90 protein-coding genes and 4 pseudogenes (1 of these 94 running past the window's edge) are annotated in these 114531 nt (G+C 52.9%); 41 read left to right on the top strand and 53 right to left on the bottom strand.

Annotation, left to right across the window (positions count from 1 at the left end):
* Positions 1-27 precede the first annotated feature (27 nt).
* Both GEAM_RS01585 and GEAM_RS01580 read right to left on the bottom strand, forming a co-directional pair.
* Positions 28-798 carry an ABC transporter permease gene (locus GEAM_RS01585; RefSeq protein ID WP_034787280.1) on the bottom strand — a complete coding sequence of 257 codons (771 nt, stop codon included), beginning with the start codon at positions 796-798 and terminating at the stop codon, positions 28-30.
* Positions 798-1721 carry an ABC transporter ATP-binding protein gene (locus tag GEAM_RS01580; protein ID WP_034787273.1) on the bottom strand — a complete coding sequence of 308 codons (924 nt, stop codon included), beginning with the start codon at positions 1719-1721 and terminating at the stop codon, positions 798-800. The genes GEAM_RS01585 and GEAM_RS01580 overlap by 1 nt, the downstream gene beginning before the upstream one ends.
* Before the next feature lie 148 nt (positions 1722-1869).
* Here GEAM_RS01580 and can point away from each other — a divergent pair, with 148 nt between their 5' ends.
* The 4 genes and pseudogenes from can (at position 1870) to GEAM_RS01560 (ending at position 8008) form a co-directional block, all read left to right on the top strand.
* Positions 1870-2526: a carbonate dehydratase gene (gene can, locus GEAM_RS01575; RefSeq protein ID WP_034787270.1), complete on the top strand. Its 657-nt coding sequence runs from the start codon at positions 1870-1872 to the stop codon at positions 2524-2526.
* Positions 2527-2726: 200 nt separating this feature from the next.
* Positions 2727-3476, top strand: a pseudogene (locus GEAM_RS01570) (replication endonuclease); the annotation flags it as partial.
* 237 nt (positions 3477-3713) lie between these two features.
* Entirely contained in the window at positions 3714-6536 is a 2823-nt protein-coding gene (locus GEAM_RS01565) for an ATP-binding protein (protein WP_034787266.1), read from the top strand.
* A 749-nt stretch (positions 6537-7285) separates the two neighbouring features.
* On the top strand, positions 7286-8008 hold the full coding sequence (locus GEAM_RS01560; RefSeq protein ID WP_128124590.1) for a hypothetical protein: 723 nt from the start codon (positions 7286-7288) through the stop codon (positions 8006-8008).
* A 136-nt stretch (positions 8009-8144) separates the two neighbouring features.
* Here the strand turns inward: GEAM_RS01560 and GEAM_RS01555 are convergent, their stop codons facing one another.
* Positions 8145-9176, bottom strand: coding sequence for a phage portal protein (locus GEAM_RS01555; protein ID WP_034787262.1), 1032 nt, complete (start codon positions 9174-9176; stop codon positions 8145-8147).
* 1 nt (position 9177) lies between these two features.
* Positions 9178-10944, bottom strand: a complete 1767-nt coding sequence (locus GEAM_RS01550; protein WP_034787261.1) for a terminase ATPase subunit family protein — start codon at positions 10942-10944, stop codon at positions 9178-9180.
* A 149-nt stretch (positions 10945-11093) separates the two neighbouring features.
* On the opposite strand from GEAM_RS01550, the pseudogene GEAM_RS23055 reads away from it, so the two are divergent.
* A pseudogene (locus GEAM_RS23055) lies at positions 11094-11332 on the top strand (GPO family capsid scaffolding protein); the annotation flags it as partial.
* Positions 11316-11783 (top strand): annotated as a pseudogene (locus GEAM_RS22960) (contractile injection system protein, VgrG/Pvc8 family); the annotation flags it as partial. The pseudogenes GEAM_RS23055 and GEAM_RS22960, both read left to right, overlap by 17 nt.
* Before the next feature lie 33 nt (positions 11784-11816).
* On the opposite strand, the gene GEAM_RS01535 reads toward GEAM_RS22960, so the two are convergent.
* Entirely contained in the window at positions 11817-12704 is an 888-nt protein-coding gene (locus GEAM_RS01535; protein ID WP_034787260.1) for an FRG domain-containing protein, read from the bottom strand.
* Between the two features lie 193 nt (positions 12705-12897).
* Here GEAM_RS01535 and GEAM_RS01530 point away from each other — a divergent pair, with 193 nt between their 5' ends.
* A complete protein-coding gene (locus GEAM_RS01530) occupies positions 12898-13119 on the top strand; it encodes a DNA-binding transcriptional regulator (protein ID WP_034787259.1) in 222 nt (73 codons plus the stop codon).
* Positions 13120-13309: 190 nt separating this feature from the next.
* Here the strand turns inward: GEAM_RS01530 and hpt are convergent, their stop codons facing one another.
* The 3 genes from hpt to cueO form a co-directional block, all read right to left on the bottom strand.
* Positions 13310-13846 carry a hypoxanthine phosphoribosyltransferase gene (hpt, locus tag GEAM_RS01525; protein ID WP_034787258.1) on the bottom strand — a complete coding sequence of 179 codons (537 nt, stop codon included), beginning with the start codon at positions 13844-13846 and terminating at the stop codon, positions 13310-13312.
* Positions 13847-13959: 113 nt separating this feature from the next.
* Positions 13960-14925 (bottom strand): arabinose-5-phosphate isomerase GutQ, encoded by a 966-nt coding sequence (gene gutQ, locus GEAM_RS01520; protein WP_034787255.1) that lies wholly within the window; start codon positions 14923-14925, stop codon positions 13960-13962.
* A gap of 109 nt (positions 14926-15034) precedes the next feature.
* Positions 15035-16651, bottom strand: coding sequence for a multicopper oxidase CueO (cueO, locus tag GEAM_RS01515; RefSeq protein WP_034787253.1), 1617 nt, complete (start codon positions 16649-16651; stop codon positions 15035-15037).
* A gap of 205 nt (positions 16652-16856) precedes the next feature.
* Between cueO and GEAM_RS01510 the strand changes: the two genes are divergently transcribed.
* The 5 genes from GEAM_RS01510 (at position 16857) to yddG (ending at position 21394) form a co-directional block, all read left to right on the top strand.
* On the top strand, positions 16857-17204 hold the full coding sequence (locus GEAM_RS01510; protein ID WP_034787248.1) for a YacC family pilotin-like protein: 348 nt from the start codon (positions 16857-16859) through the stop codon (positions 17202-17204).
* 225 nt (positions 17205-17429) lie between these two features.
* Entirely contained in the window at positions 17430-18293 is an 864-nt protein-coding gene (gene speE, locus GEAM_RS01505; protein WP_034787332.1) for a polyamine aminopropyltransferase, read from the top strand.
* 28 nt (positions 18294-18321) lie between these two features.
* The gene (gene speD, locus GEAM_RS01500) at positions 18322-19116 is read left to right on the top strand and encodes an adenosylmethionine decarboxylase (protein WP_034787246.1); all 795 of its coding nucleotides are present in this window, start codon (positions 18322-18324) and stop codon (positions 19114-19116) included.
* 486 nt (positions 19117-19602) lie between these two features.
* The gene (locus GEAM_RS01495; RefSeq protein ID WP_244956632.1) at positions 19603-20391 is read left to right on the top strand and encodes a hypothetical protein; all 789 of its coding nucleotides are present in this window, start codon (positions 19603-19605) and stop codon (positions 20389-20391) included.
* Positions 20392-20515: 124 nt separating this feature from the next.
* Complete coding sequence (gene yddG / locus GEAM_RS01490; RefSeq protein WP_034787240.1) at positions 20516-21394, top strand: aromatic amino acid DMT transporter YddG; 879 nt, start codon at positions 20516-20518, stop codon at positions 21392-21394.
* A 4-nt stretch (positions 21395-21398) separates the two neighbouring features.
* Here yddG and yacL read toward each other — a convergent pair whose 3' ends face one another.
* The 6 genes from yacL to pdhR form a co-directional block, all read right to left on the bottom strand.
* A complete protein-coding gene (gene yacL / locus GEAM_RS01485; RefSeq protein WP_034787239.1) occupies positions 21399-21764 on the bottom strand; it encodes a protein YacL in 366 nt (121 codons plus the stop codon).
* Positions 21765-21841: 77 nt separating this feature from the next.
* Positions 21842-24439 (bottom strand): bifunctional aconitate hydratase 2/2-methylisocitrate dehydratase, encoded by a 2598-nt coding sequence (gene acnB, locus GEAM_RS01480; RefSeq protein ID WP_034787237.1) that lies wholly within the window; start codon positions 24437-24439, stop codon positions 21842-21844.
* Positions 24440-25001: 562 nt separating this feature from the next.
* A complete protein-coding gene (lpdA, locus tag GEAM_RS01475; RefSeq protein ID WP_034787233.1) occupies positions 25002-26426 on the bottom strand; it encodes a dihydrolipoyl dehydrogenase in 1425 nt (474 codons plus the stop codon).
* Positions 26427-26641: 215 nt separating this feature from the next.
* The gene (aceF, locus tag GEAM_RS01470) at positions 26642-28537 is read right to left on the bottom strand and encodes a pyruvate dehydrogenase complex dihydrolipoyllysine-residue acetyltransferase (RefSeq protein WP_034787229.1); all 1896 of its coding nucleotides are present in this window, start codon (positions 28535-28537) and stop codon (positions 26642-26644) included.
* 13 nt (positions 28538-28550) lie between these two features.
* Entirely contained in the window at positions 28551-31214 is a 2664-nt protein-coding gene (gene aceE, locus GEAM_RS01465; RefSeq protein WP_034787226.1) for a pyruvate dehydrogenase (acetyl-transferring), homodimeric type, read from the bottom strand.
* Positions 31215-31382: 168 nt separating this feature from the next.
* Positions 31383-32153 (bottom strand): pyruvate dehydrogenase complex transcriptional repressor PdhR, encoded by a 771-nt coding sequence (pdhR, locus tag GEAM_RS01460; protein WP_034787223.1) that lies wholly within the window; start codon positions 32151-32153, stop codon positions 31383-31385.
* A gap of 437 nt (positions 32154-32590) precedes the next feature.
* Here pdhR and aroP point away from each other — a divergent pair, with 437 nt between their 5' ends.
* Positions 32591-33967, top strand: coding sequence for an aromatic amino acid transporter AroP (gene aroP, locus GEAM_RS01455; RefSeq protein ID WP_034787221.1), 1377 nt, complete (start codon positions 32591-32593; stop codon positions 33965-33967).
* Between the two features lie 109 nt (positions 33968-34076).
* On the opposite strand, the gene ampE is transcribed toward aroP, so the two are convergent.
* Together ampE and ampD are read right to left on the bottom strand one after the other, a co-directional pair.
* Positions 34077-34931, bottom strand: coding sequence for a beta-lactamase regulator AmpE (ampE, locus tag GEAM_RS01450; protein ID WP_034787218.1), 855 nt, complete (start codon positions 34929-34931; stop codon positions 34077-34079).
* 67 nt (positions 34932-34998) lie between these two features.
* Positions 34999-35568, bottom strand: a complete 570-nt coding sequence (gene ampD, locus GEAM_RS01445) for a 1,6-anhydro-N-acetylmuramyl-L-alanine amidase AmpD (RefSeq protein WP_034787215.1) — start codon at positions 35566-35568, stop codon at positions 34999-35001.
* A gap of 94 nt (positions 35569-35662) precedes the next feature.
* Between ampD and nadC the strand changes: the two genes are divergently transcribed.
* The 4 genes from nadC (at position 35663) to hofC (ending at position 39997) form a co-directional block, all read left to right on the top strand.
* Positions 35663-36556 (top strand): carboxylating nicotinate-nucleotide diphosphorylase, encoded by an 894-nt coding sequence (gene nadC / locus GEAM_RS01440; RefSeq protein WP_034787213.1) that lies wholly within the window; start codon positions 35663-35665, stop codon positions 36554-36556.
* Positions 36557-36840: 284 nt separating this feature from the next.
* Positions 36841-37308, top strand: a complete 468-nt coding sequence (gene ppdD, locus GEAM_RS01435; RefSeq protein WP_034787330.1) for a prepilin peptidase-dependent pilin — start codon at positions 36841-36843, stop codon at positions 37306-37308.
* Positions 37305-38780 carry a type II secretion system protein GspE gene (gene gspE, locus GEAM_RS01430; RefSeq protein ID WP_072009842.1) on the top strand — a complete coding sequence of 492 codons (1476 nt, stop codon included), beginning with the start codon at positions 37305-37307 and terminating at the stop codon, positions 38778-38780. The genes ppdD and gspE overlap by 4 nt, the downstream gene beginning before the upstream one ends.
* The gene (gene hofC / locus GEAM_RS01425; protein ID WP_051899366.1) at positions 38777-39997 is read left to right on the top strand and encodes a protein transport protein HofC; all 1221 of its coding nucleotides are present in this window, start codon (positions 38777-38779) and stop codon (positions 39995-39997) included. The genes gspE and hofC overlap by 4 nt, the downstream gene beginning before the upstream one ends.
* Positions 39998-40058: 61 nt before the next feature.
* Here the strand turns inward: hofC and GEAM_RS01420 are convergent, their stop codons facing one another.
* Positions 40059-41102 (bottom strand): GMP reductase, encoded by a 1044-nt coding sequence (locus GEAM_RS01420; RefSeq protein WP_034787211.1) that lies wholly within the window; start codon positions 41100-41102, stop codon positions 40059-40061.
* Between the two features lie 255 nt (positions 41103-41357).
* Between GEAM_RS01420 and coaE the strand changes: the two genes are divergently transcribed.
* The 3 genes from coaE to yacG are packed head-to-tail and all read left to right on the top strand — an operon-like array spanning position 41358 to position 42941.
* Positions 41358-41987 carry a dephospho-CoA kinase gene (gene coaE, locus GEAM_RS01415; RefSeq protein ID WP_034787208.1) on the top strand — a complete coding sequence of 210 codons (630 nt, stop codon included), beginning with the start codon at positions 41358-41360 and terminating at the stop codon, positions 41985-41987.
* The gene (gene zapD, locus GEAM_RS01410; RefSeq protein WP_034787203.1) at positions 41980-42732 is read left to right on the top strand and encodes a cell division protein ZapD; all 753 of its coding nucleotides are present in this window, start codon (positions 41980-41982) and stop codon (positions 42730-42732) included. The genes coaE and zapD overlap by 8 nt, the downstream gene beginning before the upstream one ends.
* 8 nt (positions 42733-42740) lie before the next feature.
* Positions 42741-42941, top strand: coding sequence for a DNA gyrase inhibitor YacG (yacG, locus tag GEAM_RS01405; RefSeq protein WP_034787200.1), 201 nt, complete (start codon positions 42741-42743; stop codon positions 42939-42941).
* 58 nt (positions 42942-42999) lie between these two features.
* Here the strand turns inward: yacG and mutT are convergent, their stop codons facing one another.
* The 3 genes from mutT to secM all read right to left on the bottom strand — a co-directional run bounded on the left by mutT (position 43000) and on the right by secM (position 46837).
* Positions 43000-43401 carry an 8-oxo-dGTP diphosphatase MutT gene (gene mutT / locus GEAM_RS01400; protein WP_084674010.1) on the bottom strand — a complete coding sequence of 134 codons (402 nt, stop codon included), beginning with the start codon at positions 43399-43401 and terminating at the stop codon, positions 43000-43002.
* Positions 43402-43492: 91 nt separating this feature from the next.
* Complete coding sequence (gene secA, locus GEAM_RS01395) at positions 43493-46216, bottom strand: preprotein translocase subunit SecA (protein ID WP_034787196.1); 2724 nt, start codon at positions 46214-46216, stop codon at positions 43493-43495.
* A gap of 96 nt (positions 46217-46312) precedes the next feature.
* Positions 46313-46837, bottom strand: a complete 525-nt coding sequence (gene secM / locus GEAM_RS01390) for a secA translation cis-regulator SecM (RefSeq protein WP_034787192.1) — start codon at positions 46835-46837, stop codon at positions 46313-46315.
* 26 nt (positions 46838-46863) lie between these two features.
* On the opposite strand from secM, the gene GEAM_RS01385 reads away from it, so the two are divergent.
* Positions 46864-47388 (top strand): DUF721 domain-containing protein, encoded by a 525-nt coding sequence (locus tag GEAM_RS01385; RefSeq protein WP_034787190.1) that lies wholly within the window; start codon positions 46864-46866, stop codon positions 47386-47388.
* A gap of 12 nt (positions 47389-47400) precedes the next feature.
* Here GEAM_RS01385 and lpxC read toward each other — a convergent pair whose 3' ends face one another.
* The 21 genes and pseudogenes from lpxC to leuO form a co-directional block, all read right to left on the bottom strand.
* The gene (lpxC, locus tag GEAM_RS01380) at positions 47401-48318 is read right to left on the bottom strand and encodes a UDP-3-O-acyl-N-acetylglucosamine deacetylase (protein WP_034787184.1); all 918 of its coding nucleotides are present in this window, start codon (positions 48316-48318) and stop codon (positions 47401-47403) included.
* A gap of 98 nt (positions 48319-48416) precedes the next feature.
* Positions 48417-49571 (bottom strand): cell division protein FtsZ, encoded by a 1155-nt coding sequence (gene ftsZ / locus GEAM_RS01375; protein ID WP_034787181.1) that lies wholly within the window; start codon positions 49569-49571, stop codon positions 48417-48419.
* 71 nt (positions 49572-49642) lie between these two features.
* On the bottom strand, positions 49643-50899 hold the full coding sequence (gene ftsA / locus GEAM_RS01370; protein ID WP_034787178.1) for a cell division protein FtsA: 1257 nt from the start codon (positions 50897-50899) through the stop codon (positions 49643-49645).
* Positions 50896-51735, bottom strand: a complete 840-nt coding sequence (gene ftsQ, locus GEAM_RS01365) for a cell division protein FtsQ (protein WP_034787176.1) — start codon at positions 51733-51735, stop codon at positions 50896-50898. Before ftsQ ends, ftsA begins: the two co-directional genes overlap by 4 nt.
* Before the next feature lies 1 nt (position 51736).
* Positions 51737-52657, bottom strand: a complete 921-nt coding sequence (locus GEAM_RS01360) for a D-alanine--D-alanine ligase (protein WP_034787172.1) — start codon at positions 52655-52657, stop codon at positions 51737-51739.
* Positions 52650-54125, bottom strand: a complete 1476-nt coding sequence (gene murC / locus GEAM_RS01355; protein WP_034787321.1) for a UDP-N-acetylmuramate--L-alanine ligase — start codon at positions 54123-54125, stop codon at positions 52650-52652. Before murC ends, GEAM_RS01360 begins: the two co-directional genes overlap by 8 nt.
* Positions 54126-54203: 78 nt before the next feature.
* Positions 54204-55271 carry an undecaprenyldiphospho-muramoylpentapeptide beta-N-acetylglucosaminyltransferase gene (gene murG / locus GEAM_RS01350; RefSeq protein WP_034787170.1) on the bottom strand — a complete coding sequence of 356 codons (1068 nt, stop codon included), beginning with the start codon at positions 55269-55271 and terminating at the stop codon, positions 54204-54206.
* Complete coding sequence (ftsW, locus tag GEAM_RS01345) at positions 55268-56470, bottom strand: cell division protein FtsW (protein ID WP_034787167.1); 1203 nt, start codon at positions 56468-56470, stop codon at positions 55268-55270. Before ftsW ends, murG begins: the two co-directional genes overlap by 4 nt.
* On the bottom strand, positions 56470-57786 hold the full coding sequence (gene murD / locus GEAM_RS01340) for a UDP-N-acetylmuramoyl-L-alanine--D-glutamate ligase (RefSeq protein ID WP_034787166.1): 1317 nt from the start codon (positions 57784-57786) through the stop codon (positions 56470-56472). Before murD ends, ftsW begins: the two co-directional genes overlap by 1 nt.
* Positions 57787-57788: 2 nt before the next feature.
* On the bottom strand, positions 57789-58871 hold the full coding sequence (gene mraY / locus GEAM_RS01335; protein WP_034787164.1) for a phospho-N-acetylmuramoyl-pentapeptide-transferase: 1083 nt from the start codon (positions 58869-58871) through the stop codon (positions 57789-57791).
* Complete coding sequence (gene murF / locus GEAM_RS01330; protein WP_034787162.1) at positions 58865-60226, bottom strand: UDP-N-acetylmuramoyl-tripeptide--D-alanyl-D-alanine ligase; 1362 nt, start codon at positions 60224-60226, stop codon at positions 58865-58867. The genes mraY and murF overlap by 7 nt, the downstream gene beginning before the upstream one ends.
* Positions 60223-61710, bottom strand: coding sequence for a UDP-N-acetylmuramoyl-L-alanyl-D-glutamate--2,6-diaminopimelate ligase (gene murE / locus GEAM_RS01325; RefSeq protein ID WP_034787160.1), 1488 nt, complete (start codon positions 61708-61710; stop codon positions 60223-60225). The genes murF and murE overlap by 4 nt, the downstream gene beginning before the upstream one ends.
* On the bottom strand, positions 61697-63460 hold the full coding sequence (locus GEAM_RS01320; protein WP_034787156.1) for a peptidoglycan glycosyltransferase FtsI: 1764 nt from the start codon (positions 63458-63460) through the stop codon (positions 61697-61699). Before GEAM_RS01320 ends, murE begins: the two co-directional genes overlap by 14 nt.
* A 27-nt stretch (positions 63461-63487) precedes the next feature.
* Complete coding sequence (gene ftsL, locus GEAM_RS01315; protein WP_034787154.1) at positions 63488-63808, bottom strand: cell division protein FtsL; 321 nt, start codon at positions 63806-63808, stop codon at positions 63488-63490.
* Positions 63805-64746: a 16S rRNA (cytosine(1402)-N(4))-methyltransferase RsmH gene (gene rsmH, locus GEAM_RS01310; RefSeq protein ID WP_034787152.1), complete on the bottom strand. Its 942-nt coding sequence runs from the start codon at positions 64744-64746 to the stop codon at positions 63805-63807. Before rsmH ends, ftsL begins: the two co-directional genes overlap by 4 nt.
* 2 nt (positions 64747-64748) lie before the next feature.
* Positions 64749-65207, bottom strand: a complete 459-nt coding sequence (gene mraZ / locus GEAM_RS01305; protein ID WP_034787151.1) for a division/cell wall cluster transcriptional repressor MraZ — start codon at positions 65205-65207, stop codon at positions 64749-64751.
* Between the two features lie 705 nt (positions 65208-65912).
* Positions 65913-66917 (bottom strand): catabolite repressor/activator, encoded by a 1005-nt coding sequence (cra, locus tag GEAM_RS01300; protein ID WP_034787149.1) that lies wholly within the window; start codon positions 66915-66917, stop codon positions 65913-65915.
* A gap of 333 nt (positions 66918-67250) precedes the next feature.
* Positions 67251-67742 (bottom strand): acetolactate synthase small subunit, encoded by a 492-nt coding sequence (gene ilvN / locus GEAM_RS01295; protein ID WP_034787147.1) that lies wholly within the window; start codon positions 67740-67742, stop codon positions 67251-67253.
* A gap of 2 nt (positions 67743-67744) precedes the next feature.
* Complete coding sequence (gene ilvI / locus GEAM_RS01290) at positions 67745-69463, bottom strand: acetolactate synthase 3 large subunit (protein ID WP_034787145.1); 1719 nt, start codon at positions 69461-69463, stop codon at positions 67745-67747.
* A gap of 452 nt (positions 69464-69915) precedes the next feature.
* Positions 69916-71713, bottom strand: a pseudogene (locus GEAM_RS01285) (AMP-dependent synthetase/ligase).
* A 356-nt stretch (positions 71714-72069) separates the two neighbouring features.
* Complete coding sequence (gene leuO, locus GEAM_RS01280; protein WP_051899365.1) at positions 72070-73011, bottom strand: transcriptional regulator LeuO; 942 nt, start codon at positions 73009-73011, stop codon at positions 72070-72072.
* 723 nt (positions 73012-73734) lie between these two features.
* Between leuO and leuA the strand changes: the two genes are divergently transcribed.
* Genes leuA through leuD form a run of 4 tightly spaced genes read left to right on the top strand, consistent with a single transcriptional unit; the run spans position 73735 to position 78415 of the window.
* Positions 73735-75306 carry a 2-isopropylmalate synthase gene (gene leuA, locus GEAM_RS01275; protein WP_034787141.1) on the top strand — a complete coding sequence of 524 codons (1572 nt, stop codon included), beginning with the start codon at positions 73735-73737 and terminating at the stop codon, positions 75304-75306.
* A gap of 2 nt (positions 75307-75308) precedes the next feature.
* Positions 75309-76400, top strand: a complete 1092-nt coding sequence (gene leuB / locus GEAM_RS01270; protein WP_034787139.1) for a 3-isopropylmalate dehydrogenase — start codon at positions 75309-75311, stop codon at positions 76398-76400.
* A 1-nt stretch (position 76401) separates the two neighbouring features.
* Positions 76402-77802: a 3-isopropylmalate dehydratase large subunit gene (gene leuC / locus GEAM_RS01265; protein ID WP_034787137.1), complete on the top strand. Its 1401-nt coding sequence runs from the start codon at positions 76402-76404 to the stop codon at positions 77800-77802.
* A 7-nt stretch (positions 77803-77809) separates the two neighbouring features.
* Positions 77810-78415 (top strand): 3-isopropylmalate dehydratase small subunit, encoded by a 606-nt coding sequence (leuD, locus tag GEAM_RS01260; RefSeq protein WP_100938082.1) that lies wholly within the window; start codon positions 77810-77812, stop codon positions 78413-78415.
* Positions 78416-78479: 64 nt separating this feature from the next.
* Here the strand turns inward: leuD and GEAM_RS01255 are convergent, their stop codons facing one another.
* Together GEAM_RS01255 and sgrT are read right to left on the bottom strand one after the other, a co-directional pair.
* Positions 78480-79643 (bottom strand): MFS transporter, encoded by a 1164-nt coding sequence (locus GEAM_RS01255; protein WP_034787130.1) that lies wholly within the window; start codon positions 79641-79643, stop codon positions 78480-78482.
* Positions 79644-79799: 156 nt separating this feature from the next.
* Positions 79800-79979: a glucose uptake inhibitor SgrT gene (gene sgrT, locus GEAM_RS01250; RefSeq protein ID WP_034787128.1), complete on the bottom strand. Its 180-nt coding sequence runs from the start codon at positions 79977-79979 to the stop codon at positions 79800-79802.
* Between the two features lie 103 nt (positions 79980-80082).
* On the opposite strand from sgrT, the gene sgrR reads away from it, so the two are divergent.
* From sgrR to thiQ, 4 genes are all read left to right on the top strand, one after another.
* A complete protein-coding gene (gene sgrR / locus GEAM_RS01245) occupies positions 80083-81744 on the top strand; it encodes an HTH-type transcriptional regulator SgrR (RefSeq protein WP_034787126.1) in 1662 nt (553 codons plus the stop codon).
* Positions 81745-82043: 299 nt separating this feature from the next.
* On the top strand, positions 82044-83027 hold the full coding sequence (gene thiB / locus GEAM_RS01240; protein WP_034787125.1) for a thiamine ABC transporter substrate binding subunit: 984 nt from the start codon (positions 82044-82046) through the stop codon (positions 83025-83027).
* Positions 83003-84613, top strand: a complete 1611-nt coding sequence (gene thiP, locus GEAM_RS01235) for a thiamine/thiamine pyrophosphate ABC transporter permease ThiP (RefSeq protein ID WP_034787124.1) — start codon at positions 83003-83005, stop codon at positions 84611-84613. Before thiB ends, thiP begins: the two co-directional genes overlap by 25 nt.
* The gene (gene thiQ, locus GEAM_RS01230; protein ID WP_034787122.1) at positions 84597-85298 is read left to right on the top strand and encodes a thiamine ABC transporter ATP-binding protein ThiQ; all 702 of its coding nucleotides are present in this window, start codon (positions 84597-84599) and stop codon (positions 85296-85298) included. The genes thiP and thiQ overlap by 17 nt, the downstream gene beginning before the upstream one ends.
* Positions 85299-85304: 6 nt before the next feature.
* On the opposite strand, the gene GEAM_RS01225 is transcribed toward thiQ, so the two are convergent.
* The gene (locus GEAM_RS01225; RefSeq protein WP_034787121.1) at positions 85305-86072 is read right to left on the bottom strand and encodes a DedA family protein; all 768 of its coding nucleotides are present in this window, start codon (positions 86070-86072) and stop codon (positions 85305-85307) included.
* 314 nt (positions 86073-86386) lie between these two features.
* Between GEAM_RS01225 and GEAM_RS01220 the strand changes: the two genes are divergently transcribed.
* The 3 genes from GEAM_RS01220 (at position 86387) to rluA (ending at position 92644) form a co-directional block, all read left to right on the top strand.
* On the top strand, positions 86387-88783 hold the full coding sequence (locus GEAM_RS01220) for a DNA polymerase II (RefSeq protein ID WP_034787119.1): 2397 nt from the start codon (positions 86387-86389) through the stop codon (positions 88781-88783).
* Positions 88784-88978: 195 nt separating this feature from the next.
* Positions 88979-91876: an RNA polymerase-associated protein RapA gene (rapA, locus tag GEAM_RS01215; protein WP_034787116.1), complete on the top strand. Its 2898-nt coding sequence runs from the start codon at positions 88979-88981 to the stop codon at positions 91874-91876.
* 66 nt (positions 91877-91942) lie between these two features.
* Complete coding sequence (rluA, locus tag GEAM_RS01210) at positions 91943-92644, top strand: bifunctional tRNA pseudouridine(32) synthase/23S rRNA pseudouridine(746) synthase RluA (protein WP_034787114.1); 702 nt, start codon at positions 91943-91945, stop codon at positions 92642-92644.
* 68 nt (positions 92645-92712) lie between these two features.
* On the opposite strand, the gene djlA is transcribed toward rluA, so the two are convergent.
* On the bottom strand, positions 92713-93531 hold the full coding sequence (djlA, locus tag GEAM_RS01205) for a co-chaperone DjlA (protein WP_034787113.1): 819 nt from the start codon (positions 93529-93531) through the stop codon (positions 92713-92715).
* A gap of 182 nt (positions 93532-93713) precedes the next feature.
* Between djlA and lptD the strand changes: the two genes are divergently transcribed.
* The 6 genes from lptD to apaH all read left to right on the top strand — a co-directional run bounded on the left by lptD (position 93714) and on the right by apaH (position 100621).
* Positions 93714-96089 (top strand): LPS assembly protein LptD, encoded by a 2376-nt coding sequence (lptD, locus tag GEAM_RS01200; RefSeq protein WP_034787110.1) that lies wholly within the window; start codon positions 93714-93716, stop codon positions 96087-96089.
* 66 nt (positions 96090-96155) lie between these two features.
* Complete coding sequence (gene surA / locus GEAM_RS01195; protein WP_034787108.1) at positions 96156-97451, top strand: peptidylprolyl isomerase SurA; 1296 nt, start codon at positions 96156-96158, stop codon at positions 97449-97451.
* Positions 97441-98448, top strand: coding sequence for a 4-hydroxythreonine-4-phosphate dehydrogenase PdxA (pdxA, locus tag GEAM_RS01190; RefSeq protein ID WP_034787106.1), 1008 nt, complete (start codon positions 97441-97443; stop codon positions 98446-98448). The genes surA and pdxA overlap by 11 nt, the downstream gene beginning before the upstream one ends.
* 20 nt (positions 98449-98468) lie before the next feature.
* The gene (gene rsmA, locus GEAM_RS01185) at positions 98469-99302 is read left to right on the top strand and encodes a 16S rRNA (adenine(1518)-N(6)/adenine(1519)-N(6))-dimethyltransferase RsmA (RefSeq protein WP_034787104.1); all 834 of its coding nucleotides are present in this window, start codon (positions 98469-98471) and stop codon (positions 99300-99302) included.
* A gap of 81 nt (positions 99303-99383) precedes the next feature.
* Entirely contained in the window at positions 99384-99761 is a 378-nt protein-coding gene (gene apaG, locus GEAM_RS01180) for a Co2+/Mg2+ efflux protein ApaG (protein ID WP_034787098.1), read from the top strand.
* Between the two features lie 5 nt (positions 99762-99766).
* Positions 99767-100621 carry a bis(5'-nucleosyl)-tetraphosphatase (symmetrical) ApaH gene (gene apaH, locus GEAM_RS01175; protein WP_034787096.1) on the top strand — a complete coding sequence of 285 codons (855 nt, stop codon included), beginning with the start codon at positions 99767-99769 and terminating at the stop codon, positions 100619-100621.
* A 65-nt stretch (positions 100622-100686) separates the two neighbouring features.
* Here the strand turns inward: apaH and folA are convergent, their stop codons facing one another.
* Positions 100687-101175 carry a type 3 dihydrofolate reductase gene (gene folA / locus GEAM_RS01170; RefSeq protein WP_034787093.1) on the bottom strand — a complete coding sequence of 163 codons (489 nt, stop codon included), beginning with the start codon at positions 101173-101175 and terminating at the stop codon, positions 100687-100689.
* 411 nt (positions 101176-101586) lie between these two features.
* On the opposite strand from folA, the gene GEAM_RS01165 reads away from it, so the two are divergent.
* Entirely contained in the window at positions 101587-102201 is a 615-nt protein-coding gene (locus GEAM_RS01165) for a LysE family translocator (RefSeq protein WP_034787090.1), read from the top strand.
* An 80-nt stretch (positions 102202-102281) separates the two neighbouring features.
* Here the strand turns inward: GEAM_RS01165 and kefC are convergent, their stop codons facing one another.
* The 5 genes from kefC to dapB all read right to left on the bottom strand — a co-directional run bounded on the left by kefC (position 102282) and on the right by dapB (position 110529).
* Positions 102282-104135, bottom strand: a complete 1854-nt coding sequence (kefC, locus tag GEAM_RS01160; protein WP_034787087.1) for a glutathione-regulated potassium-efflux system protein KefC — start codon at positions 104133-104135, stop codon at positions 102282-102284.
* Positions 104122-104682: a glutathione-regulated potassium-efflux system oxidoreductase KefF gene (gene kefF, locus GEAM_RS01155; protein ID WP_051899364.1), complete on the bottom strand. Its 561-nt coding sequence runs from the start codon at positions 104680-104682 to the stop codon at positions 104122-104124. The genes kefC and kefF overlap by 14 nt, the downstream gene beginning before the upstream one ends.
* A 146-nt stretch (positions 104683-104828) precedes the next feature.
* Entirely contained in the window at positions 104829-108053 is a 3225-nt protein-coding gene (gene carB, locus GEAM_RS01150) for a carbamoyl-phosphate synthase large subunit (protein ID WP_034787083.1), read from the bottom strand.
* Positions 108054-108070: 17 nt separating this feature from the next.
* Positions 108071-109231: a glutamine-hydrolyzing carbamoyl-phosphate synthase small subunit gene (carA, locus tag GEAM_RS01145; protein ID WP_034787080.1), complete on the bottom strand. Its 1161-nt coding sequence runs from the start codon at positions 109229-109231 to the stop codon at positions 108071-108073.
* A gap of 476 nt (positions 109232-109707) precedes the next feature.
* Positions 109708-110529, bottom strand: coding sequence for a 4-hydroxy-tetrahydrodipicolinate reductase (gene dapB / locus GEAM_RS01140; protein WP_034787075.1), 822 nt, complete (start codon positions 110527-110529; stop codon positions 109708-109710).
* 608 nt (positions 110530-111137) lie between these two features.
* On the opposite strand from dapB, the gene GEAM_RS01135 reads away from it, so the two are divergent.
* Both GEAM_RS01135 and GEAM_RS01130 read left to right on the top strand, forming a co-directional pair.
* Complete coding sequence (locus tag GEAM_RS01135; RefSeq protein ID WP_034787071.1) at positions 111138-112289, top strand: porin; 1152 nt, start codon at positions 111138-111140, stop codon at positions 112287-112289.
* Between the two features lie 140 nt (positions 112290-112429).
* Entirely contained in the window at positions 112430-113299 is an 870-nt protein-coding gene (locus tag GEAM_RS01130) for an SMP-30/gluconolactonase/LRE family protein (RefSeq protein ID WP_034787068.1), read from the top strand.
* A 75-nt stretch (positions 113300-113374) separates the two neighbouring features.
* Here the strand turns inward: GEAM_RS01130 and ispH are convergent, their stop codons facing one another.
* Together ispH and fkpB are read right to left on the bottom strand one after the other, a co-directional pair.
* On the bottom strand, positions 113375-114328 hold the full coding sequence (ispH, locus tag GEAM_RS01125) for a 4-hydroxy-3-methylbut-2-enyl diphosphate reductase (RefSeq protein ID WP_034787065.1): 954 nt from the start codon (positions 114326-114328) through the stop codon (positions 113375-113377).
* Positions 114309-114531, bottom strand: the 3' portion of a protein-coding gene (gene fkpB, locus GEAM_RS01120; RefSeq protein WP_034787062.1) for an FKBP-type peptidyl-prolyl cis-trans isomerase. The gene runs 248 nt beyond the window's last position; the window shows 223 of its 471 coding nt (coding positions 249-471); its start codon lies off the right edge, out of view — the gene reads right to left on this strand; its stop codon occupies positions 114309-114311. The genes ispH and fkpB overlap by 20 nt, the downstream gene beginning before the upstream one ends.

The raw sequence follows: 114531 nt of genomic DNA, 5'->3' as shown, positions 1-114531 counted from the left end.
CCGAGACAGCGCAAAGGATGACGTGGATTAGCTTCGCAAGCCGCGACCACGCTCTATCAAATACCAAGCTAGCAAATAAAACACCGCAATAAACGCCAGCAACACGCCCATGGTGAACACCAGTGGCACGTCGGTGATACCCAAGAAGCCGTAGCGGAAGCCGCTGATCATATAGACAATCGGGTTCAGCTTAGAGATAGCCTGCCAGATTGGCGGCAGCAGCGTCAGCGAGTAGAACACGCCGCCCAGATAGGTCAGCGGGGTCAACACGAAGGTTGGGATCAGGCTGATGTCATCAAAGGTGGTAGCAAATACCGCGTTAAGCAGGCCGCCGAGGGAGAACAGGATCGCGGTCAGCAGCAGAGTCAGTGCGATAACCCACCATGAGTGGATCACCAGCGGCACGAAGAACAGTGAAATCGCGGTGACCAAAATTCCCACGCAGATACCACGCGCCACGCCGCCGCCGACATAACCGGCAATCACCACGTGTGTTGGCACAGGTGCCACCAGCAGCTCTTCAATATTGCGCTGGAACTTGGCGCTAAAGAAAGAAGAGGCCACGTTGGCGTAGGAGTTGGTGATCACTGCCATCATGATAAGACCCGGCACGATGAACTGCATGTAGGTGAAGCCATGCATGTGACCAATCTGCGAGCCAATCAAATTACCGAAAATGATGAAGTACAGCGTCATGGTGATCACTGGCGGAACCAGCGTCTGGATCCAGATACGCCCGAAACGGTTAATCTCTTTTAGCCAGATACTCTTGAGTGCAACCCAATACAATTGCGACATTATTTCGATTCCTCACTGCCGTTCACCAAGGTGACAAACAGCTCTTCCAAACGGTTAGCTTTGTTACGCATACTCAACACCTGCACACCCTGATTGCTCAGTTGGCTAAACAACGAGTTCAGGCCCTGCTCGCGCATCACTTCCACTTCCAGCGTAGACGTATCGGTCAGTTTGCTGCGATAGCCTTCCAGCTGCGGCAGGTTGCTTTTCGGTGCCAAGTCGAGAATGAAGGTTTCTGATTTCAGCTTCGACAGCAGCTCTTTCATGCTGGTGTTTTCTACCAGCTGGCCGCCCTGAATTATGCCGATGTTACGGCACAGCATCTCGGCTTCTTCCAGATAGTGGGTGGTCAGGATGATGGTAGTCCCCTGCGCGTTAAGCTCTTTGAGGAAGCCCCACATGGAACGGCGCAGCTCGATATCTACCCCGGCAGTCGGTTCATCGAGGATCAGCAGCTTCGGCTCGTGCATCAGCGCGCGGGCAATCATCAGGCGGCGCTTCATCCCCCCGGACAGCATGCGAGAACGCTCGTTGCGCTTGCCCCACAGGTCCAACTGAGTCAGATATTTTTCAGCGCGCTGCAATGCCAGCGGGCGCGGAACGCCGTAGTAACCGGCCTGATTAACCACCACTTGCATGACGGTTTCAAACGGGTTGAAGTTGAACTCCTGCGGCACCAGCCCGAGCTGGCGTTTGGCGTTAACGATATCCTTATCGATGTCGTAACCAAAGACTCGAACCTTACCGGCAGATTTATTCACCAGCGAGCTGATGATGCCAATGGTGGTCGATTTACCGGCACCGTTTGGCCCGAGCAGCGCGTAGAAATCACCTGCTTCAACGTTGAGGTCGATGCCGCGTAAAGCCTGCACACCACCGGCGTAAGTCTTGGTTAACTTCTCCAGTTCCAATGCGTATGTCATAAGTGGAGCTTACCTTGTGTAGAGAACCTTGTTATAAATTCTGGCGTTATGATTTGTTGCTTAATGGGATGCTGAATCGATATGAAATAGCGGAGTGTTGCCCTATATTAACCCATCGCAGTTGATCGGTTACAGGCTATTAACGTCCATGAATGACATTGAAACACTTAAAAATAATAACGCCCTTTGGTCAAAAACCATGGTGGAAGAAGATCCAGGCTTCTTCGAACGTCTTTCCGAATCGCAAAAACCCCGCTTTCTGTGGATTGGCTGCTCCGACAGTCGCGTTCCTGCCGAACAACTGACCGGGCTTGAGCCGGGCGAACTCTTCGTTCACCGCAACGTCGCCAATCTGGTTATCCATACCGATCTCAACTGCCTGTCCGTGGTGCAGTACGCCATCGACGTGCTGGAAGTCGAGCACGTGATTATCTGTGGGCACTACGGCTGTGGCGGTGTTCAGGCGGCGGTGGAAAATCCTGAGTTGGGGCTTATCAACAACTGGCTGCTGCATATTCGCGACATCTGGTACAAACACAGTTCTCTGCTCGGCGAGCTTTCCCCAGACCAGCGTCTGAATAAGCTGTGCGAGCTGAACGTGGTGGAACAGATTTACAACCTCGGCCACTCAACGGTGATGCAGACCGCGTGGAAGCGCGGACAAAAAGTCTCGCTGCACGGCTGGGTTTACGGCATTCAAGACGGGCGTCTGCGCGACCTCGAAGTGACCTCCACCAGCCGCGAAACGCTGGAACAGCGTTACCGCCAAGGCGTCTCCGCCCTGCTGCACGGCAATCCGCAGTAACTGTACAAAAGAATAAAAAGCAAAAGGCACATTATGTGCCTTTTTTATCATTTATTTTTCCTGCACTTACAACGCGATCACCATAAATCAACGAGTTACATGCGGTGTAAGCAGCTACAAGCCTTCAAAGATGCTTAGGTGTGGACACTATGTGGACACTCCAGTCCCGCTTTTCCCCTCAGTGGATTGAAGGAAAGCCGGTGATCGATATCATGCGCAAATACTCCATGAAGGAAGACGGTGACGAGCGCGGCGCTGCAAAGAACCGCTTTGACTGTAAACATCTGAACCGCGGCGGTGCCGCTGGCTACATCGCTAAGTACATCGCGAAGAATATCGACGGTTATGCACTGGAAGGTGAACGTGACCACGAAACCGGTGAACTGCTCACAGATTCTGCGGCGGCAATCACTGCCTGGGCTGCAACATGGCGTATACCGCAGTTTCATCCCATCGGTTTACCTACGATGGGTTCCTACCGTGAGTGTCGTCGGATACGTTCCATCAGTCTGACTGAAACCTTTGACGAAGAAGTCGAAGCCGTTCGCGCTGCTGCTGATGCCGGTGACTTTATGGCGTACATGACTGCCCAGGGCGGCGCTAATGTACCGCGTGACGATCAGAGGGTGCGCGTAGCACGTCGTGTTGCCAATGAGCTGAACGCTTACGATGAAGAAGTGAAAAAAGTTGTGGGCATTTTCGCGCCCCACCTCGGCGAATCACATGTATATGAAACGCGTACCACTCAATGGCGGATCGTTGCTTCTGCCGTTGACTCTGAGGTTTTGACCGTAAAAAGCGCCTCCGGCGCGCCTCGGAGTCCTGTCAATAACTGTGGGTTAGGTGGTAAGGGGCTGGCTGCAAATATGCGTGAAAGCATGGCTACATCGTCCACTTTTGGCAATCCTAGAGTTATTGACTGGGAAGGAACTGCCACAGGGAGGGTAATTGGAGATCAGTTACTGGAATAAACGATTAAAATTAGTAACTCGTCTTTTATTGCAACTCCACGCCCCCATGATGCAGTTACCATAGCAAATTAAAAGCATATGAACGTGGATGCCGCCTGAAACAAAGAGTAAATTGATTCTTACAAGTGTTGATTGTTCGAAATTTCTCCAGAGCTTGTATATGTTAACTAGCATAGACTGTTGTTGTTTCAAATATGAAAATAATGAAGGATTACTATGGATCAGTATATATCTGAATTTTTGTACAATAATTACCATGATGAAAATTACGCATTGAAATTATTAGCATGGTTGATTATTGATAAAAAAAACACGGCAAGTAGCATAAATCGCCGTTTAACATATGCTATTGAAAATCAAGATGTAATGAAAAATAAAATATATCTTCGCAAACTTGATAGATATAAAAATTTCTACGAAACCCATTTGGTGAATCTTCCTCAAAGTACAACCATCAATAATAAAAGAATTAGTACCTTACAAATTTCAGATTTTAGAGGATTTGGGAAATTAAGTGATGAAGACAAAGGAATTAAAATAAAATTCAATAAACTTAACAATATATTTTTCGCTCCAAATGGAGGTGGTAAAAGTAGTTTATGTGAAGCACTTGAATACCAAACAACTGGAGATATAAAAGAAGCAGGCAGAAGAAAGACGTCAATAAAAAATTACATTAAAAGAAATGGTAAACATTCAATCACATTACTTGACCACTCAAACAGGGATATAAAAGCCAACCCTGATTACAATTTTAATTTTATTGATAGAAATAGGCTTCAAGAATTCTCTTTATTAGGTTCTAGTGATACAAAATTTGGAGAGCGGGACGTCTTGGCAGCACTTGTGGGACTCGAGAGTTTCGATTCTTTCTTAGGAACATTAGTTTCCCCAAGAAGCTTTAATGCACTAAGTTTTAGACAAATGAATAGTGCCAATGCCTTAGAATCGTTAAATCTAGAGTTAATTAAATACAAAAAACTATCGAATGATAATCATAAAGAACTATTACAGATTAAAAAAGACATATTAATAAAGCTCGGATGCAATTACCATAAAAGCCCTATATCTCAAATTGATAACATCATAAGAATCAAGCACCCTCATCTAAAAAAATATTTAGTAAAGCTCGAAACAAAAAAAGAACAAATAACAAAAGGTATTCCTTCAGTTGAAATTTCATTAGTGAAATCTAGTAAAATAATTAACGTGCTTTCAAAATTGATTGACAGAAAAAAAAGTATTGACAAAAAATTAGATGCGATAATTTACAATGATAAATTAATTAAACTACACACATTATCTAAGGAATTATTGGAGGATATTCCATTCGAGAAATGTCCACTTTGCAATACCCCTAACGATAAATCCGCCAAAAATCCACTTGAAAATTCGAAAGAAATTTTAAAATCATACATCAAAGTTACTACGTTACAAAAATGTAGAATTAATACCAAAGATAATATTAAAAAATATTTAGATGCTATTTTACAAACACTAAGGGCATTCCTAATCTCACCTGTTAATACAGTAATAAAAACTGACTTTGGGAAACTATCCGAAATATCAAATAGCCTACCTACCTTATGTGATGATGAAATTAAATCTACACTATCATTTATTCATACAGAACTGATTGGATGTGAATCATTAGAATTTTATAATGAAACCACGGTCCAGCATAATTCTAAACTCAAAAACATTGAAGCTTCATTAACATTGTTAAATGTTAAAATTGATAGTGTATCGCGTTCGTTAGATGAAATAAGAGATTTAATATCGGCATATAAGGCTAAAAATCAAAATAAGAATAAAAAGAAAGAGGCGTTTGATTCTTTGCTTAACAAAATTTCCTCTGAAAAAGAAAAGCATTCTCGCGAGGTGGAAAGGAACTTATTTTTACAAAAATTAAACGATGAATACTCTAACTTTCATGCGCTAGCCTATACTTTTAAGAGAATAAAAGAATCGCAAATACTAGCCGGGATTGAAGGCTCAATAGTTCATTATTATAATGAAATAAATAAGCACGATGATGATAGTGAGAAATTAGATAGTTTATCATTTATATATGATCCTTCATTGAGCTCTTATAGAATCCAACTTGATATAAATGGCGAGCAAGCTGACGCTTTTGTAAGATTGTCAGAAGGCCATCTTAAGTCTCTAGGACTATCGGTATTACTGGCTCTGGCGAAAAAGAAAAAATCCCAGTTTATAGTTTTTGATGATGTCGTCAATGCCATAGATACTGAACACAGGTCAAACATAATTAACACATTTTTAACTGACCCATACATAAAGAAAACTCAAAAAATAATAACGACACATGATAAATTGTTCTGGGAGCTTTATAGTAATAGAGAAAAAAGCTTGGGCAATGGAGAGTTCTCCAGTTTTATTCTTAATTGTTATCCGCACGGTATCCATTATGAGGAAAGAGATATATCCTTTGAGGGGAAAATTTCTGATAGTCTAGAACACTATGATATTAGACAAGCACTGATTTATTGCAGAATTTGGTTCGAATCCTTGGCTGCTAAACATTGTGTTACGTCAGGGTTAAGCCTTACTGCAAGTTTTTCTGAAAGGGACTATCAAAAACCAAACTTTATAAAAATAAGTTTAGAGAAGATGTATGCCGTACTAACCGACTCATTGGGAGATAAATTAGAGAATATAAACCTGATTAAAAATGATTTCTTGAGCTGGGGGGCACAAAATCAAGAACATCATGCTTTTAGTGAAAACAACTATAATATTATCCACTCAAAAACAAGCCAGGAAATACAAGTCATTTTTGATGCAATAAGAAAATTTAACATCCAACTATCGCCACAGTCTAGCCTTGTCAGCCTTCAGGATAAGTTAGCAGCTTTAAACATTAGAATTAATGGGGTTAATACTAAAATTGATAACGCTAACCCAGGCACTCCTGCTGATATACTTCATCAGTGGAATAATACAAAGGCAAAATTAGAAAGAGATAAAATCAAAGTAGAAGAAATGAAAAATTATTGCGAAAACCTCCTTTTGTAATTAATATTAAGTCTTGTAGCATATTACCTCCAGCATAAAAAAAGGAGGCAATATGTTACAATCCTTCCGTTTTTTCCCCTAACCGCAAAGGTCTGTAAAACTATGAAGATAGCATTTTTGTGTGCATTACTGCATGGTTTTGCATGTTCCAAGAAGGATCAAAAAATGCCAGACGCCCCCTTTGGCTAGGCTTTTTGACGCTCTGACCCTTGCATTAAAAACAGCGAGCCAAGTCAGAAGCGGGCAGGCGGGTAACATTGCGCGCGCCGAGATGTAGAGCATCAAAATGGTGAATTTTGTGGGGTTTATGAGCAGGAGATGTTGGCTGATAAGTAGAACAATATGATCGACGCACATTTTCGGACGCATGCATGTGTCAATAACTTTTTTCGCTGGAGGAGATAAGAGTGCCAGAAACCGGTATTCCTACCTACAAAAGAAGCACACATGGGGGTGGGTCAGTGGATCATTTTTTCTTTAGCGAAATTCAGATACTTCAAGGTTTATGAGTTGCAGAAAGTACAGGTTATCTCGCGTCGACAGATTGCCCGTCATTTAATGCAGAATGAAGCAGTGAGGTGAGTTTTTAAATTGAGCACCTCAATAGAAAGATTGACATCAGGGTAGCTCTTTTTTATTTCAACAAAAATTTTTTATGTTCTAATAATTTATACCATAGCTAGTTCGAACTTTCTATGAAATAATTCCGTCTGGTATTATCTTCCAAGAACGCAATGAGGTTTGAACCAGTGTTTAAAAATATGGACGGAAACAAAGCTTGCATTTTGGTGACCGCATCATTGGCTTTCGTATTAGCAATGATCTTATTAGTTTTTGATAAGTTTACTGGGAGCGATTTTGTATTGTTTATGACTACACTTGTAGTTATGACGCTTGTAATTTGGTGTCTGCCTAAAATTTCCGAATTCTCGATTGCCGGTAACACTGTAAAATTGAAAGAAACATTGAGTGAAGCTGAAAAGATAACAAAAGATCTTAAGGTACTTCGTCGATTTTCCATGAAACAATTTTTAAACAACATGAATATTAAAGGTGGGAACAATCATGAAGTTATGCGGAGGTTTTTTAATTTCATATCAACTTATAATGAATTAGTAAATAGTAAAGATTTGGTAGATGAATTTAGATTCGAACTTATAGAGATCACTGAAACTTTACTCATGAGTTGCTGTAATTTTGTTATTAGTTCTGCATTTGATCTTGATATTAAAGAGACCAAAGATGTTAGAATTAACATGGCCTATTTGGAAAAATTAAAAAAAGATCATCATGATTTGAAAGAAAGTGAAAAGGCAAGCCATCCAGGCATAGTTAATGCGGGTTGTTTTGCTGAGCTTAGTATTATTTTAGATGATTTTTTAGAAAATATTAATAATGGGGAGTATGTCCCAGTTGCCCATCCCTCTTTTAACGCGAATTATTTTAATATCCCTGCTTTTAGAATGAGCTAATTTAGCGAATAATCTTGGGTTATTATTTTATCTACCTCCCATATATTCGCTCTGTTTTTTTACTTCTTAGCCCTTTCTACTGCAAGTTCGAAGTTGAGTGGATAGTTTAAGCCCAGTTTTACAGGGCTTTACAAGTTTATTCTGGAGCGAGATCGTAAGTAGTAAATCTAATCACCCCCGCCCCAAACCACGCATTCAACTCCTTGAACCTTTCCTGCAAAGGCGTAAGTTCATTCCGCACAAACACCTGTGACGCCTTAACCGAATCACCAAACCCACCGCTGTTCTCCGGAATAATCCCCATCATCTGCGGCGGCACGCGGTGCGCGCACAACAAATCGTTCTGACTGGCCTTCTTGATGTTAAAGAAATCGTCTTTGGTCGCGACTTCACTTAACGGCAGAATCTTGATCCCGTCCGGTTTGCCGTTCGGGGCGTACATAAACAGGTTGCGGAAATTACCCAGGCCTTTTGTGTCCCGCATGGCTTTACGCATCTGATCAATATCACTGCTGCTTTGTGCCGCGTCGGTCATATACAGGATATATCCGGCGTGCGCGCCGTTCTGGTAGTACTTGCGGCGGAACAGCGTGGCGGCCTCATTGAGCCACGCAGAGTTCAGAGCGCTGAGGTATTCCGGCAGACCGTACAGCTCCTGATTAATGTCTGGCTCAATCAGATGAAACACGCTACCGGCTTCGAACTGGTGCGCGTCCTTCCACTGCTGCACAAACCAGTAAGTATCCTCCTCAACCCCGCGCCGCGCGTATTTAGCGGGCACGGTCTTCATCACCACCGCGTCGCCGAGCTGGTTGCGGATCACTTCTAAAAACGCATTCCCGAATACCAGATAATCCAGGGCGAACCGGCTGAATTCCTGCTGTGATAACAGCGGGTGTGGGACAAACTTCGAGGCCAGAATATTGCGTTTCACATACAGCGAGGAGCTGTGATGCACCGCTGCGCGCAGCGTGCGAGCCAGTCCGTCAAAGCTGACCGGAGGCTCGTACCACTGGCCGTTACCCGTGCATTCGATGTAGTCCAGAATTTCGCGGCGGTCTAACACCGGCGTCGGGTCGCCAAAGCTGAACGCCTCCGCCCCGCCGGTCTCCTGCATGGTGGCGGTGACTGTGCTTTGTGTCGGCTTGCGGAATTTGCGCTTACTCATATTAATAAAACTCCAGAATGTTAGGGCTTTGGCCGCCGCTGGCGGCGGTCAGCGGTTCGTTAAGCAGTGCGTGCATGATTGCCCAGGCGACATCCGCGTGGCTGGCTTCCTCGCTGCGGCTGGCCTCGTAGGTGGAGCGGCTGCCGCTGGCGGTCATGGTTTTGCGGATCGCCATGAATGACGACGTGATGTCTTTGTGGTTGGTGTCGTACTCCAGGCGTCCGGACGTGATGGTGTCCTTCGCTTTCAGTACCATTTTCGTTTTCGTTTCCGGGCTATAGCGGATTTCCATCGCGGCGGGGAAGAACTGCCGGACAAGCTGGAAAACGCCCTGACCGATGCCGGTGGCATCAATGCCGATGTATTCCACGCAGTAGCGTTTTGTGAGTTCCTCAATGCTTTTCGCCTGAGCGGCAAAATCCATGCCTTTCCACTGGTGGCGTTCCAGCACGCGGAATTTGCCGCCGTCTACCAGCGGCGGAGCCAGTACGGCACAGCCAGCACTGTCGCCGGTGTGTGACGGGTCGTAACCAATCCAGACGGCGCGATAACCAAACGGGCGCGTCGCAAACGGGCTGAAATCCTCCCACTCCTCCGCACTTTCCACCATGCAGCGTTGCAGCTCGACGAACGGGAACACGGACGCCTGATCGTCAACAAACTCACACATGAACAGGTTGCGAAAATCCTCCGCGCTGTTCTCCTGTTTCAACGTGTCGATGTTAAACAGATTGCAGCCACCGGCTAACGCATCCTCAATGGTGACGATTTGCCGCCACTGCCCGTCGCCACAAAGCTGGCCTTTCGCCAGGGCGTGATGGCTGATATCCAGCTCAATCCTGTCGTTGCGGTCTTCCCGTCCCTTGTTGAACAGCTCGCCTGACCAGAACGGATACGCGCCGTGCGTGAGTGCTGACGGCGTGGAGAAATAGGTGGTGCGCAGATGTTCCTGCGACGCCATGCCGCTGGCGACCTTGCGCAGCTTCTGGAAGTTCGGGATCCAGAAGATTTCGTCCACATACAGGTCGCCGTTATGGCTCTGGGCAGTGTTGGAGTTGGTGCCTAAGAAAATCAGCTTTGCGCCGTTGTTGCCGATCACTATCGGGTCGCCGGTCAGCTCGACATCAACCTGGCGGGCAAACTGAATGATGTACTCACGAAACACGTAAGCCTGGGTTTTACTGGCTGACAGAAAAATCTGGTTGTGGCCGGTTGCCAGGGCGCGCAGTAACGCTTCCCGCGCAAAGAAGAACGTTGCGCCAATCTGGCGGGATTTCAGGATGTCGCGGATACGGTGCTTAAGCCCCGCGTCATACCAGACACGCTGGTACTGGAAGCACTGAGCCAGAAAAATACCCTCCAGCTTTTCCAGGGCTTCGTCGCTGAAATAGTTCTTTGTCGGCTTCTTACGCTCCCCTTTGTTCCGGTTGGCAAAGTTCGGATTTAAATCCACTTCGTTTCCGCTCTGGCTGTAGCGGTTCACCCTTGCCAGGCGTTCAATCATCCGGCCTAACGCATCAATCTCTTTGTAATCCGCATTCCCTTTCACGTCTTTGGTCACAAGTTGGATCAGGCGTGCTTCCAGGCTGGATTCCACGCGTGAAATGGGCGCGGCGTTGTCCCAGGCGTCGCGTGTTTTCCAGCTCTGCACTGTCGGTATTTTTTGGGTCAGCAGTTCCGCAATCTGACGCACTGAAAAACCCTGCCAGTAAAGCAGTGCCGCCTGTCGCCGTGGGTCGCTGATGATGGTTGAGTTTGTCATTTTCATGACTGCCACGTTAACGGGCGGCCTGCTGATTTTCCTGCTGTCCACGTTGTGCCATCGAGCATCAACCCGCATCGGCTGGCGGTGTCGGGCGTGTGTCTGGAAACTTGGGGTTCTCAGAAGCACACACCGACTGGAGTCAGAAAATGGCAATGGCAACAAAAGCAAAGCGCTTTCGTATCTGTACCGAAGGGGCAACCACCGACGGACGCGAAATCACCCGCGAGTGGATTGAACAGATGGCGGCGACCTATGACCCGAAGGTTTACGGCGCACGCATCAACATGGAGCACATCAAGGGCTATTTCCCTGACAGTGCGTTTCGTATGTACGGCGATGTCACCCCGAAGAAGTGGCCGACGGCGCGCTGAAAGGCAAGCTGGCTGCACACCAAAGACCCAAAGCCGAAAAAGGTGAAGGTGCAACGCAAACCGAAAGTGCAGTACCTGCGCGCCCTGCAACACCCGAAGGCGAAGAAGGTCAGTGCAAAGGCACAGAAAACGCCGGAGGCGAAGGAAGGGGAATACCTGGCGGGCAGTGAAGACAATGTGTTTGCCCTCACCACCATCTACGCCACGCAGAAAGCGGCCATGCGGGCAGCCCAGGCAAAGTGGGACAAACTTCAGCGCGGCGTCGCGGAGTTCTCGATCTCCCTGGCTCGCGGGCGGGCTGACTTATTCCCTGAAACGCCGGTGGCGGTGTCGGGATTTAAATCCGTGATCGACGCGCAGCCCTGGATAATCAGCAAGGTGACGCACAGCCTGGGCGGAAGCGGGTTTGTGACAACGTTAAATCTCGAGGTGCTGCTGTCTGATGTGAGTTATGAATTAAACGAAAACTAGAAATCATGAGGGTAATTAAACCCTCAATCACGATCAGATTAAAAAACTAGAATCATCAGATGACGTGTTGTATTTTTTTACGATAAATTCCGAGGCCTTATCAATCTCCGGGAATAGACTACTAGCATGGATGCCGAGTAACTCAAGCTCCTCTCTAATATTTTCTTTAGCATTTGCTGAAACCATTATCCTTCTAACTGGGATAATTGCCTCGCCACTTGCACCCTTATAAGTTTTTGCTCCGTATATTAAGAAAGCACCGGACTGAGCAATTATCCTTTTATTGTTAAGTTTTGGCTTAACAAAAACAGGCCTAATAAGATCCATTGGCTCTATTATTTTTCTAAAGTTTGGTTTTTCAAAACCTATATTATAAAATAATTCATCAACGCATTTTCTACGGTTAAACTGAGCTCTTGATAAACCTTGAGCAACTAACTTAAAAATTTCCTCTTTACTCTCAGATTTTAGATTTGCTAGATTCGCCATGCAACTAACACGGTCGCTGTCATAATATTTCTGTCTCTCTTTTGGGACTAGAAAGTACTGAACTTTACCATCTTGCTCCTTCCCATCTACAAGATATTTTTCCGAAGCAAACCATAATGCAACTAAGGGATTAAGAGTAACATCTAGAAGTCTTGTAGGTAATCCAAAATGTTGCATCCTGACAAGCCTATCAAACATAGTTTTATCTGAATCAAATTCTTGGGGATGCACACTTACTAAATCTCTTACTATTAAATTTTCTTCACTATAAACATTACAGTCATCTCTAAAAATCTTTGGTTCAGTATCCCAGTCATAAAACTTTTGCCCCCTAAATGCTGTTGGCCTCGCATTGCGCTTGTTTATATTCATAATATTCTCAATGAAACCAGAAACAGAGGTTATTTTTTCTATTTTCTTAACTGCTCTCATAAGATTCATTCCTTGTTATAAAATTTAATATTGTCACCAATACTTATTCTTTTTTTCTATTGATAGGAATTTGTTAATGAAGCTAATATAAGCCAGTAAATACGGAATGTAAATCATTGTAATAGACAGTGTATTGCTCAGCCAAAGCCATACAATGACTGCATATGATTAAAATGATTACATGGTGACTATTATGATGCACTGCCCGAAATGCCAACACGCAGCACACGCACGTTCCAGCCGTTATCTGAGCATCAATACCAAAGAGCGCTATCACCAGTGTCAGAATATTAATTGCAGTTGCACGTTTAAAACTCATGAGTCGATTGCTGACATCATTGTCGAGCCAGGAACAGTTCACGCTGTGCAGTTGCATCCGGACAAAAATCAGCAGCAATCCTTCCAGATGCACTAACGAAAAAGCCCCAAATTAACGGGGCTTTTTTTGTCGATGTGGTCAATGCGTGGACACTGAAATGAAAAAATCCATTTAATTCATATAGTTAACATCGTTTTCAAAGGCACATTATGTGCCTTTTTTTGTGCCTTTTTCAGACGTCTTGCCTACTGCCCGCGTTAGAAACGCTAGGCGGGCAGCTTGCGACTTACTCTTCCAGCATAACCACTTTGCCGACGTACGGCAGGTGGCGATAGCGCTGGGCGTAGTCGATGCCGTAACCCACCACGAACTCGTCGGGGATGGCGAAACCAACATATTCGACTTTCACGTCTACTTCGCGGCGCTCGGGTTTATCGAGCAGCGTGCAGATTGCCAGTGATTTTGGGCCGCGCAGTTGCAGCAGTTCGCGGACTTTGCTCAGGGTGTTGCCGGAGTCGATGATGTCTTCGACGATCAGCACGTCTTTGCCACGGATATCTTCATCTAAGTCTTTGAGAATTTTAACATCGCGGGTGGTGGACATGCCGTTGCCGTAGCTGGAGGCGGTCATGAAATCCACTTCGTGGGAAACGTCAATGGTGCGACACAAGTCAGCCATAAACATGAATGAACCGCGCAACAGCCCAACCAGCACCATATCACTGCCGCTATCACGGTAGTGCTCGGTGATTTCACGGCCTAACTCAGCAATTCGGGTTTTGACTTCCTGCTCGGAAATCATGACGTCTACTCTGTGTTTCATATAAAGCCTAACCACCTGGAATTTGAAAGAGTCATCGCCATCACCGACCGTGATGGCGACCTTAAAGCGCGGGGATTATAACAAAGAACCAGATAATGAGTAACGCCGTCGGATCAACCAATGCCAGCCTGATGTAAATCGTGCAGATTTATCGCCCCAACCAGCACGCCTTCGCTGTTCACCACCGGCGCGGCGCTGATGTTCTGCTGGTGCAAGGCTTCCAGCGCCTCGCCCGCGCGCCACTGTTCCGGCAGTTGGAAGCCGGGACGGGTGATGGCACTCATCAGCGGCTCGTCCAGAGTGCGGCCTTTGACCAGCCAGCGGCGTAAGTCGCCATCGGTGAATACCCCCACCACGTGACGCTCTTGGTCACAGACCGCAATCAGGCCCAGCCCGGTTCGACTTAACTCGAGCATGGCGTTCATGACATTTTCTTGGCTGTCGATAACCGGCAGTCGGTCGCCGGTGCGCATCAAATGGTGAACGCGATTGAGCAGTCGCGCACCGAGGCTGCCGCCCGGATGTGAACGGGCGAAGTCTTCTGCGCCGAAGCCGCGATGACGCATTAACGCCATTGCCAGCGCGTCGCCCATCATCAGAGTATTGACCGCGCTGGAGGTCGGAGCCAGCCCCATTGGGCAAGATTCGCGCTCAACGCCAACATCAATAATAGCATCGGCGGCCTGCGCCAGCGGGGAGTCTTTGCCGCCGGTGATAGCAATCAGCTTGGTTTGGTTTTCCGCTAACAGAGGCAGGATCATATCCAGCTCTTTGGCGCGACCAGAATAGGAGATGAAGATCAGCACGTCGTTGCTGCCAATCATGCCTAAGTCGCCGTGCAGCGCCTCGGCAGGATGAACGAAAAAGGCTGGCGTGCCGGTGCTGGCAAGGGAGGCGGCAATTTTCTTGCCGATGTGCCCGGATTTGCCCATTCCCGACACCACGGCTTTGCCGGTGCAGTTGAGCAGCAACTGGCAGGCATCGACGAAGTTGTCATCGAGCCGAGTCAGCAGCCGTTGCGCTTCTTCGATTTCGATTTCCAGCGTTTCCCGCGCAAAGCCTAGCAGCGACTTTTTCATCTTCTTCTCCCCTAAGAATGATGTGAATATCATGGTTTTCAGCCGCGTTACCATACAGTCTGCTGAGCCGAATGTCAGTGATCGACATATCGACTCAGCAGAAAAGGCGCTAGCTAGAAACCGTGAAGCCCAGCATCATTCCAGTGTCTTCGTGCTCCAACAGGTGGCAGTGGGCCATGTAAGCCTGCTCTTTGCTCGCCAGATAGTTGAACCGCACCAGCACTTCGCTGCGCCCGCCCTCCACTCTCACAATGTCTTTCCAGCCCGCGCGGTGCGCCGCCACTGGCTTGCCATTCTCAGACAGAATGCGGAACTGGGTGCCGTGGATGTGGAACGGATGCAGCATCATGTCGCCTTCGCCGGAAATGGTCCATTTCTCGTACTGGCCCTGTTTGACGTCAAAGGCCGGGGTGTTCATGTCATAAGCTTTGCCATTGATCCGGTTGCCGCTCATCAGGTCGAACTTGCCGTCATCCTTCTTGCTCATGTCCATGCCAGCCATGCTGCCGTGGTCGTCGTGGGACATGCCCTGCATATCCATGCCCGCCATATCGTGGCCGCCGTCGCTTGAGCCGTGATCCATGCTCATACCGGCCATCGACTGATGCCCGTAGCGCGCCATCAGCGCCGCCATGCCCTGTTGGTCGAGGCGTGGGTCCATGGAGAGCTGCAACCAGCGGGTGGGTAAGCCGTCAACGGAAACCAGCTCCGGCAGTTTGATCAGTTGGTCAGGAATGTCCTGCTCGCCCTGAGTCAGGGTCGGCTGCACGCGCAGCACCGGCAGAGGTTTATCGAATGGCGCGAGGGTCATGCCCATCTGGGTAACCGGCAGGGTAACGAGGTCGAACGCCTTGGCATCCGGGCAGTTCACCAGTACTTCAAACCGTTCGCCGGGCAGCATCGGCAACTCGCTGAGTTTCACCGGCTCGGCGAGGAAACCGCCGTCGCTGGCAATCACGTAGAGTGGGCGACCATCGCTGGTCGAGACATTAAGCGAGCGCGCATTACAGCCGTTGAGCAGGCGGAAACGCAGCCAGCCGCGCGACACGCCGTGCTGCGGGAAGACCACGCCATTGGTCAGCATGTGTTGACCAAACCAGCCCACGGCGGCGGTCATCACATCCATCTGGTAATCAATTTGCCCGGCATCGTTCAGGCGTTTGTCCTGAAGCACCACGGGAATATCATCCACGCCCCAGCGCGAAGGCAGTTTCAGCTGGTTGCTTTCGTCATCTTCGATAAGCACTAAACCGGCCAGCCCCATTGCCACCTGATAACCACTGGTCTGGTGCGGATGTGGGTGGAACCAGCAGGTAGAAGCAGGCTGGTCGAGGGTGAATTGCACCGTCCGGCTAGCCCCGGGCGCGATCACGCCCTGCGGGCCGCCATCCACTTGGCCGGGAATTTCCAGCCCGTGCCAGTGTACCGTGCTCGCGACATTCAGCTGGTTATTCACCGTGACAGTCACCGGCTCGCCGCGTTTAACGCGCAGCGCAGGGCCAAGAATATTGCCGTTAATGCCCCAGGTTTCGGTATTCACGCCCGGCGTAAACTGGCTCTGACCGCGCTGTAAATTGAGCACCATGACGCCTTTGGCGTTAGGTTTGAGCAGCAGGGGAATCGGCAGTGCTGGCCTGTCAGCAGCAAATGCCAGACGGCTCCAGCCCGGCAGCGTAGTGGCCGCCCCCATCAGTGTGGTCCATTTAATAAAGTCACGACGATGCATGTTCAGTTCCTTTTGGCGATGTTCCGTGCCTCTGTCAGGGGTGGCAAAGAACGGGCAGATTTAGCACAGAGGGTAAACCTTCCACCAAGGGAAGGGTCAAGTAGCAAAACCGACAAAAGAAAATTTAGTGTGACTCAGGGCAAATATGTTAACGTCATTTAATTCCATCTGAGCCTGCTTTTTTCTCTTTATAAAGAACCACTCCATGAAAAAAACGACGCTAACCCTGATGTTGCTCGCCCTGCTCGGATTCTCCTCCGCCAGCCAGGCTTTAAGCGAATCAGAGGCTGAAGATCTGGCAGACCTGACCGCCGTCTTCGTGTATTTGAAAAATAATTGCGGCTACGAACAGCTTCCTAACGCGCAAATTAAGCGCGCGATTGTGTTTTTCGCTCAACAAAATCGTTGGGATTTAACCAATTACAGTAGCTTCAACATGCAAGCGATGGGCGAGGACAGCTATCGCGACCTGAGCGGGATTGCCGTCGCCAAGCCGACCAAGTGCAAGGCGCTGGCTCGTGACTCCCTTAGCCTGCTGGCCTACTCTAACTAACTCCCCTTCTCGCCCGGCTTTAGCATCTTCCCACTGACTTTCGCCTCTTGCCGGGCCGCTTTCCAGCGTATTTCCCCACCTCAGCTACACTTATATTCCCAAATCATCTGAGTAATATTCAATCGTGCATACAATGGCGATGTTGGCTATCATGTTGCCCCCATTTTCCAAGGCTGTGAATACTCAGGAGAAGATTGCACAATGTCCCAGAATCCGTCACAGAAATTGTCCGAAAAAGAAATGTGGTTTGAGACGCTGCACGCCAACTTTGGCCAATATTTTCGCGTCGAAAAAGAGCTGTATCGCGATAAAACCGAGCATCAGGATCTGATCATTTTCGAAAACGCCGAGCTGGGCCGCGTGATGGCGCTCGACGGCGTGGTACAGACCACCGAGCGTGATGAGTTCATCTATCACGAGATGATGGCGCACGTGCCGATTTTGGCCCACGGCCATGCTAAGAAGGTGCTGATTATCGGCGGCGGCGACGGCGGAATGCTGCGCGAAGTATGCCGTCATACGCAGGTCGAGTCGGTCACTATGGTGGAAATTGACGCTGGCGTGGTGGAGTTCTGCCGCCAGTATCTGCCGAACCACAATGCCGGTGCCTATGACGATCCGCGCTTTAACTTGGTGATCGACGACGGGGTGAAGTTCGTCAATCAGACCAATGAAACCTTTGATGTGATCATCTCAGATTGCACCGATCCCATTGGTCCCGGCGAAAGCCTGTTTACCTCAGAATTTTACCAAGGCTGCGAGCGCTGTCTGAATCCGGGCGGTATTTTTGTAGCGCAAAACGGTGTCTGCTTCTTACAGCAGGATGAAGCCGTAAATAGCCACCAGAAGCTGAGCCACTACTTCAGCGACGTCAGTTTTTACCAAGCGGCGATCCCGACCTACTACGGCGGCATCATGACTTTCGCCTGGGCCACTAACAGCCCGGAGCACCGCCAGCTCGACGCTAAGACGCTGCAAGCGCGCTTCGACGCCGCAGACATTGCCTGCCGTTATTACAACCCGGCAATCCATTATGGCAGCTTTGCCCTGCCACAATATCTACTGAATGCCCTGTCAGCCTCGCGCTGATCCGGCATCCATAAGGGGGTGGACTAAATTGCAAAAACTGAAACTGCACGGTTTCAATAACCTGACAAAAAGCCTGAGTTTTTGTATCTACGATATCTGTTATGCCAAGACGGCTGACGATCGTGACGGCTATATTGCCTACATTGACAAAGAATATAACGCCAACCGTTTGACGGAGATCCTCACCGAAACCTGTTCCATCATCGGTGCCAACATCCTCAACGTGGCGCGGCAGGACTATGAGCCACAGGGGGCCAGCGTCACGATTTTAGTGAGCGAAGAGCCAATGGATCCGCGCGATGTGGATACCACGGAGAACCCTGGCCCGCTGCCAAGCTCGGTGGTGGCGCATCTCGATAAGAGCCACATCTGCGTGCATACCTACCCAGAAAGCCACCCTGAAGGCGGGCTTTGCACTTTCCGCGCGGATATTGAAGTCTCCACCTGTGGCGTAATCTCGCCCCTCAAGGCGCTGAACTACCTGATTCACCAGCTGGAATCTGACATTGTCACTATTGATTACCGCGTGCGCGGCTTCACTCGCGACATTAATGGCGTCAAACACTACATCGACCATTCGATCAACTCGATTCAGAACTTCATGTCGAAGGATATGAAAGCGCTATATGACATGATGGATGTGAACGTGTATCAGGAAAATATATTCCACACCAAGATGATGCTAAAAGAGTTCGACCTTAAGCATTATCTTTTCAATGCCAAGCCCGACCAATTAAGCGCGGCAGAGCGTAAAGAGATCACCGACCTGCTTTATAAAGAGATGCAGGAAATTTATTACGGTAGAAATATCCCCTCGCTCTAAGGTATTTACGCCGAGAAGCAGTTAATAGGAAGTTAATAAAATGGCGAACATCACAGGTCCGCCATTTTAATTTGACTTAACTCCGCACTCGGCTACAGTTAATTCTTATAGAAATCCCCGCTTCTACCTAAAAAATTCACTAAAGCTGTTTTTTATCTCACCCTAACCCAAATTGATCGGAAAATGATCTGCGCAATAAGCTAAATTTTAAGAATATAAAAAATCAATTAACTCAAATAGATAACTAGTAAAGCCTAAAATTTCACTTATTACTTTTGTATTGATCTTATTTTGACCAAAAATGAATAGAGCCTGTTTTACCCACCTTATCCTGCGTTAGCATCCCCCCGCTGTTTTTAAAATCACCGCTCTCCTTCACTGACACAAAGAAATAATAAAATGACAATCTGTAAATTAAAGACCGTTGCCACCTTATTGGTATCGAGCTCTTTATTGGTTTCCGGGGTTTCCCGGGCCGGGGAAAGTTTGTTCAGCAGCAATACTGATGGAACACGCCACTATGTCAGCTATGGGGCGGAATATTATAAATGGGATGAAACCGTCGCCAATAAAGACGGCAAATACGTTGCAGAACACGGTCCTCGCCTGCGGGTAAACTTTGGTGCTAATAACTATCTTGATGCGCCAAGCGGCTTATTAAAAGCCTGGGATATGAGCCTGATGTTTGGCATCGTCAATTATCAGGGCAGCACGCTAGATGATAGCGCCAACGTGCCCGATGGCTCGTTAAAAGGCAAAACCACCTATACCGGCTACAGCGCGGATATCACGCGGGGTTACCGTTATCGCGCTTCGGACAGCGTCTCTTTTGATGCCAAAGGCGCGCTGGGCGGGCAATTCTGGCTGCGCAATATTCGTTCCGACGATGTCTATATCGCCGCCGAGAATCGCACTCGCCAGTACAGCGCACTCGAGGTCACGCTTCAGCCTTATGCCAAAGCCTCTTTGGGTGCTAACTGGCAGATGACCAGCGAGTCACGCCTGAGCCTTGAAGGCGGCGCGTTGTATCCGATTAAAACTTGGACCCACAGCAATCAGGGCGGCGTGTGGCTGGAGCCGAAATCGCGCCTGTCGCCATTCACCAGTCTGACGTGGAATATCAACAAAGACCTGTTTGTGAAGGCGTCCTATGTTCACCAGAAATACGGTAAATCGGATGACAAGCAGGGCAAGCTCGATGGCCAAGACGTTGGCTACTACCAGCCAGCCACCACCACTTCGACGCTTGGCTTAGAGTTCGGTTACTACTTCTGATCCCCACCTCTCAATCCCCTTCATCAGGAATTGCTTTGATGAAGGGGATTGAGATTCTTCATATTTGCTTAGTCGCAACAATCGCTTATCTTGGGTATCCCTTTCCCTGACTCAGACCTCATCCATGGATCGTTTTGCGACGCTGTTTGGTGTTATTGCGATTGTATTGTGGAGCATGAGCGTTGCTCTGACTCGCAGCTTGGCCGAAGCCCTTGGGCCATTTGGCGCTGCAGCCTCTATTTATACCGTGAGTGGAATTATGGTGTGGATGGCCAGCAGCCGACCGACGCTGCGCGGGCAATCGGCGGCTTATCTGATTATCTGCGGCCTGCTGTTCGTCTTCTATATGGTGTCGTTCTCGCTGGCGATTGGTCTGGCTCATAGCCGCCAGCAAACCTTGGAACTTGGCCTGATTAACTATTTGTGGCCCAGCCTGACGCTGCTGTTCGCCGTGCCGTTGCTGAAACTAAAAGTGCGTTGGTGGATGTGGCCGGGCGCGGTGTTAGCCTTTGTTGGCGTGCTGTGGGCTATTAGCGGCGGGCACGGTTTGGATATCCACCAGCTGATGCGCAATGTGCGCAGCAACCCGGTGGCTTATGCGCTGGCGCTCGGCGCGGCGCTCTCTTGGGCGCTTTACTCCAATCTGGTGCGGGTGTTTAGCAAAGGGGCTGGCGTGCTGCCGCTGTTCTTGCTGGCCACCGGCGCGGTGCTGTGGGCGCTCTACTTCAACTACTCTTCCACCCGAATCAGAATGACGTGGCCGGCCGTCACCGAGTTACTGGTAATGGGCGCGATCACCGCGATTTCCTATCAGTGCTGGGACATCGCGATGAAAAAAGGCAATGCCACGCTGGTTGCGGCACTCTCCTATTTCACGCCGTTGTCGGCTATTTTTATCGCGGGATTGTGGCTGCACACCTTGCCGGGAGCCAGTTTCTGGCCGGGCGTCGGCATGGTAGTGGCGGGTTCACTGCTTTGCTGGAGCGCGTCGCGCGGCAAGTAACGGCTTAGCGGTAGGTGGTGACGAAAGAACGGTACTTTTCGAGGACTTGCAGAAAGTCCTCGACGCCGCAAAACGCCAAACTCTCTTCATCGTAGTAGCTCATGCCCTCTTCCATCTCGTCGCCTTCAAAACCGAGCTGGTTGGCGCGGATCATCACTTCATCGTCGGCCAGCAGCAGCGTGTATTCGTGGCCTTCAATCTGGCACTGGCGCTCGCTGCCTTTTAGCTCGGCGAGGGCTGCTTCGACTTTATCCAGCACGCTCAAGTCGCCTTTGACTTCTTCATTCAGCCAGTGGCCCAGAACCTCATGCCCCATTGAAAAACGAACTTTGACCTCACCGGTGATATCACGCAAAAAATCGTAGTCCATGGTTGAGTCCTCTGAAAAATTCATAACAAAAAGGGGAGCCGAGGCTCCCCTTTCAACAATGGTCAGAATATAACGATTTAGACTGCGGTTTGGAAGATTACGCCGTCAGCTTTGTCAGTATATTCACTCAGCTTGTCGAAGTTCAGATAACGGTAAGTGTCTACCGCCGTCTTGTCTACTTCGGCCATATAGCCCAGATACTCTTCAGGCGTTGGCAAGCGACCCAGCAGGGAAGCCACCGCGGCCAGCTCTGCCGAGGCCAGATAGACGTTTGCACCATTACCCAGACGGTTCGGGAAGTTACGGGTAGAGGTTGAAACCACGGTAGAACCGTCGGCCACGCGCGCTTGGTTACCCATGCACAGTGAACAGCCAGGAATTTCAACCCGCGCACCGCTCTTACCGAAGACGCTGTAATAGCCCTCTTCTGTCAGCTGAGCCGCATCCATTTTGGTCGGTGGAGCAACCCACAGACGCGTTGGCAACGCGCCTTTATGGCTGTCGAGCAGTTTACCTGCTGCGCGGAAGTGACCGATGTTGGTCATGCAAGAACCGATGAACACTTCATCAATTTTGCTGTTCTGCACAGAGGAAAGCAGACGAGCGTCGTCCGGGTCGTTTGGCGCACAAAGAATTGGCTCTTTGATCTCAGCCAGATCGATTTCAATCACTGCCGCGTATTCCGCGTCAGCATCGGCTTCGAGCAGGTTTGGATTCGCCAGCCACTCTTCCATGCCTTTGATGCGGCGCTCGATGGTACGACGATCGCCGTAACCTTCAGAGATCATCCACTTCAGCAGCACGATGTTAGAGCTCAGGTACTCTTTGATCGGTGCCTGATCCAGTTTGATCGTACAACCCGCCGCAGAACGCTCTGCGGACGCATCCGCCAGTTCAAAGGCTTGTTCTACTTTCAGCTCTGGCAGACCTTCGATTTCCAGAATACGGCCTGAGAACAGGTTCTTCTTCCCTTTCTTCTCAACGGTCAGATGACCTTCTTGAATCGCGTAGTAAGGGATCGCATGAACCAGATCACGCAGGGTGATTCCCGGTTGCATCTTACCTTTGAAACGCACCAGAACGGATTCTGGCATATCAAGAGGCATCACGCCGGTTGCTGCCGCAAAGGCCACCAGCCCGGAACCTGCCGGGAAGGAGATGCCGATTGGGAAGCGAGTGTGTGAGTCGCCGCCGGTGCCGACGGTGTCTGGCAACAGCATACGGTTCAGCCATGAGTGGATGATACCGTCACCCGGACGCAGTGAAACACCGCCGCGGTTCATGATGAAGTCTGGCAGAGTGTGGTGAGTCGTCACGTCAACCGGCTTAGGATAAGCGGCGGTGTGACAGAAAGACTGCATCACTAAATCAGCAGAGAAGCCCAAGCAGGCCAAGTCTTTCAGCTCATCACGGGTCATTGGACCGGTGGTGTCCTGAGAGCCTACGGAGGTCATCTTAGGTTCGCAGTATTCACCCGGGCGAATACCGGCAACGCCACAGGCGCGGCCAACCATTTTCTGTGCCAGCGAGAAGCCTTTGTCGCTCTTAGCAACAGGCTTGGCGATGCGGAACACGTCGCTTGTTGGCAGTTTCAGTGATTCACGGGCTTTGGTGGTTAAGCCACGGCCGATGATCAATGGAATACGGCCACCGGCGCGAACTTCGTCCAGCAAGACGTCAGTTTTAAGTTCGAACTTAGCAATGACTTCGCCAGTGTCGTGGTTACGCACTTCGCCGAGGTACGGGAAGATGTCGATAACATCGCCCATATTCAGATCAGAAACGTCCACTTCGATTGGCAGTGCGCCAGCATCTTCCATGGTGTTGAAGAAGATTGGTGCGATTTTGCCACCCAGCACCACACCGCCGCCGCGCTTGTTCGGCACGAATGGGATGTCGTCGCCCATGAACCACAACACGGAGTTGGTTGCAGATTTACGGGAAGAGCCAGTACCGACTACGTCACCCACGTAAGCCAGCGGGAAGCCTTTTTTGTTCAGTTCTTCGATCTGTTTAATTGGACCTACGCTGCCCGGCGCGTCAGGCACGATGCCTTCGCGTTCGTTTTTCAGCATAGCCAACGCGTGCAGAGGGATATCTGGACGGGACCAGGCATCCGGAGCAGGCGACAAATCGTCAGTGTTGGTTTCGCCCGTGACTTTGAAAACGGTAACGGTGATTTTCTCGGCCAGTTTTGGACGAGACAGGTACCATTCCGCATCAGCCCAGGACTGAAGAATCTTTTTAGCGTGCTCATTACCTGCCTGCGCTTTCTCTTCCACATCGTAGAAGTTGTCGAACATCAGCAGAGTATGGGACAGCGCTTTAGCAGCGATAGGTGCCAGTTTGGCATCTTCAAGTGCGTCGATCAGCGGGTGAATGTTGTAGCCGCCCTGCATGGTGCCCAGCAGTTCAATGGCTTTTTCAGGGGTAACCAACGGGGAGGTTGTTTCGCCTTTGGCGACGGCAGCCAGGAATCCGGCTTTAACATAGGCGGCTTCATCAACGCCTGGCGGTACACGATTAATCAGCAGGTCTAACAGAGTTTCTTCTTCGCCTTTCGGCGGATTTTTCAGGGACTCAACCAACGCTGCCATCTGTGAAGCATCAAGTGGCTTAGGGACGATGCCCTCAGCAGCACGCTCGGCTACGTGCTTACGGTATTCTTCTAGCACGACTTTCTCCTCGCTCTCATTGTCATTTATTATGCCTGGCTTCCATCATCAGAACCGTGTCATGCCTGTAGGGACAGGGGATTTCAATTTGCCTGATGAATCGGGACACTGCGGGTATGTTGATTTCTTTGTCGTCATAACAAGTCCTTGAACCTAAGCACAGTGGCCCTTTGCGCCGAGGCAGCATAGCAGGATTTATCTCGCTTGTTAATTCGTTCACATAAAAGCAACATTAAATCTTTGCTGAATCGTTGAGCACAGACGGATCGACTGCGCGCCCTCTTGCCGCGCACTAGAACAGCATAATAGGCTTAGATTAACAAGGGATTAAAGGCGGGGTTTGGGAAATATAGCACGCACAAAAAAACCGCCGAAAAGGCGGTTGATTTGTATTCCCTAGGTGTTAGCAGGCACCGTAGAAATCCTTACTTCAACATAAGTAAGCGCCACAGAGCGATGGAATATTGACCAGCAATCCAGTGAAAAGCAATCCTAAAGACAAACTGCGCGCATAAAAAAACGGCGCCTTTCAGCGCCGTTTGTTCAAACTCTAAAGCTTAAATTATTTCTTTTTCGCTTTAGGGTTCGGCAGGTCAGTGATGCTGCCTTCGTAGATTTCTGCTGCCAGACCCACGGACTCGTGCAGAGTCGGGTGAGCATGGATGGTCAGCGCGATATCTTCTGCATCACAACCCATTTCAATCGCCAGACCGATTTCGCCCAACAGCTCGCCGCCGTTAGTACCGACAATAGCACCACCGATCACGCGGTGAGATTCTTTGTCGAAGATCAGTTTGGTCATACCGTCTGCGCAGTCGGAAGCGATAGCACGGCCAGAAGCAGCCCACGGGAAGGTGGCGGTTTCGTAGCTGATGCCTTTCTCTTTCGCTTCTTTCTCAGTCAGACCCACCCAAGCAACTTCTGGCTCAGTGTAAGCGATTGATGGAATAACTTTCGGGTCGAAGTAATGTTTCTTGCCGGAGATAACTTCCGCAGCAACGTGGCCTTCGTGGACACCTTTGTGTGCCAGCATTGGCTGACCGACGATGTCGCCGATAGCAAAGATGTGTGGCACGTTGGTGCGCATTTGTTTGTCGACGTGGATGAAGCCACGGTCGTCAACTTCAACGCCTGCTGCGCCAGCTTCCAGCGATTTGCCGTTTGGAACGCGGCCGATAGCCACCAGCACTGCGTCATAACGCTGTGGTTCTGCTGGCGCTTTCTTGCCTTCCATTGTCACGTAGATGCCGTCTTCTTTGGCTTCAACCGCGGTAACTTTGGTTTCCAGCATCAGGTTGAATTGCTTGCTGATTTTCTTGGTAAAGACTTTAACAACGTCTTTGTCAGCCGCAGGGATAACCTGATCGAACATTTCCACTACGTCGATTTTTGAACCGAGCGCGTGGTAAACGGTACCCATTTCCAGACCGATGATACCGCCGCCCATCACCAGCAGACGCTCTGGGACGGTTTTCAGCTCAAGCGCATCCGTTGAGTCCCAAACGCGTGGGTCATCATGTGGAATAAATGGCAGAGTGATTGGACGGGAACCCGCCGCAATGATGGCATTGTCGAAGTTGATGGTGGTCGCACCGTTTTCGCCTTCAACAACCAGAGTATTCGCGCCAGTAAATTTGCCCAAGCCGTTCACGACTTTGACTTTACGGCCTTTCGCCATACCAGCAAGACCACCGGTCAGTTGGTTGATGACTTTTTCTTTCCAGACACGCACTTTGTCGATGTCAGTTTTCGGCTCGCCGAAAATAATACCGTGCTCTTCCAAAGCTTTAGCTTCGGAGATGACTTTCGCCACGTGCAGCAGGGCTTTTGAAGGGATACAGCCAACGTTCAGACACACGCCACCAAGGGTGGAATAACGTTCAACCAGAACTGTCTCAAGACCTAAATCAGCGCAACGGAAAGCAGCAGAATAGCCCGCAGGGCCCGCCCCAAGTACCACGACCTGAGTTTTAATTTCAGTACTCATCATGACCTCTTAATTGTTTGTCCGGCGGGTCAGACGTCTTATTTTGTGTCGCAACGCCCATCATCCACCGGGTCGTTCTATCGCCCGCAGTTTACAAAATTGTTAACAAATTTGAAACAACAAACGGCATACGATTTGTGCTTTGCTACTGATAATCCCCAACAGCATGGCGAGATTAGCAGAAAAAAGCCGGCCGTTTGGCCGGCTTTTTTGGCTTACATCACCAAGCGGCGAATGTCAGACAACACGTTGTTAATGATGGTAATGAAGCGCGCACCATCCGCACCGTCGATAACACGGTGGTCGAAGGAGAGCGACATTGGCATCATCAGGCGCGGTGTGAACTCTTTACCGTTCCAGACTGGCTCCATCGCGGACTTGGAGACACCGAGGATCGCCACTTCTGGCGCATTGACGATTGGCGCGAAGTGGGTCGTCCCGATACCACCAAGGCTAGAGATGGTGAAGCAACCGCCCTGCATTTCGCCAGCAGTCAGCTTACCGTCACGCGCTTTCTTGGAGATAGCCATCAGTTCACGGGACAGCTCAGCGATACCTTTCTTGTTCACGTCTTTGAAGACTGGAACAACCAGGCCGTTAGGCGTATCAACCGCAACACCGATATTGATGTATTTTTTCAGCGTCAGCTTCTGACCATCTTCGGACAGAGAACTGTTGAAGCGAGGCATCTGCTCAAGAGCAGCTGCAACGGCTTTCATGATGAAGACCACTGGGGTGAATTTCACATCCAGTTTGCGTTTCGCCGCTTCGTCATTCTGCTGTTTACGGAAAGCTTCCAGCTCGGTGATATCGGTTTTGTCGAAGTGCGTTACGTGCGGGATCATCACCCAGTTACGGCTCAGGTTAGCACCAGAGATTTTCTGGATACGACCCAATTCAACTTCTTCGATTTCACCAAACTTGCTGAAGTCGACTTTCGGCCATGGCAGCATGCCCGGCAGACCGCCGCCAGTTGCTGCAGCAGGTGCAGCTTCAGCGCGTTTCACGGCTTCTTTCACGTAAGTCTGCACGTCTTCGCGCAGGATACGGCCCTTACGACCCGTGCCCTTCACTTTCGCCAGATTCACACCGAATTCGCGCGCCAGGCGACGAATAACCGGAGTCGCGTGAACGTAAGCATCGTTCTCAGCAAACTCGCCTTTGCTTTCTGCTTTAGCGGCAGGCGCAGCGGCTTTCTGTTCTTGCTTAGCAGGTGCAGCAGCTTCTTCTTTCTTAGCAGCAGGAGCTGGAGCAGCGCCTTCTACTTCGAAGACCATGATCAGGGAGCCGGTGCTGACTTTGTCGCCCGCAGCGATTTTGATCTCTTTCACGGTACCCGCGAACGGAGCCGGAACTTCCATTGAAGCTTTGTCGCCTTCAACGGTGATCAGAGACTGCTCAGCGGTGACTTTGTCGCCCACTTTAACCATGATTTCAGTGACTTCAACTTCGTCGCCGCCGATATCTGGCACGTTAACTTCTTTGCTGCCCGACGCCGCTGGGGCTGCCGGTGCGGCTTCAGATTTGGCTTCTTCTTTGGCCGGAGCCGCTGAACCAGAACCTGCAACTTCGAACACCATGATCAGAGAGCCGGTGCTGACTTTGTCGCCCGCAGCGATTTTGATCTCTTTCACGGTACCCGCGAACGGAGCCGGAACTTCCATTGAGGCTTTGTCGCCTTCAACGGTGATCAGGGACTGTTCTGCTTCAACTTTGTCGCCAACTTTAACCATGATCTCGGTAACTTCAACTTCGTCACCACCGATGTCCGGTACGCTGACTTCTTTGCTTTCGCTAGAAGCCGCAGCAGTTGGTTTCTCTTCAGTTTTAGGTGCAGCTTTCTCTTCGGCTTTAGCAGGTGCTGCATCAGCAGCACCTTCAGCGGAGTCGAAGATCATGATCAGTTTGCCGGTCTCAACCGAGTCGCCCACTGCCACTTTAATCTCTTTCACAACACCCGCTTGTGGTGAAGGAACTTCCATTGAAGCCTTGTCGCCTTCAACGGTGATCAGCGACTGTTCAGCTTCAACTTTATCGCCGACCTTCACCATAATTTCGGTGACTTCAACTGCATCTGCACCGATATCAGGTACGTTAATTTCAATAGCCATCTGTCTTTACCTCTTATGCCAGACGCGGGTTAACTTTGTCAGCATCGATGCCGAACTTGGTAATGGCCTCAGCCACAACCTTCACATCGATCTCGCCACGTTTGGCCAGTTCGCCCAGCGCAGCAACCACAACGTAGGAAGCATCAATTTCGAAGTGGTGACGCAGGTTTTCGCGGCTGTCAGAACGACCGAAGCCGTCGGTGCCCAGTACGCGGAAATCGCTGGCAGGAACGAAGTTACGGATCTGCTCGGCGAACAGCTTCATGTAGTCAGTAGAAGCTACTACCGGTGCATCGTTCATCACCTGAGCAACATAAGGAACACGTGGTGCCTCAGTTGGGTGCAGCATGTTCCAGCGCTCACAGTCTTGACCATCACGAGCCAGCTCGGTGAAGGAAGTTACGCTATAAACGTCAGAACCTACGCCGTAGTCATTCGCCAGGATCTGTGCCGCTTCACGAACGTGACGCAGGATAGAACCGGAGCTCATCAGCTGCACTTTACCTTTGCTACCTTCCACGGTTTCTAACTTGTAGATACCTTTACGGATGCCTTCTTCCGCGCCTTCTGGCATGGCTGGCATGTGGTAGTTTTCGTTCAGCGTAGTGATGTAGTAATAGATGTTCTCTTGCGCTTCGCCGTACATACGAGTCAGGCCGTCATGCATGATGACTGCAACTTCGTAAGCGTAAGCTGGGTCGTAAGAAATACAGTTAGGGATAGTCAGAGACTGAATGTGGCTGTGACCATCTTCGTGCTGCAAGCCTTCGCCGTTAAGCGTTGTACGACCAGAAGTACCACCGACCAAGAAGCCACGAGCCTGTTGGTCACCCGCTGCCCAGCACAGGTCGCCGATACGTTGGAAACCGAACATGGAGTAGTAGATGTAGAACGGGATCATTGGCAGATCATTGGTGCTGTAAGAAGTCGCTGCGGCCAGCCATGAAGATGCTGCGCCCAGTTCGTTGATACCTTCCTGCAGGATCTGACCTTTCTCGTCTTCTTTATAGTAAGCAACCTGCTCACGGTCTTGCGGGGTGTATTGCTGACCGTTCGGGCTGTAAATACCAATCTGACGGAACAGACCTTCCATACCAAAAGTACGCGCTTCATCAGCGATGATCGGTACCAGACGGTCTTTGATGGAGTCGTTTTTCAGCATCACGTTCAGAGCACGAACGAAGGCGATAGTGGTAGAAATTTCTTTCTTCTGCTCTTCCAGCAGCTGAGAGAAGTCTTCCAGTTTCGGCAGCTCAAGTTTCTGAGTGAAGTTAGGCAGACGCGTTGGCAGGTAGCCTTTTAGCGCCTGACGACGTTCGTGCAGGTATTTGTACTCTGCAGAATCTTTTTCCAGCTGAATGTATGGCAGTTTTTCCAGATTTTCATCGGTCACTGGCACGCTGAAACGGTCACGGATGTAACGCACGCCGTCCAAGTTCATTTTCTTAACCTGGTGAGCGATGTTTTTGCCTTCTGCTGATTCGCCCATGCCGTAACCTTTAATGGTGTGAGCAAGGATAACAGTTGGCTGGCCTTTGGTGTTCTGCGCTTTGTTCAGTGCAGCAAAGACTTTCTTCGGATCATGACCACCACGGTTCAGTGCCCAGATCTCATCGTCGGTCATGTCTTTAACCAACTCAGCGGTTTCTGGGTAACGGCCGAAGAAGTGCTCACGAACGTATTTACCGTCACGAGACTTGAAGGTCTGGTAGTCACCATCAACGGTTTCGTTCATCAGTTGGATCAGTTTACCGGAGGTGTCTTTACGCAGCAGCGCATCCCAACGGTTGCCCCAAATCACTTTGATCACGTTCCAGCCAGCGCCCGCGAAGATGCCTTCCAGTTCGTTGATGATTTTGCCATTACCGGTAACCGGGCCATCAAGGCGCTGCAAGTTACAGTTAATGATGAAGCACAGGTTGTCCAGCTTCTCACGGGTAGCGATAGTGATCGCACCTTTAGATTCTGGCTCATCCATCTCACCGTCGCCGAGGAACGCGTAAACGCGCTGCGCGGAGGTGTCTTTCAGACCACGGTGTTCAAGATATTTCAGGAACTTAGCTTGATAGATAGCACCGATTGGACCCAGACCCATGGAAACGGTCGGGAACTGCCAGAACTCAGGCATCAGTTTAGGGTGCGGATAAGAAGAGAGACCTTTACCGTGAACTTCCTGACGGAAATTGTTCATCTGGTCTTCGGTCAGGCGGCCTTCAAGGAAAGCACGCGCGTACACGCCTGGGGAGATGTGGCCTTGGAAGTACACCAAGTCGCCGCCATCGTTCTCATTGCGAGCACGGAAGAAATGGTTGAAGCACACTTCGTAAATAGCTGCTGAAGACTGGAAGGAGGACATGTGGCCGCCGAGATCCAAGTCTTTTTTAGACGCACGCAGAACGGTCATGATCGCGTTCCAGCGGATAGCAGTACGAATGTTGCGTTCCAGCTCCAGGTTACCCGGATACTCAGGTTCGTCTTCAACAGCGATGGTGTTGACATAATTACGGCTGGCAGCACCAGCTGCGACGCTTACGCCGCCTTTACGTGCTTCATTCAGAACCTGATCAAGCAGGAACTGTGCACGCTCAACACCCTCTTCACGGATGACCGATTCGATCGCTTGTAGCCAGTCGCGAGTTTCGATCGGATCCACGTCATTATTTACACGTTCTGACATGGTGCTTTTCCTTATCTGTATCTAATACGTTGGTTTATCTGGAGCCTGTCTTCCTGCGCTCTGGTGTTGGTGCAGAAAATGTATGCCACTCAAAGCACACGAAGACAGGCCCGTCAGTTTAGTTGCCGCAGTTCTCAAAATAAGAACGTCAACGTTGGTCCTGGTGGACTAGTTTTCTTCCTTGCGTTGCTGTAGTCGACGTAAAGACCGGTCGCGACGACTGCGCTCCCGGCTGACATCCAGCATTACTTCCTCAATAAACGCCAGGTGACGGTGTGATGCTTCACGCGCTTTTTCCGGTTCGCGTGCCACTATCGCCTCGAAAATCCCAGCGCGATGCTTGCTCACCACCGCCAGCATTTCCCGGCGCGCATAGAGCAATTCAAAATTCTGTCGAACGTTTTTCTCCAGCATTGGCCCCATACAGCGGAGCAAATGCAGCAGCACCACATTATGCGCGGCTTCTGTGACAGCCACTTGATACTGCATAACGGCGTCAGCTTCGGCGTCCAAGTCTCCGCTATCCTGCGCAACCTGAATCAATACATGGCAGTCGCGGATGCGTTGTAAATCGTCATCTGTGCCACGAAGCGCGGCGTAATAAGCCCCAATGCCTTCTAGTGCATGACGAGTTTCAAGGAGATCAAATTGTGACTCAGGATGGTCGGCGAGTAATTCTGCCAGTGGGTCACTCACGCTCTGCCAGAGATTACTCTGCACGAAAGTGCCACCACCCTGGCGGCGTAGAAGCAACCCTTTGGCTTCAAGACTTTGGATTGCTTCTCTTAGAGAAGGACGCGAAACATCAAACTGCTTTGCCAGTTCACGCTCAGGGAGAAGTTTCTCACCCGGACGTAGCGTCCCTTCAAGTATTAGGAACTCAAGTTGCTGCTCGATCACATCTGACAACTTAGGTTGTCGAATTTTGCTGTAAGCCATGTGACGGTCTCTACGAATAGCAATCTGCGAGTAGCACATCTGTGAGTGCACGGAGTAAATTGGTAATACCAATTTAAAAAACGTGGCCGTAAAGTAACAAAGTATTCACCTTGTGTCCATATGGTCACCCCGCAAATGAGCAAGGCTCGCACATTTTAACAAATATTTAGCATTTCTATTTTTTGCTCGGGTCGCGATCACATTTCTTAGATCTGAGACAATTTTCCACATTATTTGCTTATGAGTTATTCAAATGCTGCATAAAGCAGGTGCAAACTGTCGCGCATAGCACTATTCTTCCCCCAACGGTAGTTCGTGCTGGTTTTTTGCCTCATGACAGCCGTAAATAAAAAGATACAATAACTGTAATCATCGCCTTACAACTTGCTTAACGTGCAGATTTGTATGGGGTTTACCCAAACACAGAGGATCAGTAGATGGATGATCGACAACACGGCGATGAGCTGAAGCGCGGGTTAAAAAACCGCCACATTCAGTTGATTGCGCTGGGCGGGGCTGTCGGTACAGGCCTGTTTCTGGGCAGCGCCTCCGTTATCCAATCCGCGGGCCCGGGAATTATCCTTGGCTATATTATCGCTGGATTTATAGCATTTTTGATTATGCGACAGCTGGGTGAGATGGTCGTGGAAGAGCCCGTAGCAGGCTCATTTAGCCATTTTGCCTATAAATATTGGGGTGGTTTTGCTGGCTTCGCGTCTGGCTGGAACTACTGGGTGCTCTATATCCTGGTTGCCATGGCAGAATTGACCGCGGTCGGTAAATACATTCAATTCTGGTGGCCGGAGATCCCAACCTGGGCCTCTGCTGCGGCCTTCTTCGTGCTGATTAACGCCATCAACCTCACCAACGTGAAAGTGTTTGGTGAAATGGAATTCTGGTTCGCAATCATCAAGGTTGTGGCGGTTGTTGCCATGATCCTGTTCGGCGGCTGGTTACTGTTCAGCGACACCGCGGGCCCGCAGGCCACCGTGCGTAACCTGTGGGAGCAAGGCGGGTTCCTGCCTCACGGCATGACCGGGCTGGTCATGATGATGGCCATCATTATGTTCTCGTTTGGCGGCCTTGAGCTGGTGGGTATCACCGCGGCTGAAGCCGATAACCCAGAGGTCAGCATTCCAAAAGCCACCAATCAGGTTATCTACCGCATCCTGATTTTCTATGTGGGTTCGCTGGCGGTTCTTCTGTCGCTGATGCCTTGGACTCGCGTAGGGCCAGACACCAGCCCGTTCGTGCTGATTTTCCACGAGCTGGGCGATGCGCTGGTAGCCAATGCCCTGAACGTGGTTATCCTGACGGCGGCGCTGTCGGTCTATAACAGCTGCGTTTACTGCAACAGCCGCATGCTGTTCGGCCTTGCTCAACAGGGTAATGCGCCAAAAGCCTTGCTCAATGTTGATAAACGCGGTGTGCCAGTGGCATCCATTCTGGTATCGGCTACGACTACTGCGCTTTGCGTGCTGATTAACTACCTGATGCCGGGCGAAGCCTTTGGCCTGCTGATGGCTCTGGTGGTCTCTGCACTGGTGATCAACTGGGCGATGATTAGCCTGGCGCACATCAAGTTCCGCCAAGCTAAACGCAAAGAAGGCGTGGAGCCGAAGTTCAAAGCACTGCTCTACCCCGTCGGTAACTACATCTGCCTGCTGTTTATGGCGGCGATTCTGGTGATTATGGCTATCACCCCGGGCATGGCGATCTCCGTATGGCTGATCCCAGTGTGGATTGCCATTCTGGCTGTGGGTTACCTGCTGAAAAGCAAAAACACCAAAGCAGTTAACGCGACGGCCAAGTAAGCTTTCTTACTTCCAAGCTTTTTTGCCTATAAATGTTAAAAGTAAAAAGCCCGGTGAATAACCGGGCTTTTTTATTGTCGGGAAAAGATTGGCTGGAATGGAATCGAACTTAAACCAAAGTGCCGTAGATGGTCAGCACCGCGACCACCACCAGAATAATCATGGTGACTTTTCGCGCCAGAGAAACCGCAGCACGCGGCGTCTGAACTGGGTCAGTATGGGGGTCACGCGCCAATGAGAACTGTGCCAGATTGGTCAAAACCTGATATTGCGAAGTGTGGATATCGCCCAGAGATGCAAACCACGCTGGCAGCGCTTTCTCGCCGTGTCCCAGCAACGCATAAGCCACGCCAGCCAGACGAACAGGGATCCAATCCAGAACATGCAGCAAGGCATCAACCCCGGACTGTGAACGTTTCATCGGCGTGGTATGACGCGCCAGCCAAGTTTGATAACCACGCAAAACGGCATAGCCACCCAGCGCAATTGGGCCATAAGGGCCGAAGACCACGAACCAAAACAGCGGCGCCAAGTAGTAGCGGAAGTTAATCCACAACAGCGCATTTTGCAGCTCTCTTAGTCGAACTTCTTCAGTACAATCAACCGGTAAACCGTGGATAAGGGCTAGCTCCTCGGCCATAGCCGAACAAGCGTTAGCATCCCCCTGACGCGCTGCCTTGAGATAGGCACGGTAATGCTTGCGCTTAATACCCGCGCCGATGCAGAACAGGCAAATCACCACCCAAAGAATTAAAGAAGGCACGCCGAAGAAGAAACCGTGAAACGCCCGCAGTACCAGCCATAGCAGGGCCATCCAGACAATGGCAATCGCCAGAGTTTTCGTCAGGCTGGCATTGTGCCCGCGACGGAAAATCACTTCGAAACGATGATCTAACTGCCAGTGCTCGCCCAATTTGAACAGGCGCTCCCAAGCCAGCACCAACAATAAGGTAAATAACGTCATCGGTAATTACTCTCTCTGTTGCACGTCAAGGGCGGAAAATAGCCCATCCATTACGCCGTAGTTTACGTCAGTCCCTGTCGCTCTCGTTAACCTGATGTTGCCCTAATGATGACAAATAGTGCTCCCACTGAAACTCAGGGCCGGGGTCCGTTTTGCGGCCGGGGGCGATGTCACTGTGACCAGTGATGCTATCAACACTAATAGGATAGTGCTTAATTAACAACTCACTAACTGAAATCAGGCTTTGATATTGCGCCTCGGTAAAGGGGTCGGAATCCGTCCCTTCCAGCTCAATACCAATTGAAAAGTCGTTACAGCGCTCCCTTCCCTGCCACACCGAAACGCCAGCATGCCATGCACGTTTGTCGAAAGGCACATACTGCACCACCTCGCCATCACGGCGGATCAGGCAGTGCGCCGCAACGCGCAAGTGGTGGATATCGGCAAAATAAGGGTGCTCGTTGGGGTCCAGCGTGCCGGTAAACAGCTGATCGATATAGGGGCCGCCAAACTGGCCGGGCGGCAGGCTGATGTTATGAATAACCAGCAGCGAAGGAATTTCATCTTCAGGGCGAAGATCAAAGTGCGGGGAAATTACCTTTCGAGCTTCGGTAATCCAGCCATTTTCTAACTGCATCAAGGACCTCAACGGTGGGCTTTGGTGGTACTTATTACGGCAACAGGGTAGCATGTTTTTTTCTCTCCCTTAGCCGCCATTTCGGAGTATTTGTATGTCTACCCGCAGCTACAGCCTTGAAAGTCGCCGGGCGCTGTTACTCGAACGTATTCAAAATGATATCCCTGCATCAGTGACTCAGGCACTGGGTGAAGACCTCGGTGGTGAGGCCAACGCCAATAACGATCTGACTGCCCAACTTCTCGATGAAAAGACTCTCGCTAAGGCGACAATTATTACCCGAGAAGCTGGCATTTTTTGTGGCCAGAAATGGCTTGATGAAGTGTTCAACCAACTGAGCAACGGCGCGGTCACCATCTCATGGAAGGTGCAGGACGGCGACAAAGTAGTTGAGAATCAAACGCTTTGTGAGCTTTTCGGGTCTGCGCGCGTGCTGCTAACCGGCGAGCGTACCGCATTGAACTTCGTGCAAACCTTATCGGGCGTAGCCACCGAAGTCAGCCATTACGTGAAGCTGCTCGAAGGCACTCAAACCCGTCTGCTAGACACCCGTAAAACCCTGCCGGGCCTGCGCACCGCGCTGAAATATGCCGTGCTTTGCGGCGGCGGCAGCAACCACCGTTTGGGTCTGGCCGATGCATTTCTGATTAAAGAAAACCACATTATTGCCAGCGGTTCGATAAAAGCCGCCGTCGCCAAAGCCCAGCAGATCCACGCTAGCGTACCAGTAGAGGTTGAAGTCGAGACTCTGGATGAGCTGCAACAGGCTCTGGACGCTGGAGCAGACATCATCATGCTCGACAACTTCACCGTGCCGATGATGCGCGAAGCCGTGGCCCTCACCAACAAACGGGCGCAGCTCGAAGTGTCTGGCAACGTCACGGACAAAACCCTGCGCGAATTCGCCGAGACGGGTGTCGACTACATCTCCGTCGGTGCTTTAACCAAGCATATTCGCGCCATGGACCTCTCCATGCGCTTTAGCTAACTCCTCATTGATACCCTGCCCTCTGCCATCAGGGGGCATTTCTCTCCCTGCCTTCTCTTCTACCACCTTATTTCTTGCCATACAGATTTCTTCTGACCCCAACCTTCAACACTGCGAGACATGCCGCAATCTTTGCGGGCTTTTACATGCGCTCATTTTTATTTCTCGAGGTGTCGCGGAGAGCCGTTCAACGGGCATGGCAGCGGAAAATATTAATCGCTAAGTTGCTGACCAAGGGCGATGGAGGCCCGAACTTGAGCCATCAATATTAAGGAGAAATGAAAATGGTCAGCAACAAACAGCTAAGACAACAAGGCTTTACCCTCATCGAACTGATGGTCGTCATCGCCATCATCGCGATACTCAGCGCCATCGGGATCCCGGCTTACCAAAGCTACATTCAAAAAGCCGCGCTTACCGACATGCTGCAAACCATGGTGCCCTATAAAACGGGCGTTGAACTTTGTGCCATAGATCAGGGCGCCCTCACCCCGTGCAATGTCGCCACTCAAGGTATTCCGGCGACGGCGGCGACGCGCTATGTCAGTCAGGTTGCCGTGGCAGCAGGGGTTATCACCCTCACCGGCCAACAGGCGCTAAGTGGTTTAAGCGTCGTGATGGCACCATCACTCAACGCGACTTCCGGCACCATTAGCTGGACGAGGACCTGTACCAACGCCCAAAACGCAGTGATGAAACAGGCTTGTGAAAGCGTCTTCCGCTTTGCCTCACCGCCTAAGGCGGCCGAATGATGACAACAGCGAACCTTACTCATCTCACTGACGAGGCGCTGACCAAGCTTTGCCAGCGCTACAAAGCCATTGTTTTACATAAGAATGAATCAATCTTAAGGGTGGCTTGCCATGAAGTTGAAAGCGATACCGATGCGCTTAAAAAGGCGCTCGAATTCGCCTGCGCCTTAAAAATCGAGATTGAATTCTGGGCGGCGGAACGCTTCACCCAAGCCATAGAGCGCTCTACGGCTTGCCAGCAAGAAGTGGCGTTAGAGGATCCGGCGGCTATCGCGTCGATACTCGCCACCAGCAGCAATGAACTGGAGGATGACAGTGAAGCGCCGGTGGTTAACTTCTTAAATCAGGTGCTGCGTACCGCGATACTTCGCCGAGCCTCAGATATTCATTTCGAGCCAAGCGAAAACGCGCTGCGCATTCGTCTACGCATTGATGGAGTGTTGCAGGAGATCCCCGGACCAGAGGCTTCCATGAACGCCAGCCTGTGCGCCCGCATCAAAATTATGGGCCAACTCAACGTGGCTGAAAGGCGATTGCCGCAGGATGGACAGCTGATGGTGACTCTGCAAAACCAGCGCTTCTCTCTGCGGATCTCCTCACTGCCCACGCTTTACGGTGAAAAAATCGTTCTGCGTGTATTGAAGATAACTCAGCAAGATTTGGGGTTGGATCAACTGGGCTTCACGCCGCGTGATTTATGCCATTACATCAATGCCTTGAAGTGCCCACAGGGGCTGATTCTGGTCACCGGCCCTACTGGCAGTGGTAAAACCGTCACGCTGTACGGCGGTTTGCGGCATCTGAATGCCGTGCAACGCAATATCTGTAGCGTCGAGGATCCGGTTGAGATCCCCGTGACGGGCATTAATCAGACCCAGATTAATACCAAAACGGATTTAAACTTCGCGACCGTGCTGCGTGCTCTACTGCGGCAAGACCCGGACGTCATTATGGTGGGCGAGATACGCGATCAGGAAACCGCCGAGATCGCTATCAAAGCGGCACAAACGGGTCATCTGGTGCTCTCCACTCTGCATACCAATTCGACCTGCGAAACCCTTAATCGCTTGGGGCAGATGGGCATCGAGGGCTATCACATCGCCGCTAGTTTAAAACTGGTGATAGCCCAACGCTTGGTCCGCAAGCTCTGCCCACACTGCCGAAAACCCCACGCCTCTTTCGTGGATCATGGTGAAAAAGGCCGTCCCGGCCCTATGCCACTGTGGATAGCGGGAGGCTGTGAACGCTGCTATCAAGGCTATTACGGCAGGACGGGTATTTATGAGATTTTAACCATCACTCCTGCGCTACAGCAGGCTCTGGTTAACGGTGCCAGCGTCGCCGAGCTAAACAAAATTGCTCGTTCTCAGGGGCATAAAACGCTGATGGAGGCCGGGATGCTGCTGGTTCAACAAGGGACGACATCGCTTGAAGAGCTTTACCGCGTGTCTGGTGAGGGAGAAACGGCATGACAGAGGCTCATCCGCCAACACAGCGCCTGAACCTGTATCGCTGGGAGGGTGTTGATGCCCTTGGCAACTTACAGTCAGGAGAACTGCTGTCGGCGGATGAGCTCTCGGTACATCAACAACTGTTCACTCTGGCACTCCAGCCCGTCAGCGTGAAGTACCAACAGCGAGTTCGCGCTGCCTATTGGAAAGGTGCCGACCTGATTGCTTTTATCCGGCAATTGGCGACGTTACTGCAAACCGGGTTGCCCTTGGTCAACAGCTTGACGCTACTGGCGAATGAGCACCCGAAAGCGCCGTGGCGATGCATTCTGCAAACTATCTTTACCGGCGTGCGGGAGGGCACGCAGCTTTCCGCTATGGTTGGGCAGTTTCCGCAGGTTTTTCCGGTCATCTACCGTCGCATTATCGCTATCGGCGAAATGACCGGGCAGCTTGACCACTGCTGCCTACAACTTGCATTACAGCAAGAGAAGCAGGCGGAGCTTAGCCGCAAGGTAAAAAAGGCGCTGAGGTATCCGCTGATTGTATTGGCGATTGCCAGTACGGTGACCATTTTAATGCTAACCATGGTCCTGCCGGAATTTGCTAAAATCTATGCCTCATTTGATGCCCAGCTCCCGTGGTTTACTACCCTATTGATCCTTGCGTCACAGGGATTGATACGCTTTGGTCCGGCAACTACTTTTCTCATCATTATTGCCACCGTCTTTTACTTCAAAAAATATCATCCCGAAGCGCTGTGGCGCAGAAGGGAACAAAAGCTGCTGATGCGCGTACCGTTGATCCGAAGCCTCATAGCAGACAGCTGCTTAGGTCAGATATTCCAAACACTTGCCATGACGCAACAGGCGGGCTTGACGCTTATCGCCAGCCTTGAGGCGGCGGCAACGGCTTCAACTAACCTGCTGTTTGAACAGGCTATCTTGGAAATAAAACATCAGATAACGCTAGGCACGCCGCTTCACCAAGCCTTTGGGCAATCGCCCCTTTTCCCCTCCCTCTGCCAACAATTAATCCATATAGGTGAGGAGTCCGGGTCGCTGGATGAAATCTTATTAAAACTCGCGCAGTGGCATCACCAGCAGGCAAATCAATTGGCGGACAGCATGGCGCAGTCAATAGAGCCACTGATGATGGTTGTCATGGGGGTACTGGTGGGAGGATTAGTGATAGCGATGTACTTGCCCATCTTCCAACTGGGGGCGGCTATGGGGTGATTCGGCAGGAGTGAAGCAAGAACACGGCGGCAACAGGCTAAAGCCGCCGTGCAAAAGCGTATTATTTAGAGCCGAAAAGACGGTTTTCTTGCTCAGCTACGCGGATAAAAGTGGTGCGTTTAGTCAGCTCTTTCAAGCGCTCAGCCCCCACATAGGTGCAGGCAGAACGCAAGCCGCCGAGGATGTCGCGCACGGTATTTTCCACCGGGCCGCGCAAAGGCAGTTTAACGGTTTTGCCTTCGGCAGCGCGGTATTCCGCAACGCCGCCAACGTGGCGCTTCATGGCTGATTCTGAACTCATGCCGTAGAACAGCATGAACTTCTCGCCATCTTCCTCAACCACGGTGCCTTCGCACTCGTCATGAGCTGCCAGCATACCGCCAAGCATCACAAAATCAGCGCCGCCGCCAAAGGCTTTGGCTACATCGCCCGGAACGGCACATCCGCCATCGCTGACGATTTGGCCGCCAAGGCCGTGGGCTGCGTCGGCGCATTCAATCACGGCAGACAGTTGCGGGTAGCCGACGCCAGTTTTTACGCGAGTGGTGCAGACGGAGCCGGGTCCAATGCCCACTTTGACGATATCCGCGCCGGAGAGGATCAGCTCTTCAACCATTTCGCCCGTTACGACGTTACCGGCGCAAATTACTTTGTCCGGACATGCTTCGCGCACGCGCTGCAAGAAGGAGACAAAATGCTCGGAATAGCCGTTGGCAACATCAAGACACACAAATTTAAGCAGCGGGGAAAGCGCCAAAATCTGCTTCAGCTTAGTGAAATCAGACTCTGAAGTGCCGGTGGAAACCATCACGTGACGCAAGACAGATTCATTGGAGGCATCAACAAACGCTTTCCATTGCTCAACGCTGTAATGCTTGTGAACCGCGGTGAGAACGTCAAACGAAGCGAGAGCCTGCGCCATACGGAAAGTCCCCACGGTATCCATATTGGCCGCAATAATCGGGGTGCCAGACCAGCTGAAACCGGGATGTTTGAAGGTGAAAGTGCGCTCTAGCTCTACTTCTGAACGGCTTTTGAGGGTAGAACGTTTTGGCCGGATTAAAACGTCTTTGAAACCTAACTTCAAATCTTCTTCAATACGCATGAGGTCATGTCCTGGTTTGTTGCGATAAATCGTGGCGACAGATCGCTAAGGTACAAACGGGGTTGTTTGCCACCCTTTCCAGTGGTTTTATCATACGCAGGAAAACCATAACGGCAAGACTGCTTTCACAACTTTAATCACAGACTTTGAATCTGCAATTAAGCCAAACCTCGAGTCAAAAGCGAGACCAGCCCGGCTTGCACTTACTCATAATCTCTTTATCATTTAAGCCAACAGTCTTTTTAGAGTGAACGCATGAGTTATATCGTTGCATTGACCGGAGGTATCGGCAGCGGCAAAAGCACGGTCGCCGACAGCTTCGCCCGCCACGGCGTGAGTATCGTTGATGCTGACGTCATTGCTCGCCAAGTGGTTGAACCTGGCCAACCGGCATTACAGGCTTTAATTGATCACTTTGGCAAAGAGATTGCTCATGATGATGGCTCACTGAATCGCGGCGCATTGCGACAAAAAATCTTCAGCAATCCAGAAGAAAAACAGTGGGTTAATCAACTTCTTCACCCTTTGATTCATGCCCGAACCAAACAGCTTTTCGCCACAGCAACCACGCCTTATGTCTTGTGGGTGGTGCCTTTGCTGGTGGAGAACGGATTGCATAGCGTGGCGGATCGCGTGTTAGTGGTGGATGTCAGTGAACAGACGCAGCTAGCCAGAACCATGCAGCGCGATGGTATAAGCCTACAGCAGGCTCAAAGTATTCTGTCTGCGCAAGCGAGTCGCCAACAGCGACTGGACTGCGCGGATGACATTATTGATAACAACGGTGGTGCCGAGACGCTCGAACCGCGTGTTGCTTCATTACATAGCCGTTATCTGGAATTGGCGGCTTCAGCGACCCGACAGGATATTGACAAGAATGAGTGATGTAGTAACTACCGTTCTCTTTGAACATCCTTTAAATGAAAAAATGCGGACATGGCTGCGCATTGAGTTTTTATTGCAGCAGATGCATGCCAATACTCAAATCACGTCCATTTCTACCGCGTTACTTTTTTTCCGCACTGCGTCTGATTTATTGGATGTTCTGGAGCGTGGAGAAGTCAGGACTGATTTACTCAAAGAGCTAGAGCGCCAACAGCAGAAGTTATCGCAGTGGCAAGATGTTCCCGGCGTGGACCTTTCGCGCATAGATGCCCTGCGCAGCGAACTGAAGCAAAACGCAGCCGTGTTGTTCAAAGCCCCGCGAATCGGCCAAGCGCTGCGCGAAGACCGCCTGATGGCACTGGTTCGCCAGCGCCTGAGCATCCCGGGCGGCTGCTGTAGTTTTGATTTGCCGACCCTGCATATCTGGCTACATCTACCGCAGTCACACCGTGACAGCGACGTGCGCGAGTGGCTCGACACCCTGAATCCGCTGAATAATGCGCTGACTCAGGTGTTGGATTTGATTCGCCAATCTGGCGCATTCAAAAACCAAATTAGCCTCAACGGATTCTTCCAAGAGAATGCCGAAGGCGCAGACCTGCTGAGATTGCGTATCTCTCTGGAAAATCAGCTGTATCCGCAAGTGTCTGGTCACAAAACCCGTTACGCGATTCGGTTCTTGCCACTCGATAGCGAACGTGGTCAAGTGCCTGCCAGACTGACTTTTGAACTTGCCTGTTGTTAGGAGTAAAGATGGATCCTGAAATCACCAAGGTTAACTGCCCGACCTGCGGCAAAGCCGTTGTTTGGGGCGAACAGAGCCCTTATCGACCTTTCTGCTGCAAACGCTGCCAGCTTATCGACCTTGGCGAATGGGCTGACGAAGAGAAGCGCATTCCAAGCAAAGGCGATATCAATGATCTGGATGACTGGAGCGAAGAGGAAATTCATTAATCCGGCGTGCCAGTCATAAAAAAAGGAGCCTTAGGCTCCTTTTTTGCTTTAGTGAGTGTTAAATCTCACCGTTATTTAAGGCTTTAACAATCGACTCATTGGCCGGTGGGAAATCTTCCACTTTAAGCTCGGCCTGCGGAACCCAACGCATTGGCTGCCCCTCTTTGCCGTACGGCTCGCCCTGCCACTGTTCAACCAAGTGGAAGTGCAGGTTAATCACGCGATCCGGGAAGATATGCTCAAGGCTTTTAATCAGCACCGGCTTTTCAGCCACAATACCCGCCTCTTCCTGCAACTCGCGAATCACCGCCTGCGCGGGCGTTTCGCCCTGCTCGACTTTACCGCCCGGAAACTCCCAGAACCCAGCCATATGTGAGGAAGCATCACGCTGAGTAATGAAGATCTCTTTCTGCGCGTTACGAATAATTCCCACCGAAATAGTGATTCTTTTCAGCGACATGTTTCCATCCTTATTCATCTTAGGTGCTGAGAATAAGCAAAGGGCGGTGATTAACCGCCCTTCGACTTTATAGATTCACGGGGTTAACAGATTACTTCTGTAAACGGCCGTGGCACTGTTTGTATTTCTTACCTGAACCACATGGGCATGGGTCGTTACGGCCCACTTTACGGTCGCCCTGAGAGCCAGATGCCAGACGCTCGGCTTCTTCGATTTCTAAAGAAGTCTGGTCCTGATGGCTAAGGTGCTGCTGGCGAGCCAGACGCTCAGCTTCTTCGCGGCGCTGCTCTTCCATTGCTTCAACTTCTTCTGGCATGCGAACCTGAACCTTGCTCAGAACGCTAACCACTTCATATTTCAGTGATTCCAGCATAGAGGCGAACATAGCGAAGGACTCGCGCTTGTACTCTTGCTTTGGATCTTTCTGCGCGTAGCCACGTAAGTGGATACCTTGACGCAGGTAATCCATCGCCGCCAAGTGCTCTTTCCACAGTGAGTCCAGCGTCTGCAACATCACGCCTTTCTCAAAGTTACGCATCATCTCAACGCCAACCACTTCTTCTTTACGCGCGTAAGACTCCATCGCGTTTTCCAGAATACGCTCGCGCAGGGTCTCTTCATGCAGCTCTGGCTCTTTGTCCAGCCACTCTGCAATCGGCATTTCCAGCTCGAAATCGTTTTTCAGGCGCTGTTCCAGACCTTCAACATCCCACATCTCTTCCAGAGACTGAGGTGGAATGTAGCTGTCGATGGTGCTTTTGAACACGTCTTCGCGGATGCTGCGAATGGTTTCGCTCACGTCTGACACGTCCAGCAATTCGTTACGCTGGCTGTAGATAGCACGACGCTGATCGCTGGCAACATCATCATATTCAAGCAGTTGCTTACGAATATCAAAGTTACGGCTTTCAACTTTACGCTGTGCGTTAGCAATCGCCTTGGTCACCCAAGGGTGCTCAATGGCTTCGCCCGGCTTCATACCCAGCTTACGCATCATGTTAGAAACGCGGTCTGAGGCGAAGATACGCATCAGGGCATCTTCCATCGACAGGTAGAAGCGAGATGAGCCTGCGTCACCCTGACGACCTGCACGACCACGCAACTGGTTATCGATACGGCGAGATTCATGACGCTCTGTACCAATGATGTGCAGACCACCAGAAGCCAGAACCGCGTCATGGCGAATTTGCCATGCTGCTTTGATCTGCGCTTTCTGCTCGTCAGTCACTTCTTCGCCCAGATTTTCAATCTCAACCTGCCAGCTACCACCCAACACGATGTCGGTACCACGACCGGCCATGTTGGTTGCGATGGTAACCGCGCTTGGCTGACCCGCCTGAGCAACGATATCTGCTTCTTTGGCGTGGAATTTGGCGTTCAGAACGCTGTGCGCGATGCCTGCTTTATCCAGCTCACGAGAAACCACTTCTGACTTCTCAATCGAGATAGTACCCACCAGAACCGGCTGGCCGTTGGCAGTACGCTCACGGATGTCTTCAATGATTGCGCCGATTTTTTCCATTTCAGTCATGTAGACCAGATCCGGCAAATCTTTACGCACCATTGGGCGGTTGGTTGGCACCACGATGGTGTCGAGCTTGTAGATAGAGCTAAATTCGAATGCTTCGGTGTCCGCAGTACCGGTCATACCCGCCAGCTTCTCGTACAGACGGAAGTAGTTCTGGAAGGTGATGGAAGCCAGCGTCTGGTTTTCGTTTTGAATGTCGACGCCTTCTTTGGCTTCAACTGCCTGATGCAGACCATCAGACCAACGGCGACCCTGCATGGTACGGCCAGTGTGTTCGTCGACGATGATAACTTCGCCATCTTTAACGATGTAGTCAACGTCACGGGTGAACAGCACGTGGGCGCGCAGTGCCGCGGTCACGTGGTGCATCAGCATGATGTTAGATGGAGAGTACAGGGACTCGCCGTCGTCCATGATGCCCGCTTCCATCAGCATTTCTTCAATCAGAACCAGACCGCGTTCAGTCAGGTGAACCTGACGCGCTTTCTCATCCACGGAGAAGTGACCTTCACCTTGGAAGCTGTCTGAGTCTTCTTTTTCCTGACGAATCAGCTGAGGGATCAGCTTGTTCACGCGGATGTACATTTCTGAGCTGTCTTCGGCCGGGCCGGAGATGATCAGCGGAGTACGCGCTTCGTCGATCAAGATTGAGTCAACCTCATCGACCAGTGCGTAGTGCAGTTTACGCTGAACGCGCTCTTCAGGGCTGAAAGCCATGTTGTCGCGCAGGTAGTCAAAGCCGTATTCGTTGTTTGTGCCGTAAGTGATGTCAGCGGCGTAAGCAGCGCGCTTGGCCGGTGCTGGCATGTTTGGCAAGTTGATGCCGATGGTCAGGCCCAAGAATTCAAACAGTGCACGGTTGTTTTCGGCGTCACGCTGCGCCAAGTAGTCGTTGACGGTAACAACGTGAACACCTTTGCCGCTCAGGGCGTTCAGGTAAGCTGGCAGCGTCGCGGTCAAGGTTTTACCTTCACCCGTACGCATTTCCGCGATGCAGCGTTCGTTCAGAACCATACCACCCAACAGCTGGACGTCGAAGTGACGCATACCGAAGACGCGTTTACTTGATTCACGAACTACAGCGAAAGCCTCAGGAATGAGGTTTTCCAGAACTTCACCTTTTGCTAAACGTGCGCGGAATTCATCCGTCTTGGCTTTTAACTGGTCGTCGGTCAGCTTCTGGATCTCAGGTTCCATGCGGTTGATGAGATCAACAACTTTGCGCATACGGCGCAGAGTACGATCGTTACGGCTACCAAAAACTTTGGTCAATAATTTGATTAACATAATGCTTAATGTCTCTTTGAAGCTGCCAATAGCAGCCACTATTTTGTTGATTTATTGAAAGAAATAGCAAATAAGACTTCTGAAATCAGAGAGTAATTAACTCAAAGAAGTGGGACCGGCGCGGATACCTTGCACCTGAGCCAGCCACAAGCCGGGCTGATGCTGGTGCGTGGAAAGAATGAGGGGTTGCTTGGTCTGACGAATAATAACCGGAGGTTTCGGCTCATGCGTCAGTAAAGAATTTAGCGTGACCAGCAGTGCAAGCTGCTGAATATGCAGAGGTTCGGCTTCATCAGCCACCACTTCAGGCGTAACGGTATAAACTACCTGAGGCGCTAAAGCAAAAGAGAGATGGCGAATAACCGTGCGCAGCGCGTGCTGTTGCCAGTAATCTACCCCAAACGCCGGGCGGCGATGCGCCTGAAGCAGGGCGAGATTCGTCAGCCCTGTACTCCCGATGTTAAGGCGGTTTACACTGGACGATGCATTCGGGACTGAGGCTAATTCCGTTTGTGATAGATTCGTCGACACGCCGAGGCTAGCCGCGACCATCCCCAATAGGAGATGCGGCCAAAAATACCTTCTGCCAAATTGTCGCCAACGATTTAGAATGCCAATCACAAGTTTACAATCCGCCGGAGCCAGTCATGCGCGATAGTCGCCCACAATTATTAGATGTTCTGTTTGACGATGCGTCTTCAGCGGATAAAAGTCCGTTGCGGCTTGTTCAGCAGCGGGCAGCGGCGTTATTAAAACTAAACCGCGCCGTGAAGAGTTTATTACCCACGCCCATGCGACCATGGTGCCGTGTCGGTAATTATCGACAAGGTATATTAGTGCTTGAGATAGCAAATGCTAGCTGGATGATGCGGTTACGCTATGAACAACCGGCATTACTCTCTGCACTTCGAGCGCAAATTCTACCATCATTGTCGTCAATCGACATCAGGATTAATCCATCGTTAATGGTGAAAATGGAAAATGCGTCGCAGATTAGCGCGAAAGAAAGCTCGGTGAATTCTGAGGAAAAACCATTTAGACAGCTGAGTGCGCAAAGTGCTGAGGAATTACGAGGTTTGGCGAGCAGAAGCCCAGAGAAACTTAGAAAAGCATTAGAACGACTGGCTGAATTGGCCGGAGAGGGTGCCAAAACAACCAGTCGTAATAAGTAATATCAGTACCGATTACGCCAATACTGTGGAAGGGGCTTTGAAGGCCAATGGCACTTCAGCTTCATCCTGGAAGGTAACGTATTCCCAGGCTTCCTGCTTAGCCAGTACCGCTTGCAGTAACTTGTTGTTCAGTGCATGACCAGACTTGTATGCGGTAAACGCACCAATAATGTTATGTCCACACATGAACAAATCGCCGATAGCGTCGAGCATTTTGTGACGAACGAATTCATCTTCAAAACGCAGGCCATCTTCGTTAAGCACGCGGTAATCATCCACAACAATCGCGCAATCAAAGCTGCCACCCAGGCACAAACCACGTGACTGCAGGTACTCGATATCACGCATAAATCCAAAGGTGCGGGCGCGGCTGATTTGGCGAACAAATGCTTCTGCGGAGAAGTTCATTTTGTAGCGCTGAGAACTCGCGTCAATGGCCGGGTGATTGAAGTCGATAGTGAAGTCTAAAGAGAAACCATTGAATGGTTTGAATTCAGCCCACTTGTCGCCGTCTTCAACACGGACAGTGTCTTTAATGCGCAAGAATTTCTTGGCACTGTTGAGTTCTTCAATACCTGCATCCATCAACAGATAGACGAAAGGTGCTGCACTACCGTCCATAATCGGCACTTCTGGTGCGTCAACTTCGATAACGATGTTATCGATGCCTAAGCCTGCCAGCGCCGCATTAAGGTGCTCAACCGTAGAAATACGTACGTCATGCTCATTAACCAGGCAAGTACAGAGCATGGTATCACGCACGGATTTGGCATCTGCCGGGAAATCGACCGGTGGATTCAAGTCAGTGCGACGATAGATGACCCCGGTATTGGCCGGTGCAGGACGCAGAGTCAGGGTGACTTTCTTGCCGGTATGCAAACCGACGCCCGTCGCCTGAACGATACGTTTTAATGTACGTTGTTTGATCATCGTTTTTATCTCGCAATGTTGTCCATCCAACCGAGCCTATAATACATCAAGCTCGGCGGGACAGTTTAGCACAAAGAGCGGAGATCCTACAATTAGGACTAGTCTGCCTGCTTACGCAGGAAGGCTGGGATGTCCAAATAGTCGGGCTCTTTATTAGATTGCGTGTTCGGATCATTAACCACCTTCGCTGCTGGCTTAGTTTCCTGCGGCAGAGGCGACAGCCCGTGCTGCTGATAACGGTGATCCATAACCGGCTGGCTGGCTGGCTTGTTAGTGACCAGAGTGATTTCTGGGCGCTTATCCATGCCAATACCTGTTGCCACCACGGTGACACGCAATTCGTCATTCATTTCTGGGTCAAGTGACGTACCGATAACCACGGTCGCATTGTCAGAAGCGAAAGCACGGATAGTGTTACCCACGGTTTCGAACTCATCCAAGCGCAGGTCGAAACCAGCGGTGATGTTGACCAGAACGCCGCGAGCGCCGGACAGGTCGATGTCTTCCAACAGTGGGCTGGAAATTGCCATTTCGGCAGCTTCTTCCGCACGGTCTTCGCCACATGCCACACCAGAACCCATCATGGCATAACCCATTTCGGACATAACGGTACGCACGTCAGCGAAGTCGACGTTCATCAGACCCGGACGGGTGATCAGTTCGGCGATACCCTGAACCGCACCTTTCAGTACGTCGTTGGCTGCACCGAATGCATCCAAAAGGGAGATACCACGGCCCAAGACTTTCAACAGCTTGTCGTTAGGAATGGTGATCAAGGAGTCCACGTGTTTGGACAGCTCGGCGATACCCTGCTCTGCAAACGCCATACGCTTCTTGCCTTCAAAGTTGAAAGGCTTAGTCACGACGGCAACGGTCAGAATACCTAAATCTTTCGCTACTTCAGCGACGACTGGCGCTGCACCGGTACCGGTACCGCCGCCCATGCCCGCTGCGATGAAGACCATATCCGCGCCTTCAAGTGCAGCGCGCAAAGCTTCACGGTCTTCTTCAGCAGAGTTACGACCCACTTCTGGGTTCGCACCAGCACCCAAACCTTTGGTAATACCGCTACCGATTTGGATAGTCTGGCCTACAGCCGTTTTACGCAACGCCTGTGCGTCGGTGTTAACGGCAAAGAATTCAACACCTTCGATGCGCTCGCGCACCATGTGTTCTACGGCGTTACCGCCGCCACCGCCGACGCCGATGACTTTAATCACCGCGTCGTTGGTCAGTTCCATAGGTTCAAACATAGTTTCTCTCCGTTTTGTGCCTGTCGCTTCGAGATCGCAATTGCTAACAGCATGATCCCGTTTTTAAAACATTAAAACTCTTTTCTCAACCAGCTACTGATTCTCTTGAACCAGCTGCCCACTGAGGCGCGTTTTTCCACTTCAGCCTCACCACTTAGGTGAGACTCTTTCCCGTAGTGCAGTAGCCCTACAGCCGTTGAGTAGTAAGGTTCCTGCGCATAATCTGTCAGCCCGGTGATGTTCAGCGGTTGTCCGATACGCACCTGGGTATGGAATACCCGCTGCGCACAGGCTGCCAGACCATCAATTTGTGCTGCACCGCCTGTAAGAACTATGCCAGCGGCCAGATGATGTTTTACGCCTTGCTGACGTAATTGCTCCTGCAATTGTAAAATTTCATCATTTACTAAATTCAGCAATTCCGTGTAACGCGGTTCAATCACTTCTGCCAGCGTCTGGCGCTGCAAGCTACGTGGCGGGCGTCCGCCTACGCTTGGCACTTCGACATTTTCGTCTTTGCCAACAATTGAACCCAACGCGCATCCGTGGCGTACTTTAATGGCTTCTGCGTCAGTCGGTGGTGTACCGAAGGCGTAGGCGATATCGCTGGTGACCACGTTACCCGCATAAGGAATAACCTTAGTATGACGCAGCGCGCCGCCGGTATAAACCGCGATATCCATGGTGCCACCGCCGATATCCACGACGCAAACGCCCAATTCACGCTCATCTTCGGTCAACACGGCATAGCTTGCCGCCAGACCGGCGAAGATCAGTTGGTCAACTTTCAGTCCACAACGTTCGACGGCTTTGACAATATTCTTCGCCATATCATTGTGACAGGTTATTAAATGCACTTTTGCTTGCATTCTCACACCTGAAAGCCCTACCGGATTCTTAATCCCTTCCTGATAGTCGATGGCATATTCTTGCGGGATCACGTGCAACACGCGATGCTCATCGCGAACGCGGACCGACTTAGCGGTATGTACCACGTTCTCTACATCTTCCTGCGTTACTTCTTCTTCTGAAATAGGAACCATCCCTATTTCATTCTGACAACTGATATGTTTACCAGACAAAGCAAGGTAAACCGAAGAAATTTGGCAATCCGCCATTAATTCGGCCTGATCGATGGCGCGCTGTACGCATTTCACCACTGATTCCAGGTCGTTCACGCCGCCTTTATCCATGCCGCGTGACGGGCAGCTTCCTACACCGATAATATTGACCATGCCATCGGGCAGAACTTCCCCTACCAATGCGGCGACTTTCGCCGTACCGATCTCCAGCCCAACTACCAGTTTTCTGTCCGTCGACTTGATCATTGTTGTTTAGCCTGTGCCTGATTCTGTTGCTGATTACTGTTTTGCTGATCGATAAACTCTGGAGCCCAGCCGACCGATGCACCGGTGTCGTAACGTAAATCGACATAACTGATGCGTTTTTTATCGGTTTCGGCCTGCTGCTGAAGCTTCGGATAAAGGTCGATGAAACGCTGTAAACGCCCCATACGGTCATCTCTTCCCAGCTCCAGCCGGATGTCGCTATCCAGAGTCACTTGCCAAGAGTGACGAGCACTCATTGCCACAGATTTCACGGTGAACTTGGCCGCTGAAAGCGTCTGGCTCATCGATTGATAACCTTGCAAAACATCCTGTTCGCTGCCTTCCGGACCATAAAGCAACGGCATCTTCTGTTTGACTACTCGCTCGGCGGGTATGCTGAATGGTTTGCCGTCGGCATCGACCATATGCAAATCATTCCAATGTGCGACCGGCACATACTCCACCAGATGAATCTTCAACTCATTCGGCCATTGCTTGCGTACGCTGACCTGTTTTATCCAGGGTAAACGCTCAATCTGCTGCTGAATGACGTTCACATCCTGCGTCATGAACGTTCCTGGCGCACCCAAGGCCAGAATCGCCTGACGAATATCATCGTTAGTGGTGTAGTGGCGTTCGCCAGTAACCACCAACTGGGACAGAGGCAAACGGTTTGCGTCCTGCATCCAGCCAATAACTGCCCACGCGCTCCATAAAACGGTACCTAGCACCATCAGCAGGAAGATGATTCCTGCTAATTGCCCACCATTACTGCGACGACCGCCTTTGTTTTCAGCTGTCGCGCGCTCTCGTGCATTCAGGGCCGCTTGAGACATATCAGTCGGCCAGCTCCAGAATACGGACTACCAGCTGCGAGAAGCTCAAGCCGAACTGTTTCGCCGCCATCGGCACCAGACTGTGGCTGGTCATACCCGGAGAAGTGTTCACTTCCAACAGGTTGAAGCTGCCATCGGCGTCTTGCATTACGTCAACCCGGCCCCAGCCGCTGCAATCGAGCGCGCGGTAAGCCTGTAACGCCAGTTCTGAAAGCTGCTCTTCTTGCTCGCTGCTCAAGCCGCTCGGGCAAAAATATTGTGTTTCGTCAGACAGATACTTGGCCTGATAGTCATAGAAAACACCGGCTGGCTGGATGCGAATCGAAGGCATCACTTGGTCACCCAGAATCGCCACCGTGTACTCAGGTCCACTCAACCACTTCTCGATCAGCACGTCTTCGTCATGGCGGAAGCCCTCTTCTAACGCGGGCAGCAACTGCTCGGCGGAAGTGACTTTGCTCATGCCAACGCTAGAACCTTCGCGGCTTGGCTTAACAATCAGCGGCAAACCTAAGCCTGCGATTTTCTCGGCCAAAGCGCCCTGCCCTACTTCGCCAAGCTGTTTTTTATTCAGCGCAACGAAAGGAGCGACCGGTAAGCCCAAGGCTTGCCACACCAGCTTGGTGCGGAACTTGTCCATGGTTAAGGCCGAAGCCATCACGCCGCTGCCGGTATAAGGCAGGCCAACTTGTTCCAACAGGCCTTGCAGCGTGCCATCTTCACCGCCGCGCCCGTGGAGCGCGATAAAGACGCGGTCAAAACCTTCGTCTTTCAGGCGAGTGACAGAAAACGTTTTGGTATCGACGCCGTGAGCATCGATGCCGGCTTCTTTCAGCCCAGCCAGTACGGCTGCGCCAGAGTTAAGGGACACATCGCGCTCTGCGGAAGTACCACCAAATAAAACCGCAACTTTATTAGCCATGATGTTCATCCCCTTTTTTCACCGGCTGTAATTTTTGATCAGCCAATTTGCGGGCAACTTTGCCGATGTTACCGGCGCCCTGCACCATCACCAGATCGCCGCCTTCAAGGATTTGTGACAGATTTTCTGGTACGGCATCAATATCAGACACCAAAATCGGGTCCAGCTTGCCGCGAGCACGAATGGTGCGGCACAGCGAGCGGCTGTCTGCTCCCGGAATTGGCGCTTCGCCAGCCGGGTAAACGTCGAGCATGATCAGCACGTCGACCTGCGACAGCACATTGGCGAAATCGTCATACAGGTCGCGAGTACGGGTATAGCGGTGCGGCTGGAAAATCATCACCAGACGCTTATTCGGCCAGCCCGCGCGTGCTGCTTTAATGGTGGCATCAACTTCCGTTGGGTGGTGACCGTAGTCGTCCACCAGCATCGCGCTACCGCTTTTGGCATTCACGTTCTCCAGCGAGTACTCGCCGAGGAAGTCGAAGCGGCGGCCCGTGCCTTGGAATCCGGCTAACGCGCGCAAAATGGCTTCGTCTTCAATACCCTCTTCTGTCGCGACGGCAACGGCTGCGGCGGCGTTCAAGGCATTGTGGCGGCCCGGTGCATTGAGCGTCACGCTAATCAATGGCTTATCTTGGCGACGAATGGTGAAGTGCCCTTGAGCGCCTTCTTGGTGATAGCTTTCGATAAAGACGTCAGCGTCTTCGCTAAAACCGTAAGTCGTAATATGGCGGCCAACGCGTGGCAGCAGCTCGCGGATCACCGGGTCATCAACACACATCACCGCGCGCCCGTAGAACGGCAAGTTGTGCAGGAAGTTGATGAACGTCTGTTTCAGGTTCTCGAAGTCGCCCTGATAAGTGTCCATATGGTCCGCTTCGATGTTGGTTACAATCGCCACCATCGGCTGCAAATGCAGGAAAGACGCGTCGCTTTCATCTGCTTCGGCAATCAGGAAACGGCTGGAACCCAGTCGTGCGTGAGTGCCTGCGGCTTTCACCAAACCGCCGTTAACGAAAGTCGGGTCCAGCCCGGCTTCGGCATAAATACTGGTGACCATCGCGGTGGTCGTGGTCTTGCCGTGAGTCCCGGCGACGGCAATGCCGTGGCGGAAACGCATCAATTCGGCCAGCATTTCAGCGCGGCGAATCACTGGGATACGGGCTTCGCGCGCGGCAACAATCTCTGGGTTGTCGGCGGAAATAGCCGTCGATACCACCACCACGCTGGCGTCCAACACGTTTTCCGGGCGGTGATTAAAGTAAATCTGCGCGCCCAGTTCGGTCAGTTGTTGGGTCACCGCATTAGGTGCCAAGTCTGAACCGCTAATCTGATAGCCTTCATTTGCCAACACTTCGGCGATACCACCCATGCCAGCACCACCGATGCCGACAAAGTGAATGTGCCGAACGCGATGCATCTCGGGCACGAAGGTACGTAGTTTCGCCAATTGTTGTGTATTCACGTTTTTCTTCACTATTTCCAGTTACTGATTAATCCGTTACTTACGGCTCGGACCGCGTTAACAACGGCCCGTTCATATTCATTTTTTGCTGGCGGCAACCACTTCTGCGGCGACGCGCTCAGTGGCGTCGGGAATGGCTACCGCACGCGCGGCGCGAGCCATTTCCAGCAAATGGGTTCTGTCCCAGCCAGACATCGCATCAGCCACCGCAGCGGCGCTGAAATTCGCCTGTTCGATAATTTTGGCTGCACCGGCTTTCTCCAGTGGCAGCGCGTTCCAATACTGCTGACGGTCTTTGTGCTGGAACGGCACGAAAATCGCGGGCAAGCCTGCTGCGGCGATCTCACTGACGGTCAATGCGCCGGAGCGACATACCACCACGTCAGCCCACGCGTAGGCTTCGGCCATATCATCGATAAACTCGGTGATTTTATGCTGGGTCTGGCCGACTTGGTCATAAGCCTGCACGACAGAGTCCAGTGCGCCCTTGCCCACCTGATGCCACAGGGTGATTTTATCGCCCAGCAGCGCGGCCAGTTCCGGCATGGTTTGGTTCAGCACGCGCGCGCCCTGACTGCCACCCACCACTAACACGCGAATCGGACCCTGACGGCCAGCTAGACGCTCTTCCGGCATTGGCAGCGCCAGCACGTCAGTCCGCACCGGGTTGCCTACGACGTCAGCATTCGGGAATGCACCCGGAAACGCCTGTAATACTTTCTTGGCAATGCGCGACAACCAGCGGTTAGTCAGCCCGGCGATACCATTTTGCTCGTGCAGCACCACGGGGATACCGCAAGACCACGCGGCCAAACCGCCGGGGCCAGAGACGTAACCGCCCATGCCCAGAACCACGTCTGGCTGAAAACGACGCATGATGGTTTTCGCCTGACGCCACGCATGATATATGCGAAGTGGCGCAGTGAGTTGCGCTTTCAGACCTTTCCCACGTAATCCGGAGATCTGAATGAAATCAATCTCGATGCCGTTTTTAGGCACTAAGTCGGCTTCCATGCGGTCGGCAGTGCCTAACCAGCGCACTTCCCAGCCTTGCGCCATCAAATGATGTGCAACCGCCAGTCCCGGGAAAACGTGTCCGCCGGTACCGCCTGCCATCACCATTAAACGCTTGGTCTTGCCACTCATCGGGCACTCCTTACAAACGCCTGCGCTTTCGCCAGACGCGTTTCAAAATCTACACGTAACAACAACACGATTGCCGTGGACATAATCAGCAAGCTCGAACCACCGTAACTGATCAGCGGCAAGGTCAAACCTTTGGTCGGCAGCATACCCGCTGCGGCCCCGACGTTTACAAGTGCCTGGAAGCTAAACCACACGCCGATGGAGCAAGATAAAAAGCCTGAAAAACGCTGATCGATCTCTAAAGCGCGACGGCCAATCGACATCGCGCGAAAAGCGACGAAGAATACCATTAACAACGCTAAAACCACACCGAAATACCCTAACTCCTCTCCTAAAATGGAGAAGATAAAGTCGGTATGTGCTTCCGGCAAATACTCCAGCTTTTGTACGGAGTTACCTAAACCTTGGCCCCAAAATTCACCCCGGCCAAAAGCCATCAGTGACTGGGTTAATTGGTAGCCACTGCCGAACGGATCGGCCCATGGATTCCAGAACGACGTTACGCGTCGCATACGGTACGGTTCTGCCACGATAAGCAGTACCACCGCGAAGGCGCCGGAGCCGATAATCGCCAAGAACTGCCACATCTTCGCCCCCGCCAAGAACAGCATGGCAAGGGTAGTGATAAACAGTACAACCACGGTACCCAAGTCGGGCTGGGCCAGCAGCAGGACGGCAAGAATAACCATCACGCCCATTGGCTTACAGAAGCCCCAGAAGTTGCTTCGCACCTCATCAACCTTGCGCACCAGATAGCTGGCGAGATAGCAGAACAGCGACAGCTTGGAGAACTCCGCAGGCTGAATACGCAGCGGACCGAATGAAATCCAGCGCGATGCCCCGTTGACCGAGCTACCCACCACCAGCACCACCAGCAGCATGACAATGGAGATCAGCAGCAGGATATTGCTGTACTTCTGCCAGACAATCATCGGCACCCGCAGCGTGACCAGAGATAGGCCGAAAGCCAGACCGAGGTAAATCGCATCACGCTTGGCGAACAGGAACGGGTCATCAGCCAGACGCTGACCAATTGGCATGGAAGCCGAGGTCACCATCACGAAGCCGATAATCGCCAGACCAAAGGTCAGCCACAGCAGCGTTCGGTCGTACAGCACCAGCGTGGTAGCGTCGTTCTCTTTCGACCCCATCACCCAGTCATTAAATTTGCCCGCGAGGCTCAACCCAGGAATACGCATCAGCCAAGCTCCTTCGCGAGAGCAGCAAACAGGTCGCCGCGCTGCTCAAAATTGCGGAACTGGTCGAGGCTGGCACATGCCGGTGACAGCAGCACCATGTCGCCAGCAGAGACTTGCCCGCTGATGTGGCGCATCGCCTGCTCCATGGTGTCGAAGGTGCTGGACACTTCAGGGCGCAGCTCAGCCAGCTCCGCACCGTCACGGCCAAAGCAGTAGACGCGGATGTTGTCGCCTTGCAGATAACGCGCCAGCGGCGAGAAGTCGGCTGACTTGCCGTCACCGCCCAACAGCAGGTGCAGGGTGCCTTCCACTTCAAGCCCATTCAGCGCAGCTTCTGTGCTGCCGACGTTGGTCGCTTTGGAATCGTTAATCCAGCGTACGCCGTTATGCTGCCATGCCACTTGGAAGCGATGGGCAAGGCCGGTGAAGTGGGTTAGTGCTTGCAAACTGGATGATTGCGGCACGCCAACTGCATCAGCCAAGGCCAGCGCGGCCAAGGCATTGGTATAGTTATGACGCCCAGTGAGCGGCATCTCTTTGGTATTCAACACGCGTTCGCCGCGCACGCGCAGCCAGATGTCATTCTGCTGGCGCGTGAGGTGGTAATCACCGACGTCAACGCCGAAGCTCACACAGCGGCTGTCAGCGCCGCGAATGGGCATGGTCAGCGCGTCATCGGCATTCACCACGCACAGCTTGGCGTTTTCATAGACTTTCAGCTTCGCGCCGCGATACTGCTGCAAACCAAACGGATAGCGATCCATATGGTCTTCGGTCACGTTGAGGATGGTGGCAGCGGCAGCCTGCAAGCTGTAAGTGGTTTCCAGCTGGAAGCTAGACAGTTCCAGCACAAACAGCTGATAGTCCTGCCCCAGCATGCTCAGAGCTGGCAAACCGATATTGCCGCCGACGCCGACTTTCCAGCCCGCGGCCTTGGCCATTTCGCCCACCAGCGCCGTCACCGTGCTCTTACCGTTCGAGCCGGTGATAGCCACAATCGGTGCCTGCGCTTCACGGCAGAACAGCTCGATATCACCCACCACTTCGACACCGGCATCAATCGCCGCGCTCAGTGCAGGGGTGGCCAGTGCCATGCCCGGACTTGCCACAATCAGGTCAGCATTTAACAGCCAATCTTCATGCAGTGAGCCAAGGTGGCGCTCTACGCTGTCCGCCAGCTTATCTAAGCCCGGCGGGCTGACGCGGGTATCTATAACGCGAGGCGTCACGCCGCGCGCCATAAAGAAATCAACACAGGAGAGCCCGGTAAGGCCCAGCCCGATAATGACCACTTTTTTACCCTGATAGTCAGCCATAATTACCGTACCTTCAGCGTCGCTAGGCCAATCAGCACCAGCATCAGCGAAATAATCCAGAAGCGCACGATAACGCGTGGTTCTGGCCAGCCTTTAAGTTCGTAATGGTGGTGAATCGGCGCCATGCGGAAGATGCGCTGCCCACGTAACTTAAAGGAACCTACCTGCAAGATGACCGACAGAGTTTCAACCACAAACACCCCGCCCATGATCACCAGTAAGAACTCTTGGCGCAGCAGTACGGCGATGGTGCCAAGCGCGCCACCCAGTGCCAGTGAACCCACGTCGCCCATGAAGACCTGAGCCGGGTAGGTGTTGAACCATAAGAAGCCCAGACCCGCGCCGACGATGGCGGTACAGACAATCACCAGCTCACCCGCGTGACGCAGATAAGGAATGTGCAGATAGTTAGCGAAGTTCATGTTGCCCGTCGCCCATGCCACCAGCGCAAAGCCTGCGGCAACAAACACGGTTGGCATGATGGCTAAACCATCGAGGCCGTCAGTCAGGTTAACGGCGTTACTGGTGCCGACAATCACGAAGTAGCTCAGCAAGATGTAAAGCAGGCCGAGCTGCGGCATGATGTCTTTGAAGAACGGCACAACCAGTTCGGTAGCCGGTGTGTCTTTGCCAATCGCGTACATGGTGAAGGCCACGGCCAAGGCAATGACGGACTGCCAGAAGTATTTCCAGCGAGCAATCAAGCCTTTAGTGTCTTTGCGCACCACTTTGCGGTAGTCATCGACAAAGCCGACGATGCCGTAGCCGACCAGTACGAACAGCACGCACCAGACGTATGGGTTAGACGGGTAGGCCCACATCAGCACCGAAATGGTGATGGAGGTCAGGATCATCAAACCGCCCATGGTTGGCGTGCCGCGCTTACTGAAGTGCGACTCTGGGCCATCGTTACGCACGACCTGCCCGAAAGACATTTTTTGCAGACGGGCAATCACGCGAGGCCCCATCCACAAGGAGAGGAATAATGCGGTCAGCAGGCTGACGATGGCGCGAAACGTCAGATATGAAAAGACGTTGAAGCCGGAATAATATTTGACCAAATGTTCGGCCAGCCAAACTAGCATGTTGCATTCTCCTGTAACGCCCGTACTACCTGCTCCATGGCGGCACTACGTGAACCCTTAATTAAGACGGTGATGACCGCGTGTTCTGACAGTAAGCTCGTTAAACGGGCCGTCAGGGCTGACTTATCTTGCAGATGTTCGCCACAGCCACTCACGTCGCTGATGGTTTTACTGGCGGTACCCACGCTGAAAACTTTATCGATGCCTGCTTCGCGGATGGCTTCACCCACTTCGCGGTGGCAATTCTCACTCTCTGCACCCAGCTCGCCCATGTCGCCCACGGCCATCACGCGATAACCCGGCATTTCAGCCAGCGTCTGCGCGGCGGCAGTCATAGAACCCACGTTAGCGTTGTAGCTGTCATCGAGCAGCGTTTTGCCTTCGCTCAGAGCGATTGGGAACAGACGCCCCGGCACGGCTTGTAAAGTGGACAGCCCTTGGCGAACATTGTCTAACGTCGCGCCAACGGAGAGAGCCAAGGCCGCAGCGGCCAGCGCATTAGCAATGTTGTGACGCCCCGGCAGCGGCAGAGAGACTTCCACCACGCCTTGTGGCGCATGCAGAGTAAAGGCGGTTTTCAACGGGCTTATCTGCACGTCTGATGCAAAGAAATCGATGTCTTCGCCAGTTTCTGGTGAGAAGCGCCAGACGGTTTTGTTATTCAGATGGCGCTGCCAGTGCGGCCAGTCGTTGCTGTCGGCATTAAGAATGGCGACGCCATTGGCTGGCAAGCCTTCGAAAATTTCACCCTTGGCCTGAGCAACGCCCGCCAGTGAGCCGAAACCTTCAAGGTGAGCAGCGGCAAGGTTGTTGACCAGAGCAGTCTCAGGACGCACTAAATCGGTGGTGTAAGCAATTTCACCGCCGTGGTTAGCGCCCATTTCGATCACGGCGAAATCGTGTTCGGCGGTCAGGCGCAGCAGGGTTAATGGCACGCCGATGTCGTTATTGAAGTTGCCTGCGGTGTAGAGCACGTTGCCGCACTGGCGCAAAATCGCCGCGGTCATCTCTTTCACCGAGGTCTTGCCGGAGGAGCCGGTCAGGCCAACCACGCGGGCTGGAACCTGCTGGCGAACCCACGCGCCGAGACGGCCAAGCGCGATGCGAGTGTCGGCAACCACCAGTTGTGGCACTTCCACCGGTAAGCGCTTACTTACCAGCAATGCCCCCGCTCCGGCTGCAATGGCATCAGCAGCGAAGTCGTGAGCATCAAATTTTTCGCCCTTGAGGGCGACGAACAGGCAGCCAGACTCAATTTTGCGGGTGTCGGTCACCACGGCGTCAATCTGCGCGTCCGCGCCGATCAACTCAGCATTGAGTTCGTTAGCCAGAGCCTGAAGGGAAACGCGGATCATGCGACTACCCCCAGTAAGCGGGCTGCGGTGGTGCGATCCGAGTAGTCCAGACGCTGATTACCCACCAGTTGATAATCCTCGTGGCCTTTACCAGCAATCAGCACTACGTCATCTTCTGCGGCTTGCATGATGGCGCTAGTGACGGCTTCGGCGCGGCCATGAATCTCTAATGCACGGCCCGCGTCGAGCAGCCCGGCAAGGATATCGGCCACGATGGCGCGCGGCTCTTCGCTACGCGGGTTATCGTCAGTCACAATTACGCGGTCGGCGTACTGCTCGGCAATGCCACCCATAAGTGGGCGCTTACCTTTGTCGCGGTCGCCGCCACAGCCGAAGACACACCACAGCTGGCCTTTGCAGTGCAGGCGCGCCGCGGCTAACGCTTTCTCCAGAGCATCCGGCGTGTGGGCGTAATCCACCACTACCGTCGGCTTGCCCGGCGCATTAAACACTTCCATACGGCCGCAAACCGGCTGCAACTGAGCAGAGGTTGCCAGCAGGTCTTTCAGCGGATAATCGAGGGAGAGCAGAGTGGCCAAGGCCACCAGCAGGTTGCTGACGTTGAATGCGCCCATCAGACGGCTTTCAATCAGACCTTCACCCCAGCTGGAATCGATATTCACGCTTGCGCCGCCGTCGTGGTAATTCACGCTGCGAGCCGCTAACCAACGCCCTTTCCAGTCAGCTGGGATCTTATCTTCCATCGTGACGGCAATGGCGTCCGGTGACTTTTGCAGCCAGCGCAGACCCACTTCGTCGTCAGCATTAATGATTTTCTGCCCAACCTGATGCGATGCAAACAGCAGCCATTTGGCTTCTTCATAGCTTTGCATGTCGCCGTGGTAGTCCAGATGGTCACGGCTCAGGTTAGTAAAGGCGGCAGCGGCGAACGGCAGCGCGGCAACGCGATGCTGAACCAGACCGTGGGAAGAGACTTCCATCGCGGCGAAGCTCGCGCCCTGCTTCACTAAGTCAGCCAACACGTGTTGAACCTGTACCGCAGAGCCGGTGGTGTTTTCCGCCGGAACCACGTTATTCAGTAAACCGTTGCCGACTGTGCCCATCACGGCACTGGTTTCGCCCAGCAACTGCGCCCACTGCGCCAGTAACTGGGTGGTGGTGGTTTTGCCGTTGGTGCCGGTCACGCCGACTAAGCGCAGGGATTTGCCTGGCTCGGCGTAGAAACGCCCGGCCATTTCGGACAGCAATAAATTCAGGTCATTCAGGTAGATAACCGGCACACCATGCATCTGGGATACCGCGCCATGCTCCTGTTCACCTTTAGCTTCGGCCACCACAGCAGCCACGCCTTGCGCGATTGCCTGTGGGATAAAACGACGCCCGTCGTTGCTATGGCCTGAAATCGCGACGAACAAGTCTCCGGCAGCCGCCACGCGGCTGTCTAAAACCAGTTCTTTCAGCGCTACGTCTGGGGCATCACTCACCCAGGGCGCTAGTAGGTCGCGCAAATTACGATCTGCCACCTGAAGCCTCTTTTTGATTGTTAACTATGTCGTCATTTTCGCTGACGGTTAGCGCGTCAGGCTCAATGTTCATGGTGCGCAATACGCCACCCATAATCGCCCCAAACACCGGTGCTGAAATCGCACCGCCATAGTATTTACCGCCCTGCGGGTCGTTAATAACCACGACCAATGCAAAACGCGGATTACTCGCTGGCGCAACGCCGGCGGTGTAAGCGATATAGCGGTTGACGTATTTGCCGTCCGGGCCAACCTTCTTCGCCGTACCGGTTTTAATCGCGATACGGTAGCCCTTGATAGCAGCTTTAACGCCGCCACCGCCCGGCAGTGCAACGCTTTCCATCATGTGAACCACTTTACGCACCAGAGGTTCAGGGAAAACGCGTTCACCCGATACAGGAGGATCAACCTTAGTGATCGACAAAGGGCGATAAACGCCCAAGCTGCCAATCGTTGCATAGACACGCGCTAATTGAAGTGGAGTCACCATTAGCCCGTAGCCGAAAGAGAAGGTGGCCCTCTCTATGTCAGACCACCGTTGTTTTTTAGGGTATAAGCCACTGCTTTCTCCAACCAGCCCCAAATTGGTCGGTTTTCCCAATCCGAATCGCGAGTAAGTATCTACCAGCTCTGCGGACGGCATCGCTAACGCCATTTTTGATACACCGACGTTACTCGACTTCTGTAAGACACCCGTCACTGACAGCTCAGGGTATCGGGCCACGTCTTTGATTTCGTGACCATTAACGTAGTACGGCAAGGTATTAAGAACGCTGTTCTCTTTCACCACACCGTTTTTGAGCGCGGTCATCACCACCATAGGTTTGACGGTGGAACCCGGCTCGAAGATGTCCGTGATAGCACGGTTACGCATGGCTTCTTTCGGCGTATCCGGCAAATTGTTTGGGTTGTAAGACGGGCTGTTAGCCATCGCCAATACTTCGCCAGTCTGCACATCCACCAGCACCGCAGTGCCTGATTCCGCTTTGTTGAAAGCCACGGCGTTAGTCAGTTCGCGGTAAACCAGCGCCTGCAAACGTTCGTCGATGCTCAGTGCGAGGTTGTGCGCCGCCTGACTGTCTACGGAGGAAATATCTTCAATCACGCGGCCAAAACGGTCTTTACGGATAGTCCGCTCGCCCGGCTTGCCGGTGAGCCAGCGGTCGAAGCTCTTCTCAACGCCTTCAATGCCTTGGCTGTCGATATTGGTCACGCCAATCACATGAGCAGTCACCTGCCCTGCAGGATAGTAACGGCGGGATTCTTGGCGCAGGGAGATGCCGGGCAGTTTTAGCTTGTGGATGTACTCGCCAATCGAGGGATTCACCTGACGCGCCAGATAGACAAAGCGGCCTTTAGGGTTGGCGTTGATTCGAGTGGAGAGTTGGTCGAGGGGGATGTTCAGGGCGTCGGCGAGCGCTTTCCAGCGCGTATCGACGGTGATCCCGCCGTGATCGTTAATCTCTTTAGGATCGGCCCAGATAGCATTGACCGGCACGCTAACCGCCAGAGGGCGTCCGGCGCGGTCGGTAATCATGCCACGGGAAGTTTCGATGGTTTGCACTCGCAGAGAGCGCAGATCGCCCTCTTTAACCAGCTTGTCGGGGCTGATGACCTGCAAGAAAGCCACTCGCAGCATCAGACCCAGCAGGGCCAGAAGAATACATCCGCACAGCAACGCAAAACGCCAGCTGATAAAGCTGGCTTGATCTTCAGGACGTTTTAACTTCGTTTTGCGCGCTGCTTTCATCTTTTGCGAGTCTTCTCCATAAGCGTTTTAAGGTTGAACCACGATATTTTCTTGTGATGGATCAACGTGCTGCATCTGCAATTTCTCCGTTGCGATGCGTTCCACCCGGCTATGATCGCCGAGGGCATTCTCTTCCAAAATCAAGTTGCGCCACTCAATGTCCAGCGCATCTCTTTCCAATACCAACTGCTCTCTCTGCGCGGTCAATAAGCGCGTTTTGTGAGAAGTGGTGACAACAAATATGGCGCTGACCAACACGGCAATCAGCAACAGCATCGGGATCTTGCCATTGCGCAGAATATCTCCGGCAATGACGCCAACCAGTCCATGACGCTCGTTGCCAATCACGATGCGGTTCTCGCAGCAAAGCGCAGCACGGAGCTACGCGCACGTGGGTTTTCCGACACTTCAGCGTCCGACGGCATCATCTTGCCGATGGACTTCAGTGAGCGGCCACCCAGCTCGGAAATCTGCGCTTCGGTCATCGGGATACCCGCTGGAACCTGTGCGCCACGGCTGTGCTGGCGAATAAAGCGTTTCACGATGCGATCTTCCAGCGAGTGGAAGCTGATCACCGACAAACGACCGTCGGTTGCTAAGATCTCCAGCGCGCCGTCGAGTGCGCGTTCGATCTCTTCTAACTCACTGTTGATGTAAATACGGATCGCCTGGAAGCTGCGGGTGGCCGGATGCTTGTGCTTCTCACGGAATGGCGAAGCGTTAGCAATCAAATCCGCCAACTCTTTGGTGCGGGTCATCGGCTGTTCGCGGTTGCGCTCAACAATGGCGCGGGCGATACGCTTCGCAAAACGCTCTTCACCAAAGGTTTTCAACACCCAGGTAATGTCTTCTTCTTCCGCTTTCATCAGCCATTCAGCGGCGGAATAGCCACGCGTTGGGTCCATACGCATGTCCAGCGGCCCGTCACGCATGAAGGAGAAACCGCGCTCGGCGTCGTCCAACTGCGGGGAGGAAACACCTAAATCCAACAGTACGCCGTCGATCTTGCCTTCAAGACCGCGGTCTTTGACGTAAGTCGCTAAGTCGGAAAACGGGCCATGAATGATTGAGAAACGTGAGTCTTGAATAGCTTCAGCGGCTTTAATTGCCTGTGGGTCTCTATCGATAGCGAGCAGGCGTCCGTCCGGCCCAAGTTGGGACAGAATCAGGCGCGAATGGCCACCACGGCCAAAAGTTCCATCAATGTAAATTCCGTTCTCACGAATGTTCAGGCCGTTTACGGCCTCATCCAGCAAAACGGATGTGTGCTTAAAATTTTCAACCATGCTTATAGTGACAAGTCCTGTAATCGGTCAGAAAGCGGTTCCTGAGACGACTGTTCAGCGTCAATGTCTTCCTTAACTTGTTGATACCAGGTCTGTTCATCCCACAGTTCAAACTTATTGAACTGCCCAACCAGCATCACTTCTTTGGCAAGCCCGGCGTGTTGGCGCAATGTGGTTGCAATCAACAGTCGCCCAGCGTTATCCATCTGACATTCACTTGCATGGCCCAACAGCAGGCGCTGAATACGGCGCTCGACGGGGTTCATACTCGACAGACGGGACAATTTTTGTTCGATAACTTCCCATTCGGGCAGGGTGTAAAGGAGGAGGCATGGGTGATGGAGGTCTATGGTGCATACCATTTGACCTTGCGATTCTTCGCTCAGCAAATCCCGATATCGGGTGGGTACGGCAAGTCGCCCTTTGCTGTCGAGGTTAACCATCGTCGCGCCACGAAACATGACCGATCTACCCCTCTATGACCCTTTTCACCACTTTCCTCCACAAATTCCCACATAAAAGAGTTTACGGATGGTATTAAAACCTTGTCAAGCCAGAGCAGAGGCGGTTTGGCATTATTTCGCGGGCGTCGAGGAGCCTTATCGCAGGGGAGTAAGGATTTTTAGTAGCGGAATAGGAAATAAAGTCATGATTAGTTGAGGAAATTTCTTAGTAAAAATAATGATGATTAAAAAAAACCAAATTGAACATTATTTAACTATTTATATTCTTCTGCTATCGATCTCTCAGTTCTTAACCTCTCCATCTTCAAAAAGAGAATCTTGGCTCCTTTTTAGATGATCACTGCTAAAACATTACTGCTCATGTTGCCAGCCCGCATGCAGCAAGCTTTTGTCCAACTTTCCGGCCTTTACAAATTAAAATGAAAATCGGCCAAGAAAATTAAGGCGTGAATTCTACAGCACTTTTATCGCCAGTATTAACGTATTTAAAAATTGATTTAGCGGTTTATATCAGAGGAAAAAGGCAGCTAAACATTTGCTAATAATTCAATGCGTAAGAAATCTCCCAAAATACCCATTTGAACATTATGGACTCGTTTTTACGCAGCATTTTAGCCACAGAAGACCACAGCCTGATTTTCTGAGAAGAGTGACGGGGGTAAGTAAGACGCGGGTTTAACGGACGTAAACCCGCATTTAAGGCTATTTTCTGCTCAAACGTCCACGACGGAACAGGTTGCGGCGAATGCGAGTCAAACCGGCTTTCGGTTTTTTCGGCTCATCAAGGCATGCCAGAACCAGTTCCAGCACGCGCTCGGCCACGTCGCGGTGGCGCTGCGCCACGGCCAGCACCGGGCAATCTAAGAAGTCGAGCAGCTCGTTATCACCAAAAGTGGCAATGGCTAAGTCCATCGGCAAGCGCCCTTCCCGCTTCAGCGTGACATCCATAACGCCCTGCAATAGCTGGAACGAGGTGGTGAACAGCGCCTGCGGCATCGGATGAGTCTTCAACCATTCGGCAAAGGCCAGCGCCGCCGACTCGCGATCATAAGCATTGGCATACAGATACTGCGGCTCGCGGGCATCGTCGGCCCACGCCTGACGGAAACCCTGCTCACGCAGGAAGCTGACGGAAAGCTCCGGCAGCGCGCCGAGATAGAGAACCGATTCAGCCGGAAAGGCGCGCAACTCCTGTGCCAGCGTGAAGGCGTCTTCCTGATCGGCACCCACTACGCTGATAAAATGTTCCGGATCGAGGGCGCGGTCGAGGGCGATGATCGGGAAATCATCATTGGCCCAACGCTGGTAGAACGGGTGCTCCGGCGGCAGAGAAGTGGAGATGATAATGGCATCTACCTGACGCTGAAGCAGATGCTCCACGCAGCGCATTTCGTTATCCGGCTGGTCTTCAGAGCAGGCGATCAGCAACTGGTAGCCACGCTGGCGAGCCTGACGCTCGAGGTAGTTAGCAATTTTGGTGTAGCTGGTATTTTCCAGATCGGGGATCACCAAACCAATCGAACGGGTTCGGCCCGCGCGCAGCCCAGCGGCGACGGCGTTAGGGTGGTAGTTATGTTCCTTCACGACAGCCATGACTTTTTCAACTGTCTTATCGCTGACACGATACTGTTTCGCTTTGCCGTTAATGACATAACTGGCAGTGGTACGCGAAACGCCCGCTAACCGCGCGATTTCATCCAGTTTCACCGAGAAAACCCCTTACATTACTCATTAAGTGAAGTGCAGCACGCCTTGGAATGGCCTGTTTTAAGCTTGGCGAGGCAATGACTGCTGTCCGTTGGCAATTCAGCCGCCGAGTGAAAGCGACATCAATGACGAAATGATTAAATAAACTTGTCTTTATCTAACCGCAGAAGACCCTGTTGAGCAAGGTGTTTTACCGAATCGCTTCACCTGAGGGTGGAAAGCGGGCAAGCGATCAGTCTTGGGATTCAAGACAAAATAAAAGCCCAACCGGAGTTGGGCTTCTGAGCAGAACCTGAATCATCGGGCCGCATTAGCTGCCAATGATATCAAGGATTAACGCATCACTTTGTCACCGCGAGAGACGCCAACCACGCCAGAACGCGCGACTTCGACGATTTCCGCCACTTCACGCACGGTCGCCAGGAAGGCGTCCAGCTTGTCACTGGTCCCTGCTAACTGCACGGTGTAGAGGGTTGCCGTGACGTCAACAATCTGACCGCGGAAGATTTCGGTGGAACGTTTCACCTCTTCACGCCCGTAGCCAGAGGCTTGCAGCTTAACCAGCATGATTTCGCGCTCAACGTGCGCGCCCTGCACCAGCTCGTTGACGCGCAGAACGTCGACCAGCTTATGCAGCTGCTTTTCAATCTGCTCCAGCACCTTGGCATCGCCCACGGTCTGGATAGTCATGCGCGACAGCGTTGGGTCGTCAGTCGGCGCTACGGTCAGGCTTTCAATGTTGTAGCCGCGCTGAGAGAACAGGCCGACGACGCGTGACAAAGCGCCTGATTCGTTTTCGAGCAATACTGATAAAATCCGGCGCATGATTAGGTCCTCTCCGTTTTGCTTAACCACATTTCGTCCATCGCACCGCCACGGATGTGCATCGGGTAAACGTGTTCTGTTTCATCCACGCTGATATCCACGAATACCAGACGGTTTTTCTGATCCAATGCCTGCTGCAATTTGCTCTCCAGCTCATCTGCGCTGCGGATCGCAATACCCACGTGGCCATAGGCCTCGGCGAGTTTGACGAAGTCAGGCAGAGACTGCATGTAGGACTGGGAATGGCGGCCGGAGTAAATCATGTCCTGCCACTGTTTCACCATGCCGAGGTAACCGTTGTTCAGGTTAACCACAATCACCGGCAGGTCGTATTGCAGTGCGGTAGACAGCTCCTGAATGTTCATCTGGATACTGCCGTCGCCGGTCACGCAGATAACGGTCTCTTCTGGCAGGCCGAGCTTAACGCCCAGCGCCGCAGGCAGGCCGAAGCCCATGGTGCCCAGACCACCGGAGTTGATCCAGCGGCGCGGTTTATCAAACTGATAATAGAGCGCGGCAAACATCTGGTGCTGGCCAACGTCTGACGTCACGTAGGCGTCGCCCTTGGTCAAACGATGCAGGGTTTCGATCACTGCCTGAGGCTTGATCGTGCCGCTGTTTTTGTCGTAGCCGAGGCAATCTTTGGCGCGCCACTGCTCGATGCTCTGCCACCAGTCGCGCAGCGCGTCGTACTCTTGTTTCTCATCGCTTTGCGCCAGCAATTCCAGCATCTGCTCCAGCGTCTGTTTGGCATCACCCACGATAGGGATATCCGCGCTCACCGTCTTCGAGATAGACGTCGGGTCGATATCGATATGCATGATGGTGGCGTTCGGGCAGTACTTCGCCAAATTGTTGGTGGTACGGTCATCAAAGCGCACACCCACGCCGAAGATAAGGTCGGCATTGTGCATGGTCATATTGGCTTCGTAAGTGCCGTGCATCCCCAGCATGCCCACGCTTTGGCGGTGAGTACCTGGGAAGGCACCAAGGCCCATCAGTGAGCTGGTCACCGGCAGGTTGAGCTTTTCGGCCAGCTCTAACAGCTCGGCACTACATTCAGAGTTAATCGCACCGCCACCCACATACAGCACCGGCTTTTTCGCCGCCAGCAGGGTTTGCAGCGCGCGTTTAATCTGCCCACGGTGGCCTTGCACCGTCGGGTTGTAAGAACGCATGGTGATTTGCTCAGGGTAGGAATACGGCAATTTCACCTGCGGGTTGACGACATCTTTCGGCAAATCAACCACTACCGGACCGGGGCGGCCAGTAGAAGCGAGGTAAAACGCCTTCTTCAATACCGTCGGAATATCTTCTGCGTGCTTCACCAGGAAGCTATGTTTCACTATCGGGCGGGAGATCCCCACCATGTCGCATTCCTGAAAAGCGTCATAGCCAATCAGCGAACTGTGAACCTGGCCTGATAACACCACCAGCGGAATGGAATCCATATAAGCAGTCGCAATACCGGTAATGGCATTGGTTGCGCCGGGGCCAGAGGTCACGAGCACCACGCCAACGTCACCCGTTGCACGTGCATAACCATCCGCCATATGAACAGCGCCCTGCTCGTGTCTGACTAGCACATGATCAATCCCGCCGACCGTGTGCAGGGCATCATAGATATCCAACACCGCTCCGCCGGGATAACCGAATACGTGTTTAACGCCCTGATCGATCAACGACCGGACGACCATCTCGGCTCCTGACAACATCTCCATGGTTTTGCCTCCAGGCTTTTTGTTTCTATAGGATGACTTATTTTAATAAGAGTCTTTTTATAAGAGAGCTGCCCGGTGAATAAACAACTCAAAGGAAAATGGAATTCATTTCCATCGTCCGGGTAAGAGGGCTTAGCCCTGCTGTTCTTATCTTATGACGTAAATGTAACTCAATACCTTAGCGCCTGAATTTAGGTCAAGCAAACGGCAAAATGCCGCTGACGGGGCCGCTATTTTGTGTCGCGCTGCTGGCCTCATCTAGTGCGAGACAAAACACTGCACAAAGAAGGTTACTACTCAGGAATATCAGGAAGGGGGAATAAATTACAGCATTAAATTATGACAATATTCTTGTTCCACTGGGTGGGAATTGACCTAAAAACGGCCGATTTGAACAGATACAAAAATTAAGCGGCCCGAAGCAAAGCGCGCTGCGGGCCAAAAATGTGAGATTAGTCACAATAGAAGGCGTCGATCTCTTTCTTGTAGCGCTCGGCGATAATTTTGCGGCGAATTTTCAGCGTTGGGGTAAGTTCTCCGGCCTCCATGGTGAAAGGCGTGGTCAGCAGCGCGAACTTCTTCACCTGCTCATAACTTGCCAACTCGTGCTGGATCTGCCGAACGCGATAAGTGAACAGCGACAGGATCTGCTCGTTTTTCAACAAACCTTCGCGATTGAAGTAATCGATGTGATGGGCCTGAGCATATTCACTCAGCGCGTTGAAGTCGGGAACGATCAGCGCAGAGACAAAGTGCTTGGCATCGGCAATCACCGCCGCCTGCTCAATGTAGCGATCTTGCACCAAAGTCCCCTCAATACGCTGTGGCGCAATGTACTTGCCGCCCGAGGTTTTCATCAGATCTTTTAGCCGCTCGGTAACAAACAGGTTGCCCTGCTCATCCATTTTCCCCGCGTCGCCGGTTTTGAACCAGCCATCGGCAGTAAAGCTGGCCGCCGTCTCTTCTGGCTTATTAAAGTAGCCGCGCAGCAGCGTCGGCCCGCGAACTTGAATCTCATTCTCTTCGCCAATGCGAATCTCCACCTTCGGCAGCGCCGTGCCGACTGAGCCAAACAGGAAATCCTGCTCCTCCCAGCAACTCACCGTGGCACTGGTTTCCGTCAGGCCGTAACCATATTTGATTTTCAGCCCAATTGACTCGAAAAACAGAATCACGTTGTCATCCAAGCTTGCCCCGGCGGCAGGCAGGAAGCGCACATTGCCGCCGAGCAGGCCGCGCAGCTTGCTCAACACCAGTTTATCGGCCAGCGCGAACTGACTTTTCTGCCACCATGACTGCGATTCGCGATTTCTGGCGGCGAGAAATTTCTCTTTTCCCTGCGCCATCGCCCAGTGAAACAGCTTCTTCTTGATAAGACTTGCGTGAGCCACGCTCTGATTAATGGCGCTAAACACCTTTTCATAGAAGCGAGGCACGGCGCACATCACTGTTGGTTTGACAGCAGACAGCGCCTCGCGGACCAAATCCGTCTGGCGCAGGAAGACAATCTGCGCGCCGCTGTGCATCACATAGAAGCTCCATGCGCGTTCAAACACATGGGCCAGCGGCAGGAAACAGAGCGAGATATCGTCGCGAGTCAGTGTCAGGCGGTGGTCGTGCTGTTGTAACTGGGTGGCAATGCTGAGGTAATCGAGCATCACCCCTTTCGGCTCGCCGGTAGTGCCCGAGGTATAAATCAGGGTGAACAGATCCTCAAGGCTTCGCTGCTCAAGGCGCTGCGCAAGGCCCGCGCCTGAAGTCGGGTCGGGCGTTTCAAGCCAATTAACATGACGGGCAATGAGCGCGTCGCGCAGGTTTACTGAGTCATCCAGCACCAAAATGTGCTCAAGCTGCGGGCAAAGCGCCTGCAAAGCCAGCGCGGCGTCGAACTGACTTTGTTCGAGCACGAATAAAATGCGAATACCCGCATCATTAATGACATAGGCCGACTGCGCTGGCGTATTGGTGGCATACAGCGGCACCGTGATGGCGCGAATGTGCAGCAGCGCTAAATCGGCCAGCGTCCACGTCATGGCGTTGCTGCCGCACAGTGCGACGCGCTCTTGAACCTCGACGCCCAGACGCAGCAAGATGCTGGCAAGTCGGTCAATCTTTTCGCCAGCTTCGCGCCAAGTGAGTGAACTCTCTTTTTTCCGGCGACCATTCCCGAAACGCGGTGTTGTCAGGCTGGGTTAAAAGTTGATGTTGAAAGCGTGTAACCAGATGGAAGTCAGTAAGAGTTGTCGTCATAACCCGCAAACCTGAAAGGTGAAGAGACAGCAAGCGGCAATGGCCACAAAAGAGGCATAAAGATTGCTTACCGTTATTAACAATTTGTGCAGTCTACCGAGGGTTAGCCGGCAGTTAAAACAAATTATTATTCAAGAATGGCAGGGAAATGAGAAATGACCAAAAGCGATGAAAGAAAATGTTACGAATTCCGCCGCACAAAAAACGACAACAAGCGCAACATATAAAGCAGAGTAAAAAACCACAATAAAAAACAAAACCAGTTATTCCATCTGGTTTTGAGGGGGAGGCAACCGCGATTTTTGAAATAAAACGTGGCAACCCAATTCCCCCTTAAAACGGTACTTCTTCTGGGGTTAAAGGCTTGCGCTCTCTTCTAAAAGAGATTTTAACCACATATTCCCTTTATCCTTGCTGGAGGACTCATGCCAGGAAAGATAGCAAGGCAGTTTATTTTTCAACCAAGGAACTGGAATAATATCCAGATTTAATATTCCCGCGTTGGCCTGTGCTAACCAGTTTGGCACTAAAGCCACCATTTGCGTGCGGGATACCACATTCATCACGCTATTAAGGTCTGTACCCTGAAACGCAATTAACGGCTGTATTTCAGCAGAATCATAATAAGGCAGATAGAAAGAGTGACGATCAGGCATCACAACTGCATGCTGTTCATCGAGATATTTTTCGTCAGGCATGTGTGGGCTAATTCGCGGGTGATTCTGTGCGCAAACTAATACCAGTTCGTCAGTAAATAATTCCTGATTGCAAAAATCACTGCCCTCAAAGCGACGATAACCAATAACAAATTCGATATTTTGATAACGCAGCTGATGCTCAATATTATCAGGGATAATGCTCTGGAATTTGATCCCTACTGAAGAAGAGGTATTGCCAACAGTATTGAGGATATTGGCCGTAAGCCTGATGTCCAGCGGGCTACAGAGCGCCACGTTAAATTGGCGGATACTGGTTCTGGCATCAAAACCTGCGCCCGGCAACTCATTCATCACAATCTGCAATGCTTGGCGAATAGGACCGAAAAGTTGTTTTGCGCGGGTGGTAGGTTGAATCCCTCTCCCATAGCGCACAAACAAATCATCGTTAAACATAATCTTTAAACGCGATACCGCATTACTTACCGCGGGCTGTGACATTCCTAATAATTCAGAAGCGCGGGTAATATTTTGTAATTGCATCACCGCATCAAAAACGGTGAGTAAATTGAGATCGACATTGCGCAAACTTCCTGCGGCATTGGTGGTATCTTGCTGCGCGTCAATTAAATGCGTTTTCATAATTCCCCCGGGGTAATGTAAAAATAAAATCAATATAACCCTGCCAGATAAGCAGGACTTATTAGCAAGAGTGTGGATGATATAATGGCCGTCTTTATAAGGGGGTAATTATAAAATGCCGAGACCTTATGCAGACTAAATTGATATTAAAAATGAATTAATTTATTTCGTTCATTACTAAAATCGAATCATATAAAACTACAAAATGGATACCCTCACAACATACGAAAATAGAATTATTAATTAAGTAATACGCAACAACCTACAACACTTTGATTTTAAATTAAAATATGGCTAAAACGCGCTATTTTGAGGCTGACAAACAGCAATAGTTATCTTTTAACTGACCAACCATCCGCAAAAATCGATTACTTCAGCCAATAAGTCTTTAGCAGAACTTTTCACCAAATGAGATCCAATCTCATCTATTACTAATTAAATAGTGAAGCTATTCCAACGGTTGACATGCCGCGCGCATTCACGTATCAATTTAGGCAACGGTTAAAACAACCTCCGATTCAAAACCAAATTTAAGAGAAGCTGAAACCCATGTTCATTACTACTCGTCTACTAGGCCTACTACTTAACGCAGAAATCTTGCGCGGTATGCCAGTGGGCGAAAATCAGAACTGATTTCAACTTCCACAGACACTAAACCCGCGCCGATGCGCGGGTTTTTTTTTACCTCCACGGCGCGAAAGTAAAACAGACAAGGAATCTACCATGAGCGAACAAGTCATTATTTTCGATACCACGCTGCGTGACGGTGAACAGGCGTTACAAGCCAGCCTGAGCGTCAAAGATAAGTTGCAGATTGCCATCGCGCTGGAAAGAATGGGCGTTGACGTAATGGAAGTCGGCTTCCCGGTTTCCTCTCCGGGCGACTTCGAATCTGTACAGACCATTGCTCGCCAAATCAAAAACAGCCGCGTTTGTGGTCTGGCGCGCTGCGTAGACGGCGATATCGATGCCGCTGCCGAAGCCTTGCGCGTCGCTGAAGCCTTCCGTATCCACGTCTTCTTGGCCACTTCTACCCTGCACATCGAATCAAAATTAAAGCGCTCCTTCGACCAAGTGTTGGACATGGCGGTTCACTCAGTGAAACGTGCGCGTAACTATACCGATGACGTTGAATTCTCCTGTGAAGATGCGGGCCGTACGCCACTGGACAACTTGTGCCGCGTCGTGGAAGCCGCCATCAAGGCCGGTGCTACCACCATCAACATTCCTGACACCGTGGGCTACACCACCCCAACCCAGTTCGGCGGTATCATTACTAATTTGTATGAGCGCGTGCCAAACATTGATAAAGCTATTATCTCAGTCCACTGCCACGATGACTTAGGCATGGCCGTCGGCAACTCCATCGCGGCGATTCAGGCCGGTGCGCGTCAGGTGGAAGGCACATTGAACGGTATCGGTGAGCGCGCTGGTAACACCGCGTTGGAAGAAGTGATTATGGCGATCCGCACTCGCTCCGAGTACATGAATGTCCATACCAACATCAATCACAAAGAAATTTACCGCACCAGCCAGATTGTCAGTCAAATCACCAACATGCCAATCCCAGGCAACAAAGCGATTGTCGGCTCTAACGCCTTCGCGCACTCCTCCGGTATCCATCAGGACGGCGTGCTGAAGAATCGCGAAAACTACGAAATCATGACCCCAGAGTCCATCGGCCTGAACCAGATTCAGTTGAACCTGACTTCACGCTCCGGTCGCGCCGCGGTCAAACACCGTATGGAAGAGATGGGCTACAAAGAATCCGACTATAATTTGGATCATCTGTACGCCGCGTTCTTGAAGCTGGCGGATAAGAAAGGTCAGGTTTTCGACTACGACTTAGAAGCGCTGGTGTTCATCAATAAACAGCAAGAAGAGCCTGAATTCTACCGCCTGGACAACTTCAGCGTGCAGTCAGGTTCCAGCATCACCGCCGCCGCCTCTGTGAACTTGGCCTGTGGCGAAGAGATCAAAACCGAAGCCGCAACAGGTAACGGCCCGGTAGACGCGGTCTATCAGGCAATCAACCGTATTACCGGCTACCAGATCGAACTGGTCAAATATCAACTGACTGCCAAAGGCCATGGCCGCGACGCATTAGGCCAAGTGGACGTAGTGGTTTCCTTTAATGGACGCCGTTTCCACGGTGTAGGTCTGGCGACCGACATCGTCGAATCCTCCGCGAAAGCGATGGTCCATGTATTGAACAGCATTTGGCGCAGCAAGCAGGTAGAAATTGAAAAACAGCGCCTGCAAACCGAAAAACAAAACAATCAGGAAACGGTGTGAACATGAGCAAGACCCATCATATTGCCGTCTTACCCGGCGACGGCATTGGCCCGGAAGTAATGCAGCAGGCGTATAAAGTGTTGGACGCGGTACGTCAGCGCTTTGGCCTGAAAATCACCACCAGCGAATACGACGTTGGCGGCGCAGCCATCGACAAGCACGGCAGCCCATTGCCACCGGCTACCGTTGCCGGTTGTGAGCAAGCAGACGCCATCTTGTTCGGCTCAGTCGGTGGCCCGAAATGGGAACACCTGCCGCCAAACGATCAGCCAGAGCGCGGCGCTTTGCTGCCGCTGCGTAAGCACTTCAAGCTGTTCAGCAACTTGCGCCCTGCCCGCCTGTATCAAGGTTTGGAAGAGTTCTGCCCGCTGCGTGCCGACATCGCCGCAAAAGGTTTCGATATTCTGTGCGTGCGCGAACTGACCGGCGGCATCTACTTCGGTCAGCCTAAAGGTCGTGAAGGCCAAGGCATGCACGAAAAAGCCTTCGATACAGAAGTTTATTACCGTTTCGAGATTGAACGTATTGCCCGTATCGCCTTTGAATCTGCGCGCAAACGCCGCAGCAAAGTGACTTCAATCGATAAAGCAAACGTGCTGCAAACCTCCATCATGTGGCGCGAAGTGGTTAACGAAATCGCTAAAGACTACCCGGACGTTAGCCTGAGCCACATGTACATCGACAACGCCACCATGCAGTTGATCAAAGACCCGTCGCAGTTCGACGTGTTGCTGTGCTCCAACCTGTTCGGCGACATTTTGTCTGACGAGTGCGCGATGATCACCGGCTCCATGGGCATGTTGCCATCGGCGAGCATGAACGAGCAGGCATTCGGCTTGTTCGAACCGGCTGGCGGCTCAGCGCCGGATATCGCAGGCAAAAACATTGCTAACCCGATTGCTCAAATCCTCTCCGCAGCCCTGCTGCTGCGCTACAGCCTTGGCGCTGATGACGCGGCGGACGCTATCGAGCAAGCAGTAAATAAAGCATTAGAGGCAGGCCATCGCACAGGCGATTTGGCCAACAGTGGTAACGCAATTGGCACTAACGAAATGGGCGACATCATTGCCCGTTTCGTGGCAGAAGGGGCATAACATGGCGAAGACTTTATATCAGAAATTGTTTGATGCGCACGTGGTGTACGAAGCGCCAAACGAAACTCCGTTGCTGTATATCGACCGTCATTTGGTGCATGAAGTGACATCACCACAGGCGTTCGATGGCCTGCGCGCCAAAGGCCGTCAGGTGCGTCAGCCGGGCAAAACCTTCGCTACCATGGACCACAACGTCTCGACGCAGACTAAAGACATTAATGCCAGCGGCGAAATGGCCCGCATCCAGATGCAGGAACTGATCAAGAACTGTGCTGAGTTCGGCGTGCAGTTGTATGACCTGAACCACCCGTTCCAAGGCATCGTCCACGTTATTGGCCCTGAGCAAGGCATGACATTGCCGGGCATGACCATCGTGTGCGGCGACTCCCACACCGCCACGCACGGCGCCTTCGGCTCATTGGCCTTCGGCATCGGTACCTCTGAAGTTGAACACGTTTTGGCGACGCAAACCCTGAAACAGGGCCGTGCGAAAACCATGAAAATTGAAGTGACTGGCGACGCACCGGCGGGCATCACCGCCAAAGACATCGTGCTGGCCGTCATTGGTAAAACCGGCAGCGCGGGCGGCACTGGCCACGTGGTCGAGTTCTGCGGTAAAGCGATTGAAGCCTTGAGCATGGAAGGTCGTATGACCCTGTGCAACATGGCTATCGAAATGGGCGCTAAAGCGGGCTTGGTTGCCGCCGACGAAACCACCTTCGCTTACTTGAAAGGCCGCCAGTTCGCGCCGAAAGGCCAAGACTGGGATGAAGCCGTAGCTTACTGGAAAACGCTGAAAACCGACGAAAATGCCACGTTCGACACCACTGTCACCCTGAACGCGGCGGACATTGCGCCTCAGGTCACTTGGGGTACCAACCCAGGTCAGGTAATGGCGGTGAATCAGGTTATCCCTAATCCATCCTCTTTCAGCGACCCGGTAGAACGCGCGTCCGCTGAAAAAGCTTTGGCTTATATGGACCTGCAGCCGGGCATTAAGTTGACCGACGTCTCCATCGACAAAGTGTTTATCGGCTCTTGCACCAACTCACGCATTGAAGATTTACGCGCAGCTGCTGCAGTGGCCAAAGGACGTAAAGTCGCCAGCGGCGTGCAGGCTATCGTGGTGCCAGGCTCTGGCCCGGTGAAAGCGCAGGCGGAAGAAGAAGGTTTGGATAAGATCTTCATTGAAGCTGGTTTCGAATGGCGTCTGCCGGGCTGTTCAATGTGTTTGGCGATGAACAATGACCGTCTGAATCCGGGCGAGCGTTGTGCTTCCACCAGCAACCGTAACTTCGAAGGTCGTCAGGGTCGCGGCGGTCGTACTCATCTGGTTAGCCCGGCAATGGCAGCTGCCGCCGCGGTAACTGGCCGTTTCGCTGATATTCGTGAACTGAACTAAGGAAACCATCATGACTAAATTCACTCAACATATTGGTCTGGTGGTTCCGCTGGATGCGGCTAACGTCGATACCGATGCCATCATTCCTAAGCAGTTTTTGCAGAAAGTGACCCGTACAGGTTTCGGCCAGCACCTGTTCAACGACTGGCGTTTCTTGGACGACGCGGGGCAGCAGCCTAACCCTGATTTCGTGCTGAATAAGCCGCGCTACAAAGGCGCAAGCATCCTGCTGGCTCGTGAAAACTTCGGCTGCGGCTCATCCCGTGAGCACGCACCTTGGGCGCTGACTGATTACGGCTTCCACGCCGTGATCGCCCCAAGCTTTGCCGATATTTTCTACGGTAACTCGTTCAACAACCAACTGTTGCCAATCACCTTGAGCGATGAGCAAGTGGATGAGTTGTTCAAACTGGTTGAAGCTAACGAAGGCATCACCTTCGAAGTGGATCTGGAAAACCAAGTGGTCAACGCCGGTGGCAAAAGCTACTCGTTTGAAATCGACAGCTTCCGCCGTCACTGCATGATCAACGGCTTAGACAGCATTGGCCTGACTTTGCAGCACGAAGCCAACATCTCCACTTACGAGAACAAACAGCCTGCATTCATGAAGTAATGACTGCGCCATTTGATAAAAAAACCCGCGAATTTCGCGGGTTTTTTATTGCTGATGGCGCGCCTTACACGTCTTTGACTTTCCACATCAGGCCCAGCGCCAGCAGGGATAGCAGGGTTATCGCCCAATAAACCGGATAATGTCCGAAGTTCTCCACGATAGTGCCTTGCAGCAGCCCGGCAAAAATCACCCCGGTTGAAATGCTATTGGTAAACAGCGTGGTCGCCGACCCCGCGCGGCCGGGCATTAGATCTTGGAAATAGAGCATGCCGATACCCGCGATAATACCGATGAATATCGCATTGAACAGTTGCAGCAGGATCAGCGCGGTTTTCGACTCGAACAGCACCAGCCCGGCATAGAAAATTACGCCATTGGCGGCGGCAATCAGCATCAGGCGGCGCTTGCCCCAGCGTTTCACCAACGTCCCGGCAATCAGCATCGCCGGGATTTCAATCCCCGCCGCCGTGCCCATTAACAAGCCAGCCAAGCCCTCGGGAAGCCCCAAGTCACGCGCAATATACAGCGGCATATCAATCACATACATCAGGTTGCAGGTCCACATCAGCAACGACGCGAAAAACAGCAGCCTGACATCGCGATTGCGCCACGCGCTCACCGCCACCTCGGCGTTATCCACCGGCTGCTCCACGCGCGGCACCGACGGCAGAAACAACCAAATCATCAGGATACTGGCGACATACACCGCCGCCGCGCTGAGATACATCAGCGTGAAGCCGTAATTGAGCGCCAGCATAAAGGAGAGCGGCGGGCCGAGCACCCACGCCAGCGACAGCATGGCGCGCATGGTCGAGCTAAACATCACCACTTCGCTGGCCGAGCGATCCGCATGCTCGCGGGCCAGCGCGAACAGCTGCGGCATCGAAGTATTAGCAATTGCCGCCAGCAGCACGCCGACGGTGATCAGCACTAAATAGTCGCGGCTAAAAGCAAAAACCAGCGCGTTTCCCACCGCCATTACGCAGCACAGTAGCAGCAGCTTTCGGCGGTCACCCTTCTTATCCGAGCGATTGGCCAGCAGGAAGCTGACGGCAATGCCCGCGATGGCATTCACCGTATAAAACAACCCAACCCACATTGGCCTGACTTTCACTTCATTGGTCAGAAACAGGCTCAGCGTAGGTGCCTGTAACGCCCCGGCGATGCCGCACAGCAGGGAAACCGTCAGAAAAGTGGCATAGATTGAGTTGATACGACGCTTAAGCATGAGCCATCCCAGAGTGGTCGAAGGCGGGTAAACAACCCTCAGTGTAGCCGCGTTTTAAAATAAAAAAACCAGTGAGTTACCTCACTGGCTGGTGACAATACACCATTACTCAGAAATCGTTTTAGCCCGCCTGAGGCTGCTTACGTTCAGGCTGACTTAGGTATGTTTGCGGTACTGCTCATCACTCATCTCGTCGATGTCCCACTGCATCAGCTGGTTCAGCGTGGCAACGCGATACTCTTGCGGCACCCAGTTTAACCACTCTGCTGGCGCACTTTGCGGGGCGACCGCGCGGAAATAGCGCTGGAAAAAATCTCGATTTAGAAGACCTTGCATGCTGACCTCCGGGGTATGTGCATCACGGCTTTGTTGCTAAACAGTATCGGAGTAATATGAGGAAAGATAAATTGATGAAAACAGCACTTGGAGTTCCTCTTTTATGTCATCACCGCGTTTGCAACAGCAGTTCATTCGCCTCTGGCAAAGCTGCCACGGGGAAGAGACGCACACCACTTTGCAGGCGCTTTCCGAGGTGATGAACTGCTCGCGCCGCCATATGCGATCCTTGCTCACCACCATGCAGGAGCAGGGTTGGATCAACTGGCAGGCCGAGGCCGGTCGTGGCAAACGATCTACGCTGACCTTTCTCTATACCGGGCTGGCGCTCCAGCAACAGCGGGCCGAAGAGCTATTAGAAGAGGATAAAATCGACCAGTTGGTGCAGCTGGTCGGCGACAAAAAGGCCGTGCGCCAGATGCTGATTTCTCAGCTAGGTCGCAGCTTTCGTCAGGGGAAGCATATCCTGCGCGTGCTCTACTATCGCCCGCTGCTCAATCTGCTGCCCGGCACCATGCTGCGGCGTTCAGAAACTCATATTGCTAGGCAAATCTTTAGCGGCCTGACGCGCATAAATGAGGAAAACGGGGAACTAGAAGGCGATTTAGCTCACCACTGGCAGCAGCTATCCCCGCTGCACTGGCGTTTTTATCTGCGCCCGGCGATCCACTTCCACCACGGCCGCGAGCTGAACATGGCGGACATCATCAGCAGCTTTGCGCGGCTGAGCACCCATCCGCTGTTCGCGCACTTTTCATCCGTGACGTCGCCGACGCTCAACGTCATCGACATTCATCTCACCTCGACCGACAAGTGGCTGCCGTGGCTGCTGGGCAACGTTCACGCCATGATTTTGCCGCAAGAGTGGGCGTCGATGCCGGACTTTGCCCGCCACCCGGTCGGCACTGGCCCCTACGCCGTGGTGCTCAATCAAAACACCCAACTGCGCATTCGGGCATTTGACGAGTATTTCGGTTTTCGCGCGCTGATTGATGAAGTGAATATTTGGGTTCTGCCGGAACTCACCGAGGACTTGGTGCATTCCGGCGTCCAGTTGCAGGCCGACGAGTCTGGCGACAGCGAGCCGGAGAGCCGCCTCGAGGAAGGCTGTTATTTCCTGCTCTATGACCAGCGTTCGCCTATCGGCAGTGATGAAGCCAGCCGCCTGTGGCTCAGTGAGTTGCTCAGCCCGATTGCCCTGCTCAACGCCACCGAGACCATTTACCAGCGCTATTGGGCACCCGCCTTTGGCCTGCTGCCGCGCTGGCATCATCTGCAAACGCATCTTCCGCACCCTAAGCCTGCTCACCTGAAAGAGATAACCCTGACTTACTATAGCGAGCACTCGGAGCATCAGGCGATCAGCAAGGCCATTACGCCGCTGCTGGCGGCGCACGGGGTGAAGCTCAATGTTCAGGTGGTGGATTACGCCAGTTGGCACAGAGGCGAGGCGAAAAGCGATGTCTGGCTGGGCAGCGCCAACTTCACCCTGCCGCTTGAGTTTTCACTGTTTGCTACCCTGCTGGAGCTGCCATTAATCAACTACTGCATGGATTGCGACCTGAAATCCGACGGCGCTATGTGGCGCGCCGGGCAGCTGAACATGGGCGAATGGGCGCAAAAACTGGTGGAGAATAACCATCTCCATCCGCTTTTCCACCACTGGCTGGTGTTACAGGGCCAGCGCAGCATGCGCGGGGTGCGCATGAACACCCTCGGCTGGTTCGACTTTAAATCTGCCTGGTTCGCACCGCCCGATAGCTAAAGCTTCTTCCACAAGCCGTACTAAGTCTCTAGAATGGCAATCGTTCTCAACGGGGTGCCTGAAATATTAAACGCCGCGAGCGAGTGTTCAGCGGGTGAAGTCCAGCGCACAGCCAGCGCAGCGTACTCAAGTACGTGAGCATAGCGAGCACTGCACGACGCCCGATCAACACCCGCGCAGCAAGTTTAAAGGCTGAGATAAACCCGTCGAACCTGATCCGGTTAGCCCCGGCGGAGGGATTTGAGACTGCGCCTGCTTACTCAAAATCCTTTGCCCCTTTTCTTTTATGGAGTGCAAAGTTGAAGAAAATACTGCCTTTCCTGCTGCTGTTGAGCGCCCCGGCCTTCGCCGCCAAGCCTGTCCTCACTGTTTACACCTACGACTCTTTCGCTGCTGACTGGGGCCCCGGCCCGGCAATTAAAAAAGCCTTTGAAGCTGACTGCGGCTGCGAACTGAAATATGTCGCGCTGGAAGACGGCGTCTCGCTGCTCAATCGCTTACGGATGGAAGGCAAAAACAGTCAGGCCGACGTGGTAGTCGGGCTGGATAACAACCTGCTGCAAGCCGCCGAGCAAACTGGCTTGTTCGCCAAAGCCCCGGCTACTGACGCCAAGCTGGATATTCCGGGTGGCTGGAACAACTCAACTTTCGTGCCTTACGATTACGGCTACTTCGCCTTCGTCTATGACAAAAATAAGCTGAAGAACCCGCCGAAAAGCCTCGATGAGCTGATTAACAGCCCGCAGAACTGGAAAGTGATTTACGAAGACCCGCGCACCAGCACCCCTGGCCTCGGCCTGCTGCTGTGGATGCAAAAAGTCTATGGCGACAAAGCGCCGCAAGAATGGCAGAAGCTGGCGAAGAAAACCGTCACCGTCACCAAAGGCTGGAGCGAGGCTTACGGGCTGTTCCTCAAAGGGGAAAGTGATCTGGTGCTGAGCTACACCACCTCTCCGGCTTACCACATTATAGAAGAGAAGAAAGACAACTACGCCGCCGCGAACTTCAGCGAAGGCCACTATATGCAGGTTGAAGTTGCCGGGCAGTTGGCCGCTAGCAAACAGCCGGAACTGGCGACGAAATTCATCAAATTCGTCACCAGCGCGGGCTTCCAGAACACCATTGCGACCGGCAACTGGATGTACCCCGTGGTCAAATCCGAGCTGCCTGCCGCCTTTGATCAGTTGACCGTACCGAGCAAGTCCCTGCAATACAGCGCGCAAGACGTCGCTGACCACCGTAGTCAATGGATTCAGGCATGGCAAACCGCCGTCAGCCGCTGATCCCTCACTGGCTATGGCCGGGCATGGTCGCCGCCCTGAGTATTTTGGCGGTGGCCGTGCTGGCTCTGGGTTCGCTGTGGCGTCATGCGCCACAGTTAGCTGGCCCCTCGCTGTGGCAAGACGCCTATCTGTGGCATGTCATTCGCTTTACCTTCTGGCAGGCGCTGCTGTCGGCGCTGTTCTCGGTGCTGCCCGCGATCCTGCTGGCGCGCGCCCTGTTCCGCCGCCGTTTTCCCGGCCGCCAAATCCTACTGCGCCTGTGTGCCATGACCTTAGTGCTGCCGGTATTGGTGGCGGTGTTTGGCATTCTCAGCGTCTATGGCCGTCAGGGCTGGCTAGCCCAGCTCTGCCAATGGCTCGGCGTGGATTACGCTTTCTCGCCCTATGGGCTGAAAGGCATTTTGCTGGCGCACATCTTCTTTAACCTGCCGCTGGCCGCCCGCCTGCTGCTTCAGGCGCTGGAAAATATCGCCACCGAGCAGCGCCAGCTGGCCGCCCAGCTCGGGATGAATGCCTGGCAGCAGTTTCGCTTTGTCGAATGGCCCGCGCTGCGCCGCCAGATCCTGCCCGCCGCCGCGCTGATCTTTATGCTCTGTTTCGCCAGCTTTGCCACCGTGCTCTCCCTCGGCGGCGGTCCGCAGGCCACTACCATCGAGCTGGCGATTTATCAGGCCCTCAGTTACGACTATGACTTAACCCGCGCCGCCAGTCTGGCGCTGATCCAACTGGTGTGCTGTCTCGGGCTGGTGATGCTAAGCCAGCAACTCAGCCGCGCACTGCCGGTCGGCCATACCCACGCGCAAAAGTGGTATGACCCCAATGACTCGCTGCTGCGCCGAAGCTGCGACGCCCTGCTGATCGCCCTCGCGCTGCTGCTTATTCTCCCTCCGCTGCTGGCGGTGGTGGTTGATGGCGCCAACCGCGCCGTGCTCAGCGTGCTTACCCAGCCCGCGCTGTGGCAGGCTTTGTGGACCTCTTTGCGTATCGCGGCAGGCAGCGGAATATTGTGCGTGATCCTGACCATGATGCTGCTGTGGAGCAGCCGCGAGCTGAGACTTCGCCAGCGCAACGGCTGGGCGCAGGCGCTGGATATCAGCGGCATGCTGATTCTGGCGATGCCCGGCATCGTGCTGGCGACCGGCTTCTTCTTACTGCTCAGCGACACCATCGGTCTGCCGCAATCGCCATGGTCGCTGGTTATCATGACCAACGCGCTGATGGCGGTGCCCTATGCCATGAAGGTGCTGGACAACCCGATGCGTGACGTCGCCGAACGCTACAGCCTGCTCTGTTTGTCTCTGGACATGCGCGGCTGGCGTCGACTGCGCTGGGTGGAATTCAGCGCGCTGAAACGCCCTTTAACCCAGGCGCTGGCCTTCTCTTGCGTGCTTTCACTCGGCGATTTCGGCGTCATTGCGCTGTTCGGCAATGAGAATTTCCGCACGCTGCCTTTCTACCTTTATCAGCAGATTGGTTCTTATCGCAGTCAAGACGGCGCGGTCACCGCGCTGCTATTGCTGCTGCTATGCTTCTTGCTGTTCACCCTGATTGAACGTTTACCGGGCCGCCATGCTGACGCTAAATAAACTGACTTACCTGTATGAACACCTGCCGATGCGCTTTGATTTACAGATTGAGGCGGGAGAGCGCGTCGCCATTCTGGGGCCAAGTGGCGCGGGCAAAAGCACCCTGCTCAGCCTGACGGCGGGCTTTTTGGCGGCGACCAGCGGGCAGATTCTGCTTAATGGTCAAGACCATAGCCAAACGCCACCGGCCAAGCGCCCGGTCTCCATGCTGTTTCAGGAGAACAACCTGTTCTCCCATCTGACCGTGTGCCAGAACATGGCGCTGGGGCTGCATCCGGGGTTGAAACTGAGCGCCGCGCAGCAGCAAGAATTGTTGGAAATCGCCCGGCAAGTGGGCCTTGAGGATTGTCTGGATCGCCTGCCTTCGCAGCTCTCGGGCGGGCAGCGCCAACGCGTGGCCTTGGCGAGATGTCTGTTACGCAGCCAGCCTATCTTGCTGCTGGATGAGCCATTTTCCGCCCTCGACCCGGCATTGCGCAGTGAGATGCTCAACCTGCTGGATAAGGTGTGCTCGGAGCGCAATCTGACGCTGCTGATGGTGTCGCATAATTTGGATGACGCGGTGCGCGTGGCGCAGCGCACGCTGTTGGTGGTCGACGGCCGAATTTACTACGACGGCCCGACGCAGGCTCTGGTGGAAGGCAGTGCTGCAGAAGCCCAGATACTGGGCATTCCGCTGCGCTAAGAGGAGTTAGCGGGTGATCACTTTCCACAGCAGATGCCCGTAAACCGGCATCAAAGGCTGCTTGCTTAGCATGACAAAGCAAACCGCCGTGGCAATCACGCCAAGCACGGAGAGCACGCGCACCCGAGCCAATGGCAGCCAGCGCGCCATGGCGTCGCCGCTGTTTTTATCCGAGCGGAACCAGCGCCACAGTAACCACGCCGTCAGCCACAATAAGGCCGCAGAGCCCAGCAGCAGCCACTTGAATACCGTGCTGTTATGCCCGGCGGGGATATCAATCGCCACGCCCGCCAAGATACCCGGCAGGAAGTAGACCGGCGGCCAAGTGATGCAGCCGACGATGTTCGGCGGCGCAAATTTATACGGCGGCAGGCTGAGCATCCCAGCGACCATCGGCACCAGCGGGCGTGTCGGCCCAATAAAACGGCCAATAATGACCGTTGCGAAGCTGTGCCGGTCAAGCGCGCTGCCGGTTTTGTCGAGCAGCGCCTGATAGCGTTGCAGGAACTTCCAGTTATGTAGCGGCCCCTTGAAGCGACGGCCGATGAAATAAGAGGCCCAGTCGCCCACGAAACAGCCCAGCCCGGCGGCCAGCCACGCTTCGTACAGGCCAACCTGTCCGCTGCCAATCAAGGTGCCAAGAGTCGCCATCATGACGGTGCCGGGAAGGATTAACCCGACCAGAGCCAGCGATTCAAAAAACGCCACCACCGCAACGATAATCAGTGCAATTCCCACCGACTGCGCGACGAGATGCTGTAAATAGGCTTCCATAAAATCCCAGTGTTATGTGCGTCTTGCATGGCCAAATCAATGGCTGACCATCCCTGCAATATCAGGTAAATGACTGAATACTCTATAAATGAAAAACATTCACAAAATGCATTTCAGTCCAGTAATTCATAAGTGTAGCTTTATAAAACATTACGCGGCTGAATTGTCAGTGCAGTGCGAAAGTGAGTCAACCGGCGAATTGTATGCATATTTGCCTAAATGCGCCTTAAACCCGCGCCGATGGACAAGAACTGTATAAATAACCATACTATATTGCTCTGCCCTGCTTTTTTACTCGACCTAATGAGGCGCTTATCAACGCACCCACTTCGCACGCTTCGACGCTCACCTCGCCACGTGAGGGGTTTGTTTTAACCCGACACTGGCGCGACACCCCGCGCGGCACGGAGGTGGAGCTGTGGCTGGCGACTGACAGCGGCCCTCAGCGCGTGCGTTTACCTTTGCAGGAATCAGTGGCTTTTTTGCCCGTCGAGCAGCGCAAGCAGGCCGAACGGCTACTGGTTGGTGAGAAGGGCTACAGCCTGCGCGAGCTGCCTTTGCAGGATTTCCAATCTCGCCCGGTCCTTGGGCTGTATTGCACTCAGCACCGCCAGTTAATGCGACTGGAGAAGCTGCTCAAAGAGAGTGGCGTCACGCTGTTTGAAGCAGATATTCGCCCGCCGGAGCGCTACCTGATGGAGCGCTACATCACCGCGCCGGTCTGGTTCAGCGGCCAGCAGAGCGGCGACAATCTGCTGGTCGAAACCCGCATGAAGCCTGCCGAGGCTTATCGCCCGCCGCTAAAACTCTGTTCGCTGGACATTGAAACCAGCGGCAACGGCGAGCTTTACTGCATTGGCCTTGAAGGCTGCGGCCAGCGCCACGTCTACATGCTCGGGCCGCCGAATGGTAACACTAATACTCCGCGCGACTTCATTCTGGAGTATGTCGACAGCCGCCCGAAGCTGTTGGAGAAGCTCAATGAGTGGCTGGCAGCCTATGATCCTGACGTCATTATCGGCTGGAATGTGGTGCAGTTTGACCTGCGCGTGCTGCAAAAACACGCCGAGCGCTACCATATTCCGCTGCGTTTTGGCCGCGACGGTAGCGACCTTGAGTGGCGCGAGCACGGCTTCAAGCAGGGGCATTTCTTCGCTGCGGCCGCCGGGCGTTTAATCATTGACGGCATTGAAGCACTGAAATCGGCTTTCTGGAACTTCTCTTCGTTCAGTTTGGAAAACGTCTCGCAAACTTTGCTTGGCGAAGGTAAAGCCAGTGACAGCCCTTACCAGCGGCTGGCCGAGATTGAACAGCGTTTTCGCGAAAATAAGCCCGCGCTGGCCCACTACAACCTGAAAGACTGCGAGCTAGTGACGCGCATTTTTGCCAAAACCGAGCTGATGCCCTTCCTGCTCGAGCGCGCTTCGGTGACCGGGCTGGCGGTCGATCGCCACGGCGGCTCGGTGGCCGCTTTCACCCACCTTTATTTACCGCGCATGCATCGCATCGGCTATGTCGCGCCGAACATGGGTGAACGCGAAGGGGAAATGAGCCCAGGCGGCTTCGTGATGGACTCCCGTCCCGGCCTGTATGATTCCGTGCTGGTGCTCGACTACAAAAGCCTTTATCCGTCGATTATCCGCACCTTCCTGATTGACCCCGTCGGGCTGGTCGCCGGTTTGCAGCAGCCCGATGAGCAACACGCCGTGCCGGGCTATCGCGGCGCGCACTTCTCCCGTGACAAGCACTGCCTGCCGGAGATCGTCCGGCAAATCTGGCAAGGGCGCGAAACCGCCAAGCAGCAAAAAAACAAGCCGCTGTCGCAGGCGCTGAAAATAATCATGAATGCTTTTTATGGCGTGCTGGGTTCCAGCGGCTGTCGTTTCTTCGACCCAAGGCTGGCGTCGTCTATCACCCTGCGCGGCCACGACATCATGCGCCAAACCCGCGAACTGATTGAAGCCGAAGGCTTTCAGGTGATCTATGGCGATACTGATTCCACCTTTGTCTGGCTGAATAAAGCCCACTCTGAAGAGGAGGCCGGGGCCATTGGCCGCCGTCTGGTGGAGCAGGTTAATGCTTGGTGGAAAGCTCATCTCCAACAGGAATATGGGCTGGAAAGCGCGCTGGAGCTGGAGTTTGAGACTCACTTCAAACGCTTCCTGATGCCGACCATTCGCGGCTCCGAGCAGGGCAGCAAAAAACGCTACGCCGGGTTAACCCAAGGCGCGGACGGCGAACATATCATCTATAAAGGTTTGGAAACCGTGCGCACCGACTGGACGCCGTTGGCGCAGGAGTTCCAGCAGGCGCTGTATCAACGCATTTTCCATAATCAGCCCTATCAGGACTACGTGCGAGAGTACGTGGCAAGCACGCTGGCGGGAGAGTTCGACAGCCAGCTGGTTTATCGCAAGCGCCTGCGCCGCAAGCTCAGCGACTACGAGCGCAATGTGCCGCCGCACGTTCGAGCTGCAAGGCTGGCCGACGAGTATAATGTGGCCCAAGGCCGCGCCCAGCAGTACCAAAACGGCGGCTGGATAAGCTATGTAATGACCACCTCGGGGCCAGAACCGCTGGAGAATCTGCATTCGCCAATTGATTACGACCACTATATTGAGCGCCAGCTCGAGCCGGTGGCCGACGGCATTCTGCCCTTCCTGCATGATGACTTTGCTACACTTATCACTGGCCAGATGGGTTTGTTTTAAATCAGGCGCGCGGGTCTGTTTAGTAAAGATGTATCGTGACGAAAGGGCCGCCTTCTATTACCATAGCGCCCTTTCCCGAATCTGAACCACCCCCATAAAATTAACAATTCCGCGCCACTGGCGAGGAAAGCAAGCTATTACTAAAAATCAGGGCGCAGTAAAGCCGTTCATAACAGACAGACACAGAGAGAGATTATGCCGTTTACATTGGGTCAACGCTGGATAAGCGACACGGAAAGCGAATTAGGATTAGGGACCGTCGTCGCGATTGATACGCGCATGGTAACCCTGCTTTTCCCCGCCACTGGTGAAAACCGACTGTATGCTCGTAATGATTCCCCAATCACCCGCGTGATGTTTAACACCGGGGATACCATCAGTAGCCATGAAGGATGGCAGCTACTGGTGGAAGAAGTGGTTGAAGATAAAGGGCTGCTGACCTACATCGGTACGCGTACCGACACCGAAGAGACGGGCGTCGCGATGCGCGAAGTGCTCCTCGACAGCAAGCTGACCTTCAGTAAGCCTCAAGACCGACTGTTCGCCGGTCAAATCGACCGCATGGACCGTTTCGCCCTGCGCTTCCGCGCCCGTAAATACCAGCGCGAACAGTTCCGTCTGGAGTTCGGCGGCCTGCGCGGTATGCGCGCCAGCCTGATCCCGCACCAGTTACACATTGCTTATGAAGTGGGCCAGCGCCACGCCCCGCGCGTGCTGTTAGCCGACGAAGTGGGTCTGGGTAAAACCATCGAAGCCGGGATGATCATCCACCAGCAACTGCTGTCTGGTCGCGCCGAGCGCGTGCTGATCGTGGTGCCAGAAACTCTGCAACACCAGTGGCTGGTCGAGATGCTGCGCCGCTTCAACCTGCGCTTCTCGCTGTTTGATGACGACCGTTATGCCGAGTCGGTCCATGAAGCCACTAACCCGTTTGAAACCGAGCAGCTGGTTATCTGTTCGCTGGACTTCGTGCGCCGCAATAAGTCTCGTCTCGAGCAGTTGTCCGAAGCCGAGTGGGACATGCTGGTAGTCGACGAAGCGCACCACTTGGTGTGGAGCGAAGACGCGCCGAGCCGCGAATATCAGGTTATCGAGCAGCTTTCTCAGCAGATCCCAAGCGTGCTGTTGCTGACCGCAACCCCAGAGCAGTTGGGCCAGCAGAGCCACTTTGCCCGCCTGCGCCTGCTCGACCCAGATCGTTTCCACGATTACGAAGAATTCATTGAAGAGCAGCAGCAGTATCAGCCAGTGGCTGACGCCGTGACCCTGCTGCTCAACCAAGAACAATTAACGCCGGAAGCGCTGGCGCTGCTGGGTGAGCGCGTGGGCAATGCCGACGTCGACAACCTGCTGGCAGCTGCCAACGCCGGTGATGAAGCCGCCGCCAAAAAACTGGTCGCCATGCTGATGGACCGCCACGGCACCAGCCGCGTGCTGTTCCGTAACACCCGTAACGGTGTGAAAGGCTTCCCTGAGCGCCACCTGAACGCGGTGAAATTGCCTCTGCCAACCCAGTACCAGACGGCGATTAAGGTGTCCGGCATCATGGGCGCTAAGAAAACGGTGGAAGCGCGTGCCTACGACATGCTCTACCCGGAGCAGATTTATCAGGAGTTCGAAGGCGACAACGCCACCTGGTGGAACTTCGACCCGCGCGTTGAGTGGCTGCTGGGCTACCTGACGGCCAACCGTGACGAAAAAGTGCTGGTGATCTGCGCCAAAGCCGCCACCGCGCTGCAACTCGAGCAGGTGCTGCGCGAGCGTGAAGCTATCCGTGCTGCCGTGTTCCACGAAGGTTTGTCGATTATTGAGCGTGACCGCGCGGCGGCCTACTTCGCTTCTCAGGAAGATGGCGCGCAGGTGCTGCTCTGTTCTGAAATCGGATCCGAAGGGCGTAACTTCCAGTTCGCCAGCAAAATGGTGATGTTCGACCTGCCATTTAACCCGGACCTACTGGAGCAGCGTATTGGCCGTCTGGACCGTATCGGCCAGCAGAACAACATCGACATCATGGTGCCTTACCTCGAGCAGACCGCACAGTCGGTGCTGGTGCGTTGGTTCCATGAAGGTCTGGACGCGTTCGAGCACACCTGCCCGACCGGCCGCACCATTTACGACAGCGCCTATGAGCAGCTGATTGCTTTCTTGGCGACGCCAAACGAGCAAGAGGGTCTGAACGAGTTTATTGCTGAATGCCGCAGTAAGCACGACGCCCTGAAGCTGGAGCTGGAAAACGGCCGCGACCGCCTACTGGAGATGCATTCCAACGGCGGCGAACCGGCGCAGCAGCTGGCAAAAGAGATTGGCGAGCAGGATAACGACGTCAATCTGGTCAACTTCGCGCTGAACCTGTTCGACATCGTGGGGATCAACCAAGAAGACCGCAGCGATAACCTGATCGTGCTGACGCCGTCGGATCACATGCTGGTGCCGGACTTCCCGGGGCTGCCGGAAGATGGCTGCACCGTGACCTTCGACCGTGAGCAGGCGCTGTCCCGCGAAGACACCCAGTTCATCAGTTGGGAGCATCCAATCATTCGCAACGGCCTGGATCTTATTCTGTCTGGCGACACCGGCAGCTGCGCGGTGTCAATCCTGAAGAATAAGGCGCTGCCGGTCGGCACGCTGCTGGCTGAGCTGGTGTATGTTGTGGAGTGTCAGGCACCGAAGCACCTGCAATTAACCCGCTTCTTGCCACCGACGCCGGTTCGCATGCTGATGGACCGTAAAGGCACCAATCTGGCGGCTCAGGTTGAGTTCGAAAGCTTCAACCGCCAGTTAAATGCCATTAACCGTCACAACTCCAGCAAACTGGTCAACGCGGTGCAGGCTGATGTCCACGCCATGCTGCAACAGGCAGAGCCGCAGATTGCCGAAGAAGCTCGCACGCTGATTGAAGCCGCCAAGGTTGAAGCCGACGTGCAGCTGAACCAAGAGCTGGCGCGCCTGAAGTCGCTGAAAGAGGTTAACCCGAACATTCGTGATGATGAGCTGGAAGCGATAGAATCGAATCGCCAACAGGTTCTGGCTAACCTGAACGATGCCAGCTGGCGTCTGGATGCTATCCGTCTGGTAGTGGTTAGCCACCAGTAATGCCAGCCAAGAGGCAGGAGTCCCCTGCCTCTTCCCTTTTCATGACAGTAGAAAATTGAAACCGCGATGAGTGAAAATCAATCCACATCCCACATCCCTTCCAACACCAAGCCGCTGGAGGATTACAACCCGCCGAAGGATCCATGGTTGCAGGTGATTTTTCAGGATGAGCACATCATGGTGGTCAATAAGCCGAGCGGCCTGCTGTCAGTTCCCGGCAAGCTGGCTGAGCATCACGACAGCCTGATGACCCGCATTCAGCAAGAGTTTCCCGAAGCCGAGTCGGTGCATCGCCTTGATATGTCCACCAGTGGCGTGATTGTGGTGGCGTTAACCAAGGAAGCCGAGCGCGAGCTTAAGCGCCAGTTCCGCGAGCGCGAGACCAAAAAAGTCTATATCGCCCGCGTTTGGGGCCGGGTAGAAGAGGATTACGGCATTATCGATTTACCGCTGATTTGTGATTACCCGAATCGCCCAAAACAGAAGGTGTGTCACGAAACGGGAAAAAAAGCCCTCACCCAGTATGAAGTGATGTCTTGGGACGATGACGGCACCACGCGCGTTAAGCTGCGGCCGATAACAGGCCGTTCTCACCAGCTGCGTGTTCACCTGCTGGCTATCGGCCATCCGATCCTTGGCGATAAATTTTATGCGCCGCCCGAGGCGCTGGGCGTGGTCAATCGCCTGCAACTGCATGCGCAGGAGCTATCGTTCTACCATCCAATCACCGATACGCCAGTGGTCTTTAACTGCGAGCCGGACTTCTAAAAGCAGCATTAAAGAAAAAGGCGCTGAACTCGCATTCAGCGCCTTTTTTTCGCCACAAGAAAGGAAGTTTATTTAAACCCTTTCTCGCGCTTAATCAGGTCATAAGCCGCCTGAATCGCCTGCGCTTTCTCTTTCGCCATCTCCATCATTTCCGGTGGTAAGCCTTTCGCCACCAGCTTGTCTGGATGGTGCTCGCTCATCAGCTTGCGATAGGCACGTTTAATCGTGGCGCTATCGTCTGACGGGCTAACACCCAGCACTTTACAAGCATCGGCCAAGGTCGGCCCCTGCTGAGCCTGACGGAATCCGCCCTCCGAGTAGCGCCCCTGCTGGCCGCCGCCAAACTGCTGACCGCCCTCCATCATGCTGAGGAACTGGTCAAACTGCTGACGGGAGATGCCCAGCTCTTCGGCGATGACATTCAGCACCTGCCGCTCATTGGGATGCAACGAGCCATCGGCAAATGCGGCTTGGATCTGAATTTCCAGAAAAGTCCGGATTAAGTCGAAACGCCCGAAGCACACATTGCGCAGCTCACGCATTTTCTCACGCAGCGGATAACTCGACTCTTTACCACTCTGGAATGCGCGCTGTGCCGCATTTCGGTTCTCACCGTGCAACTGCATTCGGTCCATATAAAGGCTGGCAATTTGAATATCAGCCTCGGTCACACGCCCCTTTGATTTCGTTAAATGCCCCATCACCTCAAAGGTGGTGCGGAAAAAAACAGTTTGTCTTGTCTGTTGATCGGCAAAATAACCGCGACTCTTAACCGAGCGCGCCTTGTCGAACATGTGTCCAATCAACACCCCAATAACGATTCCCCAGAATCCCACGCCGGACATTAAACCCAGCACAAGCCCGAGCAGCTTTCCCCAATACTGCATATACTCCTCAATTCACCATGGCGTCGTCGAAAAATTGCTTTATCATAACTGGCATTTATCGTTGTGCCTAACGGCTACGACGTTTACCGGTTGGATTTAACACTAGCGCAACGATGATGAGTAATATAGTCTCTGACCGTTTGCCGGCATGATGCCTCTGATGACGGAACACCAATTTACGTATGAAAAACAGACGTCTGAAAACACGCTTCCCCACGCTGCTGGCCACCACTATTTGGACGGCCCTGTACAGCCATGGCGCTTTAGCCGACCTCGCTGCGCAATGTATGCTCGGGGTACCTACTTATGATAAACCTCTGGTTACCGGTGACCCGAACAAGCTTCCTGTCAATATTCAGGCGGATCAGGCAACCGGCAACTATCCCGACAACGCGCTGTTTAGCGGTAGCGTTAATGTCGAGCAGGGTAACAGCTCCCTGACTGCCGATCAGGTGCAGCTCAACCAGGTGACTACGCCTGGCGAAGCCACGCCAATCCGCACCGTGACCGCAACCGGTGACGTGAGATATAGCGATCCGCAGGTCAAACTGAACGGTCCTAAAGGCTTCTCGAATCTGACCACCAAAGATACCGATATGGAAAAAGGCGACTACCAAATGGTAGGCCGTCAAGGTCGTGGTACGGCAGATAAGATGAAGCAGCGTGACAGCAACCGCTACACCATTCTGGATAACGGGACCTTTACTTCCTGTCTGCCCGGCGATAACAGCTGGAGCGTGGTGGGTTCAACCATCATCGAAGACCGTCAGGAAGAAGTGGCAGAGATCTGGAACGCCCGTTTCCACATTGGCCCAGTGCCGGTGTTCTACAGCCCATACATGCAGTTGCCAATCGGCGACCGCCGTCGTTCCGGTTTCTTGATCCCGAACGCCAACTACAGCAACACCAACGGCTTTGGCGTCACTATTCCTTATTACTGGAATATCGCGCCTAATTACGACGCCACTATCACCCCGAACTACATGAGCAACCGTGGTCTGCAATTGCAGAACGAGTTCCGTTATCTGACCGGACTCGGCGCGGGTATGATGGAGTTCGATTATTTGGGCAATGACAAAAAAATCGACGACGACTTTGTAAAAAGTCAGGCGCGTACCAGCGATAAAACCAAGCGCTGGATGTACTACTGGGCCCACTCGGGCGTCGTTGATCAAGTTTGGCGTTTCAACGTTGACTATACCAAGGTCAGCGATCCGTACTACTTCACCGACTTTGACTCAAAATACGGCTCAACCACTGACGGCTACGCTTCGCAGAAATTCAGCGTGGGCTATGCCAACAAGAACTGGGATGCGACTTTAGCCAGTAAGCAGTTCCAGATCTTTAACGGTGCGGGTAATAACAATGCTTACCGCGCAATGCCGCAGTTTGACGTCAACTACTACAAAAACGATCTCGGTCCATTTGATCTTCATGTCTACGGGCAGGCCGCCAAATTCACCAGCGTGAACCCGGATAACCCGGAAGCCACGCGACTGCACTTGGAGCCAACGTTAAGCCTGCCGCTGAGTAACAGGCTGGGTAGCCTCGATAATGAAGTCAAATTGATGACGACCCATTATCAGCAGGATATTCCTGACTCGTTCTTTGCTGCCAACCCTAACTCTAAGCTGCAAAGCTCGGTGAACCGTACGCTGCCTGAGTTTAAATCTGACGGCAAGATGGTGTTTGAACGCACCATGGATTGGAACACGGGCTATACGCAAACCCTCGAACCACGCGCCCAGTATCTCTACATTCCTTACCGCGACCAGAGTGGGATCAACACCTATGACTCCACGCTGCTTCAGTCCGACTACACCGGCCTGTTCCGCGATAAGAGCTATAGTGGCCTTGACCGTATTGCCTCTGCAAACCAAGTGGCGGGTGGTTTAACTACGCGTATTTACGACGATGGCTTGGTTGAACGCTTTAACGCGTCATTGGGCCAGATTTACTACTTTACCCCTCCGCGTACCGGCGATCAGAACAGCGTTCTGGACAAGAATGACGATACCGGCAGCTTGGTGTGGGCGGGTGATACCTACTACAAAATCAATGACTTCTGGGGTGTTCGTGGCGGTGCACAGTATGACACACGCCTTGACTCCTTGGCGCTGGGTGACGCGGTGCTTGAATACCGTGCCGACTCCGACAAAATGGTTCAGTTGAGCTACCGTTATGCCAGCCCGGAGTATATTCAGGCGACCTTGCCGAACGTACAAAACCCAGGTTATCAGCAAGGTATTTCGCAAGTGGGCGGTATCGCCAGCTGGCCGATTGCCGATCGCTGGGCCATCGTGGGTGCGTATTATTACGACACCAAAGCGCAGCAACCGGCTGATCAATTGCTCGGCCTGCAATACAATACCTGCTGTTGGGCAGTTGGCTTTGGCTACGAGCGCAAGATCACCAACTTTGATACCGTCAACGCAGAAAGTAAGTATGACAACAGGATTTCACTCACTCTGGAACTTCGTGGCCTGAGTAATAGTCATACCCTCGGGACCACAGAAATGCTGGGCCGCGGTATATTGCCTTACCAACGTGCATTCTAAGACCGACGACATGTTGAACTCAGTGAACTTGCATCCGCAATTGCGGATTAAACAAATGGAAAATGTATGAAGAACTGGAGAACACTTCTCCTCGGCTTAACGCTTTGTGCCAGCACCGCGTTCGCAGCCCCTCAAGAGGTTGATAAAGTGGCCGCCGTGGTTGATAACGGCGTGGTCCTGGACAGTGACGTCAACAGCCTGATGCAATCTGTTAAACAGCAGGCTAAAGAAGCAAATCAGCAATTACCTGATGATGCGACGCTGCGTCACCAGATCCTTGATCGTCTGATCATGGATAAAATCCAGTTGCAGATGGCCGATAAAATGGGCATCAAACTGACTGATGATGACGTTGATAAAGCCATCGCTGGGATTGCCGCACAGAACAAACTGACCGTAGACCAGCTGCGTAGCCGTCTGGCCTATGACGGTCTGAACTACAGCACTTACCGCGCGCAGATCCGCAAAGAGATGATGATCAGCGAAGTGCGTAACAGCGAAGTTCGTCGTCGTGTTACCGTTCTGCCGCAGGAAGTTGATGCGCTGGCCAAACAGGTTGGTGCGCAAAACGGCGGCGACGCTGAGTTCAACCTGAGCCACATCTTGCTTCCTCTGCCGGAAAACCCGACGCAGGACCAAGTGGACACCGCAGAAGCGTTAGCCAAGAAACTGGTGGCTGAGCTGAACAACGGTGGCGACTTCGGCAAAATGGCCATCACCTACTCTGCTGACTCACAGGCGCTGAAAGGCGGCAACATGGGTTGGGGTAAATTGCAGGAGCTGCCAACGCTGTTTGCTCAGGCTCTGAGCACCGCGCAGAAAGGCCAAATCATCGGTCCAATCCGTTCGGGCGTCGGCTTCCATATCCTGAAAGTTAACGATATCCGTGGCGACAACAAAACCGTTTCCGTCACTGAGGTTCACGCACGTCACATCTTGCTGAAGCCTTCTGTGGTGATGACTGACGATCAGGCTCGCGCTAAGCTTGAGCAGGTCGCAGCTGATATCCGCAGCGGTAAAGCCAAGTTTGCCGATGAAGCGAAACAGCTTTCTCAAGACCCAGGTTCTGCGAATCAGGGTGGCGACTTAGGTTGGGCTTCTCCTGACATGTATGATCCAGCGTTCCGCGACGCACTGATGAACCTGAAAAAAGGCGAACTCAGCGCACCGGTTCACTCTTCCTTCGGCTGGCATTTGATTCAGTTGCTCGATACCCGTCAGGTTGATAAAACCGACGCAGCGCAGAAAGAGCGCGCGTACCGCATGCTGTTCAACCGTAAATTTGCTGAAGAAGCTCAGACCTGGATGCAGGAACAACGTGCCAACGCGTACGTGAAGATTCTGGACGGTAATGGACAATAATTCTTTGGCGACAAAACGTTTAGTGGTAACCCCCGGCGAGCCAGCCGGGGTTGGGCCGGATCTGGTACTTGCTCTGGCTCAGCAGGCTTGGCCTGTTGAGTTAGTGGTTTGCGCCGATCCGGCTTTGTTACTTGAGCGCGCCCAGATTCTGGGACTGAACATCGAGTTACGCGAGCACCAGCCGGATGCTGCACCTGAGCCTCAGGCTGCGGGTACGCTCACCGTTTTGCCGGTGAAAACCGCCGTTCCTGTGACTGCCGGTCAGCTTAACGTGGCTAACGCCGGTTACGTGGTGGAAACGCTGGCTCGTGCCTGCGATGGCGCAATCAACGGCGAATTCGCCGCTTTGGTTACTGGCCCGGTACAAAAAAGCATTATCAATGACGCAGGTATCCCGTTTATCGGTCATACCGAGTTCTTCGCCGATCGCAGCCATTGCGACCGCGTGGTGATGATGCTGGCGACGGAAGAGCTGCGCGTAGCGCTGGCGACCACCCATCTGCCTCTGCTGGACGTGCCTGCGGCGATCACTCGCCAAAGCCTGCATGAAGTGATCACCATTTTGCATCATGACTTGCAGACTAAATTTGGTATTACCGATCCGCAAATTTATGTCTGTGGCCTGAACCCGCACGCAGGGGAAGGCGGCCACATGGGGCATGAAGAGATTGATACCATCATCCCTGCGCTGAACGAACTGCGCGAAAAGGGGATGAGTCTGATTGGCCCACTGCCAGCGGACACGCTGTTCCAGCCGAAATATCTGCAACACGCCGATGCCGTGTTATCGATGTATCACGATCAGGGCCTTCCGGTGCTAAAATATCAGGGATTCGGTCGCGCAGTGAATATCACACTCGGCCTGCCCTTTATCCGGACCTCCGTTGATCACGGTACTGCACTTGAACTGGCCGCCACCGGCACCGCCGACGCAGGCAGTTTCAAGACGGCAATAAATCTCGCCATTCGTATGGCAACCAATTCTGCTGTTCTATAAAGAAAAGTAAAACAACTACAATGAATAATCGTGTACACCAAGGCCACTTTGCTCGTAAACGTTTCGGGCAAAACTTCTTAACCGATCAGTTTGTTATCGACAGCATCGTATCGGCCATTCATCCCTTGCCCGATCAGGCCGTTGTCGAAATCGGTCCCGGCTTGGCTGCTTTAACAGAGCCGGTTGCCTCGCGCCTTAATAGCATGACCGTGGTCGAGCTTGACCGCGATTTGGCCGCTCGTCTGGAAACCAATCCAAAGATGGCCGGCAAGCTGCGTGTTATCCAGTCTGACGCCATGAAAGTCGACTTCGGTGAGCTGTCGAAAGAGCTGGGCCAGCCGCTGCGCGTGTTCGGCAACCTGCCGTATAACATCTCCACGCCGCTGATGTTCCACCTGTTCCTCTATACTAATGCCATTCGCGACATGCACTTTATGTTGCAGAAAGAAGTGGTAAACCGTCTGGTCGCGGGTCCGAACAGCAAGGCTTATGGCCGTCTGAGCGTAATGGCACAGTACTACTGCAATATTATTCCGGTATTAGAAGTGCCGCCGGAATCCTTCACGCCAGCGCCAAAAGTAGAATCTGCGGTGGTGCGTTTAGTGCCGCACGCGACAATTCCTTATCCGGTTGACGACATTCGTATTCTGAGTCGCTTGACCACTGACGCCTTTAACCAGCGTCGTAAAACCGTGCGTAACAGCCTCGGCCATCTGTTCACCGTTGAAGAGATGGAAGAGCTGGGTCTGGATTTACAGATGCGCGCCGAGAATATTTCTGTTGAGATGTACTGCAAACTGGCTAACCGCTTATCGACCCGGCCTAAAAACGGCCAGCCTCAGCCAGAACAATAATCGTACTGAGCCAATATGATGAGAGGCGCGAATGCACATCGCACAGCGCCTCGAAACATAAAGGAAGCGAGGAGTAACGCTATGCTTGATTCACCACGCGTATGTGTTCAGGTGCAAAGTATCTACATTGAATCTCAGTCGATACCTGAAGAAGAGCGCTATGTCTTCTCCTACACCGTGACTATCCGTAATCTCGGCCGCTTCAACGTAAAATTACTCCGCCGTTATTGGTTGATTACTAACAGTAATGCACGGCAGATAGAAGTTCAGGGTGAAGGTGTGGTCGGTGAACAACCGCTTATTCTTCCTGGTAACGAATTCCATTACACCAGCGGCGCGGTGCTTGAAACGCCACTGGGCACCATGGAAGGACATTACGAAATGGTCGCAGAGGACGGTGAAATATTCCGTGTCCCTATCCCTGTTTTTCGCCTCGCAATCCCAACGCTGATAAATTAACTCTCATGTCGACATATCTTATTGGTGATGTTCACGGCTGTATCGATGAACTCAAAGCGCTATTGGCGCAAGTGAATTTCAATCCTGAACAAGACCGTTTATGGCTGACCGGCGACCTCGTGGCGCGCGGCCCTAACTCGCTCGAAGTGCTGCGCTATGTCAGCGGCTTGGGTGAGTCGGTGCGCATGGTGCTGGGCAATCATGACCTGCATCTGCTGGCGATTTATGCCGGGATCAGCTTCAACAAGCCGAAAGATCGCCTCAATCCGCTGCTGGAAGCCGACGACGCCGATGAGCTGATCAACTGGCTTCGCCGCCAGCCGGTGTTGCAGGTTGACGAAGAGCTGAAGCTGGTGATGGCTCATGCTGGCATCACGCCGCAGTGGGACTTGGAAACCGCGCAAATGTGCGCCCGCGAAGTTGAAGCCGTGCTGAGCAGCGACACTTACCCGCTGTTCCTCGACGCCATGTACGGCGACATGCCGAACAACTGGTCGCCGGAGCTGAGCGGTTTAGCGCGTCTGCGCTTTAGCACCAACGCCCTCACCCGCATGCGCTACTGCTTCCCGAACGGTCAGTTGGACATGATGTGTAAGGACACCCCGGAGAACGCGCCGCGCCCGCTCAAACCTTGGTTTGATATTGCCAGCCCCATCCGCGAAGCAGGATACAGCATCGCCTTCGGGCACTGGGCTTCTCTGGAAGGAAAAGGCGCGCCGGAAGGCGTTTATGCGCTGGATACCGGCTGCTGCTGGGGTGGCGTACTGACCATGATTCGTTGGGAAGATAAGCAGTATTTCACCCAGCGCTCTAATCGCCGCAGCGACAAAGAGCAGGTTGCGGCTCCGACCGCGTCCTGAGTTGGCTTCGGCAGATCAAAAAAGGCACCTTTTCAGGTGCCTTTTTATTTGGCCTGCGTACGGGATTAGCCGCGGTTTCTGTCGAGAATTTCGAAACAGAAACCGTGCGAGTTCTGCTCGTCAGCGTCGTGGAATTCGCTGAAGGTGCTTTCCCACTCATCGGGCTCATAGTCAGGGAAATGCGTGTCCCCTTCCACTTCAGCATCAATGTGGGTCAGGTATAAACGGTCAGCGCGCGCCAAGAACTGGTCGTAAACGTGACCACCGCCCATGACCATCACTTCCTCAACATCGCCTGCCGCAGCAACAGCCGCATCAATGGAGGTAACCCAGGTGACGCCGTCGTGCGTGCCCGGTTGTGAACTGATCACGATATTTAAGCGGCCTGGCAAAGGACGGCCGATAGACTCGAACGTTTTGCGTCCCATGATGACCGGTTTGTTCAGCGTATTACGCTTAAACCAAGCCAGGTCAGCCGGTAAATGCCAAGGCATGGCGTTTTCCATGCCAATAACGCGATCCGCCGCCAGTGCGGCGATCAGGCTGATAATCATTATGAAGCCCTGTGTAAAAGAGGATTTTTAAGGTGACTCAAAAAAGTGCAGACACTATACGGAAAGCCCCTCAAGCCGTCGATAGCGATAACTGCCCAACCATCAGATATAAGATGGCTCTTAGTGATGCGCGATTTATCATTATAAAAGTTCCAATTCTGCACCTTAATCCACGCCATATATAACGAATAATTATCTTAAAACGGCATATATCACTGATTTGAATTCGAGGCGTTTAGCGCCTTGTACAGTGCGGCTTACAAGCTGGCGGCATTGGCGTACAGCGGCGTGTAGGCGAGTCGCTTCGACTTTATCTGAAACAGAAAAAAAACTGCCTCCCATAGTTTATGCGTTTGAGGATTGGCGTATGATGCCGCCCTATCTGCTCCTGAATTAACGACGGTTGTTGCCATGCTTGAAACCTCCCTGTTTGTCGCCAGCATCTCACTGCTCGGCATGCTCTCCCCCGGCCCGGATTTCTTTCTGGTCATTAAGAATGCGGCTCGCTACCCGAAAGCGGCGGCGATGATGACGTCTCTGGGAGTGATTTGCGGAGTGATAACCCACATGTCTTACTGCGTGGCTGGGCTGGCTGTAGTGATCACCACCACGCCGTGGCTGTTCGACATGCTGAAGTATGTCGGCGCGGCTTATCTGATTTGGGTGGGCATTCAGGCACTGTTTTCACGCTCAAACAGCAAAATGAATCTCGACGGCCTAGAGCAGCAGAAGATCAAACTGCACAAAGCTTTCGTTCAGGGCTACTTGTGCAACTTGCTCAACCCTAAAGCGACCCTGTTCTTCTTAGCGATGTTCACTCAGGTACTGCAAGTGAACTCCAGCGTGGGCGAAAAGCTGTGGTATGCCTCGATCATCATCGGGCTGTCAGCCATTTGGTGGCCGCTGCTCTCATTGCTTATCCAAAGCGCCCCGGTGCGCCGTGGTCTGGCCAAAGCGCAGAAAATTGTCGATAAGCTGTTGGGTGGCGTGCTGATTGGTTTAGGCATTAAAGTCGCTCTGAGTTAACATCCCGCTGCTTTAACGCAAAACGGGCGATGCCTGCGCACCGCCCGTTTGATAACACTTCTTACCTCTTCCCGTTCGCCTTACCCCTTAGCTTCAATCACCTCATCTTCCGGGGCTTTGCCATCAATACTTCCGCGCCAGCCTTGCTGCTGCCCTGAGGCCAGACGCTTCTGATCCTGCTCGATGGCGTCGGTCAGCATATCTTTGGCACGCTGCATGGTGGCAACGCGGAACTCGGTATCCTCGTAATTCTCGATAGTGGCTTCGAGCATTTTCGAGTTATAGCGGCGGAACAGGTCGGCTTTTTCCCGCGCCTCGTAAGCATCTAATCCGAGGAATTCCAGCGTCTCACGTCCGACGCGCAGCGAGCCTTCAAACAGCTCACGCTCAGGTGCCTCAACGCCAAGCCGGCGCAGCTGATACCAGTGGTCGACGTCGCGAGCGCGGGCGATAATTTTCAGGTTCGGGAAGTGCTCTTTCGCCAGCTCGGTGAGCTGGAGATTGGCCTCGACGTCATCAATGGCGTTGATCAGCACCTTGGCCTGCCCGGCCCCGGCGGACTCCAGCAGGTCCACGCGGGTGGCGTCGCCGTAAAACACTTTTGTGCCGAATTTACGCAGCGTTTCGATGTGGTCCGGGTCGTGATCCAAAACCACGGTATGGACGTTATTGGCGAGCAGCAGACGACCAGCGATCTGTCCGAAACGCCCAAACCCGGCAATGATCACCGTGGCATTTTCATCATCAATGGTATCGTCAGGTCGAGTGTCTTTCGGCGCGTTGCGCTCCAGACGGCTCGCCAGCACTAGCAACAGCGGCGTGACCGCCATGGAAAGCGCCACCGCCAGCGTCAGGGCTTTCGCCCACTCTACTGGCAGCACGCCCGCCATCTGCGCGGTGCTGAAAATCACGAAGGCGAATTCACTGCCCTGCCCAATAAGAATGGCGAACAGGCCGCGCTGGCGTTTTGGCACGCCGAGCAGCGGCCCGATCAGCCACAGCAGCGCGGCTTTCAGCAGCATGAAGCCCACCAGCAAGGTGGCAATCAACAACGGCTGATGCACCAGCGTGCCGAAGTCGATGGACATGCCGACGCCGATGAAGAACAGCCCCAGCAGCAAGCCTTTAAATGGTTGAATATCGCTTTCCAGCGCGTGGCGGTATTCCGAACTCGCCAGCATTACCCCGGCCAGAAACGCCCCCATCGCCATCGACAGGCCCGCCGTTTCGAGCAAGATACCAAAGCCGAAGACCAAGAAAAGCGCCACGGCGCTGAACACTTCGCGCATGCCCGAGCGGGCAACGAAGTGCAGCAGTGGCCGCGCCACATAGCGACCCAGCAGGATCACTGCCGCCAGCGCACCCACCACCTTGGCGGCAGACAAACCAAAGCTTGCCAGCGTGGTGGCTTCTCCGGTGCTCGCCAGCAAGGGGATCATGGCGACCAGCGGAATGGCCGCGATATCTTGAAACAGCAGCACGGCAAAGGCGCTGCGGCCAATTGGCGAAGTGGTCAGGCTACGCTCGCTCATGGCCTGCATAGCGATGGCGGTGGAAGACAGCGCCAGCGTCAGGCCAATCAGCAGGGCGACTTTCCAGTCCAACCCCAGCAAGTAACAGAACAGGCTGAGCACCAAACCGCAGCCGCCCATCTGGATACTGCCGCCGCCGAACACCGAGGCGCGCAGGGTCCATAGGCGTTTTGGGTCCAGCTCCAGGCCGATGATAAACAGCATCAGCACCACGCCAATCTCGGCAAAAGTCAGAATCGACTCCGGGTCGGAAACCAGCTTTAGCCCCCACGGGCCGATGATGCAGCCCGCAATCAAATAACCCAGCACCGAGCCTAAGCCAAGGCGCACGGCAATCGGTACAAACAGCGCGGCGGAGCCGAGGTAGAGCAGCCCTTCAAGCAGCAAATTATGGTTTTCCATCGCTGCCTCCCACTGGCGCGGTTTCTTTCAAACTTAGACAAGCCGACAGGCGGCGGCGATACTCTTCGCCGGAGGCCTTAAGCGCCACCTCGTCGCAAATAAAGGTGTTATGCACGGCGAAGTACGGTAGCCAGTTCATTCCGCAGTAAACCGCCGTGGCCTGAAGCGGCTGGGCTAAAACGTCAAAATCAGGATGATCGCCCAGCTCGAAGTGATGCTCGTTACCGCCGGTGGTCACCGCCCACAGACAGTGTTTGCCATTCAAAGCATTGCCTTCGTGGCCATAGGCCCAGCCGTGCTCCAGCACTTTATCAATCCACAGCTTAAGCAGCGGCGGCATGCTGTACCACTGCAGCGGATGCTGGAACACCACCAGATCGGCGCGTTCAACCGCCGCCTGCTCGGCGCTGATATCAATACTGAAATCGGGATAGAGATCATAAAGTGAGCGGACTTCAACATCAGGAAGATCCGCAATTGCCGACAGCAAGCGCTGATTGGCCCGGGAGTGGCGTGGATACGGGTGGGCGTAAATAATTAAAATCATCAGTCAGCTCATATCGTCAAAACATAGATTAATCATAAAGTATTTCTGTGGTTTATTAACTGCCGCCAGTGCCATGCGAAAGTAATAAAAACGCCCGCTTCCTTTCGGTCGCGGGCGTCGCAGTACCAGACTATGAGGTCTTAAGGTTACTTTTTAATTTTAGCGTGCATTTCCTGAACCGAAATAACCTGCTCGGTTGGGTCGGAAGAGAGCGCCATCGCGGTCGCAAAACCGCCGTTCAGCGTGGTGTCGTAGTGCACTTTGTATTGCAGCGCGCTGCGGCGAATCAGCTTGGAATCCTCAATCGCCTGACGACCCGCGGTGGTGTTGACGATATACACATACTCGCCGTTTTTGATGCGGTCCTGAATGTGTGGGCGGCCTTCATGCACCTTGTTGACCAAGCGTGGGTTAATTCCCGCTTCGCCCAGCACCACTGCGGTACCGTGAGTAGCGTCCAGCTCGAAGCCACGTTTAAGCAGCTTGGCAGCTAAGTCGACCACGCGGCCTTTGTCCCCTTCGCGCACTGACAGCAGCGCACGTCCGGCTTTCTTCATGCCGGAGTTACTGCCGAGCTGCGCTTTGGCGAAGGCTTCGGCGAAGGTGCGACCCACGCCCATCACTTCACCGGTAGAGCGCATTTCTGGCCCTAAGATTGGGTCAACGCCCGGGAACTTGTTGAACGGCAGCACTACTTCTTTCACCGAGTAGTACGGTGGAATAATCTCTTCGGTCACGCCTTGCTGGGCCAGTGTCTGCCCCGCCATCACGCGAGCAGCCACTTTAGCCAGCGGAATACCCGTGGCTTTAGAGACGAACGGCACGGTACGCGCGGCGCGTGGGTTAACCTCAATCAGGTAAACCTCATTGTTCTTCACCGCGAACTGCACGTTCATCAGGCCGCGAACGCTCAGCTCAAAGGCCAGTTTCTCAACCTGTTGGCGCATCACGTCCTGAATCTCTTTGCTCAGCGTGTAGGCTGGCAGAGAACAGGCGGAGTCGCCGGAGTGGACGCCCGCTTGCTCGATGTGCTCCATGATGCCGCCAATCAGCACGCGCTCGCCGTCGCAGATAGCGTCGACATCGACTTCTACTGCGTCATCAAGGAAGCGGTCGAGCAGCACCGGCGCGTCGTTGGAGACGCTAACCGCGTTCTGGAAGTAGCGACGCAGGTCGATTTCGTCATACACGATTTCCATCGCGCGGCCGCCCAGCACGTAAGACGGGCGCACCACCAGCGGATAGCCGATGCCGCTGGCTTTTTCTACCGCTTGCTCAATGGTAGCAACCGTGGCGTTGGCAGGTTGTTTCAGGCCCAGACGGTTAACCGCCTGCTGGAAACGCTCGCGGTCTTCGGCGCGGTCAATGGCGTCCGGGCTGGTGCCAATAATTGGCACGCCTGCGGCTTCGAGTTCACGAGCCAGTTTCAGCGGAGTTTGACCGCCGTATTGCACGATAACGCCTTTTGGCTGCTCGATACGCACGATTTCCAGCACGTCTTCCAGCGTCACTGACTCGAAGTACAGGCGGTCAGAGGTGTCGTAGTCGGTGGAAACCGTTTCAGGGTTACAGTTCACCATGATGGTTTCGTAACCGTCTTCGCGCAGCGCCAGCGAGGCGTGAACGCAGCAGTAGTCGAACTCGATGCCCTGACCGATACGGTTTGGTCCGCCGCCTAACACCATGATTTTTGGCTTATCGTTAGTCGGATTGGACTCGCACTCTTCTTCATAAGTGGAGTACATGTAGGCAGTGTCGGTGGAGAATTCTGCCGCACAGGTATCAACACGTTTGTAGACCGGGTGCAGGTTGTATTTGTGGCGCAGCTTGCGCACTTCGCTCTCTGACACGCCAACCAACTTCGCCAAACGCAGGTCGGCAAAGCCTTTGCGCTTCAACATGCGCAGGTAATCGTGAGTCAGGATGTTGAAGCCGCCTTCGGCCACTTCGTTTTCCAGCTTCACCAGCTCTTCAATCTGTACCAAGAACCAGCGGTCGATGTTGGTCAGGTTGAAGATACCGTCAACAGACAGGCCAGCGCGGAAGGCGTCGGCGATGTACCAGATGCGGTCTGAACCAGCTTCTTTCAGTTCGCGGCGGATCTTGGTCAGCGCTTCCGGGTCGTCCAGACTGACTTTCGGGTCGAAGCCGCTAGCGCCCACTTCCAAGCCGCGCAGGGCTTTTTGCAGAGATTCTTGCTGGGTGCGGCCAATCGCCATCACTTCGCCGACAGATTTCATCTGCGTGGTCAGACGGTCATTAGCACCGGCAAACTTCTCGAAGTTGAAGCGAGGGATCTTAGTCACAACGTAGTCGATTGAAGGCTCGAACGACGCCGGCGTTTTGCCGCCGGTGATGTCGTTCATCAGCTCGTCCAGCGTATAACCTACCGCCAGCTTGGCGGCCACTTTGGCAATCGGGAAGCCGGTTGCTTTAGAAGCCAGAGCAGAAGAGCGCGACACGCGCGGGTTCATTTCGATAACAATCAGGCGACCGTTTTTCGGGTTCACGGAGAACTGCACGTTAGAACCGCCGGTTTCCACGCCGATTTCACGCAGTACCGCCATCGAAGCGTTACGCATGATTTGGTACTCTTTGTCGGTCAGGGTCTGCGCCGGAGCCACGGTGATGGAGTCACCGGTGTGGATGCCCATGGCGTCGAAGTTTTCGATGGAACAGACGATGATGCAGTTGTCGTTCTTATCGCGCACCACTTCCATCTCGTACTCTTTCCAGCCAATCAGCGACTCATCAATCAGCAGCTCTTTGGTTGGCGAAAGGTCCAGACCGCGCTCGCAAATCTCTTCGAACTCTTCGCGGTTGTAAGCGATACCGCCACCGGTGCCGCCCATGGTGAATGATGGGCGGATGATGCAAGGGAAGCCAACGTCAGCGGCAACCGCCAGCGCTTCTTCCATGGTGTGAGCGATACCTGAACGCGCGGTGTCGAGGCCAATCTTCTTCATCGCCACGTCGAAACGGCGACGGTCTTCGGCTTTGTCGATAGCGTCAGCGGTGGCACCAATCATGGTCACGCCGAATTCAGCCAGCACGCCCTGACGTTCCAGCTCGAGTGCGCAGTTCAGTGCAGTCTGGCCGCCCATGGTCGGCAGCACGGCGTCTGGACGCTCTTTCTCGATGATTTTACGCACCACTTCCCAGTGAATAGGTTCGATGTAAGTCGCATCGGCCATTTCCGGGTCGGTCATGATGGTCGCCGGGTTGGAGTTCACCAGAATGACGCGGTAACCCTCTTCGCGCAGGGCTTTACACGCCTGCGCACCGGAATAGTCAAACTCACAGGCCTGACCGATAACAATCGGGCCAGCGCCGAGGATCAGGATGCTTTTTATGTCTGTACGTTTTGGCATTTTTTAGGGCTCCTGATTTATTTGCCAGTCTGAGTGGCGTGAGAACGGTATTGCTCAATCAGCTCGATAAAGTGGTCGAACAGCAGTGCCGCGTCGTGCGGGCCCGGGCTGGCTTCTGGGTGCCCTTGGAAGCTGAACGCCGCCTTATCGGTGCGGTGGATCCCCTGAACCGTGTGGTCGAACAGCGATTTGTGGGTCACTCGCAGGTTGGCTGGCAGGTCATTTTCGTCAACCGCGAAGCCGTGGTTCTGGGCGGTGATCATCACCACATTGTTATCGAGATCTTTCACCGGGTGGTTACCACCGTGGTGGCCCAGCTTCATTTTCAGCGTTTTCGCGCCGCTGGCCAGTGCCAGTAACTGGTGGCCGAGACAGATGCCGAAGACCGGAATGTCAGTCTCGAGGAAAGCTTTAATGGCGTCGATGGCGTAGTCGCACGGCTCCGGGTCACCCGGTCCGTTGGACAGGAAGATGCCGTCTGGATTGAGCTTCAACACGTCTTCGGCTGGCGTTTGCGCTGGCACGACAGTCAGGCGGCAACCGCGGTCAACCAACATACGCAGGATGTTGCGTTTTGCGCCGTAGTCATAGGCCACCACGTGGAATTTACACTCTTCGGCCGCTTTCGCTTCTGGCAGTTCGCCTTCTAATGTCCAGCTACCCTGCTGCCAGCTGTAAGACTCTTTGGTAGTGACTTCTTTCGCCAAGTCCATGCCTTTCAGGCCCGGGAAGGCTTTAGCTTTCTCAAGTGCCAGCACCGCGTCAACGGAGTCGCCAGCGATGATGCAGCCGTTTTGTGCGCCTTTTTCACGCAGCACGCGAGTCAGTTTACGGGTATCAATGTCGGCGATAGCGACGATGTTGTGGCGTTTGAGATAGTCAGAAAGGTTTTCGGTGCTGCGGTAGTTGCTGGCAATAAGAGGTAAATCGCGGATAACCAAACCTTGAGCGTGTACAGCAGAGGATTCTTCATCAGCGGCGTTAGTGCCGACATTACCAATATGGGGATAAGTAAGAGTAACAATTTGGCGGGAATAGGAAGGATCAGTAAGGATTTCTTGATAACCGGTCATCGACGTATTGAAGACCACTTCCCCCACTGCCGTACCTTCTGCCCCGATGGCCCGACCGTGGAATTGGGTTCCGTCTTCCAGAACCAATAGCGCTGACTTTATCAAAGCATCCTCCAGGAATAATCAATCACATTATTTGCATATTAATTCAGATAAGCCGATCTAAATCAATGCAAAAATCGCCCTCGAAGCCAATTTTCGGCAAATTGCGCGCATTCTAATGATGGGCGCTCGCTTTGTCTACCAAAAGCACCAATATTTCTCTGTTTTATACAGAACTCAGTGAAATAGCTGCCTCACAGCCATAAAAGCACGGCCTAAGTCACTATAGTAAACGTTTGCGAGGGGGGTTGTCTGAAAAAAGGCGGGAAATCAGCAAATGTTACACATCGGATCTGTTGGGGAGGTCATTTTGTAGTCAGCGAAGAGCAAAATAACTCACAAAATGCATTAAAATAGGCATTACAGGTAAAATAACAAACCAATAATACATTTTATAAAAAAAAGAAAAGGGCAGCCAAGGAACCGCCCTATAATCAAATAACTATGATTAAAACAACCACATCACAATGGTGTAAAACTTAAACATCGTCCAACTTAAGCACGTCACTCATATCAAACAGGCCAGCTTTCACACCTTCCAACCACTTACCTGCGCGAACTGCACCTTTTGCAAATGTCATTCGGCTTGAAGCCTTATGGGTAATCTCAACGCGTTCGCCGATATCCGCAAAAATCGCGGTATGCTCGCCCACGATGTCACCCGCGCGCACGGTGGCAAAGCCAATGCTTTGCGGATCACGCTCGCCAGTATGGCCGACGCGAGAAAATACCCCGTGCTCCTTGAGATTGCGACCCAGCGTGTCGGCAATCGCCTCGCCCATCGCTAGCGCCGTGCCCGAAGGCGCGTCGACTTTGTGGCGATGGTGAGCTTCAATAATTTCGATATCCGTGTAGTCGCCCATCACCTCGGCGGCTTTTTCCAGCAGCTTGAGGACCAGGTTCACGCCCACGCTAAAGTTAGCGGCGAAAACCACCGGAATAGACTCGGCTGCCTGCTTGATTGCTGCCTTACCGGCATCGTCAAAGCCAGTAGTGCCGATAACAATACCTTTGTGATGTTTCACGCAGAAGTCGAGATAAGCCTGAGTGGCCTCCGGGCGCGTGAAGTCGATTAAAATGTCGAAGTCATTCACCACCTCATCCAGACTGTCGCTCACCTTAATGTTTAGGCGACCAACACCTGCCAGCTCCCCCGCGTCAGTTCCCACCAACGAGGAGCCTTTGCGCTGAATTGCTGCGCCCAGCACCACGCCATCAGCTTCACAAACCGCCTGAATAAGCTGGCGTCCCATTCTTCCACCCGCGCCCACAATGGCCATGCGCAGTTCAGCGTTACTCATAATCTCTCTCTTTATAATGTGTTCTGCTTTATAACAGCAGCAGGTTATCGGCCCCTCTAAACAGGAGCCAGCAAAATTGCGGCATAATTAGAAAATTATGATATAGCCCAGCTGACATCAGTAAAACCTATCAGCTCAAAAGTTATCCATTTGATGATTTTATGTTACTCATCAATGAAAAGCGTCATTAGCAGCAAGGCGCGTTTCTGAAAACAGCCATTTATCTCTCGCGCATAACCATTCATTTTTATGCATAGCCTTGCTACGGAGTTTTTGCCACAGCAAAGAGCACCGTTAGCGTATCTCCCTTAGCCTTTCCGCCGCAGAATCCAAATGTGTCAATTGCTACATAAAGCAACAAACGCGCATTTTCTACGACCTAAAACATCTATTTCTTATTATATGTAACGAAATGATATTGCCAAAACCAATGAATATGGTAATAAATAGCTCGCTAATTTTAACCCGCGAAACTTGATTTCGCCGCGTTAATATTTCGCGTCTTCACCTTGGCCAGACGCTTATCGGCCAAGGGAAATATAAAATAATAATCTGCCAACATCATTGATGATTCTCTATAAATCAGCGAGTTGGCGCAGGGGCATACCATGAAATTCAAACTAAACAAAGTCACCCAAGTGGTTTCAGCCGGGCTGCTTTTTGGCTTGGCGTCTTTCGCTTCGCAGGCAGAAATCACGCTGATTAAACAAGATCCGCAGCCGAATGACCCGCTGAGCCGCCTCGACTTCAAGGTGGGCGGCAGCATTCGTCCACAGTGGAACATGGAAACCGGCGACAAAGATAAAGGTTCGTACAAAAATAACGGCTTTGACGGCGGCTCGCGTTTTCGCTTCACGGCTGATTACTATCTGTTTGATGATATCAGCTGGGTCAGCTACTACGAACTGGGCGTTAACTTCCCTGCCCTGTTTGATTGGGACAATCACTATGCCGACGGCGCGCACAACACCACGCGTCGCCAGCTCTATACCGGCCTGAAAAGCAAAACCTACGGCCAGTTGACCTTCGGCCAGCAAAACAGCGTCTACTACGATGTAGTTGGTGTGAAAACTGATATCTGGGACTACGACATGCTCGCTCAGGCCCCGGGTAACGGCGTGAATGGCGACTACGACGGCTCTTATCGTTCCCGCAAGATGTTGAAATACAAGAACACCTTTGGCGACGCTGACCTCTACGCCTCTTACCTGTTCGCTGATACCGACCTGCTGACCGGCGACGGCCTGCGCTACAAGCGTAAAGGCGGCGGCTCTGTCGGCGTGGATTACCACATCACCAAAGAGCTGACTTGGGGTACGGCGTACAACTACACCAACGCAGAGATGAAAAATCCGGGCCGCGGCAGCTCCACCAACTATGACCAGAACATCATTGGTACGGCATTAAGCTGGAAACCGGGCAACTGGACGGCTTCTTTCGGCGGCGGCTATTACAACAACTTCCTGACAACTAAGCTGAAAGCGGATAATAACTACTTTGCTGGCGACGCCTACGGTCTGGAATACTTCTTGGGCTACGCCTTCCCAATCAACCAGTACGCAGTCAAAACCGTACAGCCTTACTTCATGGGTGACCGCCTGACCTACGTCTCTGGCCGCGATTATCAGCGTATCGATAATGGCTTGGGCTTGTCGGTTCAACTCGATTACGGATTCCGCGTTGATTATGAACACGTATTTAGCTCCACCACCGACGACCGTGGCGACATGAACCTGGTTCGCCTGAGATACGACTTCTAATCCTCCCTGACCTACCTCAGGGGCCAGTTTTACGTTTTATTAACGGGCTGGCCCCTTCTTTTTACGCCTTTTATTCTATCCTCCATCGGCAAAGCCAGACTAGACTAAGTAAAGACACTGCCATGAAGGAGAGCTTTACAATGTCAGCTTTTTTACGATCCGCCATCACTGCGATAGACGACTACCGTGCCGAGTTGGGAGAGACGCCGGTGTGGTGTCAGCGCACGCAGTCATTACTGTGGGTCGATATTCTCAACTTAAAATTGCTGCGCTACTGGCCGTCCCAGCACAAAACCGAGATGCGCAAGCTGCCCTCGCTAACCAGCGCGGTGCTGTTAACCAGCGCGCTGAATCGCTTTTTATTGGTTTCGCAAGATGGCCTGCATCTCTATGACTATGCCTTCAGCAAAACAGAGAAAATCTGTGATTATGCTGGCCGAGAAGGTACCAGAACCAATGAAGCCGCTATCGCGCCAGACGGCTCGCTGTGGTTTAGCACCATGGATTTGAAGGAAGAGCAGACGCTGGGCGCGTGGTATCGCTATGAGAGTGGTGCGCCGCAACCCGAGCTGATGATGGACAATGTGGGCATTCCCAATACGCTGGCGTGGCATGAAAGCAAAGTGTGGTTTGCCGACAGCATGAAGAAGCGTTTTTACTCCGCCAACGCGCGGCACATCAATCCGCTGAAAATCGCCTGCTTCTCCTCTGGGGATAAAACGCCAGATGGCTCGGCAGTCTCGCTGGACGGCCTGCTGCTCACCGCCTGCTGGGGCAGCAGCTGCCTGTTACGCCAGCAAATCAATCAGGGCGAGCTGCTGACCCTCGATACGCTTCCTCTTCCCGTCGTTCAGCCAAGCTGCTGTACCTTTGGCGGGCCGGACATGAGCGAGCTATTTATCACCTCGGCGCGTAAAGGCTTGGAAAATCCCGGCGAGCTGGACGGCGCGCTGCTCCACGTGCAGACCGGCACCACCGGCACGCCGCAGAACCTGTTCCGCCTCAACTGATTGTCATAAAAAAAGCGGCCAGTTTTCACTGACCGCTTTCTATTCTTGCTCGTCTTGCTCGATTAGCTGATGAGCTTAATCGACCTGACGCACATCAACCCGCAGCTCTTTCGGCACTTCGAAAACGATATTCTCTTCGCGCCCTTCCACGTTAATCACATCCGCGCAGCCAAAGGCTTTCAGCTTGCTGATCACGTCCTGCACCAGAATGTCTGGCGCAGAAGCCCCGGCGGTGACGCCGATGCTCTTGGCGTCTTTCAGCCAAGACTCTTGGATGTCGGCAGCGGAGTCAATCAAGTAAGAAGGTACGCCAACGCGCTGCGCCAGTTCGGCCAGACGGTTAGAGTTTGACGAGTTCTTCGAGCCGACCACCAGCACCACGTCAGCCCCGTCGGCCAGATGGCGCACGGCTTCCTGACGGTTAGTGGTGGCGTAGCAAATGTCGTCTTTGCGCGGGCCGATGATTTTCGGGAAACGGTCGCGCAGGGCGTCGATCACTTCCGAGGTATCATCAACCGACAGCGTGGTTTGCGTCATAAAGCACAGGTTACCTTCATCTTTCACCTGTAGCTTATAGACGTCCGCTGGCGATTCGACCAAGTACATGCCGCCGTTAGGGTTGCTGTATTGGCCCATGGTGCCTTCCACTTCCGGGTGACCGGCGTGACCAATCAGAATCGCTTCAGTGCCTTTACGGCTGGCACGGGCGACTTCCATGTGGACTTTGGTCACCAACGGGCAGGTGGCGTCGAACAGCATGGTCAACTCACGCGCCTTAGCTTCGGCACGCACGGCCTGAGAAACGCCGTGTGCTGAGAAAATCAGGATTGAGCCGTCCGGCACTTCGCTGATTTGCTCGATAAACACCGCGCCGCGCTGGCGCAGGCTGTCGACCACATAGCGGTTGTGAACCACTTCATGACGCACATAGATCGGCGCGCCATACAGCTCAAGGGCGCGCTCGACGATGCTGATCGCACGATCCACGCCTGCGCAGAACCCGCGTGGGTTAGCCAGCAGTATTTGCATCTTTCTCCTCCAGTTGCGGATCAATCTCCAGCACTTCGATATCGAAATCGATATGCTGGCCCGCCAGTGGATGATTGAAATCAACGGTGATGGAATCTTCGGTCACGTCACGCACCACGCCGGGCATTTCGCTGCCGTCACGGGTAGTAAATAACATGATGGTGCCGACGTCAGGAATGCCCGTTTCTTGGAAATCCCGACGC

Source organism: Ewingella americana ATCC 33852 (assembly GCF_000735345.1).
Classification (GTDB): Bacteria; Pseudomonadota; Gammaproteobacteria; order Enterobacterales; family Enterobacteriaceae; genus Ewingella; species Ewingella americana.
This window is presented reverse-complemented; position numbering and strand designations above follow the sequence as displayed.

Bases quoted from the DNA above. Each gene is read 5' to 3' on its own strand.
- GEAM_RS01585 (WP_034787280.1), bottom strand. From the start codon at position 798: ATGTCGCAATTGTATTGGGTTGCACTCAAGAGTATCTGGCTAAAAGAG.
- GEAM_RS01580 (WP_034787273.1), bottom strand. From the start codon at position 1,721: ATGACATACGCATTGGAACTGGAGAAGTTAACCAAGACTTACGCCGGT.
- can (WP_034787270.1), top strand. From the start codon at position 1,870: ATGAATGACATTGAAACACTTAAAAATAATAACGCCCTTTGGTCAAAA.
- GEAM_RS01565 (WP_034787266.1), top strand. From the start codon at position 3,714: ATGGATCAGTATATATCTGAATTTTTGTACAATAATTACCATGATGAA.
- GEAM_RS01555 (WP_034787262.1), bottom strand. From the start codon at position 9,176: ATGAGTAAGCGCAAATTCCGCAAGCCGACACAAAGCACAGTCACCGCC.
- GEAM_RS01550 (WP_034787261.1), bottom strand. From the start codon at position 10,944: ATGAAAATGACAAACTCAACCATCATCAGCGACCCACGGCGACAGGCG.
- GEAM_RS01535 (WP_034787260.1), bottom strand. From the start codon at position 12,704: ATGAGAGCAGTTAAGAAAATAGAAAAAATAACCTCTGTTTCTGGTTTC.
- GEAM_RS01530 (WP_034787259.1), top strand. From the start codon at position 12,898: ATGATGCACTGCCCGAAATGCCAACACGCAGCACACGCACGTTCCAGC.
- hpt (WP_034787258.1), bottom strand. From the start codon at position 13,846: ATGAAACACAGAGTAGACGTCATGATTTCCGAGCAGGAAGTCAAAACC.
- gutQ (WP_034787255.1), bottom strand. From the start codon at position 14,925: ATGAAAAAGTCGCTGCTAGGCTTTGCGCGGGAAACGCTGGAAATCGAA.
- cueO (WP_034787253.1), bottom strand. From the start codon at position 16,651: ATGCATCGTCGTGACTTTATTAAATGGACCACACTGATGGGGGCGGCC.
- GEAM_RS01510 (WP_034787248.1), top strand. From the start codon at position 16,857: ATGAAAAAAACGACGCTAACCCTGATGTTGCTCGCCCTGCTCGGATTC.
- yddG (WP_034787240.1), top strand. From the start codon at position 20,516: ATGGATCGTTTTGCGACGCTGTTTGGTGTTATTGCGATTGTATTGTGG.
- yacL (WP_034787239.1), bottom strand. From the start codon at position 21,764: ATGGACTACGATTTTTTGCGTGATATCACCGGTGAGGTCAAAGTTCGT.
- lpdA (WP_034787233.1), bottom strand. From the start codon at position 26,426: ATGAGTACTGAAATTAAAACTCAGGTCGTGGTACTTGGGGCGGGCCCT.
- aceF (WP_034787229.1), bottom strand. From the start codon at position 28,537: ATGGCTATTGAAATTAACGTACCTGATATCGGTGCAGATGCAGTTGAA.
- aceE (WP_034787226.1), bottom strand. From the start codon at position 31,214: ATGTCAGAACGTGTAAATAATGACGTGGATCCGATCGAAACTCGCGAC.
- pdhR (WP_034787223.1), bottom strand. From the start codon at position 32,153: ATGGCTTACAGCAAAATTCGACAACCTAAGTTGTCAGATGTGATCGAG.
- aroP (WP_034787221.1), top strand. From the start codon at position 32,591: ATGGATGATCGACAACACGGCGATGAGCTGAAGCGCGGGTTAAAAAAC.
- ampE (WP_034787218.1), bottom strand. From the start codon at position 34,931: ATGACGTTATTTACCTTATTGTTGGTGCTGGCTTGGGAGCGCCTGTTC.
- ampD (WP_034787215.1), bottom strand. From the start codon at position 35,568: ATGCAGTTAGAAAATGGCTGGATTACCGAAGCTCGAAAGGTAATTTCC.
- nadC (WP_034787213.1), top strand. From the start codon at position 35,663: ATGTCTACCCGCAGCTACAGCCTTGAAAGTCGCCGGGCGCTGTTACTC.
- ppdD (WP_034787330.1), top strand. From the start codon at position 36,841: ATGGTCAGCAACAAACAGCTAAGACAACAAGGCTTTACCCTCATCGAA.
- gspE (WP_072009842.1), top strand. From the start codon at position 37,305: ATGATGACAACAGCGAACCTTACTCATCTCACTGACGAGGCGCTGACC.
- hofC (WP_051899366.1), top strand. From the start codon at position 38,777: ATGACAGAGGCTCATCCGCCAACACAGCGCCTGAACCTGTATCGCTGG.
- GEAM_RS01420 (WP_034787211.1), bottom strand. From the start codon at position 41,102: ATGCGTATTGAAGAAGATTTGAAGTTAGGTTTCAAAGACGTTTTAATC.
- coaE (WP_034787208.1), top strand. From the start codon at position 41,358: ATGAGTTATATCGTTGCATTGACCGGAGGTATCGGCAGCGGCAAAAGC.
- zapD (WP_034787203.1), top strand. From the start codon at position 41,980: ATGAGTGATGTAGTAACTACCGTTCTCTTTGAACATCCTTTAAATGAA.
- yacG (WP_034787200.1), top strand. From the start codon at position 42,741: ATGGATCCTGAAATCACCAAGGTTAACTGCCCGACCTGCGGCAAAGCC.
- mutT (WP_084674010.1), bottom strand. From the start codon at position 43,401: ATGTCGCTGAAAAGAATCACTATTTCGGTGGGAATTATTCGTAACGCG.
- secA (WP_034787196.1), bottom strand. From the start codon at position 46,216: ATGTTAATCAAATTATTGACCAAAGTTTTTGGTAGCCGTAACGATCGT.
- GEAM_RS01385 (WP_034787190.1), top strand. From the start codon at position 46,864: ATGCGCGATAGTCGCCCACAATTATTAGATGTTCTGTTTGACGATGCG.
- lpxC (WP_034787184.1), bottom strand. From the start codon at position 48,318: ATGATCAAACAACGTACATTAAAACGTATCGTTCAGGCGACGGGCGTC.
- ftsZ (WP_034787181.1), bottom strand. From the start codon at position 49,571: ATGTTTGAACCTATGGAACTGACCAACGACGCGGTGATTAAAGTCATC.
- ftsA (WP_034787178.1), bottom strand. From the start codon at position 50,899: ATGATCAAGTCGACGGACAGAAAACTGGTAGTTGGGCTGGAGATCGGT.
- ftsQ (WP_034787176.1), bottom strand. From the start codon at position 51,735: ATGTCTCAAGCGGCCCTGAATGCACGAGAGCGCGCGACAGCTGAAAAC.
- GEAM_RS01360 (WP_034787172.1), bottom strand. From the start codon at position 52,657: ATGGCTAATAAAGTTGCGGTTTTATTTGGTGGTACTTCCGCAGAGCGC.
- murG (WP_034787170.1), bottom strand. From the start codon at position 55,271: ATGAGTGGCAAGACCAAGCGTTTAATGGTGATGGCAGGCGGTACCGGC.
- ftsW (WP_034787167.1), bottom strand. From the start codon at position 56,470: ATGCGTATTCCTGGGTTGAGCCTCGCGGGCAAATTTAATGACTGGGTG.
- murD (WP_034787166.1), bottom strand. From the start codon at position 57,786: ATGGCTGACTATCAGGGTAAAAAAGTGGTCATTATCGGGCTGGGCCTT.
- mraY (WP_034787164.1), bottom strand. From the start codon at position 58,871: ATGCTAGTTTGGCTGGCCGAACATTTGGTCAAATATTATTCCGGCTTC.
- murF (WP_034787162.1), bottom strand. From the start codon at position 60,226: ATGATCCGCGTTTCCCTTCAGGCTCTGGCTAACGAACTCAATGCTGAG.
- GEAM_RS01320 (WP_034787156.1), bottom strand. From the start codon at position 63,460: ATGAAAGCAGCGCGCAAAACGAAGTTAAAACGTCCTGAAGATCAAGCC.
- rsmH (WP_034787152.1), bottom strand. From the start codon at position 64,746: ATGGTTGAAAATTTTAAGCACACATCCGTTTTGCTGGATGAGGCCGTA.
- mraZ (WP_034787151.1), bottom strand. From the start codon at position 65,207: ATGTTTCGTGGCGCGACGATGGTTAACCTCGACAGCAAAGGGCGACTT.
- ilvN (WP_034787147.1), bottom strand. From the start codon at position 67,742: ATGCGCCGGATTTTATCAGTATTGCTCGAAAACGAATCAGGCGCTTTG.
- ilvI (WP_034787145.1), bottom strand. From the start codon at position 69,463: ATGGAGATGTTGTCAGGAGCCGAGATGGTCGTCCGGTCGTTGATCGAT.
- leuO (WP_051899365.1), bottom strand. From the start codon at position 73,011: ATGAAAACGCATTTAATTGACGCGCAGCAAGATACCACCAATGCCGCA.
- leuA (WP_034787141.1), top strand. From the start codon at position 73,735: ATGAGCGAACAAGTCATTATTTTCGATACCACGCTGCGTGACGGTGAA.
- leuB (WP_034787139.1), top strand. From the start codon at position 75,309: ATGAGCAAGACCCATCATATTGCCGTCTTACCCGGCGACGGCATTGGC.
- leuC (WP_034787137.1), top strand. From the start codon at position 76,402: ATGGCGAAGACTTTATATCAGAAATTGTTTGATGCGCACGTGGTGTAC.
- GEAM_RS01255 (WP_034787130.1), bottom strand. From the start codon at position 79,643: ATGCTTAAGCGTCGTATCAACTCAATCTATGCCACTTTTCTGACGGTT.
- sgrT (WP_034787128.1), bottom strand. From the start codon at position 79,979: ATGCAAGGTCTTCTAAATCGAGATTTTTTCCAGCGCTATTTCCGCGCG.
- sgrR (WP_034787126.1), top strand. From the start codon at position 80,083: ATGTCATCACCGCGTTTGCAACAGCAGTTCATTCGCCTCTGGCAAAGC.
- thiP (WP_034787124.1), top strand. From the start codon at position 83,003: ATGGCAAACCGCCGTCAGCCGCTGATCCCTCACTGGCTATGGCCGGGC.
- thiQ (WP_034787122.1), top strand. From the start codon at position 84,597: ATGCTGACGCTAAATAAACTGACTTACCTGTATGAACACCTGCCGATG.
- GEAM_RS01225 (WP_034787121.1), bottom strand. From the start codon at position 86,072: ATGGAAGCCTATTTACAGCATCTCGTCGCGCAGTCGGTGGGAATTGCA.
- rapA (WP_034787116.1), top strand. From the start codon at position 88,979: ATGCCGTTTACATTGGGTCAACGCTGGATAAGCGACACGGAAAGCGAA.
- rluA (WP_034787114.1), top strand. From the start codon at position 91,943: ATGAGTGAAAATCAATCCACATCCCACATCCCTTCCAACACCAAGCCG.
- djlA (WP_034787113.1), bottom strand. From the start codon at position 93,531: ATGCAGTATTGGGGAAAGCTGCTCGGGCTTGTGCTGGGTTTAATGTCC.
- lptD (WP_034787110.1), top strand. From the start codon at position 93,714: ATGAAAAACAGACGTCTGAAAACACGCTTCCCCACGCTGCTGGCCACC.
- surA (WP_034787108.1), top strand. From the start codon at position 96,156: ATGAAGAACTGGAGAACACTTCTCCTCGGCTTAACGCTTTGTGCCAGC.
- pdxA (WP_034787106.1), top strand. From the start codon at position 97,441: ATGGACAATAATTCTTTGGCGACAAAACGTTTAGTGGTAACCCCCGGC.
- rsmA (WP_034787104.1), top strand. From the start codon at position 98,469: ATGAATAATCGTGTACACCAAGGCCACTTTGCTCGTAAACGTTTCGGG.
- apaG (WP_034787098.1), top strand. From the start codon at position 99,384: ATGCTTGATTCACCACGCGTATGTGTTCAGGTGCAAAGTATCTACATT.
- apaH (WP_034787096.1), top strand. From the start codon at position 99,767: ATGTCGACATATCTTATTGGTGATGTTCACGGCTGTATCGATGAACTC.
- folA (WP_034787093.1), bottom strand. From the start codon at position 101,175: ATGATTATCAGCCTGATCGCCGCACTGGCGGCGGATCGCGTTATTGGC.
- GEAM_RS01165 (WP_034787090.1), top strand. From the start codon at position 101,587: ATGCTTGAAACCTCCCTGTTTGTCGCCAGCATCTCACTGCTCGGCATG.
- kefC (WP_034787087.1), bottom strand. From the start codon at position 104,135: ATGGAAAACCATAATTTGCTGCTTGAAGGGCTGCTCTACCTCGGCTCC.
- kefF (WP_051899364.1), bottom strand. From the start codon at position 104,682: ATGATTTTAATTATTTACGCCCACCCGTATCCACGCCACTCCCGGGCC.
- carB (WP_034787083.1), bottom strand. From the start codon at position 108,053: ATGCCAAAACGTACAGACATAAAAAGCATCCTGATCCTCGGCGCTGGC.
- dapB (WP_034787075.1), bottom strand. From the start codon at position 110,529: ATGAGTAACGCTGAACTGCGCATGGCCATTGTGGGCGCGGGTGGAAGA.
- GEAM_RS01135 (WP_034787071.1), top strand. From the start codon at position 111,138: ATGAAATTCAAACTAAACAAAGTCACCCAAGTGGTTTCAGCCGGGCTG.
- GEAM_RS01130 (WP_034787068.1), top strand. From the start codon at position 112,430: ATGTCAGCTTTTTTACGATCCGCCATCACTGCGATAGACGACTACCGT.
- ispH (WP_034787065.1), bottom strand. From the start codon at position 114,328: ATGCAAATACTGCTGGCTAACCCACGCGGGTTCTGCGCAGGCGTGGAT.